General features: G+C 59.6%; 103 protein-coding genes and 17 pseudogenes (1 of these 120 running past the window's edge). 63 read left to right on the top strand and 57 right to left on the bottom strand.

The features are described from left to right. From GA829_RS32880 to GA829_RS32860, 5 genes are all read left to right on the top strand, one after another. On the top strand, positions 1-837 hold the 3' portion of the coding sequence (locus GA829_RS32880) for a rhamnose ABC transporter substrate-binding protein (protein ID WP_195180001.1). 168 nt of this gene lie to the left of the window's left edge; the window shows 837 of its 1005 coding nt (coding positions 169-1005); its start codon lies beyond the left edge, outside the window; it ends in the stop codon at positions 835-837. A gap of 191 nt (positions 838-1028) precedes the next feature. Beyond that, complete coding sequence (locus tag GA829_RS32875) at positions 1029-1793, top strand: glutamine amidotransferase (RefSeq protein WP_258052396.1); 765 nt, start codon at positions 1029-1031, stop codon at positions 1791-1793. 3 nt (positions 1794-1796) lie between these two features. Beyond that, complete coding sequence (locus GA829_RS32870; RefSeq protein WP_195179999.1) at positions 1797-2420, top strand: nucleoside/nucleotide kinase family protein; 624 nt, start codon at positions 1797-1799, stop codon at positions 2418-2420. Positions 2421-2766: 346 nt separating this feature from the next. After that, positions 2767-3528 (top strand): hypothetical protein, encoded by a 762-nt coding sequence (locus tag GA829_RS32865; RefSeq protein ID WP_195179998.1) that lies wholly within the window; start codon positions 2767-2769, stop codon positions 3526-3528. Further along, positions 3515-4681: a hypothetical protein gene (locus tag GA829_RS32860; protein WP_195179997.1), complete on the top strand. Its 1167-nt coding sequence runs from the start codon at positions 3515-3517 to the stop codon at positions 4679-4681. Before GA829_RS32865 ends, GA829_RS32860 begins: the two co-directional genes overlap by 14 nt. A 98-nt stretch (positions 4682-4779) precedes the next feature. Here GA829_RS32860 and GA829_RS32855 read toward each other — a convergent pair whose 3' ends face one another. From GA829_RS32855 to GA829_RS32840, 4 genes and pseudogenes are all read right to left on the bottom strand, one after another. Beyond that, positions 4780-5046 carry a hypothetical protein gene (locus tag GA829_RS32855; RefSeq protein ID WP_195179996.1) on the bottom strand — a complete coding sequence of 89 codons (267 nt, stop codon included), beginning with the start codon at positions 5044-5046 and terminating at the stop codon, positions 4780-4782. A gap of 97 nt (positions 5047-5143) precedes the next feature. Then, positions 5144-7426, bottom strand: coding sequence for a DUF6165 family protein (locus tag GA829_RS32850; RefSeq protein WP_195179995.1), 2283 nt, complete (start codon positions 7424-7426; stop codon positions 5144-5146). Between the two features lie 99 nt (positions 7427-7525). Continuing rightward, a complete protein-coding gene (locus GA829_RS32845; RefSeq protein ID WP_195179994.1) occupies positions 7526-8671 on the bottom strand; it encodes a nucleotidyltransferase family protein in 1146 nt (381 codons plus the stop codon). A gap of 434 nt (positions 8672-9105) precedes the next feature. Further along, a pseudogene (locus tag GA829_RS32840) lies at positions 9106-9284 on the bottom strand (IS110 family transposase); the annotation flags it as partial. Positions 9285-9547: 263 nt separating this feature from the next. Between GA829_RS32840 and GA829_RS32835 the strand changes: the two are divergent. Further along, complete coding sequence (locus tag GA829_RS32835; RefSeq protein WP_258052395.1) at positions 9548-9922, top strand: ABC transporter permease subunit; 375 nt, start codon at positions 9548-9550, stop codon at positions 9920-9922. Here GA829_RS32835 and GA829_RS32830 read toward each other — a convergent pair. The 5 genes and pseudogenes from GA829_RS32830 to tnpA all read right to left on the bottom strand — a co-directional run bounded on the left by GA829_RS32830 (position 9859) and on the right by tnpA (position 14770). Further along, positions 9859-10890, bottom strand: coding sequence for an IS1595 family transposase (locus GA829_RS32830; protein ID WP_195179993.1), 1032 nt, complete (start codon positions 10888-10890; stop codon positions 9859-9861). The two genes, GA829_RS32835 and GA829_RS32830, sit on opposite strands and share 64 nt — an antisense overlap. Positions 10891-11079: 189 nt before the next feature. Then, a pseudogene (locus tag GA829_RS32825) lies at positions 11080-12433 on the bottom strand (IS701 family transposase). A 122-nt stretch (positions 12434-12555) separates the two neighbouring features. After that, positions 12556-14016, bottom strand: a pseudogene (gene tnpC / locus GA829_RS32820) (IS66 family transposase); the annotation flags it as partial. After that, on the bottom strand, positions 13971-14408 hold the full coding sequence (tnpB, locus tag GA829_RS32815) for an IS66 family insertion sequence element accessory protein TnpB (RefSeq protein ID WP_308462361.1): 438 nt from the start codon (positions 14406-14408) through the stop codon (positions 13971-13973). The pseudogene tnpC and the gene tnpB, both read right to left, overlap by 46 nt. 17 nt (positions 14409-14425) lie before the next feature. Next, complete coding sequence (gene tnpA / locus GA829_RS32810; RefSeq protein ID WP_195179990.1) at positions 14426-14770, bottom strand: IS66-like element accessory protein TnpA; 345 nt, start codon at positions 14768-14770, stop codon at positions 14426-14428. A gap of 147 nt (positions 14771-14917) precedes the next feature. On the opposite strand from tnpA, the gene GA829_RS32805 reads away from it, so the two are divergent. Next, positions 14918-16222: an IS4 family transposase gene (locus GA829_RS32805; RefSeq protein WP_258052394.1), complete on the top strand. Its 1305-nt coding sequence runs from the start codon at positions 14918-14920 to the stop codon at positions 16220-16222. Positions 16223-16318: 96 nt separating this feature from the next. Beyond that, positions 16319-16552: pseudogene (locus GA829_RS32800) on the top strand (DUF4158 domain-containing protein); the annotation flags it as partial. A gap of 74 nt (positions 16553-16626) precedes the next feature. On the opposite strand, the gene GA829_RS32795 reads toward GA829_RS32800, so the two are convergent. Further along, a protein-coding gene (locus tag GA829_RS32795; RefSeq protein WP_195179988.1) for an IS3 family transposase occupies positions 16627-17978 on the bottom strand; the annotation gives its coding sequence in 2 pieces (ribosomal slippage) (positions 16627-17642 and positions 17642-17978; 1353 coding nt in all). Between the two features lie 83 nt (positions 17979-18061). Between GA829_RS32795 and GA829_RS32790 the strand changes: the two are divergent. Continuing rightward, positions 18062-18325, top strand: a pseudogene (locus GA829_RS32790) (DDE-type integrase/transposase/recombinase); the annotation flags it as partial. On the opposite strand, the gene GA829_RS32785 reads toward GA829_RS32790, so the two are convergent. The 3 genes from GA829_RS32785 to GA829_RS37010 form a co-directional block, all read right to left on the bottom strand. Then, complete coding sequence (locus GA829_RS32785; protein WP_258052393.1) at positions 18318-18938, bottom strand: formylglycine-generating enzyme family protein; 621 nt, start codon at positions 18936-18938, stop codon at positions 18318-18320. The pseudogene GA829_RS32790 and the gene GA829_RS32785 overlap by 8 nt on opposite strands. Before the next feature lie 331 nt (positions 18939-19269). Continuing rightward, positions 19270-19725 carry a pseudoazurin gene (locus GA829_RS32780; RefSeq protein ID WP_308462356.1) on the bottom strand — a complete coding sequence of 152 codons (456 nt, stop codon included), beginning with the start codon at positions 19723-19725 and terminating at the stop codon, positions 19270-19272. A gap of 60 nt (positions 19726-19785) precedes the next feature. Then, the gene (locus GA829_RS37010) at positions 19786-19914 is read right to left on the bottom strand and encodes a hypothetical protein (protein WP_258052392.1); all 129 of its coding nucleotides are present in this window, start codon (positions 19912-19914) and stop codon (positions 19786-19788) included. Between the two features lie 181 nt (positions 19915-20095). Here GA829_RS37010 and nirK point away from each other — a divergent pair, with 181 nt between their 5' ends. Both nirK and GA829_RS32770 read left to right on the top strand, forming a co-directional pair. Next, a complete protein-coding gene (gene nirK, locus GA829_RS32775; RefSeq protein WP_195180166.1) occupies positions 20096-21193 on the top strand; it encodes a copper-containing nitrite reductase in 1098 nt (365 codons plus the stop codon). A 583-nt stretch (positions 21194-21776) separates the two neighbouring features. Continuing rightward, positions 21777-23128 (top strand): IS3 family transposase gene (locus GA829_RS32770; RefSeq protein ID WP_195179988.1). Its coding sequence is split into 2 segments (ribosomal slippage): positions 21777-22113 and positions 22113-23128, totalling 1353 coding nucleotides; the frame shifts between segments, so codons are not numbered across the junction. 259 nt (positions 23129-23387) lie between these two features. Here GA829_RS32770 and GA829_RS32765 read toward each other — a convergent pair. Further along, on the bottom strand, positions 23388-24563 hold the full coding sequence (locus GA829_RS32765) for an NnrS family protein (RefSeq protein ID WP_195179987.1): 1176 nt from the start codon (positions 24561-24563) through the stop codon (positions 23388-23390). Between the two features lie 93 nt (positions 24564-24656). Next, complete coding sequence (locus GA829_RS32760; RefSeq protein ID WP_195179986.1) at positions 24657-25094, bottom strand: pseudoazurin; 438 nt, start codon at positions 25092-25094, stop codon at positions 24657-24659. A 147-nt stretch (positions 25095-25241) separates the two neighbouring features. Here GA829_RS32760 and GA829_RS32755 point away from each other — a divergent pair, with 147 nt between their 5' ends. After that, positions 25242-25943, top strand: coding sequence for a Crp/Fnr family transcriptional regulator (locus GA829_RS32755; RefSeq protein ID WP_195179985.1), 702 nt, complete (start codon positions 25242-25244; stop codon positions 25941-25943). Positions 25944-25946: 3 nt separating this feature from the next. Here the strand turns inward: GA829_RS32755 and GA829_RS32750 are convergent, their stop codons facing one another. Beyond that, the gene (locus tag GA829_RS32750) at positions 25947-26162 is read right to left on the bottom strand and encodes a DUF1858 domain-containing protein (RefSeq protein ID WP_258052391.1); all 216 of its coding nucleotides are present in this window, start codon (positions 26160-26162) and stop codon (positions 25947-25949) included. 174 nt (positions 26163-26336) lie between these two features. Continuing rightward, a pseudogene (locus GA829_RS32745) lies at positions 26337-27432 on the bottom strand (IS1595 family transposase). Positions 27433-28067: 635 nt separating this feature from the next. Between GA829_RS32745 and GA829_RS37665 the strand changes: the two are divergent. Both GA829_RS37665 and GA829_RS32735 read left to right on the top strand, forming a co-directional pair. Beyond that, positions 28068-28277, top strand: a complete 210-nt coding sequence (locus GA829_RS37665) for a TOBE domain-containing protein (RefSeq protein ID WP_374940443.1) — start codon at positions 28068-28070, stop codon at positions 28275-28277. Between the two features lie 40 nt (positions 28278-28317). After that, a complete protein-coding gene (locus GA829_RS32735; protein ID WP_195179984.1) occupies positions 28318-29082 on the top strand; it encodes a substrate-binding domain-containing protein in 765 nt (254 codons plus the stop codon). A gap of 22 nt (positions 29083-29104) precedes the next feature. Here the strand turns inward: GA829_RS32735 and GA829_RS37660 are convergent. From GA829_RS37660 to GA829_RS32710, 5 genes and pseudogenes are all read right to left on the bottom strand, one after another. Continuing rightward, positions 29105-29245: pseudogene (locus GA829_RS37660) on the bottom strand (hypothetical protein); the annotation flags it as partial. A gap of 280 nt (positions 29246-29525) precedes the next feature. Beyond that, on the bottom strand, positions 29526-32315 hold the full coding sequence (gene fdhF / locus GA829_RS32725) for a formate dehydrogenase subunit alpha (RefSeq protein ID WP_195179983.1): 2790 nt from the start codon (positions 32313-32315) through the stop codon (positions 29526-29528). Position 32316: 1 nt separating this feature from the next. Further along, positions 32317-33990, bottom strand: a complete 1674-nt coding sequence (locus GA829_RS32720; RefSeq protein WP_195179982.1) for an NAD(P)H-dependent oxidoreductase subunit E — start codon at positions 33988-33990, stop codon at positions 32317-32319. Between the two features lie 216 nt (positions 33991-34206). Next, a complete protein-coding gene (locus GA829_RS32715; protein ID WP_195179981.1) occupies positions 34207-34461 on the bottom strand; it encodes a sulfurtransferase TusA family protein in 255 nt (84 codons plus the stop codon). Between the two features lie 117 nt (positions 34462-34578). Further along, positions 34579-35835 carry a molybdopterin molybdotransferase MoeA gene (locus GA829_RS32710; RefSeq protein ID WP_195179980.1) on the bottom strand — a complete coding sequence of 419 codons (1257 nt, stop codon included), beginning with the start codon at positions 35833-35835 and terminating at the stop codon, positions 34579-34581. A gap of 139 nt (positions 35836-35974) precedes the next feature. On the opposite strand from GA829_RS32710, the gene GA829_RS32705 reads away from it, so the two are divergent. Next, positions 35975-36868 carry a formate dehydrogenase accessory sulfurtransferase FdhD gene (locus GA829_RS32705; RefSeq protein ID WP_195179979.1) on the top strand — a complete coding sequence of 298 codons (894 nt, stop codon included), beginning with the start codon at positions 35975-35977 and terminating at the stop codon, positions 36866-36868. Then, positions 36858-37487, top strand: a complete 630-nt coding sequence (mobA, locus tag GA829_RS32700; RefSeq protein WP_195179978.1) for a molybdenum cofactor guanylyltransferase MobA — start codon at positions 36858-36860, stop codon at positions 37485-37487. The genes GA829_RS32705 and mobA overlap by 11 nt, the downstream gene beginning before the upstream one ends. Positions 37488-37721: 234 nt before the next feature. Here mobA and GA829_RS32695 read toward each other — a convergent pair whose 3' ends face one another. From GA829_RS32695 to GA829_RS32675, 5 genes are all read right to left on the bottom strand, one after another. Continuing rightward, positions 37722-39680 carry a molybdopterin biosynthesis protein gene (locus GA829_RS32695; protein ID WP_195179977.1) on the bottom strand — a complete coding sequence of 653 codons (1959 nt, stop codon included), beginning with the start codon at positions 39678-39680 and terminating at the stop codon, positions 37722-37724. A gap of 15 nt (positions 39681-39695) precedes the next feature. Then, complete coding sequence (locus tag GA829_RS32690) at positions 39696-40820, bottom strand: molybdopterin-binding protein (protein WP_195179976.1); 1125 nt, start codon at positions 40818-40820, stop codon at positions 39696-39698. A gap of 98 nt (positions 40821-40918) precedes the next feature. Beyond that, entirely contained in the window at positions 40919-41752 is an 834-nt protein-coding gene (locus GA829_RS32685) for an ABC transporter substrate-binding protein (RefSeq protein WP_374940442.1), read from the bottom strand. Between the two features lie 19 nt (positions 41753-41771). Continuing rightward, positions 41772-42494 (bottom strand): ATP-binding cassette domain-containing protein, encoded by a 723-nt coding sequence (locus GA829_RS32680; protein ID WP_195179974.1) that lies wholly within the window; start codon positions 42492-42494, stop codon positions 41772-41774. Between the two features lies 1 nt (position 42495). Beyond that, on the bottom strand, positions 42496-43188 hold the full coding sequence (locus tag GA829_RS32675) for an ABC transporter permease (RefSeq protein ID WP_195179973.1): 693 nt from the start codon (positions 43186-43188) through the stop codon (positions 42496-42498). Between the two features lie 90 nt (positions 43189-43278). Between GA829_RS32675 and GA829_RS32670 the strand changes: the two are divergent. Beyond that, positions 43279-43782: pseudogene (locus tag GA829_RS32670) on the top strand (helix-turn-helix domain-containing protein); the annotation flags it as partial. A gap of 77 nt (positions 43783-43859) precedes the next feature. Then, the gene (locus GA829_RS32665; protein WP_374940380.1) at positions 43860-45173 is read left to right on the top strand and encodes an IS701 family transposase; all 1314 of its coding nucleotides are present in this window, start codon (positions 43860-43862) and stop codon (positions 45171-45173) included. Positions 45174-45231: 58 nt separating this feature from the next. Here GA829_RS32665 and GA829_RS32660 read toward each other — a convergent pair. Next, positions 45232-45989 (bottom strand): IS5 family transposase gene (locus GA829_RS32660; RefSeq protein WP_195179940.1). Its coding sequence is split into 2 segments (ribosomal slippage): positions 45232-45650 and positions 45650-45989, totalling 759 coding nucleotides; the frame shifts between segments, so codons are not numbered across the junction. A 78-nt stretch (positions 45990-46067) separates the two neighbouring features. On the opposite strand from GA829_RS32660, the pseudogene GA829_RS32655 reads away from it, so the two are divergent. Next, positions 46068-46448: pseudogene (locus GA829_RS32655) on the top strand (substrate-binding domain-containing protein); the annotation flags it as partial. Between the two features lie 843 nt (positions 46449-47291). On the opposite strand, the gene GA829_RS32650 reads toward GA829_RS32655, so the two are convergent. From GA829_RS32650 to GA829_RS32610, 9 genes and pseudogenes are all read right to left on the bottom strand, one after another. Further along, complete coding sequence (locus GA829_RS32650; RefSeq protein ID WP_195179971.1) at positions 47292-47618, bottom strand: cupredoxin domain-containing protein; 327 nt, start codon at positions 47616-47618, stop codon at positions 47292-47294. Next, positions 47615-48133, bottom strand: coding sequence for a DUF4142 domain-containing protein (locus GA829_RS32645; RefSeq protein ID WP_195179970.1), 519 nt, complete (start codon positions 48131-48133; stop codon positions 47615-47617). Before GA829_RS32645 ends, GA829_RS32650 begins: the two co-directional genes overlap by 4 nt. Positions 48134-48247: 114 nt before the next feature. Next, the gene (locus GA829_RS32640) at positions 48248-48928 is read right to left on the bottom strand and encodes an RNA polymerase sigma factor (protein ID WP_195179969.1); all 681 of its coding nucleotides are present in this window, start codon (positions 48926-48928) and stop codon (positions 48248-48250) included. A gap of 59 nt (positions 48929-48987) precedes the next feature. Then, positions 48988-49574, bottom strand: a pseudogene (gene folE / locus GA829_RS32635) (GTP cyclohydrolase I). Positions 49575-50113: 539 nt separating this feature from the next. Then, complete coding sequence (locus GA829_RS32630) at positions 50114-52132, bottom strand: hydantoinase/oxoprolinase family protein (RefSeq protein WP_195179968.1); 2019 nt, start codon at positions 52130-52132, stop codon at positions 50114-50116. A gap of 4 nt (positions 52133-52136) precedes the next feature. Next, positions 52137-52475 (bottom strand): ferredoxin FdxA, encoded by a 339-nt coding sequence (fdxA, locus tag GA829_RS32625; RefSeq protein ID WP_195179967.1) that lies wholly within the window; start codon positions 52473-52475, stop codon positions 52137-52139. Beyond that, positions 52472-52894, bottom strand: a complete 423-nt coding sequence (locus GA829_RS32620; RefSeq protein ID WP_258052390.1) for a group III truncated hemoglobin — start codon at positions 52892-52894, stop codon at positions 52472-52474. Before GA829_RS32620 ends, fdxA begins: the two co-directional genes overlap by 4 nt. An 8-nt stretch (positions 52895-52902) precedes the next feature. Next, positions 52903-53601 (bottom strand): CBS domain-containing protein, encoded by a 699-nt coding sequence (locus tag GA829_RS32615; protein ID WP_195179966.1) that lies wholly within the window; start codon positions 53599-53601, stop codon positions 52903-52905. Positions 53602-53612: 11 nt separating this feature from the next. Then, entirely contained in the window at positions 53613-54155 is a 543-nt protein-coding gene (locus GA829_RS32610) for a hypothetical protein (protein WP_195179965.1), read from the bottom strand. A gap of 164 nt (positions 54156-54319) precedes the next feature. Here GA829_RS32610 and GA829_RS32605 point away from each other — a divergent pair, with 164 nt between their 5' ends. The 4 genes from GA829_RS32605 (at position 54320) to GA829_RS32590 (ending at position 56548) form a co-directional block, all read left to right on the top strand. Beyond that, the gene (locus GA829_RS32605) at positions 54320-54748 is read left to right on the top strand and encodes a helix-turn-helix domain-containing protein (protein ID WP_308462355.1); all 429 of its coding nucleotides are present in this window, start codon (positions 54320-54322) and stop codon (positions 54746-54748) included. An 81-nt stretch (positions 54749-54829) separates the two neighbouring features. Next, positions 54830-55036 (top strand): hypothetical protein, encoded by a 207-nt coding sequence (locus GA829_RS32600; protein ID WP_195179964.1) that lies wholly within the window; start codon positions 54830-54832, stop codon positions 55034-55036. 320 nt (positions 55037-55356) lie between these two features. Then, the gene (gene rnk, locus GA829_RS32595; protein ID WP_195179963.1) at positions 55357-55821 is read left to right on the top strand and encodes a nucleoside diphosphate kinase regulator; all 465 of its coding nucleotides are present in this window, start codon (positions 55357-55359) and stop codon (positions 55819-55821) included. A 163-nt stretch (positions 55822-55984) separates the two neighbouring features. After that, a complete protein-coding gene (locus tag GA829_RS32590; RefSeq protein WP_195179962.1) occupies positions 55985-56548 on the top strand; it encodes a nucleoside-diphosphate kinase in 564 nt (187 codons plus the stop codon). 8 nt (positions 56549-56556) lie between these two features. Here the strand turns inward: GA829_RS32590 and GA829_RS32585 are convergent, their stop codons facing one another. Both GA829_RS32585 and GA829_RS32580 read right to left on the bottom strand, forming a co-directional pair. Further along, on the bottom strand, positions 56557-57102 hold the full coding sequence (locus GA829_RS32585; RefSeq protein ID WP_195179961.1) for a DUF488 domain-containing protein: 546 nt from the start codon (positions 57100-57102) through the stop codon (positions 56557-56559). A gap of 68 nt (positions 57103-57170) precedes the next feature. Next, positions 57171-58016 (bottom strand): LysR family transcriptional regulator, encoded by an 846-nt coding sequence (locus GA829_RS32580; RefSeq protein ID WP_195179960.1) that lies wholly within the window; start codon positions 58014-58016, stop codon positions 57171-57173. 210 nt (positions 58017-58226) lie between these two features. Here GA829_RS32580 and GA829_RS32575 point away from each other — a divergent pair, with 210 nt between their 5' ends. From GA829_RS32575 to GA829_RS32565, 3 genes and pseudogenes are all read left to right on the top strand, one after another. Further along, on the top strand, positions 58227-58829 hold the full coding sequence (locus tag GA829_RS32575) for a 5-formyltetrahydrofolate cyclo-ligase (protein WP_258052423.1): 603 nt from the start codon (positions 58227-58229) through the stop codon (positions 58827-58829). 137 nt (positions 58830-58966) lie between these two features. After that, positions 58967-60532, top strand: a pseudogene (gene ctaD, locus GA829_RS32570) (cytochrome c oxidase subunit I); the annotation flags it as partial. A 45-nt stretch (positions 60533-60577) separates the two neighbouring features. Then, on the top strand, positions 60578-61198 hold the full coding sequence (locus GA829_RS32565; protein ID WP_195179958.1) for a Tim44/TimA family putative adaptor protein: 621 nt from the start codon (positions 60578-60580) through the stop codon (positions 61196-61198). Positions 61199-61331: 133 nt separating this feature from the next. Here GA829_RS32565 and GA829_RS32560 read toward each other — a convergent pair whose 3' ends face one another. The 4 genes from GA829_RS32560 to fsa all read right to left on the bottom strand — a co-directional run bounded on the left by GA829_RS32560 (position 61332) and on the right by fsa (position 64537). After that, positions 61332-61514 (bottom strand): hypothetical protein, encoded by a 183-nt coding sequence (locus GA829_RS32560; RefSeq protein ID WP_195179957.1) that lies wholly within the window; start codon positions 61512-61514, stop codon positions 61332-61334. A gap of 204 nt (positions 61515-61718) precedes the next feature. Then, positions 61719-62012 (bottom strand): hypothetical protein, encoded by a 294-nt coding sequence (locus GA829_RS32555; protein ID WP_195179956.1) that lies wholly within the window; start codon positions 62010-62012, stop codon positions 61719-61721. Positions 62013-62092: 80 nt separating this feature from the next. Then, entirely contained in the window at positions 62093-63628 is a 1536-nt protein-coding gene (locus tag GA829_RS32550) for an FAD-dependent oxidoreductase (protein WP_195179955.1), read from the bottom strand. Between the two features lie 252 nt (positions 63629-63880). Further along, positions 63881-64537 carry a fructose-6-phosphate aldolase gene (gene fsa / locus GA829_RS32545; RefSeq protein ID WP_195179954.1) on the bottom strand — a complete coding sequence of 219 codons (657 nt, stop codon included), beginning with the start codon at positions 64535-64537 and terminating at the stop codon, positions 63881-63883. A 281-nt stretch (positions 64538-64818) separates the two neighbouring features. Here fsa and GA829_RS32540 point away from each other — a divergent pair, with 281 nt between their 5' ends. The 3 genes from GA829_RS32540 to GA829_RS32530 all read left to right on the top strand — a co-directional run bounded on the left by GA829_RS32540 (position 64819) and on the right by GA829_RS32530 (position 66180). Next, positions 64819-65340 (top strand): group III truncated hemoglobin, encoded by a 522-nt coding sequence (locus GA829_RS32540; RefSeq protein WP_308462354.1) that lies wholly within the window; start codon positions 64819-64821, stop codon positions 65338-65340. 61 nt (positions 65341-65401) lie between these two features. Further along, positions 65402-65863, top strand: coding sequence for an RrF2 family transcriptional regulator (locus tag GA829_RS32535; RefSeq protein ID WP_195179953.1), 462 nt, complete (start codon positions 65402-65404; stop codon positions 65861-65863). Between the two features lie 173 nt (positions 65864-66036). Continuing rightward, entirely contained in the window at positions 66037-66180 is a 144-nt protein-coding gene (locus tag GA829_RS32530; RefSeq protein WP_195179952.1) for a hypothetical protein, read from the top strand. A 24-nt stretch (positions 66181-66204) separates the two neighbouring features. Here GA829_RS32530 and GA829_RS32525 read toward each other — a convergent pair whose 3' ends face one another. Next, the gene (locus GA829_RS32525) at positions 66205-68001 is read right to left on the bottom strand and encodes a chloride channel protein (protein WP_195179951.1); all 1797 of its coding nucleotides are present in this window, start codon (positions 67999-68001) and stop codon (positions 66205-66207) included. A gap of 144 nt (positions 68002-68145) precedes the next feature. Between GA829_RS32525 and GA829_RS32520 the strand changes: the two genes are divergently transcribed. From GA829_RS32520 to GA829_RS32510, 3 genes and pseudogenes are all read left to right on the top strand, one after another. Continuing rightward, positions 68146-68598, top strand: coding sequence for a MarR family winged helix-turn-helix transcriptional regulator (locus GA829_RS32520; RefSeq protein ID WP_195179950.1), 453 nt, complete (start codon positions 68146-68148; stop codon positions 68596-68598). Positions 68599-68630: 32 nt separating this feature from the next. Then, positions 68631-68876: a DUF982 domain-containing protein gene (locus GA829_RS32515; RefSeq protein WP_195179949.1), complete on the top strand. Its 246-nt coding sequence runs from the start codon at positions 68631-68633 to the stop codon at positions 68874-68876. Between the two features lie 43 nt (positions 68877-68919). Next, a pseudogene (locus tag GA829_RS32510) lies at positions 68920-69384 on the top strand (hypothetical protein); the annotation flags it as partial. A gap of 1 nt (position 69385) precedes the next feature. Here GA829_RS32510 and GA829_RS32505 read toward each other — a convergent pair. After that, positions 69386-69947: pseudogene (locus tag GA829_RS32505) on the bottom strand (carbonic anhydrase). Positions 69948-70734: 787 nt separating this feature from the next. On the opposite strand from GA829_RS32505, the gene GA829_RS32500 reads away from it, so the two are divergent. The 9 genes from GA829_RS32500 to GA829_RS32460 all read left to right on the top strand — a co-directional run bounded on the left by GA829_RS32500 (position 70735) and on the right by GA829_RS32460 (position 76999). Further along, positions 70735-71016 carry a DUF982 domain-containing protein gene (locus GA829_RS32500; protein WP_258052389.1) on the top strand — a complete coding sequence of 94 codons (282 nt, stop codon included), beginning with the start codon at positions 70735-70737 and terminating at the stop codon, positions 71014-71016. Positions 71017-71782: 766 nt separating this feature from the next. Continuing rightward, positions 71783-72289, top strand: coding sequence for a YciE/YciF ferroxidase family protein (locus GA829_RS32495; protein ID WP_195179948.1), 507 nt, complete (start codon positions 71783-71785; stop codon positions 72287-72289). An 81-nt stretch (positions 72290-72370) separates the two neighbouring features. Then, the gene (locus GA829_RS32490) at positions 72371-72778 is read left to right on the top strand and encodes a low affinity iron permease family protein (protein WP_195179947.1); all 408 of its coding nucleotides are present in this window, start codon (positions 72371-72373) and stop codon (positions 72776-72778) included. 239 nt (positions 72779-73017) lie between these two features. Continuing rightward, on the top strand, positions 73018-73182 hold the full coding sequence (locus GA829_RS32485) for a hypothetical protein (protein ID WP_195179946.1): 165 nt from the start codon (positions 73018-73020) through the stop codon (positions 73180-73182). 98 nt (positions 73183-73280) lie between these two features. Then, positions 73281-73847, top strand: coding sequence for a hypothetical protein (locus tag GA829_RS32480; protein WP_195179945.1), 567 nt, complete (start codon positions 73281-73283; stop codon positions 73845-73847). Next, a complete protein-coding gene (locus tag GA829_RS32475) occupies positions 73844-74239 on the top strand; it encodes a phage holin family protein (protein WP_195179944.1) in 396 nt (131 codons plus the stop codon). The genes GA829_RS32480 and GA829_RS32475 overlap by 4 nt, the downstream gene beginning before the upstream one ends. Then, on the top strand, positions 74236-75123 hold the full coding sequence (locus tag GA829_RS32470; protein WP_195179943.1) for a hypothetical protein: 888 nt from the start codon (positions 74236-74238) through the stop codon (positions 75121-75123). Before GA829_RS32475 ends, GA829_RS32470 begins: the two co-directional genes overlap by 4 nt. 48 nt (positions 75124-75171) lie before the next feature. Beyond that, entirely contained in the window at positions 75172-76047 is an 876-nt protein-coding gene (locus tag GA829_RS32465; protein ID WP_195179942.1) for a YihY/virulence factor BrkB family protein, read from the top strand. A 103-nt stretch (positions 76048-76150) separates the two neighbouring features. Then, positions 76151-76999, top strand: a complete 849-nt coding sequence (locus tag GA829_RS32460; protein WP_195179941.1) for a PRC-barrel domain-containing protein — start codon at positions 76151-76153, stop codon at positions 76997-76999. Between the two features lie 226 nt (positions 77000-77225). Here the strand turns inward: GA829_RS32460 and GA829_RS32455 are convergent. Next, a protein-coding gene (locus tag GA829_RS32455) for an IS5 family transposase (protein WP_195179940.1) occupies positions 77226-77983 on the bottom strand; the annotation gives its coding sequence in 2 pieces (ribosomal slippage) (positions 77226-77644 and positions 77644-77983; 759 coding nt in all). A gap of 342 nt (positions 77984-78325) precedes the next feature. Between GA829_RS32455 and GA829_RS32450 the strand changes: the two genes are divergently transcribed. The 4 genes from GA829_RS32450 to GA829_RS32435 all read left to right on the top strand — a co-directional run bounded on the left by GA829_RS32450 (position 78326) and on the right by GA829_RS32435 (position 84289). Next, positions 78326-79618 carry a mechanosensitive ion channel family protein gene (locus GA829_RS32450; RefSeq protein WP_195179939.1) on the top strand — a complete coding sequence of 431 codons (1293 nt, stop codon included), beginning with the start codon at positions 78326-78328 and terminating at the stop codon, positions 79616-79618. A gap of 473 nt (positions 79619-80091) precedes the next feature. Then, on the top strand, positions 80092-82005 hold the full coding sequence (locus tag GA829_RS32445) for a potassium transporter Kup (protein WP_195179938.1): 1914 nt from the start codon (positions 80092-80094) through the stop codon (positions 82003-82005). Between the two features lie 303 nt (positions 82006-82308). Further along, positions 82309-83859, top strand: coding sequence for a Do family serine endopeptidase (locus GA829_RS32440; RefSeq protein ID WP_195179937.1), 1551 nt, complete (start codon positions 82309-82311; stop codon positions 83857-83859). Between the two features lie 223 nt (positions 83860-84082). Then, positions 84083-84289: a hypothetical protein gene (locus tag GA829_RS32435; RefSeq protein WP_195179936.1), complete on the top strand. Its 207-nt coding sequence runs from the start codon at positions 84083-84085 to the stop codon at positions 84287-84289. Between the two features lie 256 nt (positions 84290-84545). Here the strand turns inward: GA829_RS32435 and GA829_RS32430 are convergent, their stop codons facing one another. The 8 genes from GA829_RS32430 to GA829_RS32395 all read right to left on the bottom strand — a co-directional run bounded on the left by GA829_RS32430 (position 84546) and on the right by GA829_RS32395 (position 92395). After that, a complete protein-coding gene (locus tag GA829_RS32430) occupies positions 84546-84812 on the bottom strand; it encodes a hypothetical protein (protein ID WP_258052388.1) in 267 nt (88 codons plus the stop codon). A 14-nt stretch (positions 84813-84826) separates the two neighbouring features. Beyond that, positions 84827-86035 (bottom strand): FAD-dependent oxidoreductase, encoded by a 1209-nt coding sequence (locus tag GA829_RS32425; RefSeq protein ID WP_195179935.1) that lies wholly within the window; start codon positions 86033-86035, stop codon positions 84827-84829. After that, positions 86032-87126, bottom strand: coding sequence for a glucoamylase family protein (locus tag GA829_RS32420; protein ID WP_308462353.1), 1095 nt, complete (start codon positions 87124-87126; stop codon positions 86032-86034). Before GA829_RS32420 ends, GA829_RS32425 begins: the two co-directional genes overlap by 4 nt. A gap of 199 nt (positions 87127-87325) precedes the next feature. Further along, positions 87326-88759 carry a GH39 family glycosyl hydrolase gene (locus tag GA829_RS32415; RefSeq protein ID WP_195179933.1) on the bottom strand — a complete coding sequence of 478 codons (1434 nt, stop codon included), beginning with the start codon at positions 88757-88759 and terminating at the stop codon, positions 87326-87328. 20 nt (positions 88760-88779) lie between these two features. Continuing rightward, on the bottom strand, positions 88780-89589 hold the full coding sequence (locus GA829_RS32410; RefSeq protein ID WP_195179932.1) for an SDR family oxidoreductase: 810 nt from the start codon (positions 89587-89589) through the stop codon (positions 88780-88782). Positions 89590-90223: 634 nt separating this feature from the next. Then, positions 90224-90985 (bottom strand): VOC family protein, encoded by a 762-nt coding sequence (locus GA829_RS32405; RefSeq protein WP_195179931.1) that lies wholly within the window; start codon positions 90983-90985, stop codon positions 90224-90226. A 1-nt stretch (position 90986) separates the two neighbouring features. Then, positions 90987-91910 (bottom strand): SMP-30/gluconolactonase/LRE family protein, encoded by a 924-nt coding sequence (locus GA829_RS32400; RefSeq protein ID WP_195179930.1) that lies wholly within the window; start codon positions 91908-91910, stop codon positions 90987-90989. A 17-nt stretch (positions 91911-91927) separates the two neighbouring features. Further along, the gene (locus tag GA829_RS32395) at positions 91928-92395 is read right to left on the bottom strand and encodes a DoxX family protein (protein ID WP_258052386.1); all 468 of its coding nucleotides are present in this window, start codon (positions 92393-92395) and stop codon (positions 91928-91930) included. Between the two features lie 130 nt (positions 92396-92525). Here GA829_RS32395 and GA829_RS32390 point away from each other — a divergent pair, with 130 nt between their 5' ends. Together GA829_RS32390 and GA829_RS32385 are read left to right on the top strand one after the other, a co-directional pair. Then, positions 92526-94115 carry a GMC oxidoreductase gene (locus GA829_RS32390; protein WP_195179928.1) on the top strand — a complete coding sequence of 530 codons (1590 nt, stop codon included), beginning with the start codon at positions 92526-92528 and terminating at the stop codon, positions 94113-94115. Positions 94116-94355: 240 nt separating this feature from the next. Beyond that, positions 94356-94700, top strand: a pseudogene (locus GA829_RS32385) (helix-turn-helix domain-containing protein); the annotation flags it as partial. 247 nt (positions 94701-94947) lie between these two features. Here the strand turns inward: GA829_RS32385 and GA829_RS32380 are convergent. Then, positions 94948-95979, bottom strand: coding sequence for an IS110 family RNA-guided transposase (locus GA829_RS32380; RefSeq protein WP_195176981.1), 1032 nt, complete (start codon positions 95977-95979; stop codon positions 94948-94950). A 71-nt stretch (positions 95980-96050) separates the two neighbouring features. Here GA829_RS32380 and GA829_RS32375 point away from each other — a divergent pair. From GA829_RS32375 to GA829_RS32365, 3 genes and pseudogenes are all read left to right on the top strand, one after another. Beyond that, positions 96051-96653: pseudogene (locus GA829_RS32375) on the top strand (IS630 family transposase); the annotation flags it as partial. Between the two features lie 581 nt (positions 96654-97234). Beyond that, complete coding sequence (locus tag GA829_RS32370; RefSeq protein WP_195179926.1) at positions 97235-99781, top strand: membrane-bound PQQ-dependent dehydrogenase, glucose/quinate/shikimate family; 2547 nt, start codon at positions 97235-97237, stop codon at positions 99779-99781. A gap of 44 nt (positions 99782-99825) precedes the next feature. Beyond that, positions 99826-101160, top strand: coding sequence for a DUF2254 domain-containing protein (locus tag GA829_RS32365; protein ID WP_195179925.1), 1335 nt, complete (start codon positions 99826-99828; stop codon positions 101158-101160). A 7-nt stretch (positions 101161-101167) separates the two neighbouring features. On the opposite strand, the gene GA829_RS32360 is transcribed toward GA829_RS32365, so the two are convergent. Continuing rightward, positions 101168-102436 (bottom strand): cation:proton antiporter, encoded by a 1269-nt coding sequence (locus tag GA829_RS32360; protein ID WP_195180156.1) that lies wholly within the window; start codon positions 102434-102436, stop codon positions 101168-101170. Between the two features lie 372 nt (positions 102437-102808). Here GA829_RS32360 and GA829_RS32355 point away from each other — a divergent pair, with 372 nt between their 5' ends. The 13 genes and pseudogenes from GA829_RS32355 (at position 102809) to GA829_RS37410 (ending at position 112111) form a co-directional block, all read left to right on the top strand. Further along, complete coding sequence (locus tag GA829_RS32355) at positions 102809-102904, top strand: pyrroloquinoline quinone precursor peptide PqqA (protein ID WP_195179924.1); 96 nt, start codon at positions 102809-102811, stop codon at positions 102902-102904. A 121-nt stretch (positions 102905-103025) separates the two neighbouring features. Then, positions 103026-103964 (top strand): pyrroloquinoline quinone biosynthesis protein PqqB, encoded by a 939-nt coding sequence (gene pqqB / locus GA829_RS32350; protein WP_195179923.1) that lies wholly within the window; start codon positions 103026-103028, stop codon positions 103962-103964. After that, entirely contained in the window at positions 103961-104719 is a 759-nt protein-coding gene (gene pqqC / locus GA829_RS32345) for a pyrroloquinoline-quinone synthase PqqC (RefSeq protein ID WP_195179922.1), read from the top strand. The genes pqqB and pqqC overlap by 4 nt, the downstream gene beginning before the upstream one ends. Continuing rightward, on the top strand, positions 104716-105012 hold the full coding sequence (gene pqqD / locus GA829_RS32340) for a pyrroloquinoline quinone biosynthesis peptide chaperone PqqD (RefSeq protein ID WP_195179921.1): 297 nt from the start codon (positions 104716-104718) through the stop codon (positions 105010-105012). The genes pqqC and pqqD overlap by 4 nt, the downstream gene beginning before the upstream one ends. Then, entirely contained in the window at positions 105009-106133 is a 1125-nt protein-coding gene (pqqE, locus tag GA829_RS32335) for a pyrroloquinoline quinone biosynthesis protein PqqE (protein ID WP_195179920.1), read from the top strand. The genes pqqD and pqqE overlap by 4 nt, the downstream gene beginning before the upstream one ends. Positions 106134-106194: 61 nt before the next feature. Beyond that, positions 106195-107841 carry a PQQ-dependent dehydrogenase, methanol/ethanol family gene (locus GA829_RS32330; protein WP_195179919.1) on the top strand — a complete coding sequence of 549 codons (1647 nt, stop codon included), beginning with the start codon at positions 106195-106197 and terminating at the stop codon, positions 107839-107841. Positions 107842-107887: 46 nt separating this feature from the next. Beyond that, positions 107888-108022 (top strand): hypothetical protein, encoded by a 135-nt coding sequence (locus GA829_RS36995; RefSeq protein WP_258052385.1) that lies wholly within the window; start codon positions 107888-107890, stop codon positions 108020-108022. Positions 108023-108038: 16 nt separating this feature from the next. After that, positions 108039-108578: a c-type cytochrome gene (locus GA829_RS32325; RefSeq protein WP_195179918.1), complete on the top strand. Its 540-nt coding sequence runs from the start codon at positions 108039-108041 to the stop codon at positions 108576-108578. A 5-nt stretch (positions 108579-108583) separates the two neighbouring features. After that, positions 108584-109375 (top strand): cytochrome c oxidase subunit II, encoded by a 792-nt coding sequence (gene coxB, locus GA829_RS32320; RefSeq protein WP_195179917.1) that lies wholly within the window; start codon positions 108584-108586, stop codon positions 109373-109375. A gap of 436 nt (positions 109376-109811) precedes the next feature. Beyond that, positions 109812-111251, top strand: a pseudogene (locus tag GA829_RS37655) (cbb3-type cytochrome c oxidase subunit I). Positions 111252-111289: 38 nt separating this feature from the next. Next, positions 111290-111508 (top strand): hypothetical protein, encoded by a 219-nt coding sequence (locus tag GA829_RS36970; protein WP_258052383.1) that lies wholly within the window; start codon positions 111290-111292, stop codon positions 111506-111508. Between the two features lie 30 nt (positions 111509-111538). Next, the gene (locus GA829_RS32310; RefSeq protein WP_195179916.1) at positions 111539-111895 is read left to right on the top strand and encodes a hypothetical protein; all 357 of its coding nucleotides are present in this window, start codon (positions 111539-111541) and stop codon (positions 111893-111895) included. A gap of 162 nt (positions 111896-112057) precedes the next feature. Next, complete coding sequence (locus GA829_RS37410) at positions 112058-112111, top strand: hypothetical protein (protein WP_308462360.1); 54 nt, start codon at positions 112058-112060, stop codon at positions 112109-112111. Positions 112112-114954: 2843 nt separating this feature from the next. Here GA829_RS37410 and GA829_RS32300 read toward each other — a convergent pair. After that, a pseudogene (locus tag GA829_RS32300) lies at positions 114955-115343 on the bottom strand (ISKra4 family transposase); the annotation flags it as partial.

The raw sequence follows: 115343 nt of genomic DNA, 5'->3' as shown, positions 1-115343 counted from the left end.
GCCGCCGGGGAAATCGGCGGCAAGGCAATCAAGGAAGCGCCGTCGCAGGCCACCGCCGAGGCGCAGATCGCCTTCATCAACAACCTGGTGTCGCAGCAGGTCGGCGTCATCGCCATTTCGGCCAATGATGCAAACGCTGTCGCGCCGGCGTTGAAGCGCGCGATGCAGCAGGGCGTCAAGGTCGTGTCCTACGATTCCGACGTCGCCGTCGGCGCGCGGACGCTGTTCCTGAACCAGGCCAAAGGCGACAGCCTCGCCGAGATGATGCTCGAATCTATGGGGCAGATGATTGGCTATGATGGCGATTTCGCCATCCTCTCGTCGACCCCGACCGCCAGCAACCAGAATGCCTGGATCGACTACATGAAGGCCAAGATGAAGGCCGATGCCAAATACGCCAAGATGAATCTCGTGCAGGTCGCCTATGGCCAGGAGAGCGAGCAGGTCAACCAGCAGCAGGCGCTGGCGCTCGCCCAGGCTTTCCCAAACCTTAAGGGCATTACCATTCCGGCCGGGATCGGCCTGCCGGCGGCGGCGCGTGCGCTCGACCAGGCTGGTCTGCTCGGCAAAATCAAGCTCACCGGCCTCGCCCCTGCGACGCTCATCAAGAAGTACATCCAGGACGGCAGCGTCCAGGACATCTGGTGGAACGTGAAGGATCTTGGCTATCTGACCTACTACGCCGCCCAGCAAGTGGCGATGTGTAAGGTAACCAAGGAGGGCGACACCTTCAAGGCCGGTCGCCTCGGCAACTACACCGTCGGCAAGGACGGTGAAGTCGTGCTCGGACCAGCACAAATCGTCACGCCGCAGAACGTCGATCAGTTCAAGTTCTAGCGTGATGGTCGGCGGCGCCTGATCTCCCGGCAGGCGCCGCCAAATCCCTCCAAGCCAAGTCAGCCACGCCCCGGTGCGCGCCGGGCGCCCTGCGCGCAGGCACCGTTCGCGAAGACCCGGTGGGGCTCGCCGACCCGGCCTCTATTGCCGGAAGTGGTGCCGCCTTGCACCCAGATCAGGAGATACGTTTGATGAAACCAATCCTTCTCGCCGGCGAGACATTCTTCGTCACGTCCACGGTTGCCAAGGGATATGATGTCGGCAGTTCGGCAAGTCTTGCGAACGGCGCAACTCGTTTCATCGCGGCATTGGCAAGCTTGGGGATCAACGTCTCGCAGATCGGCGGCGAACGCTGTGAAGCCGAGTTCCCGCGCACCGTCGAGGCTCTGCAGGCCTTCTCCGCCGTTGTGCTTTCAGATGTGGGTGCGCTGTCGCTGCTGCTGACGCCAGAAACCAGACAAGGATTAGCCGGCATCAACCGACTCGACGTCCTGCGGCAGTGGGTGCACGCTGGCGGCGGACTGATGATGGCCGGCGGCTATACCAGCTTTCAAGGCATGGATGGGATGGCCCGGTTTCACGATACGCCACTCGAAGATTGCCTTCCTGTGGAGTGCCTGCCCTATCCGGACGGCCTTGAAGCACCCGAGGGACTCAATCCGGAAATTGTCGACAATGGACACCCGATCCTTTCGGGCCTGCCCTCCCAGTGGCCGTCGATCCTGGGGATGAACAAGGTCATCGCGCGCGTCGAGCCTGACGGCCAGGTGCTGGTCACGTCACGATATCGCGGACATGATCACCCTTTGCTTGCGGTCAGAGACTACGGCCAGGGTCGGACCCTTGCGTGGACCACTGACATCGGCCCGCACTGGTTGTCGCAGGCCTTTTTGAATTGGGACGGCTATGACGCCATCATTACCCGCATGGTGCGCTGGGTCGGCCGAGACCTTTGAAGAATGGAAGTTCTGACGTTCGAACAACTCGTCGACGTGGTTTTCCGTCGCGGGGCCAATGGGCGCAGCATAACCGCTATTGCGGGACCGCCGGGTTCCGGTAAATCGACGACAGCCGAGAAGCTCGAGCGAGCCCTAAATACCCTCGAACTGGGATCGGCCGCTGTGCTGCCAATGGACGGCTATCACCTCGACGACATGGTGTTGGAGGCCCGGGGGCTGCTGAGACGAAAAGGGGCGCCAGAGACGTTCGATGTGGATGGCCTTGGGTCGATGCTGATGCGCCTCAGGGCCAACGAGGTGCAAGAAATCGCAATTCCCGTTTTCGACCGCGACACCGAGATCGCGCGGGCCGGCGCGCGCATAATCCCCCAAGAAGTGCGGCGTCTCATCGTCGAAGGGAACTACCTGTTGCTTGATCAGGCCCCTTGGCATCGCCTTCGCTCGATGTTCGACACCACCGTTGCGATCGGGGTGGATGAGAGCGAGCTGCGGCGGCGTATCGAGGCCCGATGGCACGGCTATGGGTTGTCGGAAGCCGAGGTAGCTGACAAGGTGGATGGCAACGATCTGGTGAATGCTCGTCTGGTGCTGGCGGGCAGCGTGGCAGCGGAATTGATGCTGTAGGGGCAAGCGTTCCCGACAAGCCGCGGATTCAAGGGTATCCGTGGACCCATGACGTGCCTTCCTCTCCCCACCAACACCTACGTAAGTCTGCATTGCGCGCTTCTGAAACAAGCGGCCAGTCGAGTTTCGGGCCCATGTCGGCCATTGCCGGTTTCTTTGCGAGATCATTACGCCCGGTTAAGCCGGCCAATGATTCCGAAAGCGCCCTACCCGCATTTGACCACCTCGCACCATAAGCGATATTATGCGGCGTTGGTGCGCGGCGGTTGCCTGCTAAGAAACGCTTGCCGGGAAAAGCGAAATCCGCTGCGGCGCGGGGCGAAGAGCAGGCGACGGGGTTCTTGGAATGGATGTCTCGATCAAGGTTTCCCTGCAAGGCGGTCATTCCTGGGAGTTCGTCTGCGATGAGGACGACCCCATGGTGTTCGGCCTGGTTTCGGCACTGCCCGGCGCCTCGCTGGACTCGGCCTTGCCGCCCGACGGCTTGATCCAGATCGAGTCGCGGTCCGGCGAGCGGATGTTCCTGACCCGGTCGTCGCTGGTCGCGGTGACGATTGGCAAACGGGGCGCAGGGGGCAGTACAACCGTTGGTCTGCCTCCGGCGCAAGGCAATGGGACGTCGCCGGCCATGCTGCCGGAGGTTTTCGATACCAATTCGATCGAGGCGCTCTTCGGCGCGGTTGACGCTTCGCCTCAGGCTGGGCCTGCAACCGAGGCGGCGCTTGAGATTGAACTCGACGCCTTGCCCGCGGTAGTCACGGCAAAACTTGTCGAGGCGATCGGCCGGTTGACGGGTGGCACCACCGAAGATGGCCAGGACACACACCTGGATGTGCATCTCTATCGCAAGGGCCGCGGAATGCTTGACCCGGCATTGGGGGACGAACGCGACCTGTCGGGATTCCTGCTGTTTCTCGATGAGGCGAATGGGGCGCCGCCGGCCGCTGTCGTCTTAGTGGAGCACACAGGCGATGGGGGGGTGCCGCTCGCCGCCAATTGCGCCTTGATATTCGCGCCAGGCGCCGCGCCACGACTGACGGTGCAGGATGGTCGGGTGCTGGTGCTGCGTGCCTGGCTCCGCGCGGGCGCCATTGATGGACCGACCTGATTTCAATTCCATCGCCGCACAAGCTGCCTTCCAACCTGTTGAAGGTGGGGCCGTCATCTTTCACGCGCCGAGCAAACGGTTGTTCGCGCTCAACGCGGTTGCCGCTTTCGTCTGGGCGTCGATGGGCGAGGGGCTGGGTCCGCAGGAAATCAGGCGCGGGCTTTCCGCCACATTCAGGATCACTGGCGGGCAAGCGGACGAATGGTTCGAACTGGCGCTCGATACGTTCTTCGGCGTCTGGACGGCCGGAGCCGAGCCGCCACCGTTGGACGAAGCCGGGATTCGCGCGGCGACGCAGGAGCGTGGCGGCGTCGACTATCGCCTGTTCGACAAGATTTTGCGCGTTGCCGCGCCCGGACTGGCGATCACCGCCTTGGACGACCTCCTCGCCGGCCTGCGCATTGGTGGGAACGGATTGGAAATAGGGGCCGACGCGCCGGACTTGCTGCTTGAGATCGAGGCCGTCGACGACGGCTACCGGCTGACAAGCGCGGGCGAATGGCTTTCCACGGTCGCGCCAAACGGTTTGGTGGCGGCGGTGGAACAGGCCATCATCCAGGCCATCGTGCCCGAAACGCCGCATCTGCTGGCTTTCCATGCCGCCATGCTCGAACGCCAGGGGCACGCCGTGCTGCTCCCGGCACCGTCGGGTTCCGGCAAGACGACACTAAGCGCGCTGCTTGCCGCAAGAGGTTGGCGTTACGGCTCGGACGAACTCGTCCTGTGCGATCGTGACTTGCGCTGGCGCGCGCTGCCATTTCCGCCTTGCATCAAGGCTGAAAACTACGCCCTTGTGGAGACATGGCATCCACGGCTTGCCGAGGCCCGCGAGCACGAACGCTTCGCGCGCAAGGTGAAGTTCCTGCCCTTGGCGGTGGAAGCGCTGGCCGCGCCGGTCAGCCATGTGGTTTTCCCGTTCTATCAGCCAGATTTAGAGACTGGTCTTGTCGCGACCGACAAGATGACCGGACTGAGCGAATTGCTGGCTCAGGCCGTCTATGTTCCCGCCGGTTTCGATGAGAGAGCGGTTGCCAGCCTCGTGCGATGGCACGAACGGGCAGCCTACTACAGATTGTGCTATAGCGATCCGGTGCAAGCGGCGGAAATGCTGGAAAAAATGCCACTTTCAGGGTTGGAGTGGCACCAGCCATAGTGTACTTTCCAATGGGGGGATGGTTGAAGATGGGGTGTATGCGTGACTGACAGCAGCAACGATGCCGAAAACCTGAGCGCGCAGCGGCGCCAGTTCCTTCAGAACTGCGGCCGTTTCGCAGTGGCCACGCCGCCAACTGTCGTGCTGATGCTTTCGGCCACCGGAAGCGCGCGCGCGGCCCTTGCCACATCGGCCGGCAGCAGCAGCTTGACGGTCACCACCAACCCTACCGAAACGACGGCGACCACCGACACGACGGCTACGACGGCGACCACTGATACGACGACGACAACGACAGCTACCACAGATACGACGACCACGACAGCCACCACAGATACCACGACGACGACCACGTCGACGGACACCACCACCTCCCAGACGACAGACACCACAACCAGCATCTAGTGGTCGTCTCGGGTCTGCTCATCCGCCCTTGCCGGTTGTGTGGAACAGAGAACATTGTCAGGCGGCGGTGGAACTCGCCTCCGATGCATAGTGGCGATAGAACTTCTCCTCGACGATTGCCGACCTCGTAAGATCGTTGATAGCGCGCTTGACGCGTGCTCGCTCATCGTTCTGGATATAGACGCTGCGAGCGAGTTCGACGAAATGCTGGTCGAACTGTTGCCTCGCCTCGCATTCTCGAATTTTATCCTCGATCCCCCACAGCGTCTCGTTGATGGCACGCAATTCGCGTTGCCGTTCCTCGACCTGAGGCAAGAGGCTGCCAAGCCGCGATAGTGAAGGCCTGAGCGCATCCAACTCATGCTTGATGTTGGCCAGCGCCTCGGGCGCGCGCACCCGTTCCGCCTTGATCTCGAGAATGGTGATCTTGTCGACGCATTCGCCCCAGGACACTGCCACATTGGGCGCAGGCGCTGGACCTGACGTGGCTTTGGCGGGCGCCTTTGTCGCCAGATGGGCCGGTTGACGTGCCACGACCTCCGCCAGCGCCACCGCCATCTCGTCGAACACCGGATCCCAGTCGCGCGCGGTCTTCTGCCGGAAAAGTCTCACCGTCGGATACCAGACGGTCGTGCTCTTGGCGCGCTGCCAGCGCCATTCGGCCGATTCGTTGAGCGCGATCCAGACGGGTTTGCCCAGCGCTCCGGCCAGATGCGCGATCGACGTATCGCAAGTCACGACAAGGTCTACCGCCATGATCGCGGCGGCGGTGTCGAGAAAGGAGAACTCGCCGGCGTCGAATTCGGGTCCGAGCGTCGCGACCGACATGCCCGGCGGCAAGGTCTCGATCTGTTCGGATCCTTTGCCGATCTGCAGGCTGATCAGCCTGACGCCGGGGACCGCGGACAATGGCTGGAGCTTTTGCAGAGTGAATGCGCGGGTGGATTCGCGCTCGCCGTAAAGGCCGCCCTGCCATGCCACGCCGATGCGGAAGCCCTGGTCGCCGATCGCAGCGCCCCATCGTGCGATACGCTGCGGTTCGGCTGACAGGTAGGGCTCGGCCGGTATCGGCAGGCCAAGGCGCTCGAAGCGCAGCGGTATGCTCATCATGTAGCATTGATAATCGAACCGACCGTCCGGGCTCAGATCGGTAACCAGCGTGACGTTTCCCGGGAGCGTTGACAAAATGCCTTTCAGGCGCTTCGGAATCAGCATGGAAACGGCGGCGCCCATTGCCTGCAACGCGCTGGCATAGCGGGCAAACTGCAGATAGTCGCCATTGGCCTGCTCGCCCAGCACGAGGATCGACTTGCCTTGCAGGTCTTCACCGAACCACGGCGGGGCATGCGCTTCGTCGCGGGTCGCCTTCTTGCCAGGCCCGGCATGCCTGAACTCATAGGCGGTCCAGCCTTCGAGGTAATTGCCGAGTGCCAACTGCATGCAGGCAATGTTGAACTGGGCGGTGTTCGACGCCGGCTCGATCGCCAGTGCTTTCTTGCAGGCGGCAATGCCTTCTTCCATACGTTCCAGGCCGAACAGCGCCAGCGACATGTTGCACAGCGCCGCCGCCGAAGCCGGCTGGATCGCCAGCGCCTTCTTGTATGCGTCCAGCGCGCGAGGGTATTGCCTGGTGCCAAGCAGTGCCGAACCCAGATCGATCCAGCCTGCAAGGTGGCCTGGATGATCCGACACGACCTTGTCCAGGAAAGACACCGCCTCATCGTGGCGCTTGGCTTCGTGGAGGATCTTTGCCAGGTCAAGCCCCGCCTCGCGATGCTTGCCGTCAAGCGCCAGCACGAGGCGGTAGGCTGCGTCGGCGTCGTCATTGCGCTTCAGTGCCTTCAGCGCCGAGGCCTTTTCAAACAGCGCTTCGACATGATCCGTTTTCACATCGATGGCGCGTTGCAGCGGCTTCAACGCCTCCTCGTGCTTGCCCTGTGCGCGCATGGCCCTGGCGAGCCCAACCAGTGCATCGGCATCATTGGGCGCGCCGGCGACAAAGTCCTCGAAGCAGTTGCGCGCGTCGCCATGGCGCCCGCCCTTCAACAGCGCGTTTGCCAGATTGAGCCTGAGGGCGGGCGTTCTCGCATCGTACTGGATGGCGCGCCGAAACGCGGCGATTGCCTCGTCGTGCTTGCCGGTGGCGGCCAGCGCCAGCCCAAGCTTGTTGGCGGCGTCGGCATCGTCATAGGCAAGGTCCAGCACCTGGCGCCAAGCCGTCACCGCCTCGGCATGATTGCCCCTGGCCGCCAGGACCTCGGCGCGTTCGCGCGGGCTTGGCCCGTTTGCCGCAGCCGGCAGGGATTGCACGCCTGGCGCGGCACCGGCTGTATTCGGCATCGGAATTTTCATGGTCTCGAGCAAATCCAATTCATTGCGACTGCCCAGCCTAATCGGGTTGAGCCGCGTTTCACAAGCATCTCGAAACCGCCGGCAAACTCATTGACCGCGCCAGGCGCGTTTCAGCGCGCGTGCCGTGCGGACGGCGCGGCGCCGGTTGACGCGCAGCCAAGCGCCGAAGCTTCTGTCGTCGCCCAGTCCAAGGACATAGGAATCGCGCTCCCAGGCGGTTGCGCGGCGCAATATGCCGAACCTGCGCAGCCATCGATCGGCCACCGGCAGTCGCTGTTGAAAGTCGCACCGGGCGGCGTGAAAATGTCCGCGGCGGTCTTCTGCAAAAGCTGCGGGCAAAGGCGCGCCGCCAAAGCGCGCGGCCTTGTGTATGGCGCCGGACATTTCACGGAAATAGCCGCGTTGCTTCGCGTCTGCCGCCATGGAATTCCAGTCGACGGCATCGAAATGGGCCAGCGTGAGCCGTGCAAGGTCGAGTGTATCGCGCAGGCTGACAACACCGCCTATGAAGTCGCCATTGGTGATCTGGGCGTGGATGATGTTGTGGGCGATCCTGAAGCGCGGCTCCGGAATGCGCAATCCGGCTGCAACAGGTTGCGAGCCCCTTAGCATTTCGCGGCCCGGCAGCAACCAGACACGCGTCGACAGTTCGACGTGAAGCTCGACATTGGCTGGTTCACCCTCGCAAAGAAGCGGCAGTTCGTGAATGTTGCCGGCTTCAGCGGCAATCGTTTCGGCAATTCCGTAACCGGACGCGACAAGGGCTGCCCTGGCGCGGCCTGACTGCTCCGCGGAAACCAGCAGGTCGATATCGCGCATCATGCGGTCGCCGCGCGCTGTCCAGTCCTCGAACAGCCATGTGGCGCCCTTAAGGAGCACGGCCTCGACACCCGCACTGTGAAGAATGCGGCCGATGCGCAGGCATTGCGTTCGGATCTGCTCGTTGCAGCGGGCGTTTTCGGCGTGGATGTAGCGGAGATAGTCGCGCACGTCCGGGGGCAGGCGGCCTTCCCAGCACATCTCTTGCAACGCGCTCCACAATGGTGGGGCAACCAGGTCGCGGTTTGCCAGTTCGACCGTCTTCAGCCAATCGATTGTCTCATGCGAGAGATCATCAATACTGCCCGGCGCCGAATTCTTCCGGCGCAGGCAGGCGGCGACGAAGGTTTGCAAAGGCAGCAAAGTTGTCGCCGGGTTCCGGGCATGCCTGACGGTGCCGGTGCTATCTGTCATTGTCGCCGATGCCTGAACCAATACAAAACACTAAGCATAAGCGGCGGCTGGAAGCCATGGCGCTTGCGCGACATCTTTCGGGACGAGTTGTTTCTGAACGGTATGGAGCCCTCTGCCACTGAGGTGGTGCCGGTTTTTGAGACAGGGGCCTAAGAGGCCTCTCTGATTGGGGTCGTTGAGGTCAAGGTGCTCCTGTACTTTCTTCCTGGACCGTTCTGCGGGTCACTCGCTTCTCTTCGCGGTCGGCGCCTAGGCCGCCGCATGATGGGATCACGAGAGCGAGGCGTCTCAATCTGTTTCACGACCTTCCCGGGTTTAGCGGCAGGTTCGGGACTCTCAACGAGATCGCCTCGCCATCGTCCCCACGGAACGATCCGGGCATCGCCCTTTCGGGCGAAAGCTCCTTTCCTTGCTGCTTCGATGTTCGTGGCCGTTCACGTCGCCAGGGTGGCAGGCTCCTTCCCAAACGGAATTCGGTCGCGTCGGCCCACATCCGGTGCAGGATGACGGCAAGCTTGCGGGCTACCGCCACGCGCGCCCGCGCCATACCGCGGCGCTTAGCGATGTTCATGCCCCATGCCTTCACGCTCGACCATTTCTTCGAGCGCACTATGGCAGACTGGCACAATCGACAAACCGCTCGATGATAATGTCGGCGGTCACAACAGATGATTATCGACGTGTCGACGGGACGTTGCAGATAGGCAAAACGATGTTCAGGTTGAAGTATCTCACCCCCACGGATGTTCCCTGGTCGCAGACGGAAAACATTCCCTTCATGGTCGATGTTGAGACCGAATAGCCCAGCGGTACCGTGTTGCTGGCCTCGATCCGCAGGCTGTTGATCGGCAGCCTGGACATCGGCGCTCCAGAGCTATGGAAAAAGCCGTGCCTGCACTCTTCGACATTGTCGGCTTCGGTCCCGAAGGCTGGGGAAAGCCGCTGCTCATCGCTGCCGCGATGACGGTAGCAGTGTCAACGATAGGTTTCGCATTTGGATTTCTTTTCGGTGGCGCGATCGCGTGCGCCAAGCTGTCTGGCATTCGGGTATTGAGACTGGTCGCCGACGTTTATACGACCATCGAGCGCAGCGTGCCGGAACTCCTGGTGCTTTATCTCCTGTTTTTCGGCGGCTCAGCCTTCCTGGGGTCGGAACAAGATTTGCTTTCCCAGACACGCGGCCTTTATCAACCAAAGACAGTTACTGCTGATTTGATGATGATGCCGCCATCCGGGCTTCTGCGCATCTGACGCCCGGTAGCGGATCGGAAGACCTGCATCAATTGCGGTGCTGGCGACACACGTGACCAAAGAGTTTGCACGACCTGGCGGCCACGCCGTGTCTTCCTGACCGCCTGACCGGTAACGATGCGCTGGGACCAGCGGAAACCCATCTCGTGGAAATAGAGGTCGGCATGCTGTGGACTGATGTGAGGAAATACTCCCGCGATAGTGCGGCGGATCCGGGAATTGAAGCCTTCCACCGAATTGACGTGAACCGCGTCACGAACATATTCGCGGCTGGAGTGATTGACCGTCTCGTGATCTGTAAAGCCCTCGCCGATCGCCTCTGCCGCTCGCAATGAGAGACCGGTGACAACCGCGGCGCGCGCATCGCCAGCAAGCGTGCCGGGAACCCTGTCCGCGGGCCGCTGCACCATGCCGAGAACCGTTGTTTTCTCCGTGTTTGCCTGACCTTTGCGGCCACGTCCCGGCGGCGCCTCGTCGGGCCGCTTCCTTGGCCTGCCGCCGAGATGGAAGTGGTCGATCTCCACCGTGCCGGCCAACATGTTTTCCCGCGCCACCATGAGACGCAACGCGTGGCCTATTCGCCAGGCGGTCGGTTGGCTCACCCCAAGAGTTTCCGCCAGCCGCACCGAGGACAGGCCCTTGTCCGATTGCAGCAGCAACCACATCGCCTTCAGCCATGTGCGCAGCGGCAACTTTGTGGAATGCAGAGGCGTGTGCGTCGTCACCGTGAACTGGAACCGGCAATCACCGCTCGAGCATTGATACAGTCCAGGCCGGGCGCGGCGTTTTCCCATGTCCCGGCCGGCTATGGCGATCGAACGTTTGTAGCCGCAGGACGGGCAAACTCGACCATCTGGCCACACCATACCCTCCAACAAACGCCGACAGCGCTCTTCATCCTGAAACGCCAAAACCATCTGTTCGATAGTCAGAATGCCAGACAGCATTTCAAGCATCGTCGCGCGCATCAGTATCTCCCTCGAACAGTGCCGAAAGAATCGCACGCTAGGCCAATGCTTTCAAGATAATTGCTGTCTTTGGTGATAAAGGCGGCGTACGATTTCGCACTGCTCTTCTTGTTCCGACCCCGAATCAGAACCCGTCACAAAGGGTGGTCAGTTTATGAGTTTGCGACCTAGCACTACTTTGGCAGATTTTTAGCGGTGATCGATCGGCGGCAATGCGGACAACGCGTTGGAGGCGGCCGTTCGAGTATGGCGACGATGGCTGCCCGAATTGCTGGAAGGGTCGGCTTCGGTGGCGGGCCATGGATTCTTTTTTTCCCGCTTCGCCTGCTTGAGGCGACGGGATTGGAGAAAGGTGTAGGCGATCATGGTCATGAGCGCATGCCGATGCAGCCCTGTCCATGATCGTCCCTCGAAGTGATCGAGGCCCAGTTCCTCCTTCAGTTGCTGATGGGCCTGCTCGCAAATCCAGCGCGCCTTGATAGCGCCGGCCAGACGCTTGAGCGGGGTATCAGCAGGCAGGTTGGACAGATAGTACTTACGCTCACCGTTCGAGCGATGTTCGCCGACCAGCCAAACCTCCTCGCCAGGCAGGTGCTGGGCGCCCATCGTACCGATCCGCTGCGGTGGCCCGTCGGCGACACGCACCCGCCTTGCGGCGAAGCGGGCCTGCAAGCGCCCCTTCGTCCCACGCCGCCAGCTGAGCATTCTCCAGGGCGCCTTCTCCAGCATCTCCTGCGCGCTCGTCGACGCGACGTCCGGGATATGGCGTTTTCGTGGGCGACCGCGCCCGGCGACGGGGAAGATCATCGCTACATCCACGGGATAGACCTTCTGCTTGAAGGGGATGCCAACCGCCCAGACAAGTCCTCGCTCGCTCAGGCCCTGTCGGAACGGCGCGCTCAGGCCATAGCCGGCATCGGCCAGCACACAGCCGAAGCGCAGGCCAGCAGCCCGCGCCCGATCGATCTCGGCGAGCGCGATCTCCAGCTTGGTCCGATAGACTCTGAGAGCCTCCGGCACACTGGCGCGTATCAAGCGTGCGGGATCGCTCGTCCAGCTCTCGGGCAGGAAAAGCCGCAACGCCACCATGATCGGAACTTCGCCGGAAGCCAGCGTCAGCGAAACCAATGTCTGGCAGTTGGCGTTCTTGCCCAGGGTCGAGGCGTATTGCGGCGCGACGCCGACCGAGCGCTCGCCCTTCTTCGGCAATGCCGTGTCATCGACGATCAGCCAGGCGTCAGCGCCACCAACCATCCTGTCGGCTTCGGCGAGCAGGACTTTCTCAAGCGGCGCAGCGTCCCAAACTCCGCTGGCGATGAAGTGATGAAGCTGGTCGTAGCCGACGCCACCGTCGCGTGCGGCCATCGGTTGGACGCTCTTGCGATCGCCAGCACCGATCAGCCCCGCCACATAGGCCGGACACATTCGCGCCCGCACTTTGTGTCGCAGAGCACCCAGAAAGGGCGCAAGCCAGCGCTCAAGATCCGACTTCCAGTTCTCGTCCATGGCCGGCCCTCCAAGATGCCGACCACCTATGAATCACGCAAATCGTATCTCGGGAATCCCAAAACGCTGGCACACTCAAAAATCTGCCAAAGTAGTGCTAGAGCAGAATCTGATCACTCTGGCTCGTATCCTGCGGCGCTGAAGTAGTTTGTGCATTCCTCGATGGCCTCCACGATCGGAGCCACAGAACAGCCAGGCCTTGCGACCGAGCGGGACGCAGCGCAAGGCCCGTTCAGCCGCATTGTTCGTAATGCAGATCCTGCCATCGTCGAGGAAGCGGGTAAACGCCGGCCATCGGCGCAGCATGTAGTTGATGGCCTTGGCGAGATCGTGGTTGCGTGAGAGCTGGGCAAGCTGGGCGATCAGCCAGACGTGAAGGTCCTCCATCAGTGGAGCGCTGCGCTCCTGGCGGGCGCAAGCACGTGCTTCAACGCTCAATCCGTTGATCTCGCGCTCGATATCGAACAGTGCATCCAGGCGCTGCACCGCCTCCAGTGCGATCGGGTAGATCGCCGCCCCTGTCCGTTCGCCGCGGCTCTTCTTGCGCGCTGATCCCTCGACGTCGGCGAGTTCGAAGAACTTGCGGCGCGCATGGGCAAAGCAGCCCGCTTCGAGCACAGGCCCTGGGCGACGATCGGCTGCGTAGAGTTCGCCATAGCCGCCATAGGCGTCTGCCTGCAGGATCCCGGACCAGCTGTCGAGATGCGCTTGTGGATGTTCGCCACGGCGGTCGCGCGAATAGTGGAACAGCGCGGCGGGCGGATCGGCGCCGCCGAATGGCCGGTCGTCGCGGACATAGACCCACAGCCTGCCGATATAGGTCTTGCCCTTGGCGAGGACCGGCACCGTTGTGTCGTCGCCGTGCAATCGGTCGGCGGCGAGAACATGAGCCTCGATCCGGCGATAGAGGGGCATGAGCGCGAAAGTGGCCGCGCCAACCTGGTCGGCGAGCGTCGACAGGCTCAGTGGCACGCCCTCGCGAGCGAAACGTTCAGCCTGGCGGTTCAAGGGTTGATGCTGGCCGTACTTGTCGAACAGCAGCATGGCGAGCAAGCCAGGACCTGCCCAGCCACGCGGCACGACATGGAACGGCGCCGGCGGCTGGGTGATCGTCTCACAGTTCCGGCACGAGAACTTCTCGCGCACCGTCTGGATGACCTTCCACTGACGCGGGATCACCTCCAGCGTCTCGGTCACGTCCTCGCCGAGCTTCGAAAGCCGCGTCCCGCCGCAAGTCGGGCACGAACATGGCGCGGGGATGACGATGCGCTCACGCGGCAGATGCTCGGGAAACGGCTTCTTCACTGGCCGTTTGCGCTCGAAGGCGGTGACACTGGTCGTCCTCGCCGCCGCCGCCTCGGCGGCAAGGTCATCTTCGCTGGCTGTGGCCTCGAGTTCCTCGAGTTGCAACTCCAGTTGGTCCAGGAGCCGGCGGCTGCGCTCGGCGCTGGGGCCATACTGCTCGCGCCTGAGCTTGGCGATCTGCAGCTTGAGGTGCCCGATCAGAGCTTCCGTGGCCGACGCCTTAGCCCTCGCAGCGGCAAGTTCGGCGCCCATCGAAACAACCAGCGCCTTCAGCGCTTCGACATCGTCCGGCAGGGGCGAAACGGCGGCTTCCATGGCCGAAATGAATCAGCACCTGTCTCTCGGTGCAACCGAAAAATGCCGCTTTGGGTGAGGAAATCCGCGTCCTGTCCCGCGCTCGCCGGACGCCAGCTGTATTGCGGGTTGCGCCAGTCAATCCCGTCGAGCAAACACGCCAGCTGAGCGCTCGTCAGCGACACTGCACCGTCCTTCGCCTGGGGCCAAATGAAGCGGCCCTTCTCGAGCCGCTTGGCATAAAGCGACATGCCGATCCCGTCATGCCAGATGATCTTTACCAGCGATCCGGCGCGTCCGCGGAAAACGTAGAGATCACCACCGTGGGGATCACGCTTCAGGTGCTGCTGCACCAGCAAAGCCAGGCCCTGCATGCCCTTCCTCATATCGGTGTGGCCCATCGACAGCCACACCCGCGCGCCCGACGGGATCACCGCAGTGCCTTTACCACTGCCGTAACCAGCGTGGGCGTCGCTCCCGCGAAGATGCTCACCCGGCCGCCCGTTACCAGCTCCACGACAATAGCCGGCCGGTGCTCCAGCGGATGGCCGACGTCTTCATCCACAACCACCGCCTCTGTAAGGCACGGGTCCGGGACGTGTTCGCACAGCTTGCGAGGCCATGTGTAGATCAGCGCCGTCGAAACGTCATGCCGCTGCGCCACCTGCGTCACACAGGCTCCGGGCGAAAACGCCTCCTCCAAAATCTGGCGCCGTTCCTCCTCGTTCCACCGCCGCCGACGTTCGGGGCCTGTGAGCAACGTGATCTGACCCATCAACTACACCTAAGTCCGCTCACCTCACCGGCTTGCAATTACCCATAAGTCTCTGACTCGCTTTGGGTAATTTTCCGGAAAATCTTGAATCGAAAGAATCGCTTGTGATTCTGTGTCGAGCACCTGATTCGTTTATTGTGGTGCAAAATGTCGGTTCAGAGCGACAAACAAGCCGGAAACGCCCGCCATTGGGCCCAACAGGAGGTTGATGTCGGGTCCTTTAAGGACGCCCGGCTTGGTCGACGCTTCGGTGATCTACTGCGGCGGATGAGTGATGGAATGGGCGGCACCATTCCCTTGGCCTGCCAGGATTGGAGCAACACCAAAGCCGCCTATCGGTTCTTCTCGAACCCCAGGGTCGAGGAAGGTGACATTCTTCACGGGCATTTTGCGGCAACCCGCCGGCGCTACGACGAAAGTGATGGACCGATCCTGTTGTTGCAGGACACGACGGAGTTCACCTATCAGCGGCGAGACCCGCATGCGATCGGCTTCACCAAGAGCGTGAACAGTGGCCGCGACAAAGACGGCCGCCTGCGCCACCATGCGGTATGTGGGATCCTGATGCATTCAAGCCTTGTCGTAACCCAGGAGGGACTCCCGCTGGGTCTCTCAGCAGTCAAATTTTGGAATCGGGACAAGTTCAAAGGAACCGCGCAGCTCAAGCGGAAGGTCAATCCGACCCGCGTCCCAATCGAGACCAAGGAGAGCATCCGCTGGCTCCAGAACCTACGGCAATCTGTTGACCTTTTAGGCCAACCGGATCGCTGTATTCATGTGGGAGACAGGGAGAGCGATATCTACGAGCTCTACTGTTTGAGTAAGGAGCTCGGGACCCATTTCTTGGTGCGCACCGTTGTCGACCGTCTGGCCGGGGAAGGCGCCCACACAGTTGCGAGTGAAATGAAAACCACTCCAAGCTCTGGGACACACAAAATTGAAGTGCGCAACGAAGCCGACGAGATCAGTTGCGTGTCGCTGGAGGTCAGGTTTAAGCGGATCCACGTGTTACCGCCCATCGGCAAGCAGAAGCGTTATCCCTCGCTAGATCTGACGGTGATCCATGCCATGGAAATCGACCCCCCTTCGGGACGAAAGCCCATAATATGGAAGCTCTTGACGGACTTCAAAGTGGAGACGTTCGAGCAAGCCTGCGAGAAGATCACCTGGTACGCCCTGCGGTGGAAGATCGAGATGTTCCACAAGATCCTGAAATCTGGCTGCCGGGCCGAGGATGCAAAACTGCGTACGGCTGACCGCCTGACGAATCTGATCGCCGTGTTCTGCATCGTCAGTTGGCGTGTCCTGTGGCTGACGATGATGGCCCGCACGGCCCCTGAAGCACCGGCCGCGATAGCCATGACGGCGGCAGAAATAACGATCCTCGATCGCGTCGTTGGGGCCGGAACAAGAGCTGTGCAGAATCTTGCGCTAAGGTCGAACGGAGAGTGAACGCGCGGATGTTCGCTGTGGATACGCCATTTGCCTCCTGTACCGTAGGCCGCTTTGGACAGAGGCTTGGCCACTACCGTTCTGGTGGAGTGGAAAGTGGCCCGACGAGCGCTTCTCAAAGAACACGAGCGAAAGACGCTATTCGACATTCCGGTCGATGAAGACGGTCTGATCAGCCACTATTCTCTTTCACCGGCCGATTTGCTGGAAATCCAGCTACGGCGGCGCGAACACAATCAGCTCGGCTTCGCGATCCAACTCTGCTTGATGCGCTACCCCGGCCGGCCACTGTTGGCTAACGAGGTTCCGCCGAAAGCGATGCTCGACCATTGTCCGTCGTCAGAACATTTGGCTCAAGGTGCGGTGTAAATTAGCAGAGTGTTGGCCTCGTCTTGGGGTTGATGTTATGCGGCGAGCTTGCGGTGCTGCAAGCGCCGATGTTGGATGGTTTGGCGTTTGATCCTTTCGCGCTGTTTGATGATGGTCTGGGCCCTGCCGAAGTAGGCGTCGGCTGGGGTCACGTTGTCGAGGCTCTCGTGGTAGCGCCGATGGTTGTAATGCTCAACGAAGGCCCCGATCTGGGCCTCGAGGTCGCCGGGCAGGAAGTAGTTTTCCAGCAGGATCCGGTTCTTGAGGGTCTGGTGCCAGCGCTCGATCTTGCCCTGCGTCTGGGGATGCATTGGAGCGCCCCGGACATGGCTCATGCGCTGGGCCTCGATATAATCGGCCAGTTCGCCGGCGATATAGCTGGGGCCATTGTCGCTGAGCAGCCGAGGCTTGTGGTGCACATGGGACTGGTCGCACCCTGAGGCAGTAAGTGCCATGTCCAGCGTGTCGGTGACGTCCTCGGCCCGCATCGTGCTGAACAGTTTCCAGGCAATGATGTAGCGGGAGTAATCGTCGAGCACGGTCGACAGGTACATCCAGCCCCAGCCGATGATCTTGAAGTAGGTGAAGTCGGTCTGCCACATCTCGTTGGGTCGCGTCGTCTTGGTGTGGAACTCGTTCGCCGCCTTGATCACGACATAGGCCGGGCTGGTGATCAGATCGTAGGCCTTGAGGAGCCGGTAAACGCTGGCTTCCGACACGAAGTAGCGCTTCTCGTCGGTGAACCGCACCGCCAGTTCGCGCGGGGAGAGCTCGGACTGCTCCAGTGCCAGCTCGATGATCTGGTCATGGATGGCAGGCGGGATGCGGTTCCACACGCGGCTCGGCGCCGATGGTCGATCTTCAAGCGCCTCAGGGCCGCCACCGAGATAGCGGTCATACCATCGATAGAAGGTCCGTCGTGGGACCCCAAGCCGGTCCAACGTTTTGCGGGTGGGCAGGTGCGACTGCTCGACGAGCTTGATGATCTCGAGCTTTTCGGATGCGGGATACCTCATTCTGGCTCGTCCCCATCCGCGATCATGCTTTTTTTGAGCAGACGGTTTTCCAGCGTCAGGTCGGCAACGCATTCCTTGAGCGCACCAGCCTCGCGCCGCAGATCCTTGACCTCATCACTGGTGGCTGCACGGGCCGTATCGCCGGCCAGGCGGCGCTTGCCGGCTTCCATGAACTCCTTGGACCAAGTGTAATACAGGCTCTGCGCAATGCCTTCCTTGCGGCACAGCTCGGCAATGCTGTCCTCACCGCGCAGGCCGTCCAGCACGATCCGGATCTTGTCTTCCGCTGAAAAGTGCCGGCGGGTGGCCCGGCGAATGTCCTTCACCACCTGCTCCGCAGACTTTTTAGCACTTGAGGATTTCGTGGTCATCTTGGTTCCTTCGTCAGGCGACGAGACCAAAACACTCCTTAAATCTCAACCGCAAATCTGGGACATAGGTGCTGACGGGGAACAAGCGGCAGGTCATGCCGAATGTCGAACACCGTTCGCACAAGGGATTGAATAACCGGGCGGAGAATTCGCATGTGCCGTTGCGCAAACGGGAGCGAATGATGCAGGGCTTCCGATCGCCAGGGGCGCTGCAACGCTTCGTCTCGATCTTCTCAGCACTCAGAAATCTCTTCGTCCCAGCCCGCTCACAACGCTCCGCATTCGAAATTCACCACCACCGCCTCCAGGCCCTGGCGGCGTGGAAAACCGTGGCTGGGATCAGCTGAAATCAGCGCCGCAGGTCTTATCGCGTTCTTGTCCAGACAACGTGACATCGCCGTCAGCGGCTATCGTCGCGTGGACATAGCAGGTCGATGTCCATTCCCAGACATTGCTGGCAACGTCCGCCAAGCCCTTTGAGTTGATCCCAAAAGCTCCTCGAAATCTAGGCTCGGGATCGGAAACCCGCCCGAGGGCAGCTTCGATACGATATTGGGCGAGCCAGCGCAGCGCCGGATTATTCGGATCGGTGGCGCCGCCCTCGATGTCGCTTCGAAAACGTTCGCTGGCTGCATAGGCCCATTCCGCGTCTGTCGGCAGCCGCCATCTCGCGCCCATCTGAACCGAGAACCAGGCCGCATAGGCTTCGGCATCGATGTGGCTTACGCCGGTAACGGGAAAATTCCCGTCGCCCGCGATGTCGGCAGGTTTGCAGGCGCCGGCCGTCACGCAACGTCCGTATTCCGATCTGCTCACCTGGTATTTCATGATTTCCAAGGGAACACCGACCGTTGCCAGGATCAACGGTGCCGCAATGGGGTGGCTCTGGCTCATGAATTCGCCTGGCTGCGGATGGCGAAACGATCCGGGCGCAAGCGTTACCAGTTCGACGATCGCCAAAGGTTGGCGTTCGGTCGCGGAGAACCAGTCAATCGCTGTGGTCGCACCCATGACGATCAGCGCAGCGGCCGCGATGCCTCCAAGGGCGACGATGGGATTGAAAGCCATGGCATCTGTCCAGTGCGTGAACCCGCCCTCGCGGAGATTCCACAAAACGCGTTCAGGATCGGATCCTCGTGACTAAGACGTAATAGCCCTTGGGCTTCGGCCTGTTTTGTCAGGTCGTCATCCCATGGTGAAATGCAGCATTTGCGCATCGCCACCTAGCTATTCTGCTACCGGCGAGAGGGACGTGAATTACCGGAAAATCGAGCTAACGGACGATCTGCCGCTATTTTGTTTCACCGCGAATAGTCTTGGCGAACAACTCGAACATGCGCGCTTGTGCGCGCGGCGGAAGCCGAACCCCGACAAGAGCATTGAGGTTTTCGGTGTCGTGACCAACCTCAATGAGGCCCACCATCCCCATGGCGAAATGCGGTTGGCACTTGAACCCGTATAACCCCGGTACGGTAAAGGTCACGGTAATCTTCTCGTTCGTCCTTCCCTTCCAACTGGAACCGCCGTCCGGTGTCATATCCAGGATTGATTCCGAGTTATGGCCCTTGTCGGTCGGCAGGAAGGTGACGGTGTCGCCTGGCATGACGCTGACGAATGCTGGCTCGAAATGCATGAGTTGGCCGCCTGGCCCCTGGTTTACCATCTGCACCTCGTAGTCTGCGGCGGACGCGGGAGCCGCGAGCATGAGTCCGCTGGCGAGAAAGGCGAATTGTGCGAACTTGTTCAATATTTCCTCCATTGTGAGTTCGCCGGAGCACGCGCGGCGCCCGGCGTTGTGAAGCACGCGTCAGGCGGTCTTGGTGAGTACGACGACGGCCTCCGGTGCCGGAGCGCGTCCACGGAGCGACACGGCCGCCCCGGCAGTGATGATCGTCTTCATCGTCGAGGATCTCCCTTCGAGAAGGCCAATGCTCAAGGCCTGATGGTGGCTTCCTAGCAAGGCGGTTGCACGTCGTCTTTGAGGTAGATCAAAGACCACATCACCTTGAGCCTTTATGCATCGGAATTCGACGGCCAATCGCGGCCAAGGGCAACGGAGATCGACGATGACTGAGTTTATGCATGCCAGCCGCCGGCAATTCATGATGGGAACGGCCATGCTGACGGGGGCAACAGTGCTGGCGTCGAGTTCTGACGGGATGGCGGCCAAGGCGGCGGAAGCTCAGGTCGACGGCCCCGCACCCGACCTTGCCAGCATGCAGCGCGAAAAGGTGGCGCTGGTGGACCCTCCCTTCGTGCACCCTCATGAGCAGGCGACCAAGGCGACACCCGGGATAAAGGAGTTCCGCCTGGTCATAGAGGAAAAGCCGCTGGTCATCGACCAGGACGGCACCACTTATCCAGCCATGACCTTTAATGGCACCGTGCCGGGCCCGTTGATGGTGGTGCACGAGGGCGACTATGTCGAACTGACGCTGGTCAATCCGGACACCAACGCGATGCAGCATAATATCGACTTCCATGCCGCCACCGGAGGTCTCGGGGGCGGCGCTTTGACCCTCATCAATCCGGGCGAGCAGACAGTTCTGCGCTTCAAGGCGACGCGTGCCGGTGTATTCGTCTATCATTGCGCGCCAGGCGGCCCGATGATCCCCTGGCACGTCGTCTCCGGAATGAACGGCGCCATAATGGTACTGCCGCGCGAAGGCCTCAAGGATGAAGCCGGCAATTCCCTGCGGTACGACCGCATCTATTATATAGGCGAGCAGGATTTCTACCTGCCTCGCGACAGCAAAGGCGTGTTCAAATCCTATGCGTCCCCCGGCGACGGTTATGAGGAAATCATGGAGGTGATGACCAAGCTCGTTCCCTCCCATGTGGTTTTCAATGGCGCGGCTGGGGCGCTCACCGGCGACAAGGCCATGGCGGCAAAGGTTGGAGAAACCGTCCTTATTGTCCATTCACAAGCCAACCGGGACAGCCGCCCGCACCTCATCGGAGGGCATGGAGATCATGTTTGGGAGCAGGGCAAGTTCGATAATCCACCGGCAAAGAACCTCGAAACCTGGTTAGTGCGCGGCGGTTCAGCGGCCGCGGCGCTCTACAAGTTCCGTCAGCCGGGTATCTATGCATACGTCAACCACAATCTGATCGAAGCGGTGATTCTCGGCGCCACAGCGCATTTCATGGTGGAAGGCGACTGGAACGACGACCTGATGAAGCAGGTCAGCGCCCCTGGGCCGATCCCCGCCTGAAGCCAATGCTTGGGAGGTAAAGTTTATTTAGTCCTCGCTGCCGAATGCGTTTGGCCCGACAGGTTTGTCGCGATGATTAAATGTCTTGGCATCAATCCGGGCAACGCATTTTGGGCGCGTGACTTCATTGAGAATCCGCGCTGCCTCAAGGTTGCTTGTGCGCTTTTCCTTCTTCCCGGTTCGATCATCCGAAGCCCGGCGAGTTCCTGAAAGACGAACGCCCGGAAGGCACTCCCTTATCGGCAACTGATCACGCCTGCCGAGATAGCGCGCCCGACTATATGGCCTGTGCGAGGCTGGCCGCTGTGACCCAACAGCTGAGGAGATACGCGCGATCTCGCGCGATGCTCCGTGACGGAGTGAGCTATCTCGCCGCCGCCGTCCGGTGTTATTCAGAGGCGCAGGCGATACTGGCGGTTGCCGCCGATGAGGATTGGGCATTTGCCGCGGCTGAGCGCTTTGCAGGCGAATTCGGGTGTCGAAAACTATGCAGTAGCATTGTTCCCCGTCAGCACCTATGTCCCAGATTTGCGGTTGAGATTTAAGGAGTGTTTTGGTCTCGTCGCCTGACGAAGGAACCAAGATGACCACGAAATCCTCAAGTGCTAAAAAGTCTGCGGAGCAGGTGGTGAAGGACATTCGCCGGGCCACCCGCCGGCACTTTTCAGCGGAAGACAAGATCCGGATCGTGCTGGACGGCCTGCGCGGTGAGGACAGCATTGCCGAGCTGTGCCGCAAGGAAGGCATTGCGCAGAGCCTGTATTACACTTGGTCCAAGGAGTTCATGGAAGCCGGCAAGCGCCGCCTGGCCGGCGATACGGCCCGTGCAGCCACCAGTGATGAGGTCAAGGATCTGCGGCGCGAGGCTGGTGCGCTCAAGGAATGCGTTGCCGACCTGACGCTGGAAAACCGTCTGCTCAAAAAAAGCATGATCGCGGATGGGGACGAGCCAGAATGAGGTATCCCGCATCCGAAAAGCTCGAGATCATCAAGCTCGTCGAGCAGTCGCACCTGCCCACCCGCAAAACGTTGGACCGGCTTGGGGTCCCACGACGGACCTTCTATCGATGGTATGACCGCTATCTCGGTGGCGGCCCTGAGGCGCTTGAAGATCGACCATCGGCGCCGAGCCGCGTGTGGAACCGCATCCCGCCTGCCATCCATGACCAGATCATCGAGCTGGCACTGGAGCAGTCCGAGCTCTCCCCGCGCGAACTGGCGGTGCGGTTCACCGACGAGAAGCGCTACTTCGTGTCGGAAGCCAGCGTTTACCGGCTCCTCAAGGCCTACGATCTGATCACCAGCCCGGCCTATGTCGTGATCAAGGCGGCGAACGAGTTCCACACCAAGACGACGCGACCCAACGAGATGTGGCAGACCGACTTCACCTACTTCAAGATCATCGGCTGGGGCTGGATGTACCTGTCGACCGTGCTCGACGATTACTCCCGCTACATCATTGCCTGGAAACTGTTCAGCACGATGCGGGCCGAGGACGTCACCGACACGCTGGACATGGCACTTACTGCCTCAGGGTGCGACCAGTCCCATGTGCACCACAAGCCTCGGCTGCTCAGCGACAATGGCCCCAGCTATATCGCCGGCGAACTGGCCGATTATATCGAGGCCCAGCGCATGAGCCATGTCCGGGGCGCTCCAATGCATCCCCAGACGCAGGGCAAGATCGAGCGCTGGCACCAGACCCTCAAGAACCGGATCCTGCTGGAAAACTACTTCCTGCCCGGCGACCTCGAGGCCCAGATCGGGGCCTTCGTTGAGCATTACAACCATCGGCGCTACCACGAGAGCCTCGACAACGTGACCCCAGCCGACGCCTACTTCGGCAGGGCCCAGACCATCATCAAACAGCGCGAAAGGATCAAACGCCAAACCATCCAACATCGGCGCTTGCAGCACCGCAAGCTCGCCGCATAACATCAACCCCAAGACGAGGCCAACACTCTGCTAATTTACACCGCACCTTGAGCCAAATGTTCTGACGACGGACAGCCCTGTCGAATTTCGTGACTGACGGAAAAGCGCAAGCTACGCCGTTGGCACGCCTCCCGACAATCTGGGATTAAGGCTGGTCCGGACCATCGAGGATGGGAGAACCGTATCCTCGGCATTGCCGGATGAATCTGAAGTAGCCGCTCCATTCGCGTTTCGACGGTCGCCTGCTTACCCAGTCGGCTCACCGCGCCTTTGGCGTCATCAATGCATTGCCGTAGACCAGGATGAAGCCTGCAAATGCCGCCACCCATGCGGCGCCGGCAATGTCGATCACCACGCCAAAGGGGACGAAGGCGGCCAGGATTCTCAATGATCCCGCGACAAGGACGGCTACGAAGATGGACGAGGCGCCTCTTCCAGCCTTGAGCTCTCGCCCGGTGTGCCCGAGCGTTGCGCGGGTCATCACGGCAAGCGTCATCGTGCCGACCGCACCCGTACCGAGCGCGTGAAGTCCCGCCGCTGCTGGTACGGCATCAGGGAAGAAGATCGATGCCGAGACGAGGGCGAGACCAACCGGCACAAAGGCATATGCAAGATGGAGTACAAGCACGAGCGGATCCCGCAATGTGCGCTCGCCAGCCCAGCGCGACAGACGCCACGCCTGGCAGATTGCGGCGACGGCCATAAGCATTCCTGAGACACTGTTGTCGGGGGCGAACGACCATGCTCCCAGTGCGACGGCTGAGATGGCTATCGATGCAATGTCAAAACGGTCGAACGGCGCAGACAGCCTTCCAGGATTTTCGCGGACAAGCCAGTTGCGTGTGAAGCTCGGAATGATGCGCCCACCGATCAGCGAGATGAGCATGATCGCTGCAGCCATGCCGAGCCTGCGGCTGATGTCGGATGTGCCTTGGAGGTGCGCCTCGATGTGGAACGCGCCGTTGGCGCCAGCCAGGACGGCAAGCGGCAGCAGAACCTTGAGATTGCGCCAATTCCGTCCCGCGACGATTTCTCGTGCCGCCGCCGCAGCGACCGCAAGCAGAAAAGCGCCATCGATCACGGCGGCGGCTTGCCAGCCGATATCCGCCGAGAAGAAGACAGCGGCGCGGCCGGCAAGCCACAGGACAACCAGCGCCAGCAACGGCAGTCCCTGCACGGGCAGCCGGCCTGTCCAGTTAGGGATGGCGGTCAGCAGGAACCCGGTAACGATCGCCGGCAGATAGCCGAACAGCATCTCGTGGATATGCCAGTCGACCGGGACAAACGCACTGTGGGCAACAAGCTCGCCGGCATACATCGGCAGCCAGAGCAGAATGGAGAGCGCGGCATACAGCGACCCGAGGAGGAAGAAGGGCCTGAATCCATAGGAGAGAACCGCGGGACCGGAGTAGCTCCGCAGGCGTGAAACTGCCATGACTGCATCCTCAATGAAAAGGGCCGGATGAACCGCCGCGCGGTCCGTCCGGCCCGTCCCCCGCCCCCTTACGGCAGGCAGACCGTATGGTGGTCAGTTGGCCGGAACCTGGGTGAACAGGTCGGCGAACACCGTTTTTGCCTTGCCAGGATGCTTGACCGCCTTGGCGGCATCGAGATTGACCGGCTTGCCGACAACGATGAGCGCGACCATCCCCATGCCGTAGTGGGGCGCACATTTGACGCCGTAGACGCCCTCCTTCGTCAGCGTAACGGTGATTTCCTCGCTGGGCTTGCCTTTGAAAGGCTCAGCGCCATCCGGAAGCATGCCCTTGATCGACTCGGCGTCGTGGGTCTTGTCGGTCGGCACGAACTTGACGGTGTCGCCAGGTGCTGCCTTGACGAAGGCCGGCTGGAAAACCATGGCGCCCTTTTCGCCCTTGTTGAGCATTTGCACCACGTGCTCTTCCGCGCCTGCACCGCCGGTGAGCGCGAGGAGGGAGATTGCGGCCGCGAGGATGGAGAGTTTCATCGATTTGTCCTTTGTTTCGTCTTCGCGGCGTTGCGCCGTTCCATGCCATTTAGCCTGATGCGGCTACCGACAATTTGCGCTGGCGCAAACTCGGGATAAGAAAGGGCTGCCGCACGATTGACGCGGAAGGACCATGAGGAAATTCGCTTGGTTGCGCTGGACCGATCGCTGATATCGCGGCTGCCCCTTTTTCAAGGGATGGCGCCCGAAGAGCAAAGCGAGCTCCTCAGAGGCGCTCGATCGTCACGTTATGCCAAGGACTCAACGATCTTCGAGCAGGAAGCCGAGGCCCATTCCTTCTTCGTGCTGATCGCCGGGCACATACGGGTGGTCCGCACCACGCCTGACGGACAGCAGGTCATCGCGAGATACATCAGCGAAGGCGAGATCTTTGGCGTCGCCGCAGCGCTAGGCCGGACTACCTACCCCGCCAGCGCTGTCGCAGCGGTGGATTGCGTGGTGCTGGCCTGGGCCAATGCTCTATGGCCGGAACTGGCGCGCCGGTTCCCGGTGTTTGGGGCAACCACATACAAGACCGTTGGAACCAGGCTGCAGGAGACCCAGACGCGGGTGGTCGAGATGTCCACGGAACAGGTGGAGCAGCGGGTTGCGCATGCACTGTTGCGGCTGGCAAACCAGACCGGCCGCAAGACCGACATCGGCATCGAAATCGATTTTCCGATCTCAAGGCAGGACATTGCCGAGATGACCGGTACGACGCTGCATACGGTCAGCCGGCTGCTGAGCAAGTGGGAAGACAACGGAATAATTCTCAGCGGGCGCCAGAAAGTCACGGTCAAGGATGCGCATCGCCTTGTGGTTCTGGCCGAGAACCGGGACAAGGGCTGACCGTCACCATTCTCCTCGAACGGCCGCTTCGAGTTCGACGAGAAAGTCGCCCTCATCGATCTGATGTTCCCGGCACGCCTCAGTCACGGTATGGAATGTGCCGATCGGACAGCCGACGCAGAGCATCTTGTGTCTCAGCATCACCGCCACCGTTGCCGGCCATTTCCTCATAATTTCGTCGACGACCATGTCGGGGTTGATCGAACTGCGCTGTTTCACGATGAAGTCTCCGCGATTTGCGAAGCGTCTTCATAAATCCGGCTCCGGCTTCCTTCGTTGCGCTTTCGCAACTTCGTAGCGCTGGCTCATCAGGGCCGGAATGTTTTGCGCAAGAAAAGGCGCTCGTAGAATGGGGTCGGAACAAGATTTGCTTTCCCAGACACGCCGCCTTTATCAACCAAAGACAGCTACTGCTGATTTGATGGTGATTCCGCCATCCGGGCTTCTGCGCATCTGACGCCCGGTAGCGAATCGGAAGACCTGCATCAATTGCAGCGCTGGCGACACACGTGACCAAAGAGTTCGCACGACCTGGCGGCCACGCCGTGTCTTCCTGACCGCCTGACCGATAACGATGCGCTGGGACCAGCGGAAACCCATCTCGTGGAAATAGAGGTCGGCATGCTGTGGACTGATGTGATGAAACACTCCCGCGATAGTGCGGCGGATCCGGGAATTGAAGCCTTCCACCGAATTGACGTGAACCGCGTCGCGAACATATTCGCGGCTGGAGTGATTGACCGTCTCGTGATCTGTAAAGCCCTCGCCGATCGCCATGAATGCTTTCGCTTCATCGCTCATCAAACGGGCCTCCGGCGAGACCTGCGTTTCGATCGCACGTTCTGCCGCTCGCAATGAGAGACCGGTGACAACCGCGGCGCGCATCGCCAGCAAGCGTGCCGGGAACCCTGTCCGCGGGCCGCTGCACCATGCCGAGAACCGTTGTTTTCTCCGTGTTTGCCTGACCTTTGCGGCCACGTCCCGGCGGCGGCTCGTCGGGCCGCTTCCTTGGCCTGCCGCCGAGATGGAAGTGGTCGATCTCCACCGTGCCGGCCAACATGTTTTCCCGCGCCACCATGAGACGCAACGCGTGGCCTATTCGCCAGGCGGTCGGTTGGCTCACCCCAAGAGTTTCCGCCAGCCGCACCGAGGACAGGCCCTTGTCCGATTGCAGCAGCAACCACATCGCCTTCAGCCATGTGCGCAGCGGCAACTTTGTGGAATGCAGAGGCGTGTGCGTCGTCACCGTGAACTGGAACCGGCAATCGCCGCTCGAGCATTGATACAGTCCAGGCCGGGCGCAGCGTTTTCCCATGTCCCGGCCGGCTATGGCGATCGAACGCTTGTAGCCACAGGCCGGGCAGACCCGACCATCCGGCCATACCATGCCCTCCAATAACCGCCGGCAATGGTCCTCATCGCTGAAGGCTGCGACCATGTCCTCGACAGTGCGGATGCCAGATAGCAATTCGATCAATGTCTCAGGCATTTGCGTCTCCTTAGCTCATGCGAAAGTTTCGCACGAAAAAGCAATGATCTCAACACAAATGCTGTCTTTGGTTGATAAAGGCGAGACACGCTAAGGTCGAACGAAGCACGAACATCTGTTTGTCCCTGGATAAGATTACCAACTCGATTGCGATCGATCTTGCAGCGACCATAAGCTCGGGTCCTTCATGGCGAGGAGCGAACGAATAGGCCGAAGAAGGCTGGTCAATGCGGCGGAGGCAAAGGTTCTTTTTGGTCTCCCGGCTGACGAGGATAGTCTGGTCCGGCATTACACTCTCGAGACCGGTATCACGGCCATCTTTGTGACCCACGATCAGGCAGGGGCCCTTTCCATGTCGGACCAGATCGTCGACATGAACGGCGGTCGATAGAACAGATCGGTACGCCGGAGCAGGTTTACGAGAAGCCAGCGACTGCCTTCGTGGATTTCCTCGGCAAGGCCAACATGCTCGCCGGCACAGTGAGTACCGCCGACGGGCTGAAGGCAACGGTCGCGCTCCCGCCGGCCAGACTATTACGGTCGCCTCGTCGAAACCTCTCGAACCTGGCCGCGTCGTCACGACGGTGGTGCGGCCGCAGAAATTGTCGGTCGGTTCCGCAGTAACGGCCAATAGCATGTCCAGCCGCGTCGTCTCCACCTCCTATTTGGGTTGGAGCGCCATCTACGAGATCAACATCGGCGGTAACACGAAGGTCCGTGTCAACACCAAGATCAATGGCACAGCGGTGCGTGAAAGCGAGACGCTCGACATCGGCTTCGATTCTGCCGACTGTGTCTTGCGGCGCGAAGCTAACCTAAGGTGGCTGCTGAAAAGCAAACCATAGGGCGGTGCCCCATGAGAATTGCCTTGGGAGGTGCATACCGATGAAACCCGCTGCGTCTCACTCAACGATACTGATATACGCTGCGGGAAGCTTGAGATCCGTCCTTCCGGTCTTGATTTCCGCCTTCTCTGAAATGACCGGGGTTCAAATTGAAACGCGGCATGGCCCTGCCGGTCTGCTCCGAGAGCGCATCGAATCGGGCGAGCGGCCAGACATCTTCCTGTCCGCCAACTTCGCTCATTCGGCTCGTCTTGCTGAACAAGGTCTGGCGATGCCACCTGTGGTCTTTGCCCGCAACACCATGGCCGCTGTGGTGCGCCGGGATGCCGGATTCACGACAGCGAATTTCATCGATAGGCTACTCGATCCTGCCATCGGCATCGCCACCTCGACACAGTCAAAGGATTCCTCGGGCGACTATGCCTGGGCAATCTTCCGACGGGCGGAAAAACTCAGGCACGGCAGTTTCGCCATTCTGGACGCCAAGGCCCAGCACCTGGTCGGAGGCTCTGAAATGGCAAATGCGGCGGGCCGCTATGATCCGATCATGGCGGCCTTGGCGGCTGGAACCGTGCATGTGTTTCTCGGCTATCGCACCGGCTTAGGGCTGGCGGAGGCTACACAGGGGGTCAAAATCGTCAAGATTCCGGCCAATCTAAATGTCGTGCCGGAATACGCCTTGGCTGCACTGAAGGATTGTTCGCTGGCTGGAATGGCCTTCGCATTGTTTATTGTCTCGGCTGCGGGACAGAAGCTGTTGCGAAATTTCGGCTTTCAGCCGGTCGCGCTCTCGGAAGGGCGCTGAGCAAGCAAGATTGCGCCAAGTCTCATGAATCAGAACCCGGCTGTGAAACAGAACCCGGCGTGGTATCGAACCGGACGAACTTCACGGTCTCGCCGACCTCTGCTGCCGAGGCGCCGGCCGGACGAACTACCAGGCAATTCGACTGCGCGAGAAGCGCCAGCGTAGAGGCGTCCTGTTACTCGAACGTGCGACGGTAAAAACGCCATCTGCGATCGGCAGCATTGCTGGCGGATAGTCGTCACGCACCGTCTTCCCTATCGGCGCGGACAAACGTGCATTATCGTAATCTGGTCCACCATCATCGCGACCTGCCATGACCATCATGACAAGCTTCAGGAAAAGCAATGAACACACGAGCGCGGATAAGCGAGTCACTCGTATGATCCAAGCTGTTGCTCGTCGATGGATGAAGTCGGCAACACATCTTGGCAATCTGAGTTCGATTACTCGGCTGCCTCCGCATGAGCTTTCTGCGCGACGCGGGCAGCGCAATATTTGAACTCCGGTATTTTGCCGTATGGATCGAGCATCGGGTTGGTCAGCTTGTTTGCCGGGCTTTCGTTGAAGCAGAAGGGGATGAAAATCATCCCGTCCGCCACCTCGCGGTCGGCTCGCAAAATCGCCTCGATTGTTCCACGTCTCGTTTCGACCTGGATGACATCTCCCACCGACAGATCGCGCCGTTTGATCTCGTAAGGGTTCATCGCAGCAATGCCTTGCGGCTCGATTGCATCGAGCACTCCTGCACGCCGTGTCATGGCGCCCGTGTGCCAATGTTCCAGCATGCGACCCGTCGTCAGCACCAGCGGATAGTCTTCATCCGGTACTTCGTCGGGCGGGAGAAGGTCGGTCGGCACGATACGGCCCCGCCCATCGCTGGTCGGGAAGCGCGACGAGAAGATCACTTCATTGCCTGGCACATCTGGGCCATCGGCTGGGTAAACAACCGAACCCTCGCGCTCCACTCGCTCCCATGAAATGTGTTTCAGCGACGGCATGACCTGCGCCATTTCGGCGTAGACGTCGGATACATCGTTGTACTTCCAGCCGAGATCCATGCGGTTGGCGAGATTGATGATCAGGTCGAGATCTTGGCGCGCGTCGCCCGGAAGCTCAAGTGCGGGGCGGCCAATCTGCACCTGCCTGTTGGTGTTGGTGTAGGTTCCGAACTTTTCGGCATGGGCCGATGCCGGCAGCACGACATCGGCATGCCAGGCGGTCTCGGTCAGGAAAATGTCCTGCACGACCAGATGATCGAGCTTGGCAAGTGCCGCGCGCGCATGGGTCTGGTCGGGGTCCGACATCGCCGGGTTTTCGCCCATGATATACATGCCTTTGATCTCGTCGGCATGGATGGCGTCGATGATCTCGACCACCGTCAGGCCGCGCTTGGGATCGAGAGTCTGGCCCCAGAAATTTTCGTACTGCGAGCGAATGTCGATGTTCTCGACCGATTTGTAGTCGGGGTAGTACATTGGGATCAGTCCCGCATCCGAAGCGCCCTGCACGTTGTTTTGCCCACGCAGCGGGTGGAGACCTGTACCGGGACGGCCAATATGTCCGGTAATCAGCGCCAGGGCGATCAGGCAGCGTGAATTGTCGGTGCCGTGTGTATGCTGCGAAATTCCCATGCCCCAGAAGATCATCGAGCGCTCAGCCCGCGCGTACATGCGCGCGACGTCTCGGAGCACACTTGCGTCAACACCGCAGACGTCAGCCATGGTCTCTGGTGAGAAGTCCTTCACCTTGAGTTTCAGGGCCTCGAAGCCGGAGACATTGGCCTGGATATATTGCTCGTCGTACAGCTTCTCTTCGATGATGACGTGGATCAGCGAATTCAGCATGGCGACATCGCTGCCCGCCTTGAAGCGCAGGGAATGCGTTGCATGGCGCATCAGGTCTTGGCCACGCGGATCCATGATGATCAATTTTAGGCCGCGCTTGACGGCCTGCTTGAAATAGGTGGCGGCGACCGGATGATTGGTCGTCGGCCGCGCTCCGATGATGATGGCGCATTCGGCTTTCATCGCATCCATAAACGGCGCCGACACCGCACCGGAGCCAACGCCCTCCATCAAGGCAGCCACGGAAGATGCGTGGCAAAGCCGGGTACAGTGATCGACATTGTTCGTGCCGAAGCCTTGCCGGACGAACTTCTGAAACAGATACGCCTCTTCATTCGAGCCCTTGGCCGAGCCAAAGCCAGCCAGCGCCGGACCGCCATGATCCTTGAGTATAGTCTTGAAACCAGCGGCCGCGCGCTCCATCGCCTCTTCCCATGTGGCTTCGCGAAATACCGTCAGCGGATCGACGTAGCGCAAATCCGCCTCACCGAATTTCGGGGCATCGTCGCGACGGATAAGCGGCTTTGTCAGGCGATCCGGTGACATCGCGTAGTCGAAGCCGAAGCGTCCCTTGACGCAGAGCCGATTCTCGTTCGCTGGGCCATTGCGGCCGTCAACCTGAACGATACGGTTGTCTTTCACGGCCACGCTGGTCTGGCAGCCGACGCCACAGAATGGACAAAGCGTTTCGACGACCTTGTCGAAGTCTTGGACGACACGTGTCTTGCCGGACTTGTCCATCAAGCTCTTCTCGTAGAGCGCACCTGTCGGGCAAGCCTGTACGCACTCGCCGCAGGTCACGCAGGTCGAGAGCCCCATGGGATCGTGCATATCGAAGACGGGAACGGTATGTCCGCCGCGATCGGCCATGCCGATGACGTCGTTGACCTGAACCTCACGACACGCTCGAACGCAGGCGCCGCAAGCGATACAGGCATCCAGATTGACGGCGATCGCAGGGTTGGAAATGTCGAACTCGGCTACGTCGGCATCGTGAAACTTGGAACTGAAGCGTTCGCTTCCAGCAATGCCCATCGATCCGGCCCACTGCCAGAATTTCGACTGGTTATCGGGACCGTCAGCTGCAGCCCGCATGTTGCTGGCGAGCAGCTCGAACACCATCGCTCGAGACTTCTCGGCCCGTTCGGTGTCGGTCTTGACGATCATTCCGACCGTTGGCTTGCGAATGCAAGATGCCGCCAGCACCCGCTCGCCCTCGATATCGACCATGCAGGCCCGGCAATTGCCGTCGGCCCGGTAACCTGGGAGATCGACATGGCAGAGATTTGGAATGGCGGTGCCTTCGCGCTTGGCCACCTGCCAGATGGTCTCGCCTTCGGTCGCCGTGACCGACTTGCCGTTTAGTGTGAATTCAATGGGACCAGCCATTTCAAATATCCTCGCGGAAGTGCTTCAGCAAATGGTTGACCGGGTTCGGCGCCGCCTGACCTAGGCCGCAGATCGAGGAATCGCGCATCACCATCTCCAGGTCGCGCAGTCCGGTTTCGTCCAGAGGACCGTCCGTCTCCAAGAGCTGAACCATTTTCCCGGTCCCCTCGCGGCATGGTGTGCACTGGCCGCAGCTTTCATGCCTGAAGAACTTGAGTAGGTTCACGGTCGCGGCTTTGGCGCTGTCTTGATCCGAGAACACCACCACGGCGTGGGAGCCGACAAATGCGCTCTGCTTGGCAAGTTCTCCCCCGAAATCGAGGGGGATGTCGCCCATCGAAGCTGGCAGGATACCGCCCGAAGCTCCGCCGGGCAGATAAGCCTTGAAAGAATGGCCGTCCTGCATACCGTCGCAATAATCTTCGATCAGTTCGCGCACGGTGATGCCAGCAGGTGCCAGTTTGACACCCGGGTTCTTTACGCGACCCGAGACTGACCACGAGCGCGCGCCAGGGTGACCATGCTTGCCCAGTCCAGCAAACCATTCCGCACCTTTTTCCACGATGTCGCGAATCCACCAAAGCGTCTCGACATTGTGGTTGAGGGTCGGGCGGCCGAACAGGCCGACCTCGGCGATATAGGGCGGACGGTGGCGCGGCAGGCCGCGCTTGCCCTCAATGCTCTCCAGCATCGCGCTTTCCTCGCCGCAGATATAGGCGCCCGCGCCGCGTCGAAGTTCTATGAAGCCAGGCGCGGCGATGCCGGCCAGCTCCAGCGCGGCGATTTCGGATTTCAGGATTTGAAGGACCGCCGGATACTCGTCGCGCATGTAGAAATAAATCCGCCCGGCTTCCACCGCATGGGCTGCGATCAGCGCGCCTTCGAGCGTGCGATGCGGATCGCGTTCGAGGTAGACACGATCCTTGAACGTGCCTGGCTCGCCCTCGTCGCCATTGATCGACATTAGGCGAGGGCCTTTGTAGGAACGCACGAACTCCCACTTCTTGCCCGCCGGGAACCCGGCTCCGCCGAGTCCCCTGAGGCTGGCGCCCTGCATGATAGCGATGATTGCCCCAGTAGTAAGCTCTCCGTCGCGCACCTTCTGCAGAAGTTGGTAACCGCCGGCCGCTCGATAGGCCTCTAAGCCCGTGAAATCCGGTACCACGACTTTGGTGTCACCGAGACGAGCCATCTCCGATAGTTGCTCGGCTGTGGCATGGTCGACCTCGCGGTCGCCGATCCGAGCGGCAGGAGCCGAAGCGCAACGGCCCATGCAGGGCGCACGTACGACGCGGATAGCGGTCGGATCGACCTGCGCATTGAGACCGTCGAGAAGGTCTTCCGCGCCAGCCAGCATGCAACTGATCGAGTCGCATACCCGGATCGTCAGCGGAGCTGGCGGAGTCTCACCCTCCTTCACGATATCGAAATGATCGTAGAACGAGGCGACTTCATAGATTTCGGCCTGGGACAGACGCATATCCTCGGCCAGCGCCCGAAGGTGCTGCGCCGACAGACACCCGTACCTGTCCTGGATCAGATGCAGAAATTCGATCAGGAGATCGCGGCGACGCTCACGGCCCAGAAGCAAATCTTGGACCTCCCGGAGTGCGGTGTCGTCAAGAGCACGCCCCTTAGGTCCTCGATCGCGAGGGCGCCGAGATTGCATCGTCATGCACATTCCCTTCCGTCGAATCGTCCCAGGCAGCGACCGCTGTCAGGCACAGCTACCTAGTTTGAACTTAGCGTACTGGCCGTTCAATGCGAGAATAAATGCGACAGTTGATTGGAAAAGCGCGCCGCAAGTCGCGTCCGCAGTCTCAATATCGCGCAACAGGTTGATCATCTCGGCTTGCCCCGGCAACCCAGAGAACCGGAAGTGCCGTGCCATTCACGGGCGCTTACGCTTGACCACCGGAGCGCTCGTCTTTATGATCAGAAAGACATTGCCATTCTCGTCTCGATCAGTGCTTTCGAGGCGATCTCCCGTTTCGTTCAGAAGGTTGGGAATGTCGATGGCGGACAGCGGATCGGTGCAATGTACTTCCAGCCTGTCGCCCTGTTCGATGAAAGTAAGTGCCTTGCGCGTCTTCAGCGCTGGCAAGGGGCATTTCAGGCCCGACAGATCAAGCTTCATCGTGTTCATCTCGGCACCGTGGCAAGGACCACAGTTACCGTCAATTGGCCAAGGTGGCGCATGGTATGGGGCACAGCCGCTGCCATGAGGGTCGGCGTGCTTTGCCAATGCGCTGAATTCCTGGTGTCAGATCAGGCTCGAATAGGAAATGTACTCCACTGTGTCGCCGACCTTGATTTCGGTGGTTTCCTCGCGAAGTTCGACCAGGCCATCCGTGTCGACAAGCGATGAAAGCAGGCCGGCACCCTCTCGCGGGAACTTGGTCGCTTCAGGCAAGCCGGCTTTGCCATGGCGCAGATTGACGCGGACATATTCGCGTCGGCCCGCCTTCTTTCGATACGAAAACGCTGCTCGCACGGGGATCGGAAACACTGGTACCGATGGTGATCCTGCCAGCGCCATGATGGCAGGCCGAGCGATCAGCGCGAACGTGACGAAGCTTGCAACCGGATTTCCCGGGAGGCCGATGAACGGTATGCCCTGGATAACCCCCATTGCGACGGGGCGGCCGGGCTTGATGGCCACGCGCCAGAAGACAAGCGTGCCGACGCTCTCGACACTCGCCTTGACATGGTCGGCCTCTCCTGTGGAAACGCCGCCCGAGGTCAGGATGAGATCATGCGTCGAGGCCGCCGCCTTCAGGACCTCGGCGATTGCGGCGCGGTCGTCACCGAGAATGCCAAGGTCGGTGACGAGGCAGCCAAGACGCGAAGCCATGGCCGACAACATGAAGCGGTTGGAATCGAAAAGCTGGGCCTCTCCGCGTGCCGAACCAGGGGCAACAATTTCATTTCCAGTCGAGAAAATAGCCACCTTTACGCGCCTGGCCACCTCGACCTCGGTCATGCCCAATGCCGCAATCAAGGCAACATCCTGGGGACGAAGCCGGTGACCTGCCTTCAGCACATTTTTTCCCAGGGGAATATCCTCACCGGCGGGGCGCACATTTGAACCCTGCCTGAGACCGGGCGGCAGGATCGCATCCCCCGCGTTGTCAACAACGACGTCCTCCTGCATGAACACTGTGTCGGCGCCGTCCGGCATCAGCGCGCCAGTGAAGATGCGAATGGCTTGACCGGGCTCAATGGCCTGACGTGCAGCCATGCCAGCCTGAACATAGTCGGTAACCGGAAAGGTTTTGCCGGCCATGACCGGGATATCGGCACCACGAATGGCATAGCCGTCGACTGCCGAATTGGTGAAGGGCGGAAGCGGCAGTGGCGCCACCAGGTCGCGCGCAAGAATACGCCCGTCGGCTGTGCCAAGCGGCACGATTTCTTGCCCGTTCAGTGGAGCAAGGCGCGATGCGAGGAGCGCGAGCGTGTCGTTGACGGGCATCAGCGGGCCGCCAAACGCGAAGCAATCGTCCGAAAGTTGTGCCATTTTACAACTGTACTGTTCTACCAGCGCAAAAAATTGAGCAGCATTCCGAGGGTCGGCCTATATCATCAGAGACCAGCGGGCGAGCATTTTCAGTTTGACCTCAGCACGCAGCCCGTTCGCCAATGATTGCGAGAACACAATGCATCCTGTCAAAGTGAGTCCCAAATTGGCTGTCGTTATGCCGGATCCGGCCGCGCCGCGCCTTACCGAGAGGGTGAGCGGCATCGATCACACTGGCGCGGTTGTCGAAATCAATGTTCCTGCCGAGAGGGCGCTTACGCTTTATCTCAATGCACAGGAAATCGTCACCATGATGACGATCAACGACTATCCCGAATATCTGGCTCTCGGCTACCTGCTCAACCAGAACATGCTCAAGCCCGACGACGTTGTCACGGAGGTCGACTACGATGATGACCTTCAGGTCGTTGTCGTGCGCACCGAGCGTAACACCAATTACGAGCAGAAGCTGAAAAAGAGAACGCTGACCTCTGGCTGCGCGCAAGGCACGGCCTTTGGCGATCTCATGGAAGCGCTCGAAGAAATTGACCTGCCCGCAGCTGAACTGCGGACCTCCTGGCTCTATCAGATGACCCGTAGCATCAACACCACGCCCTCGCTTTACCTTGAGGCCGGCGCGATCCACGGCTGCGTGCTTTGCAGGGAAGGAACCCCAATCTGTTACATGGAGGATGTCGGCCGTCATAACGCGGTCGACAAGATCGCTGGCTGGATGTACCGCAACGACGTCGATCCGGCAGACAAGATCCTCTACACTACTGGTCGACTCACTTCCGAAATGACCATCAAGACGGTGCGCATGGGCATCCCCATACTCGTCTCGCGGTCCGGTTTCACCGCCTGGGGAGTGGCGCTTGCACGGGAGGTCGGCTTGACCTTGGTCGGACGGGCGCGGGGCAAACGGTTCACCGCGCTTTCCGGCGAAAAGAGGATCGTGTTCGACCAGGATCTTGAGCTGGTTGACGAAGAGCCCTCGCGGCACAGGCGCAAGGGCGGCGACAATGACGAGTGACACCATCCCAACTGTCGGCGTCGTTCTCGCAGGCGGTCTGGCGCGCCGCCTGGGTGGCGGCGACAAACCGATGCGTGAGATCGGCGGACGCACCATCCTCAGCCGCGTGATCGAGCGGCTCGCACCCCAGTGCGACAGTCTGATCCTGAACGCCAATGGTGATCCCGAACGCTTCGCCGCGTTCGGATTGACGGTCATTCCCGACACAGTGGCGGAATATCCCGGGCCTCTTGCGGGAGTGCTTGCGGCACTCGACTGGGTGGCCGCCAACAGGGCCGACGCAGAATGGATTATCAGCATTCCCGGGGATTGCCCGTTTCTGCCGCGCGACCTTGTCCATCGGCTGCAGGGTGCGCGTGTCGAGCAGAACGCCCAACTCGCGGTAGCGGTGTCGGGCGACCAGGCACATCCTGTGGTCGGTTTGTGGAGTGTCGCGTTACGCCATGAACTGCGGTATGCGCTCGTCGAAGAAGACGTACGGAAAATCGACCGCTGGACCGAACGGTATCGGCTCGCCAAAGTGTCTTGGCCGATTGAGCCCTTAGACCCGTTCTTCAATGCGAATACGCCGGAGGATATAGCCGAAGCTGAGATGCTGGCGGATCTGGTTGACGATTAGGCCAACCGATTCCGCAATGGGGGCAGAGGGTGAACGAGCTTCGTTTTGTTCAGTGAGTGTGCATTGAATGTTCTTGTGTTGCCCACGCGCTGGTCGACGAGGACCTGCGCAAGATCGATCTTTGGAGCGCTATCAGGTCGCCACCGTGACGTGGCCAATAAAGCTGGTCGATCCCTTTTCAACGCCAATACGCACCAAAATCTTTCCGAGGCAGAGCGACTGGCGCTGGTTGATTCAGGCCGGGCGGAAACCCGCCTCTTCGATCGCAACGCGGCCTGCGGGTGACTGCAACGCGGCCAGGAATGCCTGCACGGCAGGCCGCGACTTGCGCGTCGAGACCAATACAAAATCATAGTGCTCTTCGGTCAGCGCAATGAAACCGAGGCCAGCAGCGCGGGCGACGGGCTCGATAGTGATGCCCCAATCGGCGCGCTTTTGCACCACCGCTGCCGCGACGGCATTGTGCGAGCGCGGCTGGTTCCAGTAACCGTCCGGGCGCGCAGGACCGAGCAAATTGTCGATCAGAATGCGGGTCCCGGCACCTTGATTGCGGTTGACCATCAGGCAGGTCGGATCGGCAAGGGCCGCAGCAAGCGCATTTTCGACGGACTTGCCCTCGAAGCGCGTATCGCCCGGCCGATAGATGACGCCCTGCATGCGCCGCCAGCCGGGCACGAGTTCGAGCCCCTCGCTCAGAAACGTCGCGTTGTAGGTCTGGGTCTTTTCGTCGAGCAGATGGATCGGCGCCAGGTCGCATTCGCCGCGCCGAGCCGCCGCCAGTCCGCCAAGACTTCCGACGGCAAGCGATCGGGCGGACAGCCCCCCGCGCGCGAGCGGCGCCAACACCGAGTCGAGCCCGGTACAATGACTGCCTATGATGACGAGATCAGGCACCCGCACATGCGGTGTAAATAACGTTACCTCGACCGACGAGCCGGCAGGCATGTGGTCGGCCAGCGCTTCAATGCGCACGAACCCGTCTGCCTGCGCAAATGAGGTGACCGCGCCTGAGCCTTTGCCCGTCGGATAGGCGACCAGGCCATTTTCCCCCTCGACAAGTGAAACCATGACGAATTCGGTGCGACCGAGCTCTGAACTGATGCGCAGCGGAATTTTGGCCGTCACCTGCGTCTCGGCTCTCGGTGGCAGGCCGGCCATGCGACGCAGCACCGGGACGATCATGTCGTGAAAGGTAAACATCGCCGACGTCGGGAAGCCTGGCAGGATAACGACGGGCTTGTTGTCGCAGACTGCAAGGCAAAGCGGCTTGCCTGGTTTCAGCGCTACGCCATGCGCAATGATACCCGGCTTACCGAGGCGGGAGATGATGCGATGGCTGAGATCGCCAGCCCCTTTCGAAGTGCCGCCAGACAAGATCAGCATATCGGAAGCTTCAAGCGCATCACGCATGGCCCTTTCGAGCCGAGCTTCGTCGTCCGCAATCGCGCCGAAAAACAGGGGTTCCCCACCGTTTTCCGCGATTGCCGCACTGATGACCGCGCCGTTGGCGTCGTAGACGGAGGCGGGGCGCAAAGGCTCGCCGGGCTGGACGAGTTCGTCACCGGTCGACAGGACCGCAACGCGAAGCTTGTGTGCAACAGTGACGCGCGAAATGCCGCAAGTGGCCAGCATGCCGATTTCCCGCGAGCCGACCTGTGTCCCCGTGCGTAGCAAGACCTCGCCGCAAGCGATGTCCGATCCGGCGTAAGACACGAATTGGCCAGGCGAAGCACTGCGCCGAATCTCGATGGCCTCATCTCCCGCAGGCTGGGTATGTTCAACCATCACGACAGCATCCGCGCCGCGCGGCAGCGGCCCACCGGTCGCGATTGAGGTTGCGGTACCAACCTCCACGCTCTCCGCGGGTGCCACGCCGCAGGCGATGATTTCCTTATTCAACGATAGGCGCACGATGACTGCTTCCGACGCGGGCGCGACGTCCGCGGATCGCACGGCAAAGCCATCGACATTTGACCGGTCGAACGGCGGCGCGTCGACAGGCGCCACGATATCGCGTGCGAGCGCCAGGCCTAGCGCGTCGGCCAGCATGCACTCTTCCTGGAGCAGGTCGCGCGGAAACAGCGCCGCTTCAAATCGGGCCATCGCTTCCTCGCGCGACAAGATGGTCAGGAACTGATCTTGACCAACCCCTTGGTTCGGGCGCGAAGCTTGTGTCTCAAGAGATCTGGTCATGCTGGCGAACCTATCTCAGTTCATGCGCAGCAGAAAGGCTTCGACCGGCATTCCCGCGGCATGGCCTTCGCTGTCGCCCGCAATGAGAAGCCAGGCATCGGCCATACGAAGATGGTCCAGCGACAGGTCGCCGACGCCAATCGGCAGCCAGCCGGATTGCTCCTGTCGGACCAGCACGATCTCGGCAATACCGACAGCCGAGGATATCTTGCGCGTCAGCGGCCGCGCGGTGGTGGGCCTAGCTGTGAGGCCAGTCAGACGATCGAGTATCGGCTGCACCAGCGCGTGATAGACTGCGAAGGCCTGATCGGGCGCGCCGGGCAGCGCTATGATCGCAACGGCTCCCAGTTTTCCGATTGCCGCGGTGCAGCCTGGTCGAAGGGCAATGCCGTGTGCGATCAATGCACCGCGTAACGACAAGGCCTCGGCGGTGGCATCGAAACGACCGAAGCCGGTACCGCCGACGGTGACGACCATGTCGCATTGGTGGACGCTCAGTGTCTCGGTGATGGATCGGGCGTCGCGCGCGGCCATCTCGACCGAAACGCATGCGCCCGCGGCTTTCATCAGTTCGGTGATGAACTCGGCCGTCAGCGAACTGCCATCGGTCGCCGCCACGTCGATCAGGCGGACATTTGGCGAACGAACGGCAACCGTCTTGGCCCCAGCGGCGCGAGCGGCCAGAAGATCAGCGGCGCACAGTTGGCGGCCGGCGATGACGACAGGTCGGCCGGCGGCAATATCCTCTCCGGCTCGACGGATGCCCTCGCCGGGAATCGCATCCGTAAAGGCTTGTGCGATTGGGCCTATCAACTCGACCAGATCGGCTTTCAAGACGCAGTCGCAGCCATCGGCAAGCGCTTCACCGGCCTCGACCCACGCCGGGGCGTTCATCAAAGGAACTGGCGAATAGGGCGAGGCACCGGCAATATCGAGCGAACGCAGCGCCCAGCCATCGATGGCGGCCCTGTTGCGCTCAGGCAGCGGATGAACAAGCGTTGTCGTCTCAACGGCGATGCGACCGCGCGCCTGCTCAAGCGGCACTGATATAGGAGCGACCGCGACCAAGCCGTCGAGCAGTTCGGCGAGCGCCGCTTCGAGGCTGGTCAGCACGCCGTTCGAAGGCTGGGTTCTGCTCATGCCCAATGATTGGCCATGTGCGACCCGGATTGCAACCGGCATCGAGGCGGTTGCAATGGTCCTCCCGCCTCGATGCAGCTATTCGCGGGGTGATCCGATCAAGACGGGTCGTGTTTGGCGTTGGGGAAGAACAGCTGCTGACCGTCAATCTTGTATCCGGCGATTGCCTTTTGCCCTTCCTCGGAAACGAGATAGTCGATGAAGCTCTGGCCGAGATCCGACTTTACCGTCGCAAATTTCTTCGGATTGACCAGCATGACGCCATATTGGTTGAACAGCCGCTTATCCCCCTCGACCACGATTTCCAGATCGTCGCGGTTCTTGAAAGAAAGCCATGTGCCGCGGTCGGAAAGGACATAGGCATTCATGGCGCCGGCCGTGTTCAGCGCCGCGCCCATGCCCTGGCCGATATCGCGGTACCACTCGCCCTTTGCCTTGTCGATTTCGATGCCGGCTTCCTTCCAGAGCTTCAATTCGGCGATATGCGTGCCGGAGTTGTCCCCGCGCGAAACGAACGGAGCCTGCTTGGCGCGGATCGCGTCGAAGGCGGCGGTGACGTCCTTGGACCCCTTGACGCCGGCCGGATCGCTCTTGGGGCCGATCAGCACGAAATCATTGTACATCACGTCGTAGCGCTTCACGCCAAAGCCCTCTTCGAGAAATTTCAATTCCTGCGCTTTGGCATGCACGAAGACGACGTCAGCATCGCCGCGTCGTGCCGTGTCGAGCGCCTGCCCGGTACCCTGCGCGATCACCTTCACATCGATGCCCGTCTTGTTCTTGAACAGCGGCAGAAGGTAGCCAAACAGGCCGGAATCCTGAGTGGATGTGGTCGATGCGACCACGATCGATTTGTCCTGTGCGACAGCAGCGACACCGCTCGCCGCGAGCAATAGGGCAGCGGCGAATGCGGAAAAGATACGACGGTTCAACAATGGAAGCTCCTGTGCATTAGATGACCAGATCGCCGCGAACGAATGCTTTTGCCTCGCCGGTTGATGGACGATCGAAGAAATCAGCGGCGCTGGTGCGCTCGCAAAGGCGGCCGCGAACAAGAAACATCACATCGGCGGCCAACCGTCGCACCTGGCCCAGATCATGCGAGGCCATGACGATCTTTATGCCCGACTGCGCCGCCATCAGGATGATCGCCTCCACCGCACGGGTGGCGGCTGGATCAAGATTTGCGGTCGGTTCGTCAAGCAGCAGAAGCTCCGGCTCCCGCACGAGAGCGCGGGCAAGCGCGACGCGCTGCTGTTCGCCACCCGAAAGGCGCCTGGCGGGACGGCTGGCGAGCTCCAGCAAACCAACGCGGGCGAGCGCATCCTCCATGCGCGCAGTGCGCAATTTGCGCGGCATACCGAACTTGCGAAGACCATAGATGACATTGTCGGCGACCGAACGGCGTAGCATCACCGGCCGCTGGAACAGCATGGCCAGGCGCGACGGGCCCAGCGAATGGCGCCCGCCCCAGCTGACCTTGCCGGCGGAGGGTGTGACAAGCCCCATGCAAAGCCTAAGCAGGGAGGTCTTGCCGGAGCCGTTCGGGCCCACGACGAGCGTCGGGGCACCCGGCGAGATCAACAGGCTAACACAATCCAGGAGGGGGGTTTTGCCGGCATGCAGTGAAACACCTTCGAACCTGACAGGAAGATCGCTTGACAGGTCCCGCATTTTAGCCCGCTCGCTGCTCCGACCAGACGCGCACGCCCCAGGCGGCTGCGTTGATCATGAGGATGAGCGCTATCAGGATCAGGCCCAGCCCCATGGCGAGCGGCAGGTTGCCCTTGGACGTCTCGAGCGCGATCGTCGTGGTCATCGTGCGGGTGAACCCGTCGATATTGCCGCCGACGATCATCACCGTGCCGACTTCGGCTGCGGCACGGCCGAATCCGGCCAGAAGCGCCGTGATGAGACTGAAACGGCTGTCCCATAAAAGCGTTGCCATGCGCCCCCCCGGGCCGACATTCATGGCTGTCAGCTCGTCACGATATTCGAGCCAGAGATCCTCGATTGTCTGGCGCGTCAGCGCCGCGATGATCGGCACAACCAGCAAGGCCTGCGCGATCACCATGGCCAGCGGCGTAAACAATATCCCGAAAACGCCGAGCGGTCCTGACCGCGACAGCAGAAGAAACACCGTAAGGCCGACGACCACCGGCGGCAGTCCCATGAACCCGTTGAGAAGCACGATCAGCGCGGCGCGGCCGCGAAATCGCGTCAGGGCCAGCAGCGCGCCGAGCGGCAGCCCGATCACCGTGGCGATGGCAACCGCCGACAGGCTGACGACCAGCGACAGCCAGACGATCGCGTAGAGCGCCGCGTCGCCGCTAAGGATCAGCTGCCAGGCGCTCGAACCGTCGAACATTCTCTTGTCTCCAGTCGGGTTTTGTCTGCAATGATTCCCGTTCTGTCAAACAATTGAACCTGAACAGGAATATGCATGATAATGCAGGTGATGGACCTTCTCACCACCTCCGAAGCTGCGGATTATCTGCGCCTGGGCGAACGCAAGCTTTATGAGCTCGTTGCCGACAATGCGATCCCATGCACCAAGGTAACCGGCAAATGGCTATTCCCGCGCCATGAACTCGACCGGTGGGTGCTTTCCGGCCTGGCGCATCCAAAAGGGATGGTCCCGCCAAGCCCGCCACCGATCATCGGCGGCAGCCAAGACGATCTGCTCGAATGGTGCCTGCGCCGCTCTGGATCAGGCTTGGCCTCGCTCAGCGAAGGGAACGAAAAAGGCGTCGCGCGTTTGCTGCGGGGCGAGGTAGCGGCTGCCGCCATCCACTTTCATTCCTCGCAAGAGAATGGGGAACTGGCGAATGTGACGGCGATGCGGTCCACGCCGCGTCTACATGACGCAGTCGTGGTGGCGGTTGCCCGTCGCGAACAGGGTCTCCTCCTCGCACCCGGCAATCCAAAGGGGCTGCACTGCGTTGCCGACATTCTAGCACTACTTTGGCATTTTTTAGCAACGGGTGAGTTTTTGTGATTCCCAAGAGGGGGTTTGCGTGATTCATGGGAGGTCGGCTTATGGAGGGCCGATCAATGGAGGTGGACTGGCAAGCCGATCTGGATCGCTGGCTCGGGCCGTTTATCGCGGCGCTACGGCACAAGACGAGGGCACGGATGTGTCCGGCCTATATCGCTGGGTTGATTGGTCCAGGAGATCGCAAGAGCGTTCAGCCGATGGCGGCGCGCACTGGCGAGGTCGGCTACGATCAGCTTCATCATTTCGTCGCTGCCGGAGTTTGGGACAGTGCTCCACTCGAGGCTGCCCTGCTGAAGGAGGCAGATGGCCTGGTTGGCGATGAGGCTGGCTTTCTTGTCATCGATGACACGGCGTTGCCCAAGAAGGGACGTCACTCGGTTGGCGTCGCGCCACAATATGCCTCGTCGCTTGGGAAGACGGCCAATTGTCAATCGCTGGTCTCGGTAACGCTGGCCTCGCGCGAGGTGCCGGTGATGGTGGGCCTGCGGCTATTCCTGCCCGAGAGCTGGACGGATGATCCTGAGCGCATGGCGCGGGCCCATGTGCCGAAGGATAGACAGACGGCTCTGACAAAGCCGGAGATTGCGATCGAGGAGATCGACCGCGTCATCGCCTCCGGTGCGCGTTTCGGCTGTGTGCTTGCCGATTCAGGGTACGGCTCCAGTGGGCCTTTCCGACAGGCTTTGAGCAAGCGCGGTCTGCTGTGGGCGGTGGGTCTGTCGCGACGCCAGAACGTCTATCCCGCCGACGTTGCCCTGATTTTCCCCGTCGCGAAGACTGGAAAGCCCCGCAAATACCACATCCCTGATCAGCCCCCGGTCTGTGCTGAAGCGTTGTTGGCCGCAGGGAAATGGCAAAGGGTCAGCTGGCGGCGAGGCACCAAGGGTCGGCTGACATGTCTCTTCGCGGCCCGCCGTGTCCGCGTTGCGGATGGCCATAAGCACCGCATGCTCGATAATCGTATGCAGTGCATGCCGGGCGACGAGGTCTGGCTCGTCGGCGAGCGCCGGTCGACTGGCGAGCAAAAATACTATGTGTCGAACCTGCCGGCCGATGCGAGCCTCAAGATGCTCGCTGCCACGATCAAAGCCAGATGGGTCTGTGAGCAGGCGCATCAGCAGCTCAAGGAGGAACTCGGCCTCGACCACTTCGAAGGCAGATCCTGGACCGGGTTACACCGACACGCCCTGATGACCATGATCGCCTACGCCTTCCTCCAAGCCCGCCGCCTCAAAGCAGCGGGCCGGAAAAAAAAGAGTCGGAGGACCGCCGCCACAACCGAGCATGCCGGCCATCAGGCAAGCCATCCTCGACCTCTTCGCACGGCCGCCACCCAGGCGATGCCCCCACTGTGAGAAACTCCTCGCCGACGCCGTCGAACCTAAAGTGCCAAAGTAGTGCTAGGGTCCGGACTCATAACCAATAGCTGACGGTCGCTGCGATGCAGATTGCGGCGAGGAAGTTGACGGCAAGGCGGTCGTATCGTGTAGCGATCCTGCGGAAGTCCTTGAGGCGGCAGAACATGCGTTCGATGGCATTTCGGTCGCGGTAGAGTACGGGCGAGAAGCAGTTTTTCCAGCGCCGGTTGGCCTTTGGTGGAATGTTCGGCATCGTGCCGCGGGCCTCGATCTGGCGGCGGATCGCATCGGAATCATAACCCTTGTCGGCATGTAGGATGCGGGTGTCCGGCAGATGTTTCAGAAGCTCGCCTCCCGCCGTGCAATCAGCGACCTGGCCGCCGGTGAGCATGAAGGCAATCGGGCGACAATAGCGGTCGGTCAGGGCATGGATTTTGGTCGTGCGGCCGCCCCGCGAGCGCCCGATGGCCTGATTTTGCTCCCCCCTTTACCGCCCGAAGCTGAGCGATGCGCCTTCACGGCGGAAGAGTCTATCAGAACCTGCTCGGGCGGACCGCCGGCACTGGCAAGCGCGTGAAAGAGATCGCTCCACACGCCTTTGGCGGCCCAGCGGACATACCGATTGTAGAGCGTTTTGCGCGGCCCGTAGTCCGGCGGCGCATCGACCCAGCGCCCGCCAGACTTCAGCACATGAACAATGCCGCTGATCACGCGCCGGTCGTCGACCCGTTCCTTGCCGCGCGTGTCGGTCGGCAAATGAGGTTCAATGCGGCGAAACTGCTCTTCTGTCAGCCAGAAATGGTCCCGATTCATCACGTCTCCCTTTCAGAATCCGTGAATCACAAACCACAAGCGATGCCAACACCTTTATGGGTCCGGGCCCTAAGAGGTAACGCAAGGATGGCCGTAAGACAGAAGGGGGCGGGGGCGCAAATGCTGCTTGAGATGCTGCTGGCGCGGGCCGGCGCGAGCCCGGCGCACCTGAACCGGCTGGAGCCACCTTGCCTGACAGGGCCCGACCTTGCCGCCGCGATCCGCGCCGGCCGAGCGGATTGCGGTATCGCAACCCGCTCGGCCGCCCGCGCTCCCGGTATCGATTTCGTGCCGCTGCTGTGGGAAGAGTTCGATCTGGTGATGCGCCAGCGCATCTATTTCCAGCCTTCAATGCAGGCATTGCTCGGCTTCTTCGCCCGGGGCGACATGGCAATTCGCGCGGCGGAACTCAGCGGCTACGACGTAACGCCAGCAGGAACCATCCGTTTTTCCTCTTGACCGAAGAGTAATTGTCGACGGCGTTCGGAATCCAAGCCATTTGGTCGAAGTAAAAGCAGGCCATTCGAGCACAGGGTGACGCGACGGTTTGGATTAGATGGTTCCTAACTGACCCAAGGGCTTTCTGGTTGTTGCCTGTCCGGCCGGCGGCCAGGTTCTGCTCCACCGCATTGAACGTAGCATCGGCCGGCGGATTGCTATCAGCCGATAGCTGTCGCCGTTCATGGACAGGATATGGGTGTGATAGGCGAGCAGATCGAGCAGCGCGCCGAAGCGCGGAGTGCCTCGCCTCCGCACGACCCGCAAGAAGGCCGCTGGCCGACCGCCAAAGGCAAGGCGAGATGATGGACGATGTAATCGAGGCGCGCGGTTCGCCAAAGGCGCCAGCGCGCTCGGTGAGTGTCCTCCCGTCGCATAGCACCGCATCACAATGAAATCGTCGCGCCATGACCACAAGCCGAACCGCCTTGCCTGTCCCGAAATCCAGATCCGACAGTATCTAGGCCTTAAGAACTTGGTCGTTATTGGAAACGTCACAACAGAGAGCCGTTCCTTAGAATTTTATCACTATTGGACTGGACTTAGCGGCAGATCAGTTGGCAGACCAACTTGCTGTCTGCGAACCGTAGTGGCAATCGCGATGGATCCGTCATGTAACACCAGGCGTGCTGCGCCTGCGCGGCAGGTGTCCGAGCGCGCGCGGCATGCAACCTGAATGGCACCGAAGCTGCCGCCGCTTGCAAAGACAAGCGCGTTCTTGCTTATGCAACCTCCCTGGGCACGACGCACTTCTCAAATTGCGGATCGCGGCGCCTGCCGCGATCTCACGCTCCAGATTGACAGCTACGGCGCCACCGCGATGTGGCCCTTCATGTTGGGGTGGAAACGGCAGAAATAGTCGACTGGTCCCGCAGCCTTCAATGTCAGGCTTGCGGACTTCTTCGGCGGGATCATCACCTCCCAGTCGCCCTTGACGGTGGCGGTGTGGGCAAACATGTCCTTGTTCACCCACACGACCGTGTCGCCAACCTTCGCATCGACCGTCGCTGGCGAGAACACCAACTTTTCGATGGTAACCTGGATGGTTTCGGCCTTCACCGGCGCAGCAACGATTGTCAGCGCCAGTGCAATCCACAGATGCCATTTCGGCACCATCAGCGCTGTTCTCATTTCAGCATGCCGGCAACATGTTCGGCATGCTGCTCATGGCCCTGGAATATCTTCAGGCCGGTTTCCAGCAGGCTCTTCAACTCGGCATTGCTGGCTGAAGGGATGAGCAACGTTTCGAGCGCGTCGTCGACCTGCTTGTGATAGGCGACCTCGTTGTCGACGTAAGCCTTGTCGAAGGCCGCCCCCTTGAGCTTGGCGAGCTTGGCCCGCTCCTCCGCAGCGGCTTTGGTGAGCGCCTTGCTGGTGGCGTTGTCTTCCGGCATCACCTTGAGTTTTTTGACCAGGTCGAGCGCCTGCACATTCACCGCCTCATGGTCGCGAACCATGTCCTTGGCGAAGGCGAGCACCTCCTGGTTCTTCGACTTCTTGAGCGCTTGCTTGGCCGCCTCGACATCGATCACGCCGGCTGTATAGGCGATGTGGGCGATCTGCGGGTCGGTTGGTTTGTCGGCGGCTTGCGCGAGCGGGGCAGTGCCAAGCATGGCGGCCAGGGCAGCGGTATGTCGGATAAGCATGGCATCTCCTTCGCCCGAAACTCAAATCGCATCGGGCATTGTTCTCAGTTGACGGTCATTGGATGCTGGGTAGCGGCAAACGTTCCCGCCAAAATCAGCTGAATTCGACGAGGGTTAGCCTTCCAGGCCGAGCCGCCGCATCACGGCGGCGGTCAGCCGTTCGCAGCGCCGGCCGGCGAAGGGAAAGGCATCGAGCAGTACCGGCCCGATTTGGTCGTCCAGCGCTTTGCGCAGCAGGGCGCGGGCGCGATGCAGGCGGGTCTTGACCGTTTCGGGCCGCACGCCGAGTAGTTCTGAAGTCTCTTCAATGCTCAGGCCCTCGATCACCCGCGCCACGAACACCATCCGGTAGAGATCTGGAAGGCTGTCGGTCGCCCGTTCGACAAGGGCCAGAATCTGCCGTTGCGCCATCGTCCGCTCCGGATCGTCGCTGGGGTTGAGGGGAAACTGGATAATCTCGGCCTGCGGGTTCTCGGGCATCGCCACCGTTCGCCGTCTTTTGCGCAACCGGCCGAGCGCTTCGTTGATGACGATGCGCGACAGCCATGTGCCGAGCGAGGCATCGCCGCGAAAACTCTCGAGATTAGCAAAGGCCCTGATATAGGCCTCCTGGACGATATCCTCGGCCTCGCTGTCATTGCGCACCACGCCGCGCGCGATGCGGTAAAGCCGCTGGTTATGCGTCTTGATGATGGTGCGGAAGGCAGCGCCGTCGCGCGCCATGGCGCGCTGTGCCAATTCCAGGTCGCCAGAGGCAGCGATGATTTCGGTCGCGTCTCCTCGAACGTACGACATGAGCATTCTCCTTGCCCTTCAATAGATGGGTCTCGACAACAAGGGTTCCCGAAAATTCGTCACACCGGAATCGACGACAGGAATTCGCGCCTCAGATCGACGTTCGTGTCGAAAATGCCGAGCATGCGTTTGGTGACCATGCGGGTGCCGTGCGCGTGGACGCCGCGCGATGTCATGCAGCCATGCTCGGCAACAAGCACGACGGCCACTCCACCCGGCTGCAGGGCATCCTCGATGGCGCGAGCGATGTCATCCGTGAGCCGCTCCTGTATCTGCAGGCGATGGGCACAAGCCTCGACAACCCTTGCCAATTTGGAGATACCCACTACGCGGTTGACGGGCATGTAAGCGATGTACGCCTTGCCGTGGATTGCCGCCATGTGGTGTTCGCAGAAAGAATGAAACGCTATGTCGTGCAGTTCGACCGCCTGGTCATAGCCGCCGATCTCATCGAACGTCCGTTCGAGCAGCATCGCGGGATTTGCCGATAGCCGGCAAACCACTCTTCATAGGCACGTACGACACGCGCAGGAGTATCGATAAGCCCGGACCGGGCCGGATCGTCGCCGGCCCATGAGATCAGCGTCCTGACCGCAGCCTCTGCATCGAAGCGCGTCGGGCGGACGCGGCCGACTGCCCTGGGCATGCCGTTTCCCGCTGAATTTCCCTGGGCGGAGGCCGACACGCCGTCTTCGGTGCCGTCCAGAATTTGCGAATGCAGGTCCATCGGTCTCTCCAGTTCCAGGCTCGAAACCATTGGATGCGCCTAGCGAGGATTGGCTCCCGACGAGCACGACACAGGGAGGAAGGTTCCCATCCGTGGCGAACCCTGGGAACTTTTCGAACAGCGTTGCATCCAATTTTACGTCCGGCGCATGATCAACCTACGCCGTCAGGATCGTGAAGGAGAACCGAGATGGCATTGCAACAGACCGTGGAAACGGACCCCGACATCGCTGTAGGTGTGTTCATTGTGGCAATTGCGATAATGCCCATGCCACCGGTTAGCTGGTGGTCCTGGTACGCGTCGGCGACGATATGCTGGCGGTCGACGGCACATGTACCCCCCTGCGAAGCACCGCTGGCGTGCTGAGTATTGATTGCCAGGCCTGCATCGGTCTTCGGCGAAGCGCTCCAGCGCGCGTGACGGGCGGACCATACCTGCAAACGCGGCACTGATCTGCGTCAGGACGCGATGCGCGGCCGCCCGGTGGCTGTCGCGACGACAATGGCTTCGACGAAACTGCGCTCGCCTTCGATTGTAGCAACCCTTATGTCCCGTGCGATTTCGATCCGCGCCTGATCGGTCCCGGCGCGCTCCGCAAGGCCCGCCGCCAAGGCACGAATGTGGGATTCGGCGGCAGCCATTGCTTCGTCCTCGGTGTCATAGTCGTCCAGCCGCTCGCCGGAATTGAGACGGAAAAGCCCGATCTCAGGCTGACTGACGCGCGCTTCCGCAGACATCCGCACCTGCCCGACGACGGCACCCAACGCATTTGCGACGTCGGCGTGTTCAGCAATCTTGCACGCATTGCCGATAATCGGCGGCAATCCAGCGTAGTGAAGCGATGCCGAAGCTCCGAGGCCGATCACCGGCCGGTCGAGTGCGATTGATAGCCGCGCCATGCCGCCTCGCCGGCCAACCGCGCGCTGAACCAGCGGATTGGCAACGGAGACGCCGCCATCCAGCCCGTCCTCGGCAAAAACGGTTTCAAGAATTGCTTCGGCGGAACGCCGGGTCACCGCAGTGAGAACCATCTCGGAAAACGCTTCTGCGCCTTTGGCGATACGATGCCCCTGGCCGTCGCGCTTGCGTGCGAACAATTCGGCGCCCAGTCGAGCCGCGACAGGATCCCAATTCCCTTGCCGGCCGAGCACGTGGGCCGCGTCAGAGGGCGTGAACCCCGCGATATGCACCAGACCACGTGCAACCAGGCGATTGAGTGTTGCGACCTGTGACGTCGACACGAGCAGCCGATCGAGCGCGGCGGGAACTGCCGAAATGTCAGCATAGAGCCGCGCCTCGGTAACCGTCAGGCCTGCAGCTAGACGCTCGGGCACACCCGTGCGCAACGCGAAACGGCCGTCCAGCCGGCTGGTGTTAGGGCTGAGCAATTGCCGCTTGAGGCCTTTGTATATGGCATCGTCGTGCTTCACCGCGGCCAGCGCCAGCGGCACGAGCCGACGGGGCCCCAGGACGATTGTCGAAGTCAGCGACTGCTCATGAAGCGAGACTTCCGAATCTCCACCGAGGCCAAAGGTGCGCATGGCGACGGCTTCCACCATGGTTCGCATTCCGCCGACGGTAGCGCCTTCCGGATCGAGCCGCAGGCGGCCTCCGTCGAGAACAGCGATGTCGGTTGTGGTGCCGCCGATGTCGGACACCACCGCGTCATCGATGCCGGTCATGTACCGCGCCCCCACCAGGCTTGCCGCAGGTCCTGACAGGATGGTCTCGATCGGCCGGGCGCGGGCGAATTCAGCGGTAATGAGCGCGCCGTCGCCGCGCACGACCATGAGCGGAGCGACGATCCCGCGTCTTGTGAGAAAGCCCTCGGTGGCGTCGACAAGGCGATCGATCATCGAGATCAACCGCGCATTGAGAAGCGTGGTCAGCGCCCGACGCGGGCCGCCGAGCTTCGACGACAGTTCGTGCGAACAGGTCACCGGAAGCCCGGTACGCTCGCGGATGACGTCACGTACCGCGATCTCATGTTCGGGATTGCGAACCGCAAAATAGGAGGCCACGGCGACGCCTGAAACGGTGTCGGCGAGAGACGGCAGCGCAGCCACAAGAGCGTCCAGCACCAACTGACGCGGATCTCCGTGGACGTCATGTCCGCCCGGGCAAAAAATCACGGGATCGGAGCCGAGGGCTTTTGACAATCCGTTCCGGGCATGATCGGCTTCAGCGAAGCCGATCATCACCAGCGCGACCCGTCCGCCCTGCCCCTCGACGAGCGCGTTGGTTGCGAGCGTGGTCGACATCGAGACGAGCTTGATCGCGCCGGGTTCGATGGCAGCCTCGGACAAAACAGCGTCGACGGCGCCGGCGATGCCCTCGGCAAGATCGTGCCGCGTGGTCAGCGATTTGGCCTTGGCCACGATGCCTGCGGATTCCGACCATAGCACGGCATCGGTGTACGTGCCGCCGGTGTCGATGCCCAGATACAGAGGCGACGGCTGGTGCGCATATGCGTTCATTTGATCAGTCACCCAGGCCGGGTTCCGGCGAGAAATATTTCGCCAATTTGTTCGCTTCGCCGTCGAACGCCTTGGCGTCGGCGGGTGGATCACGCTTGATCGCAATGTTGGGCCACACTGACGCATACTCAGCATTCAGCGCGAGCCAATCGTCGAGACCAGGCGCGGTATCGGCAAAAATGGCCTTCGCCGGACATTCCGGCTCGCAGACGCCGCAGTCGATGCATTCATCGGGATGGATGACGAGCATGTTCTCGCCTTCGTAGAAACAGTCAACGGGACAGACTTCCACGCAGTCCATGTATTTGCATCTGATGCAATTGTCAGTGACCACAAACGTCATGCGGCGTTTCTCAGCCATGGCTGGTCGGGGCGACATAGCAAGAGCAGCTTCGAACTTTCGGCTATGTGGGCGGCCTTCAGCCAACAGAGCCCTGCGGTCTCGCTGTCCAGCAATTCATCGCAGCTGTCACCAAACAAGGCGAGGCACCGGTCGAACAGACCGATCTCCAACCCACCCATGTGCTTGCGGACCGCGACGAGACCTCCCTTGTAGTACCCGGTGGTCAGCATCACCGATGAGCAGAAATCGCACATCTTCGCCAGATGCGTTTCCTGATCGCCGACAACGACGCGCTCGAAAATCGGCCCGAGATCCGCGTCGGCGCGGATCTTGCCATAGAAGGAGTCGACGAGCAGTCGAATCTGTTCTTCGGAAATCGGGGCTGTCTGCGTCAACGGCATACCTGGTCCAGCGGTCATCCGGCCCTTCAGACCATGCCGTAGGTCATATCGAGAGGAATACGGTGATCATCGATAGCCCGTACGCCAGCGGTGTTTTCAGCCAGAATAAGCGAAGCTTTCCGCTCTTGCTCCGACAGGTAAGCTCCCCAGAAGGTGACCACGCCGTTGGTCACGCTCACGTCCGCACTTCCGGTCGACGGCCATGATTCGGATCGCAAGGCGTCAATAATCTCCAGCCTGATACTGCTGTCGTCATGCGGGACTGGTGCGCGCCAACCTTTCCTGGCGACGACCAGAGCCCGCACCAGATTGGCGCGACTGACGATCCCCACCACCTGGCCGCCGCGGAGCACCGGAACACGCTTGATCCGATTGTGTTCAAGCAGGGGTGCGATCTCGGCGACTGGTGTACTCTCGACCACCGTCGCGACCGGCTGTGTCATGACGTCGATCACATGCTCGGAATGAGACTTGACATAGCCTTCCGCCTGAACCGCGTTGTTGGAAAAAAAATGACGCCACCAGGAACGGCCCTGCGGCGCTGTACCGATCTCCGCCCGGCGGATCAGGTCTCCTTCACTCACGATGCCAAGTAGCGCACCTCGATCGATCACCGGCACGGCGCTGATCCCATGCGACAGAAGAATATCGGCGACCTCGTCCACCGTACTGTCCGGCCCCACCGCGATGACCGGTGACGTCATGACGTCCTTGGCAATCAGCATTTCGCTCTCCTTCACCTGCCAGCAGATGGCAGAACCGGCGGCAAGGTCGTTCCAGAGCCTTGCCCGTTGCCAGCATGGAGGTGGATCGCGCGATAGAACTCCCTTGCATGGAAAGCATAGGCTTCCAGATTGGCCGGATCGCCAGCGAACAGCCCGATTTCCTCGGCTTTCCGGAAGAACCAGGGAGCGGGCAAACCAGGTTCGAGCGCCTTCACGGCAACAGCCGCAAGAAATGGCAGGCCTTCGTCCGCATCGTCGTCCATCAGTTGTTCGAGTGCATCCCGGATCACGCCTGTCGCGTCCGAACCAACCATGCTCTCGGCCAGTCTTGCATAGGTGATCGGCAGCCGGGTCTGTGCTTGCAGGAGCAGTTCCTCGCGCAGCCGTGTCTTGAGGGTATTGTCATCCGAAGGAATGATTGGGCCGCGGCCATCTATGTCGGGGCGGCTGGCAGATACCATTCGCCCGACCACATGACGCTGAAAGTTCCTGCCGGAAAGTATTCTGCCGAAATCGTGTTCAAGCCTGTCCATTATCATCATCGCCGAGCCCAAGGTGCCCTCCACGCGATATCGCCAAGAGTTCCCCCGGCGTTAAGACGGCACCCAATCTGTCAACTTCGCTACGCACGAGCTTCACTCATCCTTATCTGCAAGACAAACGAAATTTATTGCCGCTTTAACACAAATATTTTGCACCAGAATTTCGATTTCGGCGAGTGGCGCAGCCCTTCCCTTTTCGAATTCGATATGCATTTTTGATTGGGTTAAGCCATCGTACCCCGGAGTGTCTTGGCTTTCAGCAAGCGGCGACTTCGGCCACGAAAGCGGTAGCAGGAGATTTTACGATGATCACTGGTGCTCAATGCCGTGCCGCTCGCGCGCTGGTCGAATGGACCCGTGAAAAGCTCGCCGGCAATTCAGGCGTGGATGCGTTGACAATCGAGGAATTCGAACGCCGGATCAGTCTTCCCGGCCAGGATGTCCGCGATACGCTGCAAACCGCGCTTGAAAACGCCGGCGCCGTTTTCATCGCCGAGAACGGCGGCGGTATCGGCGTTCGCCTGAAACTCAACCGCTCGGAAGTCAAGCGGATCGGCGTTCTGGAGAATGAAGGCGGCATTGTCGGTATGGATGCCGTTCCATAGGCTCAAAGTCTTCCGGCTCAGTGAATTCGCGAGTAGGCCGTCGCCGGGACAATCCGGCCCAGATGCAGGCAGGAGGCCGTCATGACGGTCATGTGGGGTGATCTTACCGAGGAGGAGCAGACAGCGCTTAAGCGCATGAATCGCGGGCCCTACCCGGCTCTATCGAAAGCATTGGCCGAACGCCTTGTCTTCCTCGGGCTTGCGGAAGAGAGACCGCGCGGGACTGGTATAAACAGGACTGGAAGAGAGCTGGTGATAAACACGTTGCTCGGCGCTCGCGCCGAATAGCTCAAGACTGATACCGCCGAGGCGACTGCCTTGACTTCCGGGATTGCTTCCCCAACTATGGCCGTATGAACGCCGCTGTTAAAACTCTTTGCGATTTTCTTTTCCGGGTTTGCCCCATAGCGGGATCGTAACCCCCGGCTCGGCTGCCATGCGCGCCCCGAGCCGAGGGGTGAACATGTAAAATCGACATGTGACATTGGCGCAGGGTCGCATCGGTCCCTGCAGCATCGACGCATTCAGCAATAAATTTCCGTCGCACTGACTACCGTCGACGATCCCTTGGCGGGTCCCGGACGCGAGGCAGAAACATGAGTATTCAAATGCAAGACAACAAGAAAACCCGGCGCAAGCCTAACATCCGTATCTCGCAGTCGGACCATGCGCGTCTGTCGGCGATTGCGAGCACCGTGGCCGCACGCAATCCGGAGGCTTCCGATGACCTGCTCGCCGAACTCGAGCGCGCGCGTATCGTCGCCGATGGTTCGGTTTCTGCCGGCACCATCCAGATGGGTTCGTCGGTGACGTTCAAGCCTGACACGGGCGACGCGAAAACTGTCACGCTGGTTTTCCCTGGCGATGCGGATATCTCCGAAGGCAAGGTTTCAATCCTCACGCCGATCGGCACGGCCCTGATCGGCCTCTCGGCCGGACAGTCGATCATGTGGACCGCGCGCGATGGGCGCCGGCACGAACTGTCGGTGCTTGCCGTGGGCCAACCCGCTCCGGAAGGCGATGCAGCCGATCGGCGCGCACCAGCGTCTTCGGCGATTGCGGCGGACGTCTAGACATGGGCGTTTCCATCCGTCTCCTCAATCACGCGGGCAGCCTGATCGCAGGAATCTGACCCCTGCGCCGGCCTATCCTGGCCCGGCACAGGGGTAGCTTTCCACACCCGATCAATTGCTTGACGCCGGATACCCTTTCACGGGCCCGACTTGGAGACGCACCATGCCCACTATCGATAGCTGCCAACTGACCACCAAGGACTACACGATTCTTGAAGTGATGCAGGAGCGACATCCTGCCCGCGGCGATACCTTCTCGGCTGTCCTTCAACGGAAGATTTCGAGCGCCGTTGTAATGTTTCGGGAAGACATCCCGGCAACCGTCGTGACACTCAGCACCCGCGTGGCTTATCGGGTGAACGATGGCCCTGCCGAAACCCGCATCGTCGCACATGACGAGATGCGCGGTCTGGTCGGCATGCTTTTGCCGATCACCAATCCGCGCGGCCTGGCGCTGCTTGGTCTGGCCGAAGGTCAGTCCATGTCAATTCCGACAGCGGACGGTGGCTTTGAAACGCTGACCGTGCATGAAGTGGTCTATCAACCCGAAGCCGCAAGGCGCGAGAGATTGAAGCTGACTGCGAATGCAGCGGCGGCCTCATGGCGACAGGCCGGACCGGTTCTGCGCGTCGTCCATCGTTCCGATGAGCTGCAAGACAAAGCGAAGAACAAAGTCATGGCGGCTTTCGACACCGTGTTCGACGACCCGGGTCCGTCGGCCGCCTGAGGGCTCGACTATCCCGAAGGCTGTGAAGGCGGGTAGGCAAGCGTTCCATCGGCTCTTGCCCTCACACCGTCGGTGAGTTTCGCCGGCTCGACCTTGTCATGGCCCATCAGATGAAAAACGGACTCGCCGCGGCTAAGGAGATAGTCCGCGACGATTCTTCTGTGACAGCGCCACCAGAGCGTTTCCGAGCACATGATGGCGCATCGCCGCTGCCTGCCGAGGGACACAAGCCGGTTCAAGCCGTCAAGGAACTCCACCGACAACGCGTAGTCGGCGTAGTTGTGAAAACTCTGGTTGATCCAGAATGCGTTGAGCGTCGGTGGAATGTCGTGCGCCTTGCCGCGCAGGCCGCCAAGCTCGGCAATGTATTCATATCCAATCCCGAATGCTGCCAGGCTTTCCGGAAGTGCCTCGTTGTTGAATTGCGGGTTCGCCCGTGATCGCCGGACGGTCCTTATGTCGACCACCAAGGCGATGTCGACGACACGCAGCAGGGCAACGAATTCGGTGATCGACCGCGTCGAGTGACCGATGGTGTGGAACGGATAAGGCATGGTCGGTCAATCCCTGGCGATCCATCCTTCCAGTCACGCGGACCGTGGCTTCGCGCCTGGAGGGACGATCATTTCACAACTTGCTTCAGGCCGCGTAGCGCCTCCTGCACGTCGGCTCGCGTCTCGCTTGCTTCCGGATAGACCGCATAGGCTGGATAGGTGAATTCCGGCGCGCCTGCCACGACCTCCAGCTGCCCCGCCTCGATATGGGGAGCTGCCGCGCCTCTGCGGAAGTAACCCATGCCGCCGGCGCGCAGGATGTAGCTCAGCCCAAGCGGGCCAAGGCCGACCATCAGTCCCGGCTCGCCGAAGGCAGACGAACTGGCACCATGCTGGGCCGCAAACAGCGGCCCCCAGTCGACATAGACATAGTCCCTGGAACTGGCAGGCTCTCCCTCTTTGTCCGTGGTCCGGACCAGGACGAGTTGCTCCTCGACGAGAAGTTCTACCCTGAAACCCGGCAGCAGCTTCGGCGCATAGAGCACTGCAATGTCCAGAACGCCGGTCCTAAGCTGCTCGAGGAGTTGGTCAGGTACGCCGACTTGGGCTTGGATGGCGATTTCAGGCTTGGCCTTCTTCATCCAGACCAGCCAATCGAGCAGGAGCGGGTTCCACAGGCTGAGCTCTCCGCCCAAGGCAACGACGCTTGTTCGCCCCGATGGGATGGCGAGCTGGTGGCGGGCGCGCTCCCATATCTGGACGAATGACTGGGCAAACCGTTCGAACTCCCGACCCGCCGGCGTCAATTGCGCGCCATTGCGATTCCGGATGAAAAGCTGACGTCCGAGTTCTTCCTCAAGCGTGCGTATGCGCGCGCTTACCGTGGTCTGGGTGACGTGGAGCCGGTCGGCGGCTCTGAGAAAGCTGCCGGAATGAACGATCTCCAGAAATGTGCGCGCGCGGTCAATGTCCAACAGAGCATCTCCCAACTTCAGTGCAATAATATTGCATTAATACAGCATTTAATTCCATTTGCCTTCCTTTTTCGTACGGCGCAACGTTTCCGGGGAAGTGGGCAGGTGGCCTTACCGCTGCATGTCAACGGCAGAGAACAAGGATGTGCAATGCCTGACAAAGAGACCACTCGCATCGAAACGAGAGAATATGCGTCGTCACCGTGCTGCATGCAGGAAGTCATTCCGAGGTACGGAACGGAACTGATCCAGCCGGACGCTTGGGCCGACGTCGCCCCGTGGCGCAAGGCGGAACGCAAGCGGCTGATAGATGAACGCCTCGCCGTCGATGCCGAAGGGAGGAAGGTCAAGTCGGAAAAGATCGCCTCGCGTCTCGACCTCACCATCGGCAAGGTCAGCGGCCGCATCGTCAGCGGCTATTGGCCTTTCCGCGGCGAGCCCGATCTCCGCAACTGGGCAATAAAGGTGATCGAGCGCGGCGGACGCATCGCGCTTCCGGTCGTCATCCAGAAAGGCTGGCCTCTGGAGTTCCGCGTCTGGGGACCGGGAGACCCGCTCGAACGCGGCATTTGGAACATCCTGGTCCCGTCACATGGACCCTCGGTCCAGCCGGATGTGGTGATCGCACCCGTGGTCGGCTTCGACGACGCGAATTACCGCCTGGGCTACGGCGGTGGTTTTTTCGACAGGACGCTCGCGGCAATGCCGAAGCGACCGTTCGTCGTTGGTGTCGGTTACGCCGGCAGCAGGATCCAGACCATCTATCCGCAGCCGCACGACATTCCGATGGACGTAATCGTCACCGATGAATGAACACGACGCAGGCAGGGCCTGGCTCTCCGATTCATGACGACAGTTCCTAAGCGTCGTGGGTTGCTGAATCCATCCGGCCACCTGCAATGAAGATCAGGTAGGACGCCATGTCGAATCCGACAGCATCGCTGGATGACCACAAGCCCCGTTTTCTCGTCCGGTGGCTGTTCTCCACCAACCATAAGGATATCGGGACCCTCTATCTGATCTTCTCGATCATGGCGGGTATCTTCGGCACCGCGCTTTCGGTGTCGATGCGGATGGAGTTGCAGGAACCAGGTTTGCAGATTTTCTCCGATCCGGCAGTCTACAACGTCGTCGTCAGCGCCCACGGCCTGGTCATGATCTTCTTCGTGCTCATGCCGGCCCTGATCGGTGGCTTCGGCAACTGGATGGTGCCGATCATGATCGGCGCACCCGACATGGCCTTTCCGCGCATGAACAACATTTCCTACTGGCTGTTGGTGATGTCGTTTATCCTCTTCATCACCTCGATGTTCGTTCCGGGGGCGCCCGGCACGCTCGGCCATGGCGGCGGCTGGATGCTCTATCCGCCGCTATCGACATCCGGCCAGCCCGGCCCCGCTGTCGACCTCGTCATCCTGTCGATCCACCTAGCAGGAGCCTCATCGATCCTCGGTGCGATCAACTTCATCACGACCATCTTCAACATGCGCGCGCCGGGAATGACTCTGCACAAGATGCCCTTGTTCGCCTGGTCGATGCTGGTGACCGCCTTCATGCTGCTGATGTCGCTGCCCGTGCTTGCCGGCGCGATCACAATGCTGCTCACGGACCGCAACTTCGGCACGACCTTCTTCGTCCCCGAAGGCGGCGGCGATCCGATCCTCTACCAGCATCTGTTCTGGTTCTTTGGTCATCCCGAGGTCTACATCATGATCCTGCCCGGCTTCGGCATCATCAGCCACGTCATCTCGACCTTCGCAAAAAAGCCGATCTTCGGCTACCTCGGCATGGCCTATGCGATGGTGGCGATCGGCGCGATCGGCTTTGTCGTTTGGGCGCACCATATGTATACGACCGGCCTGTCAGTCGACACTCTGCGCTACTTCTCATTTGCCTCGATGGTTATCGCCGTTCCGACCGGCGTGAAGGTGTTTTCGTGGCTGGCGACAATGTGGGGAGGATCGATCGAGTTCAAGACGCCAATGCTGTGGGCTCTCGGCTTCGTCCTGCTCTTCACCATCGGCGGCGTCACCGGGATCATGGTCGCCAGCCCCGGCATCGACCGCTCGTTGCACGACACCTATTTTGTGATCGCCCACTTCCACTATGTGCTGTCTTTGGGGGCGGTCTTCGCCATCTTCGCCGGCTTTTACTACTGGTTCCCGAAGATGACCGGCTATATGTACAATGAGACGCTGGGAAAGCTACATTTCTGGCTGATGTTCGTTGGCGTCAATCTCGTCTTCTTCCCGCAGCATTTCCTCGGGATGGCCGGCATGCCGCGCCGCGTTGCGGACTATCCGGACGCTTTCGCCGGCTGGAATTTCGTCTCATCGATCGGGTCCTACATTTCAACAGCCGGACTTGTCGTCTTCTTCATCACGGTGGCGGAAGCTTTCAGCCGCAGACGGCAGGCCGGCGCCAACCCATGGGGTGAAGGGGCGACAACGCTCGAATGGCAACTGCCATCGCCGCCGCCCTTCCATCAGTGGGAGAAACTGCCGCTCATCCGCTGAACAAATCGGCGTCTGAATACTTCGACACGTCGTCGGGAGAATGCCATGAACGAGACCACAGATCCAAACAACGCGATACTGCTCGTTGCGATCGTCGCGTTTTATTGGGTTTTGCTGGGCAGTTGGGGCCAACCTCTGCCGCGCTCGGGCGAAGACAAGGCCAAACGGGACGATGCGCAGACGAGGCAACGAACCGGCTGTGTCGAAAACACGTCTTCCGGGGACACGCCTTTGGACGTTATCCGAAAGAGCGATCCGAGTTTTGACCCTGCCACGTTTCTGGCGGGCGCCAAGGCGGCTTATGAAATTGTCTTGTTGGCCTATGCAAACGGCGACATCCAGACATTGAAGCGCCTTGTCGGACCGGAAGTGCTCGACATCTTCGAACGAGCGATTGCCGGACGCCGGGATCGGGACGAGATGCTGCAGCTCACCTTTATCGGCATGCGCGAAGCCACGGTCGTCAGCGTCCTCGAAGAGGATGGCACCGCTGAGATTGCCGTTCGCTTCGTTTCCGACGTGGTCACCGTTACGCGCTCGGCCAACGACGCGATCGTCGCTGGCGATCCCCAGCAGATCGTTGAGGTGATCGACACGTGGACGTTCGCCTGTGAAACCCTGTCGACGAAGCGCAATTGGATGTTGATCGCCACGGACGGTGAATAACAAGTATGTGCTCTTCCGATAAGCCCGCCTGACAGCCGCGTGATAGTTGATGAGCAGTCAACCCGAAGCGCCGGACGGCCTGCGCGGTTTTGCCAGCTTTTGGCAATGCACTTCCACTATCTGCGTATCACGATCAATTCGACATGACGCGGTTCAGTCGATCATTTTCAAGCAGCGAGCGGGTAGCCCCGCTGAAAATCCACTCGAGACCTATCAGGCGCGCATCGAAGCGCTGGGCCAGATCGACACCGAGCTTGATAACAGGGGCGACCATACCGTCGATGCCGAGATTGAGGACGATTGACTTGTAGCCCATTGGGCTTTCCTTCCATGGGTTGAGATAATGCCGGTTCGGCCAAGGGGAAAACGCCAACAGACGTCCTGCCCGCGAAACGCGGTTTCACAATGCAGCCACCCTCAAGAGCCGGAGGTCTGCCGCGCAACGTTTCAAAAAACTTGATGGCGAAAGATCACTGTAGCGAGAAGTGCGCCGGCCGGCGCGATCGTGAAGGTAGCCGCCCTACTCGAACATAATCTGAGCGGTACCTCTTTTGGCGATCAACGTTCTCCGAGTCTCCTGGATCCGCTCAGCCTGTTGTTTGGTATAGGGGCCCATCGGCCGGGTCTTTTCATCGCCGCGACGGACCCGGCAGTACCAGTGGCCGCTGTCCGAGAAGATTTCGACCGAGGTCGGCGTCTCATCCGACGCTTCCCCGGCAACCTCCCTGGCGAACTGAACGATCTTTGAACAATGAGCGGGCGCAACCGGGCGCAAACCGTTGGTAGTTTCAAGTTCCTGTTGCGTAGTGGACATAGTTTCGAACTCCTTTCGCTCACGACGACACACCGCTCCGCTATGCTGGTTGCGCTCTCTCCGGTGTCCAAGAGCGTCTGCTAGGTCGCCATTCGGTGCTCCATTTCCACCTCGGCCTCCAGACTTTCGATGTCGCGGAAGATCGAAGCGACAGCCAGCGTGCGCCCTTCGCGCTTAAAGCGCAGTAGGCAATCCTTGGCTGAGATGTCACCATCGACCGCGATCTCATCCCATTGCTCAGCATGGCCGACATAGTTGATGGGAACATCGTAGTGCTGGCTCCAGAAGAACGGCACGGCGTCGAATTTCTCGCGATAGCCGAGCATGTTGAGTGCTGCAGTTCGCCCTTGCCTCTCTGCAACCACCCAATGCTCGACCCGAATGTTCTCGCCGCTGTGAGAATCTGGCCACCGCGCAATGTCGCCTGCCGCGAAGATCCCTGGCTCGCTCGTTTCCAGAAAGGCGTCCACAACAACGCCGTGGTCAACGACCAACCCCGCCGTTTCGGCAAGTCTGATCCGCGGCCGCACGCCGATGCCGACGACGATGAAATCCGCCGTCAACGTACCGCCACTGCTGAGTTTCACCTTGCTGCCATCGATGCTGTTCGCGGTGTCCTCAAGATGGAAAACAACGCCGTTCTCCTCATGGAGGGCGCGGATGAAGGCGCCTATTTGCGGCCCCAGGACGCGCTCCATGGGCCGTTTATCTGGCGCCACGACATGAACGTCGATGCCACGCGAGCGCAGAGCAGCGGCAACTTCCAGGCCGATGAAGCTGGCGCCAAGCACAATGGCGCGCCGCGCAGCCGTGGCACGCTCGATGATCGCCTTGCAGTCTGCGAATGAGCGCAGCGTGTGGACGTGTGGCTGGTCGGCGCCGGGGATGGTTAGTCGAACCGGTTCAGCCCCGGTCGCAAGCAGCAGCCTGTGGTAGGGAATCCTGCCTTCATCCGCGAGGACAACCTCGCGGGAACGCAGGTCGAGGTCAACGGCCTTCGCATTGAGACGCAGGTCGATGTTGTTTTTCGAATAGAATTTCTTCCCGCGGAGCGGGATCCAGTCCTCCGGTGCCTTTCCGGCGAGATAATCCTTGGAGAGGTTCGGTCGGTCGACGGGCGGCGCTTGGTCATCGCTGATCATGACGATGCTGCCCTGGTATTGCTCGCGCCGCAGTGTTTCGGCGGCTGCGAAACCAGCTGCGCCGCCGCCGACAATAACGATTTTCCCAGGAATCTGGCCAGAGCTTCCGTCGCGCGGCTTTGGCGCCGTCCACTTGCGCTTCTCGCCCACGAATATCCGATCGTCGCGCTGTTCCACCGACCAGCAAGCGAGTGGATTGAAGGCAGGCGCGTGCAAGGCCTCGCCCGTGCGCAAATCGAAGCACGCGTGATGCCAGGGACAACGGACAGTATCCCCCACCAGAAGACCTTCGACGAGGGGTCCGCCGTAATGTGTGCATGTCGCCGCGGTGGCGAAGACCTCGTTCCCTCGGCGCACCAGCAACACCTGCTCGTCGCCCCAATTGCCGACAAGCTTTCCGCCATCGGGAAGGTCGGACAACGCGATGCCCTGGACCAGATCCGGTCCGGCTGATTTGGTATGACCTTCAGCCATTTTCTTCTCCCTTGGCGATCCTGTGTCAAAATCGCTCGTACGGCGAAGCGGCAATCGCCACTGCGTCGGGATATCTTCTGCCTGGCTAGTGCGCCTTCAGATTCTCAGCACCACTTGCGCCAAACGTCACGCATTGGGCTGAGTGGTTTTCACACTCCAGTTTCCGGCCATCCCCGGTATCATGCAAACGAATTTAATCGGTAATTGAGTACAATTTTTTGATGGCTTCCTCAGCGATTCCACGGCGGGCAATTACAGGATCGCTTGCCCCGTCTTATTCCAGTCGGAGAGAAAGGACTCGAGGCCCCTGTCGGTGAGTGGGTGTTTGGCGAGGTTCCTGAGCACCGCCGGTGGCACGGTCGCGATATCGGCGCCTGCGATCGCAGCCTGTTTGACATGGAGAGGGGTGCGCATTGAAGACGCGAGGATTTGCGTCTTGAAGGATTTGTCGTTGTCGTAGATCGTGCGGATTTCTCGGATCACTTCCATGCCATCCAGCCCGAGATCGTCGAGCCTGCCGACGAACGGCGAAATGAAGGTCGCGCCTGCCTTGGCTGCGAGCAGTGCCTGGTTGGCTGAAAAGCACAGTGTGACGTTGACCTTGTGCCCGAGTTGACTGAGCGCCCGGCAAGCTCTGAATCCATCCCAGGTCGACGGCATCTTGACCGCCACATTGGCGGCAATGCTGGCCAAACGCTCTCCCTCGGCTATCATGCCATCGAACTGGATCGCCGTGACTTCCGCTGAGACCGGGCCCTCGACTGTCTGGCAAATCTCCTTGATCACATCCCTGATCGGTCGACCAGTCTTTGCAATAAGGGATGGGTTTGTGGTCACCCCATCGACAACGCCAGCCGCGGCAAGCTCGCGAATTTCAGAAATATCGGCTGTATCGACAAAGAACTTCATTGTTTTTCCTCAACTGAATGCGCCATCGATGATTGGATGAATTTTCTTTGGTTTGGTTTCACGATCGTCTTTCCTAAAACATAGATTGACAATGTATGTTTTAATTGAGATGCTTACTCGAGCCCGAGCCAAGGCACCATGAGAATGCAAGCCATCGATCCTCATCCCAAAACGCGGCTGCAAGGATGCGCACTTTCGGAGGTGCTGCGGACGAGGCAATCCATTCGTATCGACAGTCGGACAGCACTCTTAAGGAACCCGTACCGTCGGCAGGATGGATTGTGCCTGACGACGATGCCAAAAGCCGCCTTGGCCTTGCGGAAATGGGAACGCGCATTATGAGCGGGAATAGTCGCAGCAAGAGAACGATCATCGTCGACGGCGTCCCGTTGCCGGATGTGCTTGACGAGACCATGATCCATGGTGTGGTTCACGGCTTTTATGATGAAATTCGCTGCGATGAACTTCTCGGCCCCATCTTCCACCAGAGAATACAGCCCGACGAGTGGCCGCGTCATTTGGCAAAGATGTGTGACTTCTGGTCCGCGACGCTGCTGCGAACGGCCCGATATGAAGGGCGGCCTCTGCCACCACATCTCGCGATAGCCGGCCTCGGCGAGGTGCATTTCCGGCGTTGGTTGAAGTTGTTTCGCGCCACGGTGCATCGCATCTGTGCGCCCGAGGTTGCGGCGCTGTTCATGGATCGCGCGCTGCGCATCGCTCACAGCTTTCGTCTCGCGGTCGCCTTCAGTCGCGGAGAGACCACGATAGGCATCGAACCGATTGCCGAGAAAGACCTGTGATGCCGAATTGGTTTGTGAGTGGTTCCCATAACAGCCCGCTAATCCAAGAGAGGAACCGCCCGTGAGGCTGACCAACTTCTCGGACTATGCTTTGAGGATGCTGATGTACGCGGCCTCCGCTGGCGATCGCCTGATCACGATCGAGGAGACTGCCCGCACCTTTAAGGTGTCGAAGACACACCTCAACAAAGTCGCCAATACACTGACGCGCGGCGGCTACCTGAAGGCGGTCCGCGGCCGTTCCGGCGGCCTTGTTCTGGGGCTCCGGCCTGAGATGATTCGGATCGGCGATGTCATACGGCTGACCGAGCCGGATTTCGCGGTTGTGGAGTGCTTTGCCACCGGAAACCAATGTGTGCTCACCGGCTCCTGCAAGCTTTCAAACATGTTTGGCGAAGCGATAGCCTCCTTCCAGAGCATCCTCGATCGTTACACGTTGGCCGATGTCGCACTGATGCCTCAACATTTCCTCGGCAGGCCGTCACCACCCCAAGCTTCCGGCGCGGCGCGAGGCGGTGGGTAAAGGTCGACGCCTCTTTACGATCAGAGACAAAATGTTTCGTCGCGCAGGATCAAGAGCGGCACCATCTCGTCGCCGGATCAATTTGAGGACAGGGCAGACGGCCGTCACAGTCACCTACGCAGGCGTTGCCCCTTACCGGACGCATTCCGATTTTTCTCGCACGGAGACGAGCTATGCCTGAACCAAAGAAAAGCGATAAGCCGATAACAAAGCAGTTTGAGTCTGGTATCGACTCGGACAACAGCCTGCTGCCGATGCTGATCGGCGGCCTTGTCCTGATCGTCATCGGCGCGGTCGTCGTTATGATGTTTGTCTGAACTGAGTTTTTGATGCACACGCCATCATTCGGCGACGCCATCCCCATTCCTGCGGCGGCGACCGAAGCCCAGCAAGGTCGAGCGATCCCGTTCCTCGGCCTGTTTCCGGGACCGGACACGCATCAGGTCCTTCCAGCCGACATAACCGACCAGCTGGGCGTCTTCACGCGCAACGACCGGCAGGTGAGACACATTGGCGGTCAGCAGCTTGTCGGACAGGCCTTCGAGATATTCGTCGGGATAGGCCAGCGTGACCTTGCTCCCAGCCAGCAGTTCGCCGAGCGCCGTGGTGCGATGCTTGCCGGCGCGCCGCCAGCGCAAGATCGCCGGCGGGTCGATGAGGCCGATCACATGCCCCTGCGCATTCACCACGGGAAAACTAGGATGCCGCGTCTCGGGCGCGGTCAGGAACGCCGCGGCGCCATGCAGCGTCATCGTCGCCGGCACGCTCTCGACCTTATTCGTCATCACTTCGCGCACCCTGGTCAAGGCGAACGGATCGACACGATACTCGCGGACCAGGTGATGCCCCCTTCTGGCAATCTTTTCGGTCAAGATCGACCGCTTCATCAACAGCACGGTGACTGCGTGCGCTGTCGCGCAGGCTGCGATCAGTGGCAGCAGGACGTGAGTGTTGCCGGTCAGCTCGACCGCGAAGAAGGTGGCGGTGAGCGGCGCGCGCATCGTCCCTCCCATGGTCGCGGCCATCGCCAGCAGCGCCCAAAATCCCGGGTCGGCGGCGGGGAGAAATCCCGCAAGGACCGCCCCCATGGCCCCACCCATGATCAGCAGCGGCGCCAGCACACCACCCGATGTCCCCGACCCCAGCGCCACCGACCAGATGACGGCTTTCACCACCAGGAGCATGAGCGCGGCAGTGGCGATAGTGCGGCCATCCAGCATGTTCGCGATGTTGTCATAGCCGACGCCGAGCGCCTGCGGCTCGATCAAACCGCCTAGGCCGACCACCAGGCCGCCGAGCATCGGCCACCACATCCAATGAATAGGCAGCTTCTGAAAACCATCCTCGCAGGCATAGACCATCTGCGTGAGCAATCCTGACAGAAGGCCGGCGGCAATACCGACCAAAACCCAGCCGCCAAGGCCGACAAAGGAGACCTCCATGCCGCCCTGAAACGGAAAGATCGGCCCAGGCAAATGCAGCATGGTGCGTTCGACTTCGGCAATGATGGCCGCAACCGCCACCGGAATGAAGCTGCGCGGCGTCCATTCGAAAAGCAGCAGCTCGACCGCCAGCATGATGGCGGCGATCGGCGTTCCGAACACGGTGGTCATGCCGGCTGCCGCGCCCGCCACCAGCAGCGTCTTGCGCTCATTGTCGCTCACCGGCAGCATCTGCGCGATCAGCGAGCCGATGGCGCCGCCGGTCATGATGATCGGGCCCTCGGCGCCGAAGGGTCCGCCGGTGCCAATCGAGATTGCGGACGATAGCGGCTTCAGGATTGCCACCTTGGCATCAAGCCGCGACCGCCCGAGCAGGATCGCCTCGATGGCTTCAGGAATGCCATGGCCCCGGATCTTCTCGCTGCCGAAGCGCGCCATAATGCCGATGATCAGCGCGCCGATCACCGGAACGATCACCGCAGCGTAGCCAAGCGGCGTATCCTGGAGCTTGAGATTGGCAAGCGTGAACTGGCCAAAATAGGCGATGTTGGTGGCGAGCCGGATCAGTTTCAATAGGGCGATGCCCGCGAATACGGCTGCAGTCCCAACCACAACGGCAATGGTGGCTATGGTGAGCACTCTGGCATCGGTCGTGAAATCACGGAGATGGTCGGGATTGGCGCGATGGGGCTTCATGGTGGGCTTTGCTTCCTGGCGGCGTGCGGTATCTCGGAAATGAGGCGCTGGCGAAGGTGCCCGCCGGCTTTGTCGACTTGCTCTGTATCGTAACACGATGTAAATATTCAAGCGCGTTTTTTGACTCTTACCGGAAAGGCATCGATGTCAGACACACCGGATCCATACAGGCGCCGTTCAACAATCGGGCAAACCGACTACCAACGGCTCTCCGAGTTTCGCTATCTGATCCGCCGCTTCCTCGAATTCAGCCAGATCCAGGCGGAAGACGCAGGCCTGACCACGCGCCAGCATCAGGCGCTGCTGGCGATCAAAGGCTTTCCGGGCGGCGGACCGGTGACGATCGGCGATCTGGCGGAACGTCTGCGCATCCGCCACCACAGCGCCGTGGAACTCGTCAACCGTCTTTGCGAAGCAGGGCTTGTAACAAGGGATCAGGACAAGGACGACCACCGCCGCGTTCTCTTGCGTCCGACCGAACGCGCCGACGACTGTCTCGCCGATCTGTCAGCCGCGCATCTCGACGAGCTTTCACGGATCGAACCCATGCTCAGAAGCGTGCTTGCGCGGAAGGACGGTCATGTATCTCCGAAGTAATCTAAGTTACTTCAGATGAGCGAGGCTATGCTATGTACAACGCGTGGTTTTCTAAGCCAGTTCCAGTTTCCATCGGCATCACCGGCGGCATTCGAAACCTGTCCAACGCTGAACAAGCTGTCGAGCTTCTTACCGCTCACTGGCGAGATGGAGGAAGCGCCAAACATCGGGCTGCGCTGCGGGCCTGTCGCCAAGCCATGAACGGTGGGATTTCAGCCGACGTCGCAAGAGATGCTTTCGTCGAAGCTGCGCGGGAGGCTCGCATTCTTGTCGAGTGAAATGATCCGATCTTCCGGACGATGTTGCGTTAATTCGGTCAGAAAAATGGGCGCCTTTCTGTCTCCGCTCGGCATGCCATGCCAGTCGCCGCCCTGGGGCTACGTCGCCTGCGTCGACCTGACCACCGGCAAGGTCGTCTACAAGCATGTCAACGGCACCGTGCGCGACCTGTCGCCGATCCTTCTGCCATTCGAAATGGGGGTGCCCGGTATCGGCGGTCCGATCGTGGCCTTTCTCAATGGCACACTCGACTATTATATCCGCGGCTATGACCTGAAGACCGCCGCTGAAATCTGGCGCGACGGTTGCCTGCGGGCGGCCAGGCGACGCCGACGACCTACAGGGGCGCCGACGGACGGGCAGTACCTTGTCGTGGTTGCCGGCAAGGAGAGGAGCGTCAGGACGGAGAGCTGGGGAGAAGCCAAGCAGGCGTCAGGTTGCCGCTGGTTTGAAATTTCGCGCTGTCTGCCTGCTAAGATCGTGGCCACGAACGGGTACGTGCCCTAGCTCAGCGAATCCAGATATCCTGGTTGCTGGCTATGGTACAGTTCAAGTCATAGGGCAAACCGTCCTTCAATCCATATATCCAACCATGGATTGATACGTTCTTATTTGACCTCCATGCCGCATGCAGGATCGGCGTGCGCGCAAGACGTTTCACTTGGGAAGCGACTGAGCATTCGCAGAGCCGGCCAAGATCCTTGTCGCTCCCGATACCACACTTTCGGGATTCGAATGCGGCCTCGGCAACATCTTTGATTGGCTGCAGCGCAGCCATAGTGCCCGCAAACGATGATGTGCTGCACGCCGAGTTGATTTACAGCATATTCGACCACGGAGAGCATATTCAGATCGGTGGGATGAATGAGATTGGCGACGTTGCGATGCACAAAAACCTCGCCGGGTTCCAACCCGGCAATCACATTGGCTGGTACGCGACTATCAGAGCAGCCGATCCACAGATATTCAGGATTTTGCAAATTCGAAAGACGTTGAAAGTAGTCGGACCTTTCGGCTTTACGTTCGTCTGACCACATTTTGTTGCGGACAAAGAGGTCTTCAATCAACATTAAGTCCGGCTGGGCTTTGGCTTGCTTGCAGCGACGTGTGAAAAGTCAGCGGCCCTAACCTTTCCGTATCGCCTCGAACTTCAGCCTAGCGGACCCCATTTTCGCGATCAACATCCTGCGGGCATCCTGGATCTGTTCGGCCTGGTGTTTTGTATACGGACCCATCGGTCGCGTCTTCACACCTCCTCGACAAACCTGGCAATACCACCTGCCATTGTCGCAGAAGATTTCCACCGAGGTGTCTACCTCAGCAGGCTCACCCTTGGCCGCCTCACTCGTGAACTTGATTATCTTTGAATGATTCTGAGCAGGCGAGACCGCATATAGACTTTTGGTGACGCTTTCTTGATTCGGTGCTGGGGACATGGGTGGCTCCTTTCCTATGCACTCGGTTCGCGATCCGCGATTGCATGCATTGGCGACTAAGGCCGAAGTTCCGCGCTGCGCGGCCAACTGGGCTACAGGGGTTCGGTCCCGACGGTAAGTGCGCCACCTAGCGTGCGCCCTTTGCATCTGGAAGGCAACAGACAGTCATGGCGGGAATATCCCCTCGACAGCGATCTTGCCCTCAACTTCTATCGAGTAACAAACTGCGTCGTCTTCCGAAAAAGGAGATATTCCGCGATCAGAGTCGCAAGGAAATGGGTGAATTCGCTCCGTTGTTCCAGGCAACGCCTACTTACTGCCTTTTCCGGCGCGCCCGCTCTCAAACGCGCCGCTGAATTCCCACAGCTTGGGTTCACGCAAGGGTGATGCCTGTCGATGAAACTTCACCCGACGAGGCGCGTTGTGGGAGTTCATCCAGTTCGAGGCGGCCCACCCCATGTATGATGCGTGGTTTTCCAAGCCAATATCTGTTGCCACCGGCATAAGCGGCGACATTCGAAACCTTAACAACGCTCGGCAAGCCTTTGACCTGCTCAACGATCATTGGCGGAGCGGAGAAAGCGACAAGCACCGATCCGCGAAACGGGCATGCCAGCAGGCCTTGAACGGCAGTGTTTCAGCTGACGTCGCGAGAGATGCGTTCATCGACGCCGCGCGGGAAGCGCACATGCTGGTCGAGTGATTTGCGCTTCCGACATAGGATTTGGTTAGGGCCGTCGAATTTCGCCCGTCCAAATGGGCCGTCACGCTAGCGAGGTCGCATATCGAGGAAACCCCCTTGTGGCTTGTTCGGGTCGCTCCCCTTCCCTGCGCCGCGGATCAGCTCTCCTAGTTTCTCCCGGTTTTGGTACGCCAGAATACCGAGCAACCCGACTGCCAGTCTTCCGAGATTCGCCATGATCATTCCTCCTGGTTGCTACTCAAAAGTCGGAGAGAGCATGGAAGTTCCCCCATCGGGCATGAATTTGGTGTCTGCCGCAAGATGTGGGCCCGCGCTGCACGAACTCGCCAATAATGACGTGAAGTACGGGGCGCGTCCGACAGCTGGTGGATGCATAAGCGTATTGGGGCAAGTCTGTGGCACCCCTGACTTTTTGGGACTCTCGCAGATCGACCATGACGGCCCCGCCGTGTCCACTCCCACCAACACAGGCTTCGGCTCGAAGTTCATCAAGCAGGGTGTCGAGGTGGGAAGGTCTTGCTTGAATACGGTTCGAAATACGGTTCGACAGGACTGTCCTGGCGCCGCTCGACAAGTCATCGACCGGTCTCCACCGATATTGATACCGCAATCTGAGACAGCCGCATATCAACCTGGAACAAATCGAGCTGCGGAAAATTGAATGGAGGGGCGGCGCGACGCCCCGCGCACATTCACGTCACGACCGCGTATCGGCTCGCAAAGCGCATGCCGAATACGCGACGTCTCCAATCAGAAGGGAAAGAACATGGCTGCCCAATCCAAGACGAAAGGCCTCCAGGAGCTGTTTCACGATACTTTAAAAGACATCTATTTTGCGGAAAAAAAGATCCTGGCGACCTTGCCGAAAATGGTCAAAGCCGCCCAGAGCTCCGATCTGAAAGCCGCCTTTGAAAAGCATCGTGCTCAAACAGAAGAACACGTTGCGCGGCTCGAGGAGGTGTTCGCGCTGACCGACAAGAAGCCCGTCGGCAAGACGTGCGCCGCCATCATGGGCATCACCGAGGAAGGCGCCGAGATCATGAAGGACTATAAGGGCGCCCCTGCCCTCGACGCGGGCCTTCTGGCCGCCGCACAGGCCGTGGAGCATTATGAAATCTCCCGCTATGGTACTTTGCGGACCTGGGCCACGGAGCTTGGGATGACCGAAGCGGCGAACCTGCTGCAAATGACGCTCAGTGAAGAGGAAGAGACTGACGCAGCGTTGACGGTACTCGCTGAATCGGCGGTCAACCTCGCGGCCGAAGCAGCCTAACACGGACAGAAATTACCCTGAGATTCTGTTCTGTCGGGCCCGGCAGACGAACGCCAGGGTTCGTTAACGGACAGCATCATCATGGAAAAGACGTTCAACACCCTTGCCGGTGCAGTGGCGCGTGCGACAGGTCGGCCTTGGGCATTTGCTCTTTGCGTTGCGTTGGTGGTTATTTGGGCGGTGTCTGGCCCGTTCTTTGGGTATTCAGAAACCTGGCAGCTGGTGATCAACACCAGCACCACGATCATCACGTTCCTGATGGTGTTCCTGATCCAGAACACGCAGAACCGCGACGGTGCCGCGATCCAGGCCAAACTTGATGAAATTATCCTGTCGGGACAAGGCGAAAATGATTTCATCGGTATCGAGCATCTGACCGAAGCTGAGGTAGAAGCTTTCCGAACGCTGTGCGCGAACGCCAAGAAAGCTGGCGGCAATCGACAACAAAAATCGGTGCGCAAATCCAGCCGCAAGCCCGCCAACGACTAGACAGTTACTATCCCCTAGCTTTGGTGCGGGGGTAACGACCGAGACCGATCAAATTGTTCGAATAGCCCTCCTATGATCGTCGCAGCCTTTCCTAAGGATAAGGCGAGGTGCTGCGAGCCCACGGCGTAGCGCGAGATGATCAGCCTCAGTTCGCTATTGCACAAGAGCTCCGCGCAGCGATAGTCGCGTAGCTTGTCCTCGGGGGGTGGAACTGCGCGATGATAAGGAGCGTAGCCTGGATGGGCTTGGTCAGCATTGCTCCGGAGACGCAGAAATTGAATGAGGCAAACGTAGCATCAAATCCTTCCTGGCCGGTGATTACGCAACACCTGAAAATAGCGAATTTGACATGGAACGTCTTGGGCACCGGCAAGTTCCTGGTGCTGGAGGAACATGCACCATGAACAGCGTAATTTATCTGGTCGGACTGGTTGTCGTCGTGCTTGCGATTCTTTCGTTCCTAGGCCTGCACTGAGTGCGGCCACGACCGTGGGAGAATGACATGCAGGACACACCAGGCAAACGGACAGAGAATATGAATTCATCTGCTCCAGATCACAGCGTTTCCGACATCGTGGACGTTGCCGGCAAAAAAGTGACGGCTGCACTTGCCGAGGCAAAGCAGGGTCTTTCTGACAAAGTAGGCGATGTCACTTCGGAAGGCCAGGAGGCTCTGGCTGATAAGGCGGAGGCCGTGCAGAATGATCTTAGCAGCGCTATTGCAGCATTTGGTGGCGCCGTTCGCGCGGCGAGCCAACATCTCGCCAACAGCGACCAGCGAGGCGCGTCCCGGTTCGCCCTTGATGCAGCGGGCGGATTGGAGCGCATGGCTGCATCGCTGAAAGACAAACCTTTCAGCGATGTTTTGAGCGAAATAAGGGCTTTTGGCGCGCAAAACCCCGGCGTCCTGGTCGGCGGGTCTGTGGTGGCCGGCCTTGCGTTGGGACGTTTCATAAAGAGTTCTTCGCCAACAGGATTTTCGGAGCACGATAGACGAGACAGTACATCATTCGATCCCGAGTCAATGGGCCGGAAATCGGCGAACTCCGCGCAGGAGCCGGATCAATGACCCCGGGGAGCGACGACCGGAGCCTGATGACGCTCATCAGTGACCTATCCCAGCAGGTGACTACCCTGCTCCAGACAGAGGGGCGATTGCTGCGTACGGAATTGTACGAGAAGGCCGCCCAGGCCGGCGCCGGGGCGATCGAGGTTCTCGGTGGCGCAATCTGCCTTTTGGCGGCGCTTCTGGTTTTGCTGCAGGCTTTGGTGATCGCGTTGGCAAAAGCTGGCTTGGGGGCCGGTTGGTCTTCGCTGCTGGTCGGCGTCATCGTGGCGGTTCTGGGCGTAATTCTCGTCCGCAATGGCAGCGCGAGCATGAAAGCTTCAGAACTCACTCCCGACCGTACAACCGGCCAGCTTAAGCGCGATGCCGGCATGATCAAGGATCAAGTCAAATGACAGAAAAAACCTCGGCCGAACTCGAGCATGATGCGGAGTTGGCCCGCGCGAAAGTCTCCGAGACCGCTGATTCGATCCGAAACAAAATGACGCCCGGCCAGTTGATTGATGAATTCTCCGGCATGTTCACCGGAGACAGCGGATCCTTGCTGACCACCCTTAAAGGCCAAGTCCAGGGAAATCCCTTGCCGGTGGCACTTGTCGGCATTGGACTGGCCTGGTTGATGGCTGGCCAAAAGGCCGCCCCCTCCGTCAGCGAAGTTCCAGCAGCGCGGGCGCCATTAGCCCCGGATACCCGCGACGCTTTCAACTATTCAGAACGACTGCGCGGTGGAGCCGACACCTCTGGAGGGCTGGCCGGTACTCTTGCCGACGCTGCGACAAAAGTCGGATCGATTGTCAGCGATGCCACCGAAGGTATTACGTCGACAGCATCAGACGCAGCGCATCAGCTTTCTGAAAAGGCAAAAAGCGTTAGCAACGCAGCATCTGATCCGGCCATCAAGGCCGCTGGAGCCGCTGCCGACCTGCTGCGTCAAGAGCCGTTGATACTGGCTGCTCTCGGTTTGGCATTCGGAACCGCGGTCGGTGCTCTCCTCCCGCATACCGACTTCGAGGACCAGCAGGTCGGCCCGACCAGTGAAAAGCTGCGCGATCAGGCGAACCAGCTCTTCGAGCAAGGCGTCGAAGGCGCCAAGGACGTGGCTGCGCAAGCCTATCAAACCGTCAAGGACGAAGCCGACAAGCAGGGCCTCGGTGGGGACGGCGGAGATATCGTCGACAAGGTCACGCAAGTGGCGAAGGCCGCGGCTTCAAAAACCGAAAAAGCCGTCCGCGAAAAGCTCCAGGACGTCTCGGATAAGTTGCCCGGTACCGACGCTTAAGAGAAGACACGCTCGCCGCACAACTTGCAGAGGCTTCAGGCAATGCACATGCTGAACGAAGCCTGGCGGTTGATCAGGGAGAGCGTATCGGGATTTATCGACGACAATGCTCTCAGCCATGCGGCTGCCATGGCGTTCTTCGCGGTCACGTCGCTCGGTCCTATATTGCTGCTGATCGTGGCCGTTGCCGGTTTGGCATTTGGACACGATGCCTCAATGAACGCGGTCGCAGACCAACTGACGGGATTGATGGGGCGGCAAAGTGCCGAGGTGCTGCAAAGTGCTCTCAAAAGCGCATCGAACCCGTCTTCGGGCATCATAGCCACGATCGTTGGGCTGTTCATGCTGCTCCTGACGGCGTCCGGGGTATTTGGGGAGATGCAGTCTTCCCTGAACATCATTTGGAAGACCAAACCTCAGGGAAGCTCGGTCTCGCGCCTCGTCCGGGCGCGCACCGCGAGCCTTGGCCTTGTGATTGCATTAGGCTTCCTGTTGATGGTTTCTCTTGCGGCAAGCGCGGCGATCACGGCGTTGAGCGCAGGTATCAACCAGGTGCTACCGTTCGGCGCGCAGATCATTGCAGTGATAAACGAGCTGATTTCTTATGGGCTGATCGCCCTGCTCTTCGCAGCAATCTACAAAGTCCTGCCTGACCGGGATTTGGAATGGCGCGACGTCTGGGTCGGTGCTCTCGTCACCGCCGCGCTGTTCACGGCAGGCAAGAGCCTGATTGGTTGGTATATCGGCAGCAGCGCTGTCGGCTCATCTTTCGGGGCGGCCAGTGCCCTGATCATCGTTCTCTTATGGGTCTATTATTCTTCCCTGATCTTCCTGCTCGGCGCCGAGTTCACCCGCGCCTATTCGCTGGAGCACGGCAGCCATCAAAACAGCAATCTCAGGTCGAGCGTCGACCAGAAGAAGTGATCAGCTCTATTGGCGATTACAAGGAACCGGATCGGGTCCGCGAAGTTGACTAACAGTACCCCGCAACGGCCCACGAGGCCCGATTAGAATCAGGAGATCACTTATGATCCGCACTCTTTTAGCATCCACCGCGCTGGTGGCGTTTGTTTCGATCTCCAGTGGCGCCTATGCTGCCCAGCCGGCTTCGGCCGGACAGGTTCAGGCCACCTCGGGACATCTGGCATCCAACATTATCGGCAAAAAGGTTTACAACGGCACAGCTGACAATGCTGATAATGTCGGCTCGGTTGACGACCTCCTGATCGGCGACAACGGCGCCGTTGATTCAATTGTCGTCAGCGTTGGCGGCTTCCTCGGGATGGGGGAAAAGGACGTCGCGGTCCCCTACAACTCGGTGAAATGGGCTGAGAAGAATGGTGATCGCTGGCTGGTCATCAATGGCACGGCGGACGATCTCAAGGCGCAGGCCAGTTTCGACCGCAAGGCCTATGATATGGTGCCTGCCAGCGCCGCTACCACCGCCCCCGCCGATACCACCGGCATGGCGGCTGCCCCGGCTGCTGACAACACCACCGCCCCGGCAGCGACCACGGCAATGGCGGCGACCGACAAAGCGTCGATGACCCCTGTCGACCCAGGCAACATTCGGACCCAGGAGCTCGTCGGCACCACTGTTTATGGCGCGAACGACGCGGATGTCGGTGAGATTGGAGACGTAGTCCTGACTAAGGATGGCAAGGTTGACGCCTTGATCATCAATGTCGGTGGATTCCTTGGGATGGGTGAAAAGGAAGTGGCCATCGGCATGGATAAGCTCTCGTTCATGGCCGACAAAAATGGCAAGCATTATCTTTACACCAATTTTACCAAGGACCAGCTCAAGGCTCAGCCGGCTTACGACAAAAGCACGTGGGCGGATAAGCGTGACAACCAGCGCCTGATCGTGCAGTAAAACAAGCGCCTTATTCGAGGGACCGCTCGGTGCTCCATGAGCGGTCCTTTTACTACGAGAGTCATTGCGGTCGTCTTTATAAATGGCGTCATCTGGCTCTGGTATTAGCGGCCTGCAAGATTTGCTTGGTCGAACCGTGATCAATATATCTGATCGGTGGTCAATCTCGCGACGAATGGGAGCACATTGTCGCCCTGCCGTGAAGCGCGCGTCCTAGGGTCCGGACTCATAACCAATAGCTGACGGTCGCTGCGATGCAGATTGCGGCGAGGAAGTTGACGGCAAGGCGGTCGTATCGTGTAGCGATCCTGCGGAAGTCCTTGAGGCGGCAGAACATGCGTTCGATGGCATTTCGGTCGCGGTAGAGTACGGGCGAGAAGCAGTTTTTCCAGCGCCGGTTGGCCTTTGGTGGAATGTTCGGCATCGTGCCGCGGGCCTCGATCTGGCGGCGGATCGCATCGGAATCATAACCCTTGTCGGCATGTAGGATGCGGGTGTCCGGCAGATGTTTCAGAAGCTCGCCTCCCGCCGTGCAATCAGCGACCTGGCCGCCGGTGAGCATGAAGGCAATCGGGCGACAATAGCGGTCGGTCAGGGCATGGATTTTGGTCGTGCGGCCGCCCCGCGAGCGCCCGATGGCCTGATTTTGCTCCCCCCTTTACCGCCCGAAGCTGAGCGATGCGCCTTCACGGCGGAAGAGTCTATCAGAACCTGCTCGGGCGGACCGCCGGCACTGGCAAGCGCGTGAAAGAGATCGCTCCACACGCCTTTGGCGGCCCAGCGGACATACCGATTGTAGAGCGTTTTGCGCGGCCCGTAGTCCGGCGGCGCATCGACCCAGCGCCCGCCAGACTTCAGCACATGAACAATGCCGCTGATCACGCGCCGGTCGTCGACCCGTTCCTTGCCGCGCGTGTCGGTCGGCAAATGAGGTTCAATGCGGCGAAACTGCTCTTCTGTCAGCCAGAAATGGTCCCGATTCATCACGTCTCCCTTTCAGAATCCGTGAATCACAAACCACAAGCGATGCCAACACCTTTATGGGTCCGGGCCCTAGAATGGCCTCCGTTGTGCTTGCGGCCAACCGGGGAACTCCGGGCGCCAGGCAAACGTGCGCATGGTGACGACGTTGCCGGCCTGCACGGAAAGCCACGCCTCTCCAGCATTCCGGCAGGACTCAATCGTCAAACAGCGAATCGGTGAAGCGACCGCGCACCCTCCAAGCGCCGCCTGATGACACGCGTCTTGCCTTACTGATGTTGCGGCCTCGACTCAGAAACCATTCCTCAATGCTTGCCGGCTGGGCGATCCCGTCTAAACTGGGGTATGGACATCATAGGGTTGGGTTTCGAAATTCTGGCTTGGCTCCAGGTCCAGCTTGCTGAACTCGCGCAACTTTGGTCGCTGTATCAACTCGCGATCATCCTGGCGCTTTTCACCTTTGCCAGGCTAGCGGCAAGTCGGGTGGAACTTGGCTTAGAGCAGCGAGCGCGCAAGATCAGGGGACATCCGGGCCTTTTGCGCGTGGTTGTCGCCCTGATGCGGCGCACGGACTGGATTCTTTTTGTCGTCCTGCTCTTTGTAGCGCTGACGATTTTGCGAGCGACGACCTGGCCGAGCCGAAGTCATTTGGTCAGAATAGCCCTGTCGCTGTCGCTCGCCTGGCTATTTGTGTCAGTGCTTTCCCGCATCATCCGCAATCGGCTCGTCGCTCGTGCGATCGGCTGGTTTGCCTGGATATACGTGGCACTTGTTATTCTCGGCATCAATGACGAGGTGGCCATCTTTCTGGACGGCCTTGCCATGCCGATCGGTGACGTTCGACTGAGCGTGCTTACCCTCTTCAAAGCGGTGCTGCTGCTTACCGCGACGATTTGGCTCGCCGTCGTGACCGGAAACTATGTCGATGAGCGGCTGCAGCAATCTGAAGAGCTGACGCCGTCGATCCGCGTTTTGATCGGCAAGGTGCTCAAGATCGGGTTGGTCATCTTGGCTGGCGGCATGGCGCTGTCCGCGGTGGGTGTCGACCTCACCGCACTAACGGTATTTTCCGGGGCCATCGGCGTCGGCCTTGGCTTCGGTCTGCAAAAAGTGGTCTCGAATTTCATTTCGGGCGTCATCATTCTGCTCGACAAGTCGATAAAACCCGGAGACACGATAACGCTTGGCGACACCTTCGGTTGGATCCGGGAACTGAGGGCGCGATTTGTCTCGGTGGTAACCAGGGATGGTCGTGAGTACCTCATTCCAAACGAGGATTTCATCACCCAGCAGGTGGTCAACTGGTCATTCAGCGACAATCTGGTCCGTCTCGACGTGCACTTCGGAGTATCCTACGAGGCCGACCCGCATCTCGTCAGCGAACTTGCGATCGCAGCCGCAATCACGGTTGGCCGGGTCGAAGCCGACAGGCGACCAGTGTGCTGGCTTACTGCGTTCGGAGAATCTTCGCTCGACTTCGTCCTGCGCTTCTGGATCCACGATCCACAGCAGGGGCTCACGAATGTTCGGGGCAAGGTGCTGTTGGCCCTATGGAACACATTCAAGGAGCACGGAATTCAGATACCATATCCGCATCGCGAAGTCATCTTCCGGCGAGCCCCCCCACCCCCCGATTAGTTGCGATGCAGGCTAAACACGCCCACCCCATGCCCTCGCCGGCTTTCTCCAGTACGCGTGCTAGCGCTATAAACAGCAAAGATCCTGTGATGATCCGACTGAGTAATAAGCTACCAACTCACTCCAGAACGCATTGGCTGACACAAAGCGCCGCTGTCAGCGCAACCACTGTCTTTGAGATCATGGATCGCACTGATCCGCACGTCATTGCGATGCCTGTTCAAGTGAACCGTGCCGTTACTTATCCGGAACGACCATGAGATTCTCGCGCAATTTTTGTTATCCTACTGCCGCGACAGCGTCTGCAAAGAAGCTCTCCGGTACCTACTGGAATCTGATTGGCCGAGTGCGAGTGGCTTGCCCAACTCGGTTAGGGTGTTGAAATTGATTTTTTCCGTAGAGCCTATCGCTGAAAACCTGAGGTTTTCGTATTCGAAGTACGCTAGGCCCGGCTTTAGAAAGCCGCCGGCAGCATGAACGTTTCCACCAATGGGGTATCGTCCGACCACGCACCGCACCGGATTGCAGGCGCGTCGACACCGAAGTTAGTGCTTGCCGCCCTCGGAGTAGTTTTCGGGGACATCGGAACAAGCCCGATCTACGCCTTTCGCGAAGCGCTCCACGCGTCAGCTGGAGGAGCTGGTCCTTCAGTTTCCGACATGAACGTATTTGGGCTGCTTTCACTCATCGTCTGGGCTTTGCTGATCGTGGTGACGCTCAAATACGTGACCTTCGTTCTCCGCGCGGACAACAACGGCGAAGGTGGAACATTATCGCTGATGGCGCTTGCGAGAGGAAAGCGGACGGCCCACGCGAAACTCATTTTGGTGCTTGGCGTTTGCGGAGCATCGCTGTTTTTTGGTGACGCCATCATCACACCAGCAATCTCAGTCCTGTCCGCTGTCGAGGGACTGAAGGTGATAACGCCCGGCTTGGACTCCCTTGTGATCCCCATCACGTTGGCCATCTTGGTAGTGTTGATGTTCGCCCAAAGATTTGGCACGGGCAAGGTGGCAAACGTGTTCGGCCCGGTGACCGCGATCTGGTTTCTCGTGCTTGGACTATCTGGCCTGACCCATATAGCCGATGCGCCGTCAATATTGCTCGCGGTCAATCCATATTACGCGGTCCATTATCTGACGGCCCAACCCGAGATCGCTTTTGTGACGATGGGGTCCGTGTTCCTGGCGGTCACGGGAGCTGAGGCCCTTTATGTAGATCTCGGTCATTTTGGCCGAAGACCTATCGTATTGGCCTGGCTGGCCATCGTGTTTCCCTGTCTTTTGCTGAATTATTTTGGGCAAGGCGCCTTCGTGATCTCGATGGGCGGTAACGCATCCAATCCATTCTTTAACATGCTGCCCGAATGGTTCCTGATCCCGGGTGTAATATTGGCGACCGCCGCCACTGTGATTGCCAGCCAAGCTGTGATTTCGGGCGCGTTCTCGTTAACAAGCCAGGCGGTGCAATTGCATATGCTTCCACGCTTCACGATCAGACACACCTCGGAGACACAGGCTGGGCAGATCTATCTTCCTCGCGTGAATTTCCTGATCGCGATTGGCGTGATGTTGCTGGTGGTGGGCTTTCGAGAATCCAGCGCGCTGGCTTCCGCTTACGGGATTTCGGTCACTGGCGAAATGTTGGTAACAACGATCCTTCTGCTGTTTGTCATGCGTCGTCGCTGGCGGTGGGGGCTAGCGGTCGTGCTGCCGCTGATTTTGTTCTTCGCCGTTATTGATGCGGGTTTTCTACTCACCAATGCCGTCAAGGTGCTTGAGGGCGGATGGGTGTCGGTCGGTGTCGCTTGCGTCATGGGATTGATCATGTCGACCTGGATCACCGGCACCAAATACCTCTTCAACAAAGCGCGCAAAAGTGAAATATCGCTTGAACTGCTAGCGACAAAGCTGGCTGAGAAGCCGCCGTCGCTTGTGCCGGGTACAGCGATCTTCTTGACCAGCGATCCGCAAAGTGCACCTGCGGCGATGATGCATAGCCTGAAGCACTATAGGGTTCTGCACGAACAAAACATCATCATGACAGTTGTGACAGCCGAAGTGCCGCGAGTCGCCGATCAAGACCGGATCAGCATCGAGCCGGTCAATGAACTCTTCACGCGCATAATCGTCACTTTTGGCTTCATAGAGCAGCCGAACATTCCCGGCGCCTTGGCCATTTGTCGTAAACAGGGCTTGAAATTCGACATTATGGCCACATCGTTCTTCGTCTCGCGCCGCTCCCTCAAGGCATCGCCCGATTCCGGGCTGCCGCTGTGGCAGGACAGGCTTTTCATCTTTCTGGCGAGCACGGCTTCCGACGCAACCGAGTATTTTCGAATTCCGGCCGACCGCGTCGTCGAGATCGGGTCGCAGATCATAATCTAAGACCTGCACGATGATGGTTCTGACGGCAATTGGTTTCGCGCGCGCTCCTTGCCTTCTCTGACAAGTTTCTTAAGGACGGCGTGTGGAGAAGTTGGACGGCATCCAGCGATCCGCCACCCAATTAGCACCACACGTTCATCCAGGAAAATCTGGACATCGGCGACGTTGGCATCGGAGTTGCCGCATTCGACGTTACAAAAGTTTCATGCGTTGGAAACAGCGCCGTAATGTGAGCCTCTCTAATTCTGCTTGCCCGAGGATGCCATTCAAAACGCGTCCCTTTGCAAAGAGGATACGAGACCCATGAATATTGCCCCCAATTCCTATTCCGCCACCCGCAAGCGTCTGTTGGCCGCCGCTGGGTCGCTGGCCATCGCCGGCGCCGTCGGCTTCGGCGCCCTTGCCACCGGAACCGCCCCCGTTCTGGCCGATGCCGTGCGTGTTGAAGCGCCGCAGGTTCCAGGCTTCGCCGATGTCGTCGAGCGCGTTTCGCCAGCCGTCGTCAGCGTCAAGGTCAAGGCCAAGATCGAGCCGGCCTCCGATGACGGTTCCGACCAGATGCAGAGCCCTGACGGCTTCAACAACTTGCCCGACAATCCGCAGCTGCGCCACTTCTTCAAGGAATTCCGTGGCTTTGGCGACCAGAATGGCCAGGACCAGGGTCACCGCCGCTTAGGCCGCCGCGACCACAACAACGACCAGCCGCGCCCGGTTGCGCAAGGCTCCGGCTTCTTCATCTCCGATGACGGCTATCTCGTCACCAACAACCATGTCGTTGAGGAAGGCTCGGCCTTCACCGTTGTCATGAATGACGGCAAGGAGCTCGACGCCAAGCTGGTCGGCACCGACCCGCGCACCGATCTGGCCGTGCTCAAGGTCGATGGTGTCGGCAAGTTCACCTATGTCGACTTCGCCGATGATTCCAAGGTTCGCGTCGGCGACTGGGTCGTGGCCGTCGGCAATCCGTTCGGCCTTGGCGGCACCGTCACCGCCGGCATCGTTTCGGCACGCGGCCGTGACATCGGCGCTGGTCCTTATGACGATTTCATCCAGATCGATGCTTCGGTCAATCGCGGCAATTCGGGTGGCCCGACCTTCAACCTCAACGGTCAGGTCGTTGGTATCAACACTGCGATCTTCTCTCCTTCCGGCGGCAGTGTTGGCATTGCGTTCGACATTCCTGCCTCGACGGCAAAGGAGGTCGTACAGGGTCTGATGAAGAGCGGCACCGTGGAGCGCGGCTGGCTCGGTGTCGAGATCCAGCCGGTCACCGCCGACATCGCCGAATCGCTCGGGCTGAAGTCCGAGAAGGGTGCGCTGGTTTCCAGCGATCAGGATGGTGGCCCCGGCAAGAAGGCGGGCATCACCGCTGGTGACGTGATCATCCAGGTCGACGGCAAGGATGTTGCGTCGCCGAAGGAACTCGCCCGCCTGATCGGCGCTTATGCGCCCGGCAAGTCGGTCGATGTCACTGTATGGCGCGACGGTAAGAGCCAGTCGATCAAGATCGATCTCGGCAAGTTGCCGTCGACCGACAAGCAGGCTTCGGCCGGAGACCAGCCGGCGGTACCGGCCAAGCCCGACACGCTTGCGGGTCTCGGCCTCACCGTCACCAGATCGGAAAACGGCAAGGGCCTTGTCGTCACCAATGTCGACCCCGACAGCGATGCGGCCGATCGCGGCATTCAGCCGGGCGACGTCATTACGACCGTCAACGCGGCGGAGGTGAACGGTACTGAAGACGTCGCCAAGGCGATGGCCGAGGCGGTGAAATCCGGACGCAAGGCGGTGCTGATGCAGATCACACACGACGACAGCAACCGATTCGTCGCGCTGCCTGTCGCCAAGAGCTGATCACAGCTTCGACTTTTCCGGTGCGGCGGCTCAAATAATGGGTCGCCGCAGGGGAAATAGGCCGAAGTGGCGAGATGGACTCGAGCCAGCGGCTGGCGCTGCGTTGACTAAATTGCCAAGAACACCCAAATGTAAAGATTATCTTGAACCTGCGGAGCTTTCCGAATGGTCACAGCTCGTATTCAAGCCGATCTGGCAGAGTTGAAGCTGAAGGAGGTAAGACATGGCATCGAATCAGAGCATTAATTTGGCAGCATCGGTTGAGAAATTGCTGGGCAACCACCCTGGCGGCCCTCTGTCGATAAAAGCAGCAATAAAAATGCTCCGGGACAAAACTGGAACCGAGCGTTCAGATGCCGACATTGAAGGTCTGATAACCAAGAAGGCAGCCGCCTGCGGTGTTCCGATCGTCTCCGACCGAGAAATCTGACTTCGGGCTGGCTTCGATTTCGTTTGAGGCTCGGATGTGGGAAACCGGTTCCGCACCCGAAATTGTTGAAGGCCCGCGTATGCCTCGCGAACCAGCGCTGCGACGCGAACGGTGTTAACACTCACCGGCGAAATCCTTGCAGCGAGAATTTGTCTTGTCATGTTCTCCGGTTTCAAAGTTCGTCCGTTTCGAATTCAGTCAGAACCTACGGATCATCGATATAAGCCTGAAGGGCTTGGCCAGGTGCTCGAATTTGTCAGCCAGCGGCTGATTTCTGGCGCACAAACTCCAGCGCCGCCAACATGATGCCTTCGGATTGCGCCGGATAAGTATGTATGGTTTCGGCGAGTGCCTTCATACCGATCCCCGCGTGCATGATGACAGACATTTCATTGATCAGTTCGCTGGCGCGTTCGGCCACAATAGTGGCACCGATTATGCGGTCCGTACCATCCTGTATATGGATTTTGATAAAGCCAAGATCCTCTTCATCGACGATCGCGCGGTCGACATCCTCCATCATGACGGCGAAGGTCTTTACTGGAATGGACCTCGCCCCCTGGCGTCCCAGACCTGCAGGCCGATATGCGCGATCTCCGGGTCACAATAAGTGCACCAAGGAACCAGAAGGTTGGTCCAGCTGTCCGCCTTGCCCCAAAGCGCGTTGGCCACAGCGATGCGTGCGGTGGCTTGCGCTACATTGGTGAACTTGAGGTCCATACACACATCGCCGGCGGCGTAGATGTCCGGATTTTTTGTCCGGAAGCATTCGTCGACAGCCACGCACCCGGTGCTTGCGATCTCGACGCCAGCGACATCCAGCCCAAGCATTTCGACGTTTGCAACCCGGCCGACGCTGACCAGAACCTCGTCGGCTTCGACGCTGTCCTTCATGCCGGCGTTGATCGTATCAAGAACTTTGACGCCGGCCTCAATACGCGCGGACGTGATCGTCGTGTTTAGGCGGATGGCCACTCCGTCGCGTGCCATGGCACGCGACAAAAGTTCTGCCGCGTCCCGCTCTTCACCGGGTAGGAATTTCGGATCGATCTCGATGATCGAAACCTGCGAGCCAAGCCGGCTAAATGCTTGTGCCATTTCGCAACCGAGCGGGCCGCCGCCGATAACCGCAAGCCGCCTTGGAAGCGCCACCAATCCGAAGATGGTCGAACTCGTACGGTAATCGACACTTTCAAGCCCGGGAATGTCCAGAACACCGGGCCGCGCGCCGGTGGCGATCAAAGCCTTGCGGAATTGGAGGGCAGTTTCGCCCGCGCTTACCTCGTTAGGCCCGGTGAACCGGGCCGCCCCAAAGAAGATATCCACGCCCGCTTGTGCAAGCCGGCTGGCTGAATGATACGCGGCGACGCGCGCCCGCGCCCGATGCATACGCGCCATGACAATTGCGAAATCGATCTTCCCGTCATGTCCACTGTCGGCGCCCAAGATGTCGTCCGCCTCGCTCAGGGTGGCGCCCACGCGGCCGGAGTGGATCAGAGATTTAGAGGCAATAGTGCCGACGTTGAGCGAGTTTCCGCCGAGCCGGTTCAGTTCGATCAGCGCTGTGCTAAAACCCATACGACGGGCTTCGTCGACAGCCTGCAGTCCGGCCGGCCCAGCGCCGATGACGACGAGGTCATATATTTCTCGCGGTTTCGGGTTTTTCCAGTTCAGGGGACGCACGCGTTCGAGGAAAAGCGCTTCGCTCTCTTTGTCCCATTCCGTCGGCCGCGCAGATCTCCTCATGACGCAAGCCATCCGCCGGCAAAGCCCGAGCGTTTGAGGCCAGTGACGATCGGCGCGCAGTCGCGCATCATATCCCAGACAAACCCACTGCGTGCGTTTTCAATGGCCATGACCAGCAAACCTTGATCAAGCCCGTACCAGCCCTTTGATAGCCAACCGACACCATCGACAACCAAAGTTGGATTGAAGCCGCTGGAGAACCTGTCGCCAGAGATCACCTGGGGGTAGCGCTTGATCAGGTGCCGCGTGCCGGAGAGTGCTGCTTCACGGTCGAAGGAAAGGCAGGCAAGCATCGCCCAAGGCGAGATCGTGCCGTCATCCGGACCGTAAGGTACGCCGCGCGACATGTAACCGAAGTAGCGCCGGTCGCGTCCGTCCTCGCGCATGTCCTGGTCGCCCGGCCCGTCGCCCGCCGTCACACCCCAGAAATCGCGATCATAGCCAGAATAGGCGCGAGGGTTTCGAGCCGCATGCTCTCGGTGGATGCGGATCGTCGCCTTGGTATTCTCGAAATAGTCGCTGCCAGTCTGCCGCATGAATGCGTCGCGTATACCTCGGAAATCGATCCACGTATGCGAGAACAGATGGGTGAAAAGCGGTCCCGAATAAAGCACGTCCTGGCCAAGCAGGTGTTCCCATTGATACGTCGAGGTCCATCCCGAAAAGCTCTTGTCTGTCAGCGGATGGGTGGTCGATCCCGCCCCCAGCACGTAGAGGATCGTCGCTTCGTTGTAGCCTTCCCAGCCATAGTGCAGGAAACCGCAATCGGGCCGCCAACCCTGCGATAGCGTCTCGCGTCCATTCTGAGCCCATCGCCAGTCGACCCGGTCGAAAAGCTCTCTCGACAGATCGCGTATTTCCTGTTCGTCGCGTTTGTCAAAGAACGTACCGGCTACGCATACGCCAGCCATCAACAACGCGGTGTCGACCAGCGAAAGCTCGCAGTTCCAGACCCGCTTCCCTGATTTCATGTCAAGGAAATGATAATAGAAACCTTTGTAGCCTGTAGCCTCCGGCTCTTCTCCCTGCCGGCTTTCCCTGAAGAAATGCAATGCCAGCAGCGTGCGCCTGGCCGCCTCGGTACGCGTCATCCAGCCGTTTTTGACGGCGATCGGATAACAAGAAAGGGCGAAGCCTACGACCGCGATAGAACAAGGCGAGCTCGCGCGAGACGTATCGGCGACCAAGCCTGTATCTGGATCCCAGAACTCATTGAAATAGCCGAACGCCTCCCGCTGCAGGTGCTTCACGAGCGCGTCGTCGTCAAGATCGCCCAGATCGGTCATGGGCCTAGAAACGGAAGCGGATTGCGGCAACCGCCTGGGGCGGCATGATGAGGTCGAGCTTCAGCATATGGCCGTCCATCGTGAACGCGATCTCCTCTTCCTTCAATTGCGACGTCTCGTGAAGGGCGGCGAGGCTTTCGCCATTCGGGTATTTTGGCTTGCCGATCTGTTCCCAATGGCGTTTCGCGTTGGCGTGGTCGACATCGATGCGCTGGATCGTCGCCTTGGTTATCGGCTGTGTGCAGGTCATGGTGAAGGAGACCTTCTCGCTGTCGATATCGTGGCGGGGCAGAGCGAAGTTCGTCAGCATTAACGTTGCCCCTCTTTCGCCGCGGACCAGCCAGGCATCGACCGTTTCATGCGACCCTCCGACAGGCAGCATCTCGGTGCCCAAGCCATGGAGCAAATGGTAGGCCCGGTAAGACGGCTTGGCGATGCCATGTATGTTCATCAGTCCGAATCCGCCCTGGAAAGGAAGTGACGGGAAATAGTTCTCCTCGAAAATGTCGGAAAACGTCCAATAGCTATAGCCTTCGACCAGCGTGTTGGCCTCGAGCACTGTCTTGACGATGAAGGCAGCCGCGTAGGGGTCGTCGTGCATGAAATCGCGCGGGTTCGAGGAGGTGCACCATTCCGTGTAATAGACTGGAAGCCCGCCGGCTTTTTCGCGCACGTCACGTGCCTGGTCACGCAGTACGCTGCGTTTGCTTGCGGCAAGCTGGGCCTCGGTGTCGTCGCCTGGTTTGCCGAATGCGTCGGTAGGGTAGTGGTGCGTGCTGATGAAGTCGACCGGCAGCTTGTTTGATTTGCAGAATGCCAGGAAGTCTTCAATCCATGCATTTGCCGCAGTGGCGGGGCCGCCGACTTTCAGCTTTCCGTCAACAGATTTGATGGCTTCGACGGTGTATCGATAGAGTTCGAAATAGTCCGATTGGTCGCCAGACCCGAAAGCCTTGAGGTTAGGCTCATTCCAGACCTCGAAGAACCATTGCCGAACCTCGGCAAGACCGTAGCGTTCGACCCAATGCTCCACGAGCTTGCGGATCAGGACCGACCATTGTGCCGGATCACGCGGCTGTGTGATGTTGGCTCGGTAATGAAACTGCGTCGCATCTCCCGAAGCCAGGGCAGTCGGCATGAAACTCAGCTCGACGAACGGCCTCATGCCTATCGACAGCAAATAGTCGAAGACCTGATCGGCATTGAAAAACGAATAGATGAATTCTCCACCCTGCTCGATGAGTGTTCCCATGTCATCGTCCAGGATGCCGTGAAAGCGCGCATGCCGCATGCCGAGCTCGTCATGAGCGCGTTTGAGTTGCGCTTGCCAATCGGCGCGCAGGCCGAGCGTGGCATGGCCGCTTCCGATTGTGTGTTCCCAGAAATGGGGCAAGGGCGTTGATCGCGCGCCTAGATCGCCCGAAAAGTTCGCAGCCATACCGGTATTTCCTTTTTCGTTCAGCCGCCCGTCGCAAACCCTGGATACAGCGTCATTCCGCCATCGACGAACAAGGTGGTGCCAACCACGTAGTCGGAGTCGTCGGAAGCGAGCCATACAGCAGCCCTGGCGATATCTTCTGGTTCACCGATCCGACCATAGGGGACCAGTGTAAGCAGCGATTTCATGGCTTCGGGTGTGCTCCAGGCCAATGTGTTGATCGGCGTGCGAATTGCGCCTGGCGCGATAGCATTGACGCGGATACCCTTGGGCGCGAGTTCCTGCGCCATACTTTCCATCAACAGCTTGATACCGCCTTTGGACGTGGCGTAGTTGGCATGACCGGCCCAAGGAATGACCTGATGCACCGAGCTCATGCAGACAATCTTGCCTGCGGCTCGCGACACGGAAGGTACTACGCCACGGCGAAGAAATTCCCGTGTCGCAGCCTGCGCGCACAGGAACTGGCCGGTCAGATTGACATCGAGAACCTTGTTCCACTTTTCCAAAGTCATCTCGGTAAAGGGGGCGTCTTGTTGCAGGCCGGCATTCGCGACCAGGATGTCGAGTGTGCCGAACTCTTCGATCGCTCTGGCAAACATCGCTTCGACTTCATTTTGGCTGGAAACGTCGGCTTGCAACGCCAGCGCGTTCGCCCCTCCAGCGCGGATCCTATCGACAACCTTCGTTGCCGCGTCCTCGTTTGTTACATAGTTGACAACCACATCGGCTCCTGCCGCACCGAGCGCGATTGCGACACCCTCCCCAATCCCGGAATTTGCGCCAGTCACGAGTGCCTTTTGACCCGTTAAAGGTTTTAAGAAAGACATTTTGAATTGTTTCTCACATCGGGTGGGAAGCACGATGCCAAATCAACGTGCTGGTGCCATTTTTGTCAGACGTAAGTGTGCCCTGCGGCAATTGGACATGACAACCTAATGCTTGGCCAGTTCTTTTGGTTTCGACACGATTGTTTGAACACGGAGAAATATCCATGAGTGCCGACCCATCGCATATGCCGACTGTCCCTTATTGGCATCTCTGGACCGACAGGGAGGGCTTAAGCCGGCTTACCCGATGCCTTATGGAAAGTTTCCAGTTGCGGTCGATGCAACCGCCGGCCGATCCGCAATGGCAAGGCGACAAGACAAGCGGCAGAATGACAACAATGGTGACGGTTCAGCCTGTAGGCTGGGTCGGCGTCTGGCATGAGAACCCGAAGCCGCAATGGATCATCCCACTTTCGGGCCGCTGGTTCGTGGAGGCCATGGACGGCACACGCGTCGAGATGGGACCGGGAGAGTTTTCCTTCGGAGGCGACCAGGGATGCCGAGAGCGGAACGGCAGGAAAGGGCATCTGTCAGGCACTGTCGGTTCATCACCTGCCACGTTGATGGTTGTGCAATTGGAGGATAGGGATGCGCCAGCAGCGCCTTGCGCATTCCGCTGACCTTGAGACCACAACTATCGGAAATCAAGGCGATGACCGTCTGGGTCGAATATGATGCCTTCGAAACCAGGATGCCCCTCGATCACCACATGCGTCGCTGCGGCGCTTTCATCTGAAACGGGCTTTTCGGCGCGCATTTCTGGGTCGCGGTAAGCAAGGAGCTCCAGATGCGGGCCGGAGCTGCCGTCAAATTCGAGGCCGATTACCTCGACTTGTGTTGCCGTGCCGGCTGCCATGTTGTCAAGCCGACCCTGCTCGGCGCCACGATTGACTTGCCGTGATCCGATACGCAAACCGATGCTCTCGTAGAAGTGAAGGCTGCGCTCAGTATCCGCCACCGCCATGGCGCTGTGGTCGATGCCTAGAAATATGCCCTCATGCCCCTTCCACAATTCGGGCACCCGGTCTGGGGGGAAGCATATGAACTCAAGCGGATGGCCTTCGGGGTCCCGGAACTTGAACGCCGCTACGCCACCTGAAGCCGCTGGCAGCCGCTGTGGTCCGTCAAGCGTAATTGGCGACCAGCCATCATGCTTGGCCAGCGCCTCGCATGCCTTGCCCATATCGGTGACGACGATGGCGCAATGCTGAAACCGGGGATCGTTGCCGGTGATGTCTTGAGGATAGGCGAGTTTTGCCCGGCCGATCTCCAATGCGCTGGGACCCAGGAACAGCCGGTCGGTGTCCGCGCGGTTGAAGCCGAAGACATTTTGATAAAAGCCAGCCAGTGCGTTTGGCGCGGTCGACAGCAGCCGAAAGGCTTCAACCCTGGCCATGTCACCCTCTTGGCGTGCGCGCGCCGCGCCGATTTAGGAAAATGGCGTAGAGCGTATGCGATCCGCCGATGAACAGCCGATTCAGATGCGGTCCGCCGCCGAAGCACAAATTCGAGACGCGGTAGGGGACGCCGATCTTTCCCAACAATTCCCCCTGCGGGCTGATGCAATGAACGCCGTCCTTTGCGCTTGACCAGACATTGCCGTCTTCGTCGAGCGCCAAGCCGTCAGTATAGCCCGGCTCGACCTTGTAGAAATCACATAGGCCGGAGATGGCACGGCCATCCGGTGATACGTCGCAGACCTTCATCACCTGAGCCGGGTTCGGTTTCGTCTGGTCGCCAGTCTCGGCGATGTAAAGCCGCGATTCGTCGGGCGAAAAGGCAAGGCCGTTCGGTCCTTCGAATGCGCTTGAGATAGTGGTTAAGCCCTTTGTGGCCGGATCGAAACGATAGACGGCGGGTGCGAGCTCACTCTTCCGTCGGAGGCCTTCATAGTCGTTGGAGATGCCGTAGACGGGATCGGTAAACCAGATCGTGCCGTCCGATTTCACCACGATGTCATTGGGTGAGTTCAACCGGCGGCCGTTGAAATGCGAGACGAGAGTGGTGACAGAACCGTCGTGTTCGACGCGACCGACGGCCCGGTCGAGGTGAGAACAGAACACAACGCGTCCCTGGCAATCCCGCGCCTGCCCATTGGCGTTGGCTGATGGCGAGCGCCAGACGGAAATGCCCCCGGTCTCGGTCCAACGCATGGTGCGGTCGCGCGGAAGGTCTTGAAACAGCAGGCATCCCCAGTCGCCCATCCAGACCAGTCCTTCGATCCATCGGAAACCTGACGCCAGTTCTTCAAGCGGGGCGTTGGCGAGGATGTAGGAGGAGAACTTTGGGTCGACGATCTCGATCGGGCTGCCGGTTGTCATTATCGATGCAGGGATCATTACGGCAACACGACATCGTGCGCATAGGGGTAGGTCGATGCAAAAGGCGCGTGTACGAAAGCGCTGGCTTCATCGGCGCGTCCGCCAAAAGTGATCAGCAGGAAGCCGCCGGCCAGCGCGAAATTCTTCAGGAAGTCCCAAAAAACGTCGCGGCCCTTGCTCGGTCCCACCAATGTGAAATCATCGGTCGCCCAGAACTGCTTCCATAACAGCGCGGTCACCATGCAGTAGCCGGCGAGGACGAAGGCGGCAAGCCGATCCGCTATGCCGGTCAATACGCCAAGCGACATGACGATTTCGACGAACAGGCCGGTCAGGATCAGCACTTTAGCGGTCATCTTGGAACCTGCCATCTCATTTGCCTGGTCAACAGCCCCGTGGAAATTGATGACCTTGTCCATGGCGCTGAAGGGCAGAAAGAGGAGGATCAGAAGGAGCCGTGTTGTAAAAGTTATTGCAATGGCCACTGTCACTTTCCTCGATGTGAGGGATAACTGATATTGGGCAGCTTAACCGTTTCGACAAGCCGTCCATTGCGGTGCGGTGGGAACATGGTGGCCTGCGGATCATTGAATTGCAGCGCTAAGGATTTGGATGATGACTGCATCGAACGATCGGTATGACGTGATCATCATCGGATCAGGTCCAGGAGGCGGCACCATGGCCTGGCGCCTTGCCCAGACAGGCAAGCGTATCCTGTTGATCGAACGGGGTGGCTACCTGAAGCGTGAGCGCGAGAATTGGGATTCCGACGCCGTTTTCCGCCAGGGTCGCTATCAAACAGAGGAAACTTGGACGTCTGCCTCAGGCGAGGAATTTCGTCCAGGCTTGCATTATTTTGTCGGAGGCAATTCCAAGGTCTATGGTGGCGTTCTCTTCCGACTTCGCTTGGAAGATTTCGAAACGATCAGGCATCCCGACGGCGTATCGCCCGAATGGCCGGTCAAATACGACGAGTTCGAGCCTTATTATCAGGCTGCCGAAGAGCTGTTCCAGGTGCGGGGCCGTCGGGGAGAAGACCCGACAGAACCGCCATCGCCGAAACCCTACGCCTTTGCGCCAATCTCACATGAACCGCGCATTCAGCAGCTCTCCGACGATTTGGAACGGGAAGGTTTGCATCCATTCCACTTGCCGATGGGCGCTCTGCTGGTCGAGGACCAGACCGGTCAGGCAACGCCACATTCACCGCTTTTGCGCTGTGATCCCTTCGACGGCTTCCCAAGCCTTACCAACGGAAAGGCAGATGCACAGATCATCACGGTCGACCCGGCGCTCGCATCCAATCCGAATCTGACGCTACTGACCGGCGCCTATGCCGAACGCCTCTTGACGAACCAGGATGGCACGGTGGTGACGGGCATCGAGGTCACGCTCGATGGCCACACATGCCGCATGACGAGCGATCTCGTCGTCGTTGCATGCGGCGCCTTGTCGTCAGCGCTTTTGATGCTGCGCTCCACAAGCGACAATCACCCCGAAGGACTGGGCAACGCATCCGGTCAGCTAGGTCGCAACTACATGCGGCATAACAATGCGACGATTCTGGCAATCTCCAAGACGCCCAATCCGACGCAATTCCAGAAAACCCTGGGCCTTAACGACTTCTACCACGGCCACGATAAGAGCCCGGCAAACGACTGGGAATTCCCGCTCGGCCATATCCAAATGGTGGGAAAGTCGGACGGGATACAAATCGAGGCTGAAGGCCTGCCGGGCTTCATGCAATGGTTTCCAACAATGCCGTTTGACTGGCTCGCCAAGCATTCGGTCGACTTTTGGCTGACCTCGGAAGACCTGCCTATGTCGCAGAACCGCATCTACTATCGGGATGGTCGGGTGCACCTTGATATGACGCCGACCAACATGGAAGCGCACCAGAGATTGAAGGACAAGCTTCGCGCTATATGCAGCGCGACCGACATTCACCCCCATCTTTTCGAACGCAAGCTCTATCTCGGAAAGGATGTTCCCGTCGGAGGGACGGCCCATCAGGCAGGCACCTTGCGCTTCGGGGAGAACCCTACTGACTCGGTGCTCGACCGCGACTGCAAGGTTCACGGGATAGACAATCTTTATGTCACCGATGCAAGTTTCTTTCCCTCCATCGGTGCGGTCAACCCGACACTGACGATCATCGCAAATGCACTGCGGGTGGCGGACCGAATCGTTGATCGGCTGGTCTGAATGCGACGCTGTCCTACCTACCTGGGCAGGCGGCATTGGGCGCAACCACCATCGTTGATTCTGGGCAAGCAGGTAGTTAGCGGTTGGGTCGCCTGTCAGAATCCGAGCTACGCATGGAAGGAGAACTCGGATCGTTTGCAATTGGAACATTAGAGCGGGATGAGATTTATGGGAGTCGTGGGATTCCCAAATCACATCGGTTCTGATTCAACCTTCATGCTGGATAGGAGGCCAGCATGGATGGCAGTCTATTCGATGGATCTTCGTGATCGGGTTGTTGCCGCGGTCAAGATTGAAGGACTTTCGCGGCGCGCGGCCGCGAAGCGATTTGGGGTGAGCTACAGCGCGGCCATTGAGTGGCTGAAACGGCTGGAAGAGACCGGCAGCGTGGCGCCTGGCCAAATAGGCGGTTACAAACCGAAGAAGCTATCGGGCGCGTGGCGCGACTGGCTGATCGAGCGCTGCCGCGACCGGGACTTCACCTTGCGCGGGCTTGTGGCCGAGCTTGGCGAGCGTGGTCTGACGGTCGACTACCGCTCAGTGTGGGAATTCGTCCATGCAGAGAAGCTCAGTTACAAAAAACGTATGGCTCGCCCCGCCTGCAAGCGATTTTTGACGGCATCTCAGTCTGCGCCAACGTATCCGGTCTCGGGGCAATGATCGTCCCCGGCCAAGATGGAGCTTACGCGCGTACCGATCCTCATAAAGACGTCGGCGTCTAGCGCCATTTTTTTGGTCAGGATGTCGGCACACCGTTCGACTGTCAGGCCATCTTTTCAGTCCACTCACAGACAACGCCGGCCTGAAGGTCTCCCTTCCGGCCGATCTCTGATTATCCGACCGACGGCAACGCCGCCATCTGGAACGGACGCCCGCTTCTCAGCACCGCCCAGATGATCCTGGCCATCTTCGCCGCTAGCGCGACGACAGCCGTGTTCATATGAGTTCGCGACAGCAGGCCTCGAAGCCATTCGCCCAACAGCGTCTTCCCTTTGGCAAGGGACGGCAGCGCTGCTCGTGCTCCATGGATCAGCATCCTACGAAGATAGCCGTTGCCGCGCTTGCTGATCCCCAGAAGCTTAGGCTTACCTCCGGTCGTCATTTGTCGAGGCACGAGTCCAAGCCAGGCCGCAAGGTCACGGCCCCGGCCAAACGTCTCGGCCTTTCCGACCGACGCTACGAACGCGGTCGCATTCAATGGGCCGATCCCCGGGATCGTCGAGAGCAGCTTCATTGATGCGTCCGTGCGAGCGAGGGTCGCGAACTCCGCGTCGAAGGAGACGATGCGGGCATCGAGGGCGCGCCACTCGGCTCGCATGTCCTCGATCAGAACCCGGATCCGACGGCCGATCGCCATCTCTCCGGCGAGAAGCTGTTCCAGTCGGAGTTCAAGCTTGCGCCGCCCCTTGGCAATCATGATTCCCCGCTCGAGCAAAATCGCCCGAAGCTGGTTGATCAGAGTCGTGCGCTCGCCAACCAGCCGATCTCGAGCCCGGTGCAGGCTCTGCATGTCGAGTTGCTCGTCGCTCTTCAGATCGACAAAGCGCATCGTTGGGCGGGTCGCGGCTTCCGCTATCGCCTCGGCATCCCGATCGTCGTTCTTCTGCGCTTTCACGTAGGGACGAACATATTCGGGAGACATCAGCCGTACATCGTGGCCCTGCTCACGAAGCTGCCGGCCGAGATGATGGGCGCCGCAACAGGCTTCCATCGCCATCACGCAGGCCGGCATTCCCGCCGCCAGCTTCACCACGCTGTCCCGACGCATCCGGCGCCGCAACAGCACGTTCCCGGCTTCGTCCAGCCCGACAACGCTGCAAACGTCCTTTCCAAGATCTATACCAAGAACCTTGATCTCATTCATCGGCTCAACTCCGTGCCAGACTCATCGACGACGCAATCATGCGCCGAGGGAAAGGGGCGAGCCATTCCATAAAGACGCTGATCGCCGCCGAGCAGGAGCGTCCCGATGTGGCGCGCCGGCGGGTACAGTGGAGGAAGTATCGCGGCCGGATCGATCCGGCCCGACTGGTGTTCATCGACGAGACCTGGACCAAGACCAACATGGCGCCGCTCAGGGGCTAGGCGCCGGTCGGCCAGCGGATCAAGGCCAAAGTGCCGCACGGCCACTGGAAGACCATGACTTTCCTGGCCGCGTTGCGCCACGATCGCGTCGAGGCGCCTTGGCTGATCGATGGACCGATCAACGGCGAAAGGTTCCTCCTTTATGTCGAGAAGGTTCTCGCTCCGACCCTGCGGCCCGGCGACATCGTCGTCATGGACAATCTCGGCTCGCACAAAGGCAAGGCAGTGCGCCGCGCCATACGCGCCACCGGCGCAAGGCTGTTCTTCCTGCCGAAATACTCACCCGACCTCAACCCGATCGAGCAGCTCTTCTCAAAGCTCAAGCACTGGCTGAGAAAGGCAGCGAGCCGAACCGTCGAAACCGTTTGCGACGCCATCGGGCAGACCCTCAACCGCGTAACACCGACAGAGTGCTCGCACTATTTCGAAAACTCAGGATATGACCAAAACTAATCTCATCCCGCTCTAGTCACTTCTAAGAGTTCGTCATGAGCGGCAGGCATTGAGGTGCCTGCCGTGATCAGGTGGCAAAGCTTGATCGGCCCGCGTTCTCCGCCAGAGGCGCGGGCCTCTATCGAGAGGCACAACAACTCGGGTGCTCAGCGATCTATGTCCAGCGAGTAAAAGAACACGGTTGAGCCGTTGAAGCGGACTTTGCGCAAGCGGTCGAGAAAACCGTCCGAACATGAGCCCGACGATAACGACGGTCACAGCAAAAAAGAGGAAGTCGATTTTCGCATTTGGTTCCTTGCGAAAGAAACAGGGATCAGTCCGGATCAGGCTCGCGAAATTGTTCGCGGTCCAGCGAAGGACCGGGCGTCACTGTTGAGCGCAGCACGGTCCCTGCGAGCCCCCAGCGGCGATCAATAGCTCGGCGATCAATGGCTCCTGACGGCAAGGCGATAGTCAATCACGAAATGTTGCACTTTGGAACAGTCCGCGACCTTAGGCGTTCACGGTTATCAGGAATGCGTTGCGTTCATATTTGCTTGGATGCCCAGCGTTTTGAGGCACCGAAAAACAGGAACTGAGCCATGTACCGCACGATTGTTTCGTCGCTGACAGGATTGTTCGGCGTTCTTATTTTCATTGGCGGTGCATGGCTGGCAGTGATTGGTGGGTCGTGGTTCTTCATCCTTCTCGGCGTCGGTATGTCCGGTTCGGCATTTCTGCTTTTCCAGCGGCGCCCAGAGGGCTTAGCGCTATACGGCGTCACCGTCCTAGTGACATTCGTGTGGTCAGTTTACGAAGTCGGCTTCGACTGGTGGGCGCTGTCAGCACGGGGCAGCCTACTGGTTGTAATCGGTGTGCTTTTGTTGCTTCCGCCGATGGTTCGCTCCCTGCACAGGCCTGAAATAGGCTGGGCCCGCTATGACGCGTCGAGCGGGATTCTCGCCGGATCAATAGCCGTTGCCCTGGTCGCGGGACTCTATTCAATGTTCCTGAGCCAGCACGACACAGGCGGCGTATTTTCAGACGCCCAGATGGCGACAAACAAGACCCTTGAGACCGGCGTGCCAGACGGCGAATGGCAGGCTTATGGCCGCACCAACGCTGGTCGACGTTATTCGCCGCTCGACCAGATAACGCCAGCAAACGTCGACAATCTCAAGGTCGCCTGGACCTATCATACCGGCGACATTCGTGGCCCCAACGACCCGGGGGAAGCGACCTACGAAGACACGCCTCTCATGATTGACGGGACCGTTTATGTCTGTACGCCGCACAACCTGGTGATTGCTCTTGATGCGGTTTCTGGCAAAGAGAAATGGCGGTTCGACCCGCATTTGAAGCAGACCGCCAAGCAGACAACCCAACATCTGACCTGCCGTGGTGTTTCCTACTTCGATGGCGCATCGGCAAAGCCCGCTGCCGCCGGCCAGCAGCCTCCGGTGACAGCGGACAGCACAACCAAAACCGAGGAGCAGAGAGTAGCGGAAAGTGCGGCCGAAGTAACAACAGGTGCGGCTGGGGTACCGCAGAACGTTGTCACAGGACAGGCAAAGCGCGGCGATCCAAACCCTGTTGTGAACCACAAGACGACTGCGGCAATGGCCAATCTTGATCCGACATGTATCAAGAGGTTGTTCGCACCGACTTCCGACGGGCGGCTGATCTCCATCAGTGCTGAAACCGGCAAAATCTGCCCAGGTTTTGGCGGTGACGACGGCACCATCAACCTTTGGGCTAACATGCCCAACATCTCGCCCGGTTCTATTTATTCCACGTCTCCACCTCTCGTGACCGATCGCCTGGTGATTGTCGGCGGCTCCGTCAACGACAACGTCGCGACAACGTCACCGTCCGGTGTCATCCGGGCCTACGACGTAAACACCGGCGACCTCGTCTGGAATTTCGATTCCAAGAACCCCGATGCGACGGCGCCCATCGCGAATGGTCAGACCTATTCTGAGAACGCCCCAAACTCGTGGAGTGTTTCAAGCTATGATCCCAAGCTCGGGCTGATTTACCTGCCGATGGGCAACCAATCGCCTGACCAGTACGGAGTCGGCCGCAGCGCCAGCGTGGAAAAGTATTCGTCCTCAATCCTCGCATTGGATGTCAACACCGGCAAACCAGCCTGGGTGTTCCAGACAGTCCATCATGATCTGTGGGATATGGACGTGCCTGCACAGCCCAGCCTAGTGGACCTGACCATTGGCGGCACGGAAATCCCGGCGCTGGTCGCGCCGACCAAGCAGGGCGAGGTCTACGTCCTCAATCGCAAAACAGGCGAGCCGGCGCTCCCGGTCAAAGAGGAACTCGCGCCCAGCGGGGCGGTCAAGGCTGACACCACGGCTCCGACGCAACCCGTATCGACAATTTCGTTCAAGCCACCGCCGCTCCAGGAAAAGGACATGTGGGGTATCTCGCCGCTGGACGAGCTTGTTTGCCGGATCGAATTTCGCGACCTCTATTACAAAGGAAGGTATACTCCGCCGACAGAGCAGGGTTCGATCATCTACCCCGGCAATTTCGGAGCGTTCAACTGGGGTGCGGTGGCTGTCGATCCCAATCGTCAAATCATGTTCGCAATGCCCGTCTACCTCGCCTTTACGTCGAAGATGATCCCGCGCCCGGACCAATATACACGCGTCGTTACCAAGGAAGGTGGGGACGTCTTCAATGAGAATTTCGGTGCACCCTATGCGGCCAAGATGGGCGCATTCCTGTCGCCGCTTGGGCTGCCCTGCCAGGCGCCGCCTTGGGGCTATGTCGCCGGTGTCGATCTGACGACAGGCAAGACGATCTACAAGCATGTCAACGGAACGGTGCGCGATCTTTCGCCGATCCCGCTGCCATTCAAGATGGGTGTGCCGGGAATTGGTGGCCCGATCATAACCAAGGGCGGCGTCGCTTTTCTTAGCGGGACCCTCGATTATTATGTACGCGGCTATGATTTGAAGACAGGCAAGGAGATCTGGCGTGACCGGCTCCCAGCGGGCGGTCAGGCCACCCCATCAACCTATCTCGGCTCCGATGGGAGGCAATATCTTGTTGTCGTTGCCGGCGGCCATGGCTCGACCAACACGGCGGCAGGCGATTCCATCATTGCCTACGCGCTGCCGAAATCCGGATGAGGGATTAGATTGGGATCAGATAACGACCGCCGCGACTTGAAATCGTGAAGGCTCGGCTCAGAAAATTCCTGACGTCTCTGGCCGACACGTTTTGGCTGGTTCCTGCTGCTATGACCGCTGCAGGCATAGTGCTGGCACTTGGCATGGTCGCCGTTGATCGGAGCGGCGTCATCCCGATGTCCCTCCTGGACAATTCCTGGCTTTACAACGGCGGCGGCACTGGTGCGCGAACCTTGTTGGGCGCGGTCGCTTCCTCCACTATAGGTGTTGCCGGCACGGTCTTTTCCATTACCATTGCCGCGCTTTCACTGGCTGCTGGACAAATGGGACCGCGCCTCTTGCGGAACTTTACCAAGGACCGCGGCAACCAATTCACATTGGGCGCATTCCTCGGCACTTTCTGCTATGCCCTCATGGTCCTACGCACGGTACGCACCCAGGATGAAGGCATTTTCGTTCCGCATCTCTCGCTTACCGTCAGCATTCTGCTGGCTTTCGTCTGCGTCGCCACTCTTGTTTTCTTCGTTGGCCACATGGCGGGGCGCATTAACGTAGACACCGTCATTGCGTTGGTCAGCCTGGACGTGCAGCGCGCATTCGGGCGAATAGCCGTGAAAGAGAGACAACCATCGCCTCCTCCGCTGTCGTTCTGGAAAGAGGCAGCGGTCATTCTGGATGGTCGCCGAGGTTACCTGCAGCAGCTGGATGACACCGGATTGGCGGAATGGGCGGCCGACAAAGGAACGGCGGTGAGATTGCTGGTGCGACCCGGCGACTTTGTGTTTCCGGGGGCGCCGATCGCGTTGATGACGCCGCCGGTAGATGGCGCAGAGGAAGCCATCCGCGATGCAACCGCCTTGAGTGCGCAGCGCGGGAGCTCTGCTGATATCGAATTCGCGGTGCGACAGCTTGTCGAGGTGGCCGTGCGGGCGCTGTCTCCGGGCATCAACGACCCGCATACCGCTGTGAGCGTGATCGACCGCTTCGGCGCCGCGCTCTGTGAACTCGCCCCACTTCATCTGCCCGCTGGTGTGCTGCTGCACGAAGGAAACCCGGTGCTCGTCGTTCCAGCCGTCGGGTATGACGGACTTGCGGATGCGATGTTCCACATGATCAGGCAGAATGCAGCAGGCAGTGCCGCCGTACTCATTCGCTTGCTGGACGTGCTCACGGCGGTAACGAGTTGCGAGCACGACCCATCTCGCCGGGCTACCTTGCACCGTCATGCCGATCTGGTGGTAGGTGATGCGAAACGCAACATTTCAACGCCCGAAGATATCCAAGACATCACCCGAAGGCATTCTGGTTTCCTCGCGATGAAGGACCATGGCCCCTTTGGCCACCTCGAAGCGCTGACCCAAAATGCACCCAAGAAATAGCACGGTTTTAATCATTGCCGCTTTTGTAACTGAGCACCGTGCGGCGCGCGACGTAGCCGAGCGTCGATCCCTGCACGATCACGCTGAACAGCACAACCGCATAGGTTGCCGCCAGGATCGTTGGCTTTGCCGTGCCTTCGGGAACAGAGAGCGCCAGCGCAATGGATATGCCGCCGCGGATCCCGGCCCAGGTCAGGAACAGAACGTTGCGGCCCGACATCAGCCGGTTGACCCAAGGGACCAGGATGGGTGCACCGACAGCGAGGAAGCGTGCGGCGATCACGATTGGAATGGCCGCGGCAGCGACAAGCAGTGAAGCCGGGTCAAATCGCAAGATAAGCACTTCCAGTCCGATGAGCAGGAACAGCAACGAATTCAGAACCTCGTCGATGAGTGTCCAGAGACCGAAAAGGTATGTTTGGGTACGGTCGCTCATCGCATCGCGGGGCCCTCGATAGCCAATGAGCAGACCTGCCGCTACGACTGCAAGTGGGCCACTGACATGAATGCGCTGCGCGAGCGCGTAGGTTGCCGTCACCAGCGCCAGCGAAATGAGCACTTCGATTGCGTAGTCGTCGATCAGCCGCATGCCCCAATAGGCAATGTAGCCCGTTAAGATGCCCAGCAGAAGCCCACCACCGGCCTCTACAATCAGGAGTTCGGCGACCGACGTCAGGCTCGTGCTTTCCTCGGGCGCGCCGATCGCGAACGCCAGCAGGATCGTGAAAACGACAATGCCGACACCGTCGTTGAACAGGGACTCGCCCTGCATCTCTACTTCGAGACTTGCCGGGGCCTCAATATTCTTGAGCGTGGCCATGACAGCCACCGGATCGGTGGGGCTGATGAGCGCGCCAAAAACCAGCGCCCACGACAGCGGCAATGAAAGACCAAGAAGGCCAGCGGCCTGCCAAAACAGGAGGCCTATGATGAAGGTCGACGCTATAGTGGCGAAAGTAGCAAGCACGATCACAGGTACCGCGCGACTGAGGAGTGTTCCAAAATCTACGTGGAGCGCACCTGCGAAAAGCAAGAATGCCAGCATCCCGTTCATGACGACCGATGTAAAGTCTATTTGGAGCAGCGTCTTGGTCAGGGGCTCGAACAGGTGCTGCTCTGGCAGGATGGCGTCTATCATCACCAAAATGAGCGAGGCCACTACACTCATTGTCAGCAGGCCGATGGTGTGCGGCATAGGCAGAAATTTATGATTGATCCACCCCAACACCGCTGACGTCGTCAGGAGGAGAGCAGACATTTCGAATATCGACAGCAGCGGCTTATCTCCAGGTCGCGGTGGTAAAAAATAGATTGCTGCGAAGATGCGGCCAGCGCCGTATCGGTTGTTCTCGGTTCCAACCGTCGGGATTGCAGCGCCGCAATCTTGTACGTGTCTTCACGTCCATGGGAAAGGTACGCGGTGCGGTCAAAGTTGAGAATATGGAGAACACGGGGCTCTTTGAGAGGCGCCAGCCAGGCCCGTTGCAAAAGAGTTCGTATGCTAATTCCAGAGGAACCGGATTCGCATCACGACGTTGTGTCAACGCAAAGCCGCTCACGGCCTTATAACCACTTAAACCCTCACCATGAAGTATCGTTAGGTTGGTGACGGCAGACTCCGACGCGCTTGGTATAAAAGGAGAAAGCTATGAAGAAGACCTGGAAGAAGCCGACCATGTGCCAGGTGGCAGCGGGCTTTGAAATATCGCGCTATTTGCCTGCGGAGATTGCTTCGAAGAAATAGCCAGTAAAGCGCGCCCTTCCAAACCGGGGCGCGCTACCCCTTCCATGTCGAAGGGCCTGTTAGCGTTCAGCGGAAGAATGCTATAAAATTCATTCGACTGCTCTAATAGAGTGGCGTCCTGATGCGCATGAAGATACTCGGATCTGCCGCAGGCGGTGGCTTGCCGCAATGGAACTGTAATTATTACCTAAGCCGCGCAGCACGTTCTGGTTTGGCAGGCATTCATAAACGTACACAATCCAGCGCCGCCGTCTCGGCCGATGGGGCGGCTTGGGTCCTTTTCAACGTCTCACCCGATATCAGACAGCAGATCGCGGAGACGGCGGTGTTGCAGCCATCCGTGAATTCGCAGCTCCGCTCGACGCCGATCCGTGCGGTGGTACTCACTAATGCCGATGTCGATCATATCGCCGGCTTGCTCAGTTTGCGAGAGCGGCAGCCCTTTGCTATTTATGCGACGGTACAAGTTTTGGCGGCCTTGGACGCGAATTCTATCTTTAACGTCCTAGATCCGGAACTTGTCCCAAGACGCTTACTGCCGCTAGCGGAAGAAGTGGCGATCCGCGATGCTGAAGGACTTGAGACGGGTGTGACGGTTGAGTGCTTTCCTGTATCGGGCAAGATCGCACTCTACCTGGAAGACAGACAGCACCCGCATGCGAATTTCAGCTCGAATGCCGGTGACACGATTGGGATTCGCGTTGCTGGTGGCACCGCTGGCGGCGCGGTCTTTTATATCCCAGGCTGTGCGAGCATCGATGCCGTCCTGCGTGCAATGCTCACCGACGCGTATTGCCTGTTGTTCGACGGCACGGTCCATGCCGATAATGAGTTGATTGCCGCCGGTGTCAGTCATAAATCCGGAGTTCGGATGGGCCATCTGGCGATGTCGGGCAACGCAGGTTCCATCGCCGCTCTGGCCGATTTGAATATCAGTCGCCGGGTCTTCATCCATATCAACAACACCAACCCTGTTCTTGATGAGAACTCGGCCGAATACATGTCAGTTCGGGCAGCAGGGTGGGAAGTGGCCCGCGACGGAATGGAGATAGAATTTTGAGCGATTTCCACCGCGCGGCTAAAGGAGGCTTGTCGGCCATAAAACTCGAAGCTCTGCTGAGACAAGTAGGGGCCGAACGCTACCACCACCGTCACCCTTTTCATCAAAAGATGATCAGCGGCGCACTCTCGAAAACGGAGATGCAAGCATGGGCGCTGAACCGCTTTTGTTACCAAGCCGTGATTCCTCGCAAGGACGCGATGATCCTCGCCCGTGCCGAGGATCCCGCCTTTCGTGCTGCATGGCGCAGGCGCATCGAGGATCATGACGGAGCGGACGGCTGGAGTGGGGGTATAAAGCGATGGCTGCATCTTGCAACCTCCCTCGGTCTCGACGCTGACGTCGTCAAGAGCGAACGGCTGGCGCTGCCGGCAACACGTTTCGCAGTCGGTGCCTATCTCTCTTTCTGCACGAACCGGACGCTAATGGAGGCGGTCGCGTCGTCACTGACGGAGATGTTCTCGCCGGCCATAATCGGCGAGCGAGTTCCGGCAATGCTGGCTAAATACGATTACGTCACCGAGGACACGCTGGCTTATTTCACGCGACGTCCCGAACAGGCTACGCGCGATGCCGACTTCGCCTTGGCATACGTTCTCAAACATGCCACCACGCCGGAGCGACAGCAGCAGGTGGTCGATGCCCTCGTATTCAAATGCGATCTCCTTTGGGCGATGCTAGACGCTCTTCAGCATGCCTATGGCGAGAAGACAAACATACCGCCCGGCGCCTTCTGTCTGGAACTTTCGCCATGACGGAGCTGCGAAAAAGAGCGCTGTTGGCACCACATTCTGTTCCGTTCCTGCCAAAACACGTGCGCATTCAGTTCGATCCCGTCCGAAGCGCATTCGCCGTACTGTCGCCCGAGAAGGTTTTTTGGCCGAACGAGATCAGTCTCGACATATTGCGGCGTTGCAATGGGCGTTCCTCGGTCGCTCAGATCATCGCCGGTCTTGCCGCCGAGTATGACGCGCAGGAGGAGGACGTTGCGACCGACGTCATCGCGTTCCTACAGGGATGGTCCGACCAGCTGTTGGTCAAGCTATGAGCGCACCCCTCCTACCTCCTATCGGCATGTTAGCGGAACTAACACATCGCTGCCCCCTGCAATGCCCCTATTGCTCTAACCCGGTCGAACTGCTGAAGGCTAATCGCGAACTCGATACGCGGACCTGGCTGGAGCTGTTCGAGCAGGCCGCCGAACTTGGCGTTCTTCAGGTACATTTGTCAGGCGGTGAGCCAACGCTGCGCCGGGATCTCGAGCAGATCATAGCCAGGCTTTCCGCCCAAGGCGTTTATACCAACCTAATCACTGCGGGCGTCGGCATTGCCGATGGCCGCATCGAGGCATTTGCTGAAGCTGGGCTCGACCATCTGCAACTCAGTTTTCAGGGTGCGAGACCGGAGACCACAGAGCGTATCGGCAATCATCGGGGTAGCCACGAGAAGAAGCTCGCCACCGCGCGACGCGCTCGTGCGGCGGGCTTGCCGTTGACCATCAACGCACCCATCCACCGCCACAATATCGAAGAGGTGCCGGGATTCATTGAACTTGCACTTTCGCTTGATGCCGAGCGCCTCGAGATCGCCAATGTACAATACGCCGGATGGGCGTTGACCAACCGCGGTGCATTGATGCCTGATCGCGCTGCGGTCGACAGGCAGGTCGACATCGTGGCGACGGCGCGCGAGCGGCTGGCGGGCATCATGAACATTGACTTCGTCACCCCAGACTATTTCGCCACCTTTCCGAAGCCGTGTATGGGGGGCTGGGCGCGCGACGCATTCATTGTCACACCCGACGGCACGGTGCTTCCATGCCATGCAGCGGAGACGATACCGTCGCTCTCCTTCGAGCGATTCGGGTCCCGCGGCCTCATGGAAATCTGGCGCGACTCGCCGGCATTCAATGCGTTTCGCGGCGTCGACTGGATGCAGGAGCCTTGTCGCACTTGCGATCGGCGCGAAATCGATTGGGGCGGCTGTCGCTGCCAAGCGATGGCAATCGCGGGGGATGCCGCGGCAACAGACCCGGCTTGCGTAAAATCGGTCATCCATTCCCGTATGGAAATATTGGTCAGGAATGCCGTGTCAGGGGCTGTGCCGGGCGAGAAAGACATCAGCCCGTTCGTCTATCGCCGCATAGCCCAACAACCTCCCTCAAAATAGCAAAAACGCATGCAACCGTTCAGGCCACACGGCGTTAATCCGAAAAGGCGGGGAGGGTTGCATGCGCATTCTACTGACCATAGCGGCTTTAGCTGCCATGACAGGGTCGGGACAAGCGCAATCAGCACCTACGGCGGGGATACCAAAATCGTACTCGGACGCCACGGCAAATTTTGCCGGCGCCGGCAAGCCCGGCGAATGGACAAGTCAGGCACGCGATTATGCGAACACCCGGTTTAGCCCTCTTAAAGAAATAACCCCCGATAATGTTGGCAAGCTGAAGGTGGCCTGGACATTCTCGGACGGCACGCAATACGGTCATGAGGGCGCGCCGCTGGTAGTAGGCGATACGATGTATGTAGTTTCGCCCTATCCCAACACGGCCTATGCGCTTGATCTTTCGAAGCCGGGACCTTCGATCAAGTGGAAGTTCGACCCCAATCCTTCCCCCCAGGCAATTGGCAAGGCCTGCTGCGATGCCGTTCTTCGGGGTTGGGCTTATGCCGACGGTAAATTGATCTACAATCTCCTCGACGACCACACTGTCGCTGTTGATGCGTCGACAGGAAAAGAGGTCTGGCGGACGGCCTTGGATAGCTTGGAACATGGCGTGACCATGACCCAATCGGCCTTTGCCGCCGACGGCAAAGTATTCGTCGGCAACTCCGGCGGTGAGATGGGCGTCAATGGGTGGTTGGCCGCCCTGGATGTCGGCACCGGGAAGGAAATCTGGCGCGCGCACGCTGTCGGCCCGGACACGGATGTCCGTATCGGCGACAGTTTCAAACCCTATTACGACTGGATGAAGGGTAAGGACCTGGGGATCAAAACCTGGCCAGTGGACGCCTGGAACACGGGTGCCGGTGCTTCATGGGGGTTCGTGTCCTATGACGAAAAGACCAAGACAATTTACTATGGCACCAGCAATCCTGGTCCCCGCGTGCCGGCCCAGCGTCCCGGCGACAACTTGTGGACCAGCGCGATGTTCGCGCGGGATCCAGAGACCGGAATGGCCAAGTGGGCCTATCAGTTCACCCCGCATGACCAATGGGACTATGACGGCGTCAACGAAGCGGTTCTGCTTGACATGCCGATCGACGGCAAGATGCGTCAGACTCTGGTGCATTTCGACCGCAACACGTATGCCTACACGATCGACCGCAACACCGGCGAAGTGCTGCTGGCCAATACTTTTGCCTATCAGAACTGGTCCACCGGCTTCGACAAGAAGGCTGGACGGCCGATCGTAGATCCGGCCCGCGAGCCCAAGCCCGGTGTGAAGATCGACAGGGTCTGTCCACCCGACATAGGGCAGAAGGACTGGGAGCCGCCGGCCTTCAGTCCGAACACCGGCTTACTCTATGTCGGTGTGTTCAACATCTGTATGGGCCTGACGGACCACGAAGTCTCCTACATTTCCGGTACGCCCTATGATGGCATGGAGATGGAGCGGTTTTCAGTGGACGGCCCCGATGGAAACTGGGGCGGCCTGATCGCCTGGGACCCAGCTCATGGCAAGAAGATCTGGGAAGTCCCAGAGAAATTCATGGTCATGAGTGGCGTCATTGCCACGGCGAGCAATCTCATCTTTTACGGCACCACGGATGGATGGTTCCGCGCGCTAGACGCGTGGACGGGCAAAGTTCTTTGGTCGCAAAAAACTCGGCTCGGGCATCATTGGACAGCCGATCACCTATATTGGGCCTGATAACCGGCAGTATGTGGCTGTTGCCGCCGGAGTGGGAGGTGCCGCGATGGTGCAGAAGGAGCGGCCTGGCTTCCTGCCGCGCGGCAATACGATCTATGTTTTTTCCGTCGATGGCGACACAGTCAAGACAGCGGCCGACGCCACTCCTATCCCCGTTGGAGCGGCCACTCAGCAGCAGTAACCGCCAGGAATTCGCCATGTCACTCGGTCGCATTCTTATCGCCGTGCTCATCCTCCTGGCTGTCGGCGCAGGCGCGACGGGATGGCTGATTATGACACAGAGGCAGTCGCAGAATCGAATAGACGTCGCCTATCCGGAAGGAATTGCCGCGGTTGTCCCCCTGGGCTTGAGCGCGGGTAGGTCGCCGACTCTGAGTGCCAGCACCGCGAATCCATTGGCTAACGATCCTAACTCTGTCCAGGAAGGCAAGAAACTCTTCACGTCGATGAACTGTGCGGGTTGTCATGGCTATAAAGCCAAGGGTGGGATGGGACCGGATCTCACGGACACGGCCTGGCGTTATGGCGGCACCCCGATAGATGTCTACAAGAGCATTTACGAGGGGCGCCCTCAAGGAATGCCGGCTTGGGGTAACGCTCTGCCTCCCCAAAGCTTGTGGCAACTGGTCGCTTATCTGCAGTCGTTGGGCGGTACATTCAGCGCCTCGTCGGGTGACGGCAAGCAGCAAGCGGCGGCTGACCAGGGACAGGGAGCCCCGGCGGGACAAAAGCAATGAGGCGCGTGGCGTCTCTCTTTTTGTTCACCGTTGCGCTTTCCGGTTGCAGCGGGTCTCCACTCGGCTATCTCGACGCGACAAGCCCGATTGCTGGAGCCATTGCCAGCCTTGGCCTCGGCCTCACGGCAATTTCGATCGCGGTCTGCATTGTTGTCGGCGTGTTGCTTGTCGTGGCCCTATGGCGCGGACGGCGGGCGCACGATCTCGCGATAACGCCGGTCAATGATCGTACGGCCATTCGATGGATCGGATTTGGCGTAGCAATTTCGACAGTCTTTCTCGTTGGCTCGGCAGTATGGACGCTCCTTACGGTGAGTTCGATCAGTCAGCCGGCACAGGCCAGCGCGCTCAGCATTGATGTCATCGGCCAGGAATGGTGGTGGGCAGTCAAATATCGATCGTCAAATCCTGCGCGCGAATTCATCACCGCCAACCAACTTGTGATCCCCGTGGGCGTGCCGGTCCAGATAAATCTCACCTCCAAGGATGTCATCCATTCCTTCTGGGTGCCGAAGCTTGGCGGCAAGATGGATATGATCCCGTCGCGCACCAATGTCACCTGGCTCCAGGCTGACAAGGTCGGCGACTTTCGCGGTCAATGCAGCGAATTCTGCGGTCTCCAGCATGCCAACATGGCGTTCAATGTGCGCGTGCTGTCGAAACCCGATTTCGAGGCTTGGTGGGACCGGCCAGCTTCTGCAACCGCAGGATCAGGGGATGATCCGCGCCTTAAGACATTCCTGGTGCGCTGCGCTGCCTGCCACACGATAAGGGGTACTCCGCCGGAGGCATTCTAGGACCTGACCTGTCGCATTTCGGAGACCGCGAGACGATCGCTTCAGGTCTGATGACCAATACGCCCGCCAATCTGGCAAAATGGATCAACAACACGCAGACCATCAAGCCGGGCGTAAAAGATGCCGGAACTCCATATGCTCGCCAGTGAGATCGACGACGTCACCACCTATCTGGAGGGGCTGAAATGACCACCGTCCAGCCCAATATGGAAGTTACCTCCACGCGCCAGAAACTGCTCGATATCTGGGAAAACAGCTCCCGGTCTGTACGGCTGGTTGGCAACCGTTGATCACAAGACCATCGGAATTCGGTATCTGTGCACAGCGTTTTTCTTCCTGGTGATCGGCGGGATCGAAGCGCTGGCGATGCGGGTCCAGTTGGCGCAGCCGGACCTGAAAATTCCTATCGCCGGATGCCTACAACCAGCTTTTCTCGATGCATGGCACGACCATGATGTTCCTCTATGCATTGCCGATGCTGTCGGGTTTTTCCAACTACCTCTGGCCGCTGATGCTGGGTTCGCGCGACATGGCTTTTCCGCGACTGAATGCCTTGAGCTATTGGGTTTTTCTGTTTGCGGGCATTTTCCTCTACATCAGCTTTCCGCTTGGTCAGGCGCCAAATGGTGGCTGGTTCGCATACGTGCCAAACACGAGCCTCGAATACGACCCAGGCATCAACATGGACGTGTTTGCGCTTGGACTGGTCTTTCTCGGCATTTCAACCGTGGTGGGTTCAGCGAATTTCATCGTGACGCTTCTGAGATGTCGTGCGCCCGGAATGTCCGTCAACCGGCTGCCGATACTTGTCTGGGGCACGCTCACGGCCTCGGCTGCAAATTTGCTCGCGGTTCCAGCGGTCAGCCTCGCCTGCGCATGCTCTGGCTCGATCGTCGATATGGCACCCATTTCTTTGACGTTAAAGGCGGCGGTCAGCCTTTGCTTTGGCAGCACCTGTTCTGGATATTTGGGCCACCCCTGGGTCTATGCGCTTGTCCTGCCAGCAAATGGGGCATCGTTTCCGACGCACTCCCGGTCTTCTGCCGTCGACCACTGGTTGGCTATACGTTGGTCGCGATCTCGACCGTGGCGACGATGATCCTGGGCTTCGGCGTGTGGGTACATCACATGTTCGCGACAGGGCTTCCGGTAATGTCCCTGTCGTTCTTCAGTGCAGCGAGTTTCATCATCGCAATTCCCAGCGCGATCGCCGTGTTCGCCTGGATCGCAACCATCCTGGACGGGCAAAACTTCAATTCACAACCGCCATTCCTTTTCTTCACCGGCTTTATCATGCTGTTCCGTCATCGGCGGGGTTTCGGGCTTCCATGACGGCATCGGTCGCACTCGACTGGCAATTGACCGACACCTACTTTATCGTCGCTCATCTCCACTACGTTTTGCTCGGGATAAATGTCTTCCCGGTCGTCGGCGGGCTGCATTTCTGGTTCCCAAAATGAGCGGCAGGATGATGGACGAGCGGCTGGGCAAATGGACCTTCTGGACCATGTTCATCGGGTTCAACGCCGCGTTCTTTCCCATGCATGTAACTGGTCTGATGGGCATGCCTCGACGTATCTATACCTATCCAGCGGACATGGGCGTCGGATGGTTGAACATGTTGTCGACCCTCGGCGCGTTTGTCTTCGCCGTGGGTGTTTTTCTATTCCTGATCAACGTTGCAAAAAGTCTCAAATCCGGTGCGCCGGCAGGCGACAACCCATGGGACGCACCAACCCTTGAATGGGCGACCACGTCTCCGCCGCCTGTCTATAATTTTGCGACGATTCCTCAAGTCGCCTCGCGTTATCCGCTGTGGGAGGATCGCCTTAAAGGAGACCGAAGAGAGGTCGATAATCGGCGATGCCGTTCGTGACGGAATGGTCCTGGATAAAGGCAAGGGAGACAATCGGTGTGACACCGCTCGATGCCGAGCCCAATGTCGTATTGAAGATGCCCGGTGATAGCATTCTGCCGTTCTTGCTCTCGGTCGGCATGACGGGGTTGTTTTTCGGTTTGTTGGCGCAAGTCATCTGGTTGGTCGCCCTTGGCGCCGTATGCGAATTCGGCGTTCTGGCACTATGGCTGACGCCGGAGCCACAACGCGGCATTGGAAGAGGTCGAAATCCATGACTGACCGAACAGCCAGCGAAACACTACCGGTTGGCGGGTCCGGAACTGTTTCCACCGCGTGGTGGGGAATGGCCTGCCTCATCCGCGACCGAGGCAATCCTGTTTGTCTATCTGATTTTCAGCTACGTCTATCTCGGCTCGCAGCAGACCGGTCCCTGGCCGCCATCGGGACCGCCGAGCCTGAAGCTCGTGATCCCCAACACCGTTATCTTGGTCGCCAGCAGCTTCGTGGTCGCCTGGGGCCAAAGCCAATTCCGGCAGACCGGGAAACAGCCTCAGATTGCGCTGCGGCTGGCAGGGACGATAATCCTTGGCTCCGCCTTCATCATCATTCAGGCCTTCGAATGGGCGGGAAAAAGGCATCGTGCTCTCGACCAGTGCATATAGCTCCGCGTTCTTCATTCTCACCGGGCGTGCATATGGCGCACGTCGCGGTGGGACTACTGATCCCTGACGATGCTTCTGGTCTGGACGCTTATGGGCCGGTTCAGGGGCGGTGCATCACGAGCATGATCGCACTTGGCGGCGCTCTACTGGCACTTCGTCGATGTGGTATGGATCGTTGTCTTCATCACCGCCTATGTTGGTCCCTCAATCTCATGAGCGCGCTGCACCCCCTTGCAAGCGAGTTCAGCACCCTGCGCCTCTGCGCCATGTCGCGCCTTACCGTCTGGTCCTGGCGGGGCTTTTCGCGGCACCGGGAGCGTGGCTATTGCAATTGCTGGTTTCATATTTTCTAAACGGCGATCGTTGCCCTAAAGCCCCCGCCGCTGCGATCCATACCGTTCCTCACTGTGCCCACCTGCAATCATCGCGGTGATTGCAGTGGGCAATCTGTCTCTTTGGATTGTTCTCCGCGCACCGAACATGGCGGCTTACTCGAGCGGAAGCTCCCCGGTGACCATCATGAGGCATTTGACGGCGGGGGCTGGCCGAACCCGATTCCTTGGGCTTTGCGGCCTTGTTTCGAGTTCCATCTTTCTCGCCGCGCCGTTCTGTTCGCGCTGCTCGTCCCTTATCTGGTCTCGCCATGCGTCGTCCCCTTTTTCTGACTGCGGCAGTGGCGGGAATCGCCAGCCCCGCATTTGCTCGCGAATCCGGCTCGGCCCTCTGGACTTCATGGTTTGGAGATCCACTGGTGGAGACGCTGATTGCCATTCTGATGGCGCTGTATCTGACGGGGTCGTGACAATGCTCTCAGCCGACATCCGAAATTGGGCGGTCAGCAAGCCTAGGGTGCTGGCGTTTTTTGCTGCTGTTCTAGCTCTTGTTTTAGCACTTCTGTCACCGTGTCGACGCGCTTTCGGAAGAGCTGTTTTCGGTCCCACATGTTTCAACATCTGCTGCTCATTCTCGCGGTTGCGCCGCTCCTGCGCTATATTCGAATAGCCATCTTGTCATTTTGCGAGCGTTTCCAAATTTCACCAGGCGTTATATCGGGGCAGGCAATCGCCGCATTCCCCGGGGCATGAAACAAGCAGCCCACAAGGAGGTTGCCGCCTGGATAGCCGCAGGCTTCTTCGTTGTCACGATGTGTTCTGGCACATTCCAGCGGCCTATGATTGGGCTCTTGCAACAGAAGCCGTCCACGTTTGTGAACACGTCACGCTTTTGTGGCCGCCACGTTTTTCTGGCGCGTGGTACTCACCCAGTGGCAAGCGACGCCTCAGCCCAGCAATGGCGGTCGTCCTCGTCTCATTGGTCGCAATACAAGGCTCGTTTCCTTTCGGCGTTGATTATGTTTGCTCCTCATCCGCTTTACGCTGCCTATTCCGGCAATGGGCTTGACGACCAGGTTACTGGCCGGCGTGCTGATGTGCATCCCTGCGTCTTTCGTCTATCTCGGCAGCACCATCTGGGCATTGTCGCGTATGTTGGGGAAAACAGTCGCACCCATGTCAGATAGCTCGAGCCCGAGGCATCATGGTGAATATAGGCCCCGCTGGAAATGGTCGATCGCGCGGGTGGCGCCTTTTGGGGTTGGCCACAGCAACCTATTTTTTTGAAGCCCGTCACGGGACCCCCACGCAACTTGGCGCTGGCGGGCGACGCCGCCCGCGGCGCATATATAATCCGTCTCGCCGGGTGCGGTTCGTGTCACACGGACCACGAAAACAGCGGCGCGGCACTTTCCCGGCGGCAAACCAATGTACGACACGTTTTGGAACATTTTATCCGCCCAACATCACGCGGATAAGCAAACCGGCATAGGAAACTGGACGCTCGCGCAATTTTCCGATGCGCTGAGCAACGGCAATAGCCCAAGGGGAAATCTGTACCGCCGGTCTTCCCCCTACAATGATTTGACGCTGATTGAGCGATCAAGACGTTGTTGATCTCTACGCGGCCGTCATGGCGACGCCTGCGATTGCCCACACGACGCCGCCCAATCGAGTGATCTTCCCTTTCAATATTCGGCTTCTGGTTTCTGGATGGAAGAACCTCTTCTTCTCACCGCATCGCTATCACGACGATCCGTCCCATTCGGCGTCCTGGAACCGCGGCGCTTACCTTGCAACGCCTCACGCATTGCGTGGCCTGTCACTCGCCGCTCAACGCGCTCGGTGCGGTTACTAGCGGCAAGAGGTTCACCGGAAATTCCGCGGCGGTCCCGAGGAAAGCGCCACCACTCACAGTGCTTGCACTGCTACAGGACGGTTATACGAGAGACAGCTTCGCGGAAACCCTCAAAACAGGTCTAACTCCCAACGCCGGCAAGGGTGGGCGGCGAAATGGGATTGGTGATTTCCGACGAAACTTCACATTGGACGGATGATGATCGCAAGGCAGTCGCCGATTTATCCTCTTGAATTTGAAAATAGGCCCGCAGTCCAAGTTGGCTTCGTAAGAACCCAAAAACGAAAAACCCCATCCACTGTTTTCAACAGGAGGGGGTGCAACGTCACACCTCCATGGCTGCAATTGCTTAGCCAATCATCACTTTAGTCGGGGGTTTCGCTAGATTCCGACGTTGGTAATGGGCCGTTGATGTCAAGGCTTTGGACGAGCGCGGTCGGCCGCCAGCCGGATTGGATCAACTTAACCGAAGAGCGCGGAAAGCAGCGAACGTTCCGACCACCACCATTTCGCAATGGTGCCAGCCCGCCACGGGTCGAATAGTGAAAAAGCCCACCGTGCCGTGGCCCGGGGTCGGCGCGCTAAGCGGGCAAAATGGGATAGACGACTTGAACTCAGTGGCTCAGGTAAGGTCTGGAATTTTCGATGCCGACAGGCTGGCCGCGCGACATAAATACCGGATTTCGTCTCGCATGGCATGACCGACGCCGCGCCCAAAGCCTTGTCGGCATTCCGAAAGAAGATACCGTTTGTGAATTTTTCGCAACGATTTCGCAACGGCTTCACGACTCGCTGAAACTGAGTTCACGTTTGTCGACGCTGATCAAGTTCGCCTACCATATTGGGGAGCATAAGGATTTGTGGGGCGGTCATGCGGCACTGGCTATTACTCTGTGCTCCTGACTGTCGTTGACCATGCCTGGATACCATTGCCGGAAGGTCGAGTGCAGGGAGCCGTCAAGGGTTTGGGTGCGGGTTTGCAGCAAGAGATGCGCGCCGACTTTGCTCCATTGCATCTGCTGTTTCTTGGCGAACCGCTTGGAGATAACGGCATTGACGGTCGCCTCGACGAAAGCCGAGGAGATGCGTTCGCCGGACCGGTAGCGCTCGCCATAATTGATCAGGCTCGTACTGTTGGAGGCGATGTAGACCTGGAACTCACCGATAGCGGTCAGGAACTTGCGCATATTCGGATAGTCTGTGTCGATGCCTTCCGCATCGAATTGCAAGTCGGCGATTTCGTCGCGGGCCCGTACGT

Source organism: Mesorhizobium sp. INR15, assembly GCF_015500075.1.
In the GTDB taxonomy this organism is placed as follows: Bacteria; Pseudomonadota; Alphaproteobacteria; order Rhizobiales; family Rhizobiaceae; genus Mesorhizobium.
This window is presented reverse-complemented; position numbering and strand designations above follow the sequence as displayed.

Coding starts and splice junctions, on each gene's coding strand:
- GA829_RS32875 (WP_258052396.1), top strand. CDS start 1,029: ATGAAACCAATCCTTCTCGCCGGCGAGACATTCTTCGTCACGTCCACG.
- GA829_RS32870 (WP_195179999.1), top strand. CDS start 1,797: ATGGAAGTTCTGACGTTCGAACAACTCGTCGACGTGGTTTTCCGTCGC.
- GA829_RS32865 (WP_195179998.1), top strand. CDS start 2,767: ATGGATGTCTCGATCAAGGTTTCCCTGCAAGGCGGTCATTCCTGGGAG.
- GA829_RS32860 (WP_195179997.1), top strand. CDS start 3,515: ATGGACCGACCTGATTTCAATTCCATCGCCGCACAAGCTGCCTTCCAA.
- GA829_RS32850 (WP_195179995.1), bottom strand. CDS start 7,426: ATGCCGAATACAGCCGGTGCCGCGCCAGGCGTGCAATCCCTGCCGGCT.
- GA829_RS32845 (WP_195179994.1), bottom strand. CDS start 8,671: ATGACAGATAGCACCGGCACCGTCAGGCATGCCCGGAACCCGGCGACA.
- GA829_RS32835 (WP_258052395.1), top strand. CDS start 9,548: ATGGAAAAAGCCGTGCCTGCACTCTTCGACATTGTCGGCTTCGGTCCC.
- GA829_RS32830 (WP_195179993.1), bottom strand. CDS start 10,890: ATGCGCGCGACGATGCTTGAAATGCTGTCTGGCATTCTGACTATCGAA.
- tnpA (WP_195179990.1), bottom strand. CDS start 14,770: ATGGGTCAGATCACGTTGCTCACAGGCCCCGAACGTCGGCGGCGGTGG.
- GA829_RS32805 (WP_258052394.1), top strand. CDS start 14,918: ATGTCGGTTCAGAGCGACAAACAAGCCGGAAACGCCCGCCATTGGGCC.
- nirK (WP_195180166.1), top strand. CDS start 20,096: ATGCTGACGGGGGCAACAGTGCTGGCGTCGAGTTCTGACGGGATGGCG.
- GA829_RS32765 (WP_195179987.1), bottom strand. CDS start 24,563: ATGGCAGTTTCACGCCTGCGGAGCTACTCCGGTCCCGCGGTTCTCTCC.
- GA829_RS32760 (WP_195179986.1), bottom strand. CDS start 25,094: ATGAAACTCTCCATCCTCGCGGCCGCAATCTCCCTCCTCGCGCTCACC.
- GA829_RS37665 (WP_374940443.1), top strand. CDS start 28,068: ATGTCCAGCCGCGTCGTCTCCACCTCCTATTTGGGTTGGAGCGCCATC.
- GA829_RS32735 (WP_195179984.1), top strand. CDS start 28,318: ATGAAACCCGCTGCGTCTCACTCAACGATACTGATATACGCTGCGGGA.
- fdhF (WP_195179983.1), bottom strand. CDS start 32,315: ATGGCTGGTCCCATTGAATTCACACTAAACGGCAAGTCGGTCACGGCG.
- GA829_RS32720 (WP_195179982.1), bottom strand. CDS start 33,990: ATGACGATGCAATCTCGGCGCCCTCGCGATCGAGGACCTAAGGGGCGT.
- GA829_RS32715 (WP_195179981.1), bottom strand. CDS start 34,461: ATGAACACGATGAAGCTTGATCTGTCGGGCCTGAAATGCCCCTTGCCA.
- GA829_RS32710 (WP_195179980.1), bottom strand. CDS start 35,835: ATGGCACAACTTTCGGACGATTGCTTCGCGTTTGGCGGCCCGCTGATG.
- GA829_RS32705 (WP_195179979.1), top strand. CDS start 35,975: ATGCATCCTGTCAAAGTGAGTCCCAAATTGGCTGTCGTTATGCCGGAT.
- mobA (WP_195179978.1), top strand. CDS start 36,858: ATGACGAGTGACACCATCCCAACTGTCGGCGTCGTTCTCGCAGGCGGT.
- GA829_RS32695 (WP_195179977.1), bottom strand. CDS start 39,680: ATGACCAGATCTCTTGAGACACAAGCTTCGCGCCCGAACCAAGGGGTT.
- GA829_RS32690 (WP_195179976.1), bottom strand. CDS start 40,820: ATGAGCAGAACCCAGCCTTCGAACGGCGTGCTGACCAGCCTCGAAGCG.
- GA829_RS32680 (WP_195179974.1), bottom strand. CDS start 42,494: ATGCGGGACCTGTCAAGCGATCTTCCTGTCAGGTTCGAAGGTGTTTCA.
- GA829_RS32675 (WP_195179973.1), bottom strand. CDS start 43,188: ATGTTCGACGGTTCGAGCGCCTGGCAGCTGATCCTTAGCGGCGACGCG.
- GA829_RS32665 (WP_374940380.1), top strand. CDS start 43,860: ATGGAGGGCCGATCAATGGAGGTGGACTGGCAAGCCGATCTGGATCGC.
- GA829_RS32650 (WP_195179971.1), bottom strand. CDS start 47,618: ATGAGAACAGCGCTGATGGTGCCGAAATGGCATCTGTGGATTGCACTG.
- GA829_RS32645 (WP_195179970.1), bottom strand. CDS start 48,133: ATGCTTATCCGACATACCGCTGCCCTGGCCGCCATGCTTGGCACTGCC.
- GA829_RS32640 (WP_195179969.1), bottom strand. CDS start 48,928: ATGTCGTACGTTCGAGGAGACGCGACCGAAATCATCGCTGCCTCTGGC.
- GA829_RS32630 (WP_195179968.1), bottom strand. CDS start 52,132: ATGAACGCATATGCGCACCAGCCGTCGCCTCTGTATCTGGGCATCGAC.
- fdxA (WP_195179967.1), bottom strand. CDS start 52,475: ATGACGTTTGTGGTCACTGACAATTGCATCAGATGCAAATACATGGAC.
- GA829_RS32620 (WP_258052390.1), bottom strand. CDS start 52,894: ATGACCGCTGGACCAGGTATGCCGTTGACGCAGACAGCCCCGATTTCC.
- GA829_RS32615 (WP_195179966.1), bottom strand. CDS start 53,601: ATGCTGATTGCCAAGGACGTCATGACGTCACCGGTCATCGCGGTGGGG.
- GA829_RS32600 (WP_195179964.1), top strand. CDS start 54,830: ATGACGGTCATGTGGGGTGATCTTACCGAGGAGGAGCAGACAGCGCTT.
- rnk (WP_195179963.1), top strand. CDS start 55,357: ATGCAAGACAACAAGAAAACCCGGCGCAAGCCTAACATCCGTATCTCG.
- GA829_RS32590 (WP_195179962.1), top strand. CDS start 55,985: ATGCCCACTATCGATAGCTGCCAACTGACCACCAAGGACTACACGATT.
- GA829_RS32585 (WP_195179961.1), bottom strand. CDS start 57,102: ATGCCTTATCCGTTCCACACCATCGGTCACTCGACGCGGTCGATCACC.
- GA829_RS32575 (WP_258052423.1), top strand. CDS start 58,227: ATGCAGGAAGTCATTCCGAGGTACGGAACGGAACTGATCCAGCCGGAC.
- GA829_RS32565 (WP_195179958.1), top strand. CDS start 60,578: ATGAACGAGACCACAGATCCAAACAACGCGATACTGCTCGTTGCGATC.
- GA829_RS32560 (WP_195179957.1), bottom strand. CDS start 61,514: ATGGGCTACAAGTCAATCGTCCTCAATCTCGGCATCGACGGTATGGTC.
- GA829_RS32555 (WP_195179956.1), bottom strand. CDS start 62,012: ATGTCCACTACGCAACAGGAACTTGAAACTACCAACGGTTTGCGCCCG.
- GA829_RS32550 (WP_195179955.1), bottom strand. CDS start 63,628: ATGGCTGAAGGTCATACCAAATCAGCCGGACCGGATCTGGTCCAGGGC.
- fsa (WP_195179954.1), bottom strand. CDS start 64,537: ATGAAGTTCTTTGTCGATACAGCCGATATTTCTGAAATTCGCGAGCTT.
- GA829_RS32530 (WP_195179952.1), top strand. CDS start 66,037: ATGCCTGAACCAAAGAAAAGCGATAAGCCGATAACAAAGCAGTTTGAG.
- GA829_RS32525 (WP_195179951.1), bottom strand. CDS start 68,001: ATGAAGCCCCATCGCGCCAATCCCGACCATCTCCGTGATTTCACGACC.
- GA829_RS32520 (WP_195179950.1), top strand. CDS start 68,146: ATGTCAGACACACCGGATCCATACAGGCGCCGTTCAACAATCGGGCAA.
- GA829_RS32515 (WP_195179949.1), top strand. CDS start 68,631: ATGTACAACGCGTGGTTTTCTAAGCCAGTTCCAGTTTCCATCGGCATC.
- GA829_RS32495 (WP_195179948.1), top strand. CDS start 71,783: ATGGCTGCCCAATCCAAGACGAAAGGCCTCCAGGAGCTGTTTCACGAT.
- GA829_RS32490 (WP_195179947.1), top strand. CDS start 72,371: ATGGAAAAGACGTTCAACACCCTTGCCGGTGCAGTGGCGCGTGCGACA.
- GA829_RS32485 (WP_195179946.1), top strand. CDS start 73,018: ATGGGCTTGGTCAGCATTGCTCCGGAGACGCAGAAATTGAATGAGGCA.
- GA829_RS32480 (WP_195179945.1), top strand. CDS start 73,281: ATGCAGGACACACCAGGCAAACGGACAGAGAATATGAATTCATCTGCT.
- GA829_RS32475 (WP_195179944.1), top strand. CDS start 73,844: ATGACCCCGGGGAGCGACGACCGGAGCCTGATGACGCTCATCAGTGAC.
- GA829_RS32470 (WP_195179943.1), top strand. CDS start 74,236: ATGACAGAAAAAACCTCGGCCGAACTCGAGCATGATGCGGAGTTGGCC.
- GA829_RS32465 (WP_195179942.1), top strand. CDS start 75,172: ATGCTGAACGAAGCCTGGCGGTTGATCAGGGAGAGCGTATCGGGATTT.
- GA829_RS32460 (WP_195179941.1), top strand. CDS start 76,151: ATGATCCGCACTCTTTTAGCATCCACCGCGCTGGTGGCGTTTGTTTCG.
- GA829_RS32450 (WP_195179939.1), top strand. CDS start 78,326: ATGGACATCATAGGGTTGGGTTTCGAAATTCTGGCTTGGCTCCAGGTC.
- GA829_RS32445 (WP_195179938.1), top strand. CDS start 80,092: ATGAACGTTTCCACCAATGGGGTATCGTCCGACCACGCACCGCACCGG.
- GA829_RS32440 (WP_195179937.1), top strand. CDS start 82,309: ATGAATATTGCCCCCAATTCCTATTCCGCCACCCGCAAGCGTCTGTTG.
- GA829_RS32435 (WP_195179936.1), top strand. CDS start 84,083: ATGGCATCGAATCAGAGCATTAATTTGGCAGCATCGGTTGAGAAATTG.
- GA829_RS32430 (WP_258052388.1), bottom strand. CDS start 84,812: ATGATGGAGGATGTCGACCGCGCGATCGTCGATGAAGAGGATCTTGGC.
- GA829_RS32425 (WP_195179935.1), bottom strand. CDS start 86,035: ATGAGGAGATCTGCGCGGCCGACGGAATGGGACAAAGAGAGCGAAGCG.
- GA829_RS32420 (WP_308462353.1), bottom strand. CDS start 87,126: ATGACGCGTACCGAGGCGGCCAGGCGCACGCTGCTGGCATTGCATTTC.
- GA829_RS32415 (WP_195179933.1), bottom strand. CDS start 88,759: ATGGCTGCGAACTTTTCGGGCGATCTAGGCGCGCGATCAACGCCCTTG.
- GA829_RS32410 (WP_195179932.1), bottom strand. CDS start 89,589: ATGTCTTTCTTAAAACCTTTAACGGGTCAAAAGGCACTCGTGACTGGC.
- GA829_RS32405 (WP_195179931.1), bottom strand. CDS start 90,985: ATGGCCAGGGTTGAAGCCTTTCGGCTGCTGTCGACCGCGCCAAACGCA.
- GA829_RS32400 (WP_195179930.1), bottom strand. CDS start 91,910: ATGACAACCGGCAGCCCGATCGAGATCGTCGACCCAAAGTTCTCCTCC.
- GA829_RS32390 (WP_195179928.1), top strand. CDS start 92,526: ATGACTGCATCGAACGATCGGTATGACGTGATCATCATCGGATCAGGT.
- GA829_RS32380 (WP_195176981.1), bottom strand. CDS start 95,979: ATGAATGAGATCAAGGTTCTTGGTATAGATCTTGGAAAGGACGTTTGC.
- GA829_RS32370 (WP_195179926.1), top strand. CDS start 97,235: ATGTACCGCACGATTGTTTCGTCGCTGACAGGATTGTTCGGCGTTCTT.
- GA829_RS32355 (WP_195179924.1), top strand. CDS start 102,809: ATGAAGAAGACCTGGAAGAAGCCGACCATGTGCCAGGTGGCAGCGGGC.
- pqqB (WP_195179923.1), top strand. CDS start 103,026: ATGCGCATGAAGATACTCGGATCTGCCGCAGGCGGTGGCTTGCCGCAA.
- pqqD (WP_195179921.1), top strand. CDS start 104,716: ATGACGGAGCTGCGAAAAAGAGCGCTGTTGGCACCACATTCTGTTCCG.
- pqqE (WP_195179920.1), top strand. CDS start 105,009: ATGAGCGCACCCCTCCTACCTCCTATCGGCATGTTAGCGGAACTAACA.
- GA829_RS32330 (WP_195179919.1), top strand. CDS start 106,195: ATGCGCATTCTACTGACCATAGCGGCTTTAGCTGCCATGACAGGGTCG.
- GA829_RS36995 (WP_258052385.1), top strand. CDS start 107,888: ATGGTGCAGAAGGAGCGGCCTGGCTTCCTGCCGCGCGGCAATACGATC.
- GA829_RS32325 (WP_195179918.1), top strand. CDS start 108,039: ATGTCACTCGGTCGCATTCTTATCGCCGTGCTCATCCTCCTGGCTGTC.